Source organism: Paraburkholderia caffeinilytica, assembly GCF_046030355.1.
Classification (GTDB): domain Bacteria; phylum Pseudomonadota; class Gammaproteobacteria; order Burkholderiales; family Burkholderiaceae; genus Paraburkholderia; species Paraburkholderia caffeinilytica_B.
On sequence record NZ_JAQQCQ010000009.1, the window covers coordinates 1 to 111,634 of the forward strand.

The 111,634-nt window shown below is 61.4% G+C and carries 115 protein-coding genes, 2 tRNA genes and 1 pseudogene (1 of these 118 cut by a window edge); 67 read left to right on the plus strand and 51 right to left on the minus strand.

Features of this window, described 5'->3' with window-relative positions:
• The 10 genes from PQQ95_RS15275 to PQQ95_RS15320 form a co-directional block, all read right to left on the minus strand.
• The coding region (locus tag PQQ95_RS15275; RefSeq protein ID WP_408438227.1) for a hypothetical protein at positions 1–585 on the minus strand (585 nt) is incomplete at its 3' end.
• A gap of 438 nt (positions 586–1,023) precedes the next feature.
• A complete protein-coding gene (locus PQQ95_RS15280; RefSeq protein ID WP_408438228.1) occupies positions 1,024–3,198 on the minus strand; it encodes an ABC transporter ATP-binding protein in 2,175 nt (724 codons plus the stop codon).
• Complete coding sequence (locus tag PQQ95_RS15285; protein ID WP_408438229.1) at positions 3,195–4,073, minus strand: ABC transporter permease; 879 nt, start codon at positions 4,071–4,073, stop codon at positions 3,195–3,197. The genes PQQ95_RS15280 and PQQ95_RS15285 overlap by 4 nt, the downstream gene beginning before the upstream one ends.
• Positions 4,070–5,080 carry an ABC transporter permease gene (locus PQQ95_RS15290; RefSeq protein WP_408438230.1) on the minus strand — a complete coding sequence of 337 codons (1,011 nt, stop codon included), beginning with the start codon at positions 5,078–5,080 and terminating at the stop codon, positions 4,070–4,072. The genes PQQ95_RS15285 and PQQ95_RS15290 overlap by 4 nt, the downstream gene beginning before the upstream one ends.
• A 91-nt stretch (positions 5,081–5,171) precedes the next feature.
• Complete coding sequence (locus PQQ95_RS15295; RefSeq protein WP_408438231.1) at positions 5,172–6,836, minus strand: ABC transporter substrate-binding protein; 1,665 nt, start codon at positions 6,834–6,836, stop codon at positions 5,172–5,174.
• A 479-nt stretch (positions 6,837–7,315) separates the two neighbouring features.
• A complete protein-coding gene (locus PQQ95_RS15300; RefSeq protein ID WP_408438232.1) occupies positions 7,316–7,831 on the minus strand; it encodes a cupin domain-containing protein in 516 nt (171 codons plus the stop codon).
• Positions 7,832–8,035: 204 nt separating this feature from the next.
• On the minus strand, positions 8,036–10,141 hold the full coding sequence (fusA, locus tag PQQ95_RS15305) for an elongation factor G (RefSeq protein ID WP_408438233.1): 2,106 nt from the start codon (positions 10,139–10,141) through the stop codon (positions 8,036–8,038).
• A gap of 314 nt (positions 10,142–10,455) precedes the next feature.
• On the minus strand, positions 10,456–10,962 hold the full coding sequence (locus PQQ95_RS15310; RefSeq protein WP_054042654.1) for a DUF192 domain-containing protein: 507 nt from the start codon (positions 10,960–10,962) through the stop codon (positions 10,456–10,458).
• 145 nt (positions 10,963–11,107) lie between these two features.
• A complete protein-coding gene (locus PQQ95_RS15315) occupies positions 11,108–11,302 on the minus strand; it encodes a hypothetical protein (RefSeq protein WP_011489640.1) in 195 nt (64 codons plus the stop codon).
• Positions 11,303–11,757: 455 nt separating this feature from the next.
• Complete coding sequence (locus tag PQQ95_RS15320) at positions 11,758–12,327, minus strand: pseudouridine synthase (protein ID WP_408438234.1); 570 nt, start codon at positions 12,325–12,327, stop codon at positions 11,758–11,760.
• A 339-nt stretch (positions 12,328–12,666) separates the two neighbouring features.
• Here PQQ95_RS15320 and icd point away from each other — a divergent pair, with 339 nt between their 5' ends.
• On the plus strand, positions 12,667–13,923 hold the full coding sequence (gene icd / locus PQQ95_RS15325; protein WP_408438235.1) for an NADP-dependent isocitrate dehydrogenase: 1,257 nt from the start codon (positions 12,667–12,669) through the stop codon (positions 13,921–13,923).
• Here icd and PQQ95_RS15330 read toward each other — a convergent pair.
• Entirely contained in the window at positions 13,899–14,183 is a 285-nt protein-coding gene (locus PQQ95_RS15330; protein WP_408438236.1) for a hypothetical protein, read from the minus strand. The two genes, icd and PQQ95_RS15330, sit on opposite strands and share 25 nt — an antisense overlap.
• A gap of 31 nt (positions 14,184–14,214) precedes the next feature.
• Here PQQ95_RS15330 and PQQ95_RS15335 point away from each other — a divergent pair, with 31 nt between their 5' ends.
• Positions 14,215–15,027: a hypothetical protein gene (locus PQQ95_RS15335; RefSeq protein WP_408438237.1), complete on the plus strand. Its 813-nt coding sequence runs from the start codon at positions 14,215–14,217 to the stop codon at positions 15,025–15,027.
• 115 nt (positions 15,028–15,142) lie between these two features.
• On the opposite strand, the gene PQQ95_RS15340 is transcribed toward PQQ95_RS15335, so the two are convergent.
• Complete coding sequence (locus tag PQQ95_RS15340) at positions 15,143–15,349, minus strand: cold-shock protein (protein ID WP_007180614.1); 207 nt, start codon at positions 15,347–15,349, stop codon at positions 15,143–15,145.
• Positions 15,350–15,903: 554 nt separating this feature from the next.
• On the opposite strand from PQQ95_RS15340, the gene clpS reads away from it, so the two are divergent.
• Entirely contained in the window at positions 15,904–16,218 is a 315-nt protein-coding gene (gene clpS / locus PQQ95_RS15345; protein WP_006050100.1) for an ATP-dependent Clp protease adapter ClpS, read from the plus strand.
• Positions 16,215–18,512 (plus strand): ATP-dependent Clp protease ATP-binding subunit ClpA, encoded by a 2,298-nt coding sequence (gene clpA, locus PQQ95_RS15350; protein WP_408438238.1) that lies wholly within the window; start codon positions 16,215–16,217, stop codon positions 18,510–18,512. The genes clpS and clpA overlap by 4 nt, the downstream gene beginning before the upstream one ends.
• A 136-nt stretch (positions 18,513–18,648) precedes the next feature.
• Here clpA and dut read toward each other — a convergent pair whose 3' ends face one another.
• The 6 genes from dut to PQQ95_RS15380 form a co-directional block, all read right to left on the minus strand.
• A complete protein-coding gene (gene dut, locus PQQ95_RS15355) occupies positions 18,649–19,095 on the minus strand; it encodes a dUTP diphosphatase (RefSeq protein ID WP_408438239.1) in 447 nt (148 codons plus the stop codon).
• A gap of 14 nt (positions 19,096–19,109) precedes the next feature.
• Entirely contained in the window at positions 19,110–20,129 is a 1,020-nt protein-coding gene (locus tag PQQ95_RS15360) for an LLM class flavin-dependent oxidoreductase (protein ID WP_408438240.1), read from the minus strand.
• A 75-nt stretch (positions 20,130–20,204) separates the two neighbouring features.
• Complete coding sequence (coaBC, locus tag PQQ95_RS15365; protein ID WP_408438241.1) at positions 20,205–21,419, minus strand: bifunctional phosphopantothenoylcysteine decarboxylase/phosphopantothenate--cysteine ligase CoaBC; 1,215 nt, start codon at positions 21,417–21,419, stop codon at positions 20,205–20,207.
• Between the two features lie 37 nt (positions 21,420–21,456).
• On the minus strand, positions 21,457–21,963 hold the full coding sequence (gene lspA / locus PQQ95_RS15370; protein ID WP_408438242.1) for a signal peptidase II: 507 nt from the start codon (positions 21,961–21,963) through the stop codon (positions 21,457–21,459).
• Positions 21,963–24,800: an isoleucine--tRNA ligase gene (ileS, locus tag PQQ95_RS15375; protein ID WP_408438243.1), complete on the minus strand. Its 2,838-nt coding sequence runs from the start codon at positions 24,798–24,800 to the stop codon at positions 21,963–21,965. Before ileS ends, lspA begins: the two co-directional genes overlap by 1 nt.
• 169 nt (positions 24,801–24,969) lie before the next feature.
• Complete coding sequence (locus PQQ95_RS15380; RefSeq protein ID WP_408438244.1) at positions 24,970–25,965, minus strand: bifunctional riboflavin kinase/FAD synthetase; 996 nt, start codon at positions 25,963–25,965, stop codon at positions 24,970–24,972.
• Between the two features lie 118 nt (positions 25,966–26,083).
• On the opposite strand from PQQ95_RS15380, the gene purN reads away from it, so the two are divergent.
• The 6 genes from purN to nadC all read left to right on the plus strand — a co-directional run bounded on the left by purN (position 26,084) and on the right by nadC (position 33,014).
• Entirely contained in the window at positions 26,084–26,737 is a 654-nt protein-coding gene (purN, locus tag PQQ95_RS15385; protein ID WP_408438245.1) for a phosphoribosylglycinamide formyltransferase, read from the plus strand.
• A complete protein-coding gene (locus PQQ95_RS15390; RefSeq protein ID WP_408438246.1) occupies positions 26,734–27,993 on the plus strand; it encodes an RsmB/NOP family class I SAM-dependent RNA methyltransferase in 1,260 nt (419 codons plus the stop codon). The genes purN and PQQ95_RS15390 overlap by 4 nt, the downstream gene beginning before the upstream one ends.
• A gap of 72 nt (positions 27,994–28,065) precedes the next feature.
• On the plus strand, positions 28,066–29,421 hold the full coding sequence (locus tag PQQ95_RS15395; protein ID WP_408438247.1) for a mechanosensitive ion channel family protein: 1,356 nt from the start codon (positions 28,066–28,068) through the stop codon (positions 29,419–29,421).
• A 202-nt stretch (positions 29,422–29,623) separates the two neighbouring features.
• A complete protein-coding gene (locus tag PQQ95_RS15400) occupies positions 29,624–30,820 on the plus strand; it encodes a DesA family fatty acid desaturase (protein ID WP_408438248.1) in 1,197 nt (398 codons plus the stop codon).
• A gap of 143 nt (positions 30,821–30,963) precedes the next feature.
• The gene (gene nadA, locus PQQ95_RS15405; RefSeq protein WP_408438249.1) at positions 30,964–32,103 is read left to right on the plus strand and encodes a quinolinate synthase NadA; all 1,140 of its coding nucleotides are present in this window, start codon (positions 30,964–30,966) and stop codon (positions 32,101–32,103) included.
• Complete coding sequence (gene nadC, locus PQQ95_RS15410; protein ID WP_408438250.1) at positions 32,103–33,014, plus strand: carboxylating nicotinate-nucleotide diphosphorylase; 912 nt, start codon at positions 32,103–32,105, stop codon at positions 33,012–33,014. The genes nadA and nadC overlap by 1 nt, the downstream gene beginning before the upstream one ends.
• A gap of 124 nt (positions 33,015–33,138) precedes the next feature.
• On the opposite strand, the gene nadB is transcribed toward nadC, so the two are convergent.
• The 4 genes from nadB to radC form a co-directional block, all read right to left on the minus strand.
• Positions 33,139–34,737 (minus strand): L-aspartate oxidase, encoded by a 1,599-nt coding sequence (nadB, locus tag PQQ95_RS15415; RefSeq protein WP_408438454.1) that lies wholly within the window; start codon positions 34,735–34,737, stop codon positions 33,139–33,141.
• 237 nt (positions 34,738–34,974) lie between these two features.
• Complete coding sequence (rpmG, locus tag PQQ95_RS15420) at positions 34,975–35,142, minus strand: 50S ribosomal protein L33 (protein WP_006050116.1); 168 nt, start codon at positions 35,140–35,142, stop codon at positions 34,975–34,977.
• Between the two features lie 10 nt (positions 35,143–35,152).
• Positions 35,153–35,386, minus strand: coding sequence for a 50S ribosomal protein L28 (rpmB, locus tag PQQ95_RS15425; RefSeq protein ID WP_007180631.1), 234 nt, complete (start codon positions 35,384–35,386; stop codon positions 35,153–35,155).
• Between the two features lie 251 nt (positions 35,387–35,637).
• Positions 35,638–36,504, minus strand: a complete 867-nt coding sequence (gene radC / locus PQQ95_RS15430; RefSeq protein ID WP_408438455.1) for a RadC family protein — start codon at positions 36,502–36,504, stop codon at positions 35,638–35,640.
• Positions 36,505–36,704: 200 nt separating this feature from the next.
• Between radC and PQQ95_RS15435 the strand changes: the two genes are divergently transcribed.
• From PQQ95_RS15435 to PQQ95_RS15465, 7 genes are all read left to right on the plus strand, one after another.
• Positions 36,705–37,160, plus strand: a complete 456-nt coding sequence (locus PQQ95_RS15435; RefSeq protein WP_408438251.1) for an FKBP-type peptidyl-prolyl cis-trans isomerase — start codon at positions 36,705–36,707, stop codon at positions 37,158–37,160.
• Between the two features lie 2 nt (positions 37,161–37,162).
• Complete coding sequence (gene ispH / locus PQQ95_RS15440; RefSeq protein WP_408438252.1) at positions 37,163–38,122, plus strand: 4-hydroxy-3-methylbut-2-enyl diphosphate reductase; 960 nt, start codon at positions 37,163–37,165, stop codon at positions 38,120–38,122.
• Between the two features lie 542 nt (positions 38,123–38,664).
• The gene (locus PQQ95_RS15445; protein ID WP_408438253.1) at positions 38,665–39,864 is read left to right on the plus strand and encodes a branched-chain amino acid ABC transporter substrate-binding protein; all 1,200 of its coding nucleotides are present in this window, start codon (positions 38,665–38,667) and stop codon (positions 39,862–39,864) included.
• 231 nt (positions 39,865–40,095) lie between these two features.
• Complete coding sequence (locus PQQ95_RS15450; protein ID WP_074282431.1) at positions 40,096–41,046, plus strand: branched-chain amino acid ABC transporter permease; 951 nt, start codon at positions 40,096–40,098, stop codon at positions 41,044–41,046.
• 13 nt (positions 41,047–41,059) lie between these two features.
• Entirely contained in the window at positions 41,060–42,229 is a 1,170-nt protein-coding gene (locus PQQ95_RS15455) for an ABC transporter permease subunit (RefSeq protein WP_408438254.1), read from the plus strand.
• Positions 42,230–42,246: 17 nt separating this feature from the next.
• Complete coding sequence (locus tag PQQ95_RS15460) at positions 42,247–43,020, plus strand: ABC transporter ATP-binding protein (protein WP_408438255.1); 774 nt, start codon at positions 42,247–42,249, stop codon at positions 43,018–43,020.
• Complete coding sequence (locus PQQ95_RS15465; RefSeq protein ID WP_063497113.1) at positions 43,020–43,736, plus strand: ABC transporter ATP-binding protein; 717 nt, start codon at positions 43,020–43,022, stop codon at positions 43,734–43,736. The genes PQQ95_RS15460 and PQQ95_RS15465 overlap by 1 nt, the downstream gene beginning before the upstream one ends.
• 130 nt (positions 43,737–43,866) lie before the next feature.
• Here the strand turns inward: PQQ95_RS15465 and PQQ95_RS15470 are convergent, their stop codons facing one another.
• Positions 43,867–44,334 (minus strand): GNAT family acetyltransferase, encoded by a 468-nt coding sequence (locus tag PQQ95_RS15470; RefSeq protein WP_408438256.1) that lies wholly within the window; start codon positions 44,332–44,334, stop codon positions 43,867–43,869.
• Positions 44,335–44,352: 18 nt separating this feature from the next.
• The gene (locus tag PQQ95_RS15475; protein ID WP_408438257.1) at positions 44,353–45,537 is read right to left on the minus strand and encodes an acetylornithine transaminase; all 1,185 of its coding nucleotides are present in this window, start codon (positions 45,535–45,537) and stop codon (positions 44,353–44,355) included.
• 543 nt (positions 45,538–46,080) lie between these two features.
• On the opposite strand from PQQ95_RS15475, the gene PQQ95_RS15480 reads away from it, so the two are divergent.
• Entirely contained in the window at positions 46,081–46,407 is a 327-nt protein-coding gene (locus tag PQQ95_RS15480) for a hypothetical protein (protein ID WP_408438258.1), read from the plus strand.
• Here PQQ95_RS15480 and PQQ95_RS15485 read toward each other — a convergent pair.
• A complete protein-coding gene (locus PQQ95_RS15485; RefSeq protein ID WP_408438259.1) occupies positions 46,359–47,390 on the minus strand; it encodes a CDP-6-deoxy-delta-3,4-glucoseen reductase in 1,032 nt (343 codons plus the stop codon). The two genes, PQQ95_RS15480 and PQQ95_RS15485, sit on opposite strands and share 49 nt — an antisense overlap.
• A 94-nt stretch (positions 47,391–47,484) precedes the next feature.
• Here PQQ95_RS15485 and PQQ95_RS15490 point away from each other — a divergent pair, with 94 nt between their 5' ends.
• Positions 47,485–48,561 (plus strand): Rossmann-fold NAD(P)-binding domain-containing protein, encoded by a 1,077-nt coding sequence (locus PQQ95_RS15490; RefSeq protein WP_408438260.1) that lies wholly within the window; start codon positions 47,485–47,487, stop codon positions 48,559–48,561.
• A 160-nt stretch (positions 48,562–48,721) separates the two neighbouring features.
• Here PQQ95_RS15490 and PQQ95_RS15495 read toward each other — a convergent pair whose 3' ends face one another.
• Entirely contained in the window at positions 48,722–48,910 is a 189-nt protein-coding gene (locus tag PQQ95_RS15495) for a hypothetical protein (protein ID WP_408438261.1), read from the minus strand.
• Between the two features lie 168 nt (positions 48,911–49,078).
• Positions 49,079–49,789 (minus strand): pseudouridine synthase, encoded by a 711-nt coding sequence (locus PQQ95_RS15500; RefSeq protein ID WP_408438262.1) that lies wholly within the window; start codon positions 49,787–49,789, stop codon positions 49,079–49,081.
• 94 nt (positions 49,790–49,883) lie between these two features.
• Between PQQ95_RS15500 and PQQ95_RS15505 the strand changes: the two genes are divergently transcribed.
• From PQQ95_RS15505 to poxB, 10 genes are all read left to right on the plus strand, one after another.
• A complete protein-coding gene (locus PQQ95_RS15505) occupies positions 49,884–51,143 on the plus strand; it encodes an MFS transporter (RefSeq protein WP_408438263.1) in 1,260 nt (419 codons plus the stop codon).
• 206 nt (positions 51,144–51,349) lie between these two features.
• Positions 51,350–52,351, plus strand: coding sequence for a MurR/RpiR family transcriptional regulator (locus PQQ95_RS15510; protein ID WP_408438264.1), 1,002 nt, complete (start codon positions 51,350–51,352; stop codon positions 52,349–52,351).
• The gene (locus PQQ95_RS15515) at positions 52,348–53,340 is read left to right on the plus strand and encodes an isoaspartyl peptidase/L-asparaginase family protein (protein WP_408438265.1); all 993 of its coding nucleotides are present in this window, start codon (positions 52,348–52,350) and stop codon (positions 53,338–53,340) included. The genes PQQ95_RS15510 and PQQ95_RS15515 overlap by 4 nt, the downstream gene beginning before the upstream one ends.
• A 97-nt stretch (positions 53,341–53,437) precedes the next feature.
• A complete protein-coding gene (locus PQQ95_RS15520) occupies positions 53,438–55,363 on the plus strand; it encodes a dipeptide ABC transporter ATP-binding protein (protein ID WP_408438266.1) in 1,926 nt (641 codons plus the stop codon).
• Between the two features lie 129 nt (positions 55,364–55,492).
• Positions 55,493–57,055 carry a glutathione ABC transporter substrate-binding protein GsiB gene (gene gsiB / locus PQQ95_RS15525; RefSeq protein ID WP_408438267.1) on the plus strand — a complete coding sequence of 521 codons (1,563 nt, stop codon included), beginning with the start codon at positions 55,493–55,495 and terminating at the stop codon, positions 57,053–57,055.
• A 108-nt stretch (positions 57,056–57,163) separates the two neighbouring features.
• Positions 57,164–58,084, plus strand: a complete 921-nt coding sequence (gene gsiC / locus PQQ95_RS15530) for a glutathione ABC transporter permease GsiC (RefSeq protein ID WP_408438268.1) — start codon at positions 57,164–57,166, stop codon at positions 58,082–58,084.
• A 7-nt stretch (positions 58,085–58,091) separates the two neighbouring features.
• On the plus strand, positions 58,092–58,997 hold the full coding sequence (gene gsiD, locus PQQ95_RS15535; RefSeq protein WP_408438269.1) for a glutathione ABC transporter permease GsiD: 906 nt from the start codon (positions 58,092–58,094) through the stop codon (positions 58,995–58,997).
• A complete protein-coding gene (locus PQQ95_RS15540; RefSeq protein WP_408438270.1) occupies positions 58,994–60,157 on the plus strand; it encodes a DmpA family aminopeptidase in 1,164 nt (387 codons plus the stop codon). Before gsiD ends, PQQ95_RS15540 begins: the two co-directional genes overlap by 4 nt.
• Entirely contained in the window at positions 60,157–60,990 is an 834-nt protein-coding gene (locus PQQ95_RS15545) for a M55 family metallopeptidase (RefSeq protein ID WP_408438271.1), read from the plus strand. Before PQQ95_RS15540 ends, PQQ95_RS15545 begins: the two co-directional genes overlap by 1 nt.
• A 152-nt stretch (positions 60,991–61,142) precedes the next feature.
• Positions 61,143–62,867, plus strand: a complete 1,725-nt coding sequence (gene poxB / locus PQQ95_RS15550) for a ubiquinone-dependent pyruvate dehydrogenase (protein WP_408438272.1) — start codon at positions 61,143–61,145, stop codon at positions 62,865–62,867.
• Between the two features lie 105 nt (positions 62,868–62,972).
• Here the strand turns inward: poxB and PQQ95_RS15555 are convergent, their stop codons facing one another.
• A complete protein-coding gene (locus PQQ95_RS15555) occupies positions 62,973–63,923 on the minus strand; it encodes an alpha/beta fold hydrolase (protein WP_408438273.1) in 951 nt (316 codons plus the stop codon).
• A gap of 213 nt (positions 63,924–64,136) precedes the next feature.
• Between PQQ95_RS15555 and PQQ95_RS15560 the strand changes: the two genes are divergently transcribed.
• From PQQ95_RS15560 to PQQ95_RS15580, 5 genes are all read left to right on the plus strand, one after another.
• Complete coding sequence (locus PQQ95_RS15560) at positions 64,137–65,522, plus strand: amino acid permease (RefSeq protein WP_408438274.1); 1,386 nt, start codon at positions 64,137–64,139, stop codon at positions 65,520–65,522.
• 142 nt (positions 65,523–65,664) lie between these two features.
• The gene (locus PQQ95_RS15565) at positions 65,665–65,865 is read left to right on the plus strand and encodes a DUF6900 domain-containing protein (protein WP_408438275.1); all 201 of its coding nucleotides are present in this window, start codon (positions 65,665–65,667) and stop codon (positions 65,863–65,865) included.
• Positions 65,866–66,246: 381 nt separating this feature from the next.
• Complete coding sequence (locus tag PQQ95_RS15570; protein WP_408438276.1) at positions 66,247–66,993, plus strand: hypothetical protein; 747 nt, start codon at positions 66,247–66,249, stop codon at positions 66,991–66,993.
• Positions 66,980–67,471 carry a type II toxin-antitoxin system VapC family toxin gene (locus PQQ95_RS15575; protein ID WP_408438277.1) on the plus strand — a complete coding sequence of 164 codons (492 nt, stop codon included), beginning with the start codon at positions 66,980–66,982 and terminating at the stop codon, positions 67,469–67,471. The genes PQQ95_RS15570 and PQQ95_RS15575 overlap by 14 nt, the downstream gene beginning before the upstream one ends.
• A 409-nt stretch (positions 67,472–67,880) precedes the next feature.
• On the plus strand, positions 67,881–68,099 hold the full coding sequence (locus PQQ95_RS15580; protein WP_408438278.1) for a hypothetical protein: 219 nt from the start codon (positions 67,881–67,883) through the stop codon (positions 68,097–68,099).
• Between the two features lie 12 nt (positions 68,100–68,111).
• Here the strand turns inward: PQQ95_RS15580 and PQQ95_RS15585 are convergent, their stop codons facing one another.
• The 4 genes from PQQ95_RS15585 to PQQ95_RS15600 all read right to left on the minus strand — a co-directional run bounded on the left by PQQ95_RS15585 (position 68,112) and on the right by PQQ95_RS15600 (position 69,503).
• Positions 68,112–68,375 (minus strand): hypothetical protein, encoded by a 264-nt coding sequence (locus tag PQQ95_RS15585; protein WP_408438279.1) that lies wholly within the window; start codon positions 68,373–68,375, stop codon positions 68,112–68,114.
• Positions 68,376–68,590: 215 nt separating this feature from the next.
• Positions 68,591–68,872, minus strand: coding sequence for a hypothetical protein (locus PQQ95_RS15590; RefSeq protein WP_408438280.1), 282 nt, complete (start codon positions 68,870–68,872; stop codon positions 68,591–68,593).
• Positions 68,873–68,959: 87 nt separating this feature from the next.
• The gene (locus tag PQQ95_RS15595) at positions 68,960–69,253 is read right to left on the minus strand and encodes a hypothetical protein (protein WP_408438281.1); all 294 of its coding nucleotides are present in this window, start codon (positions 69,251–69,253) and stop codon (positions 68,960–68,962) included.
• Positions 69,254–69,359: 106 nt separating this feature from the next.
• Positions 69,360–69,503: a hypothetical protein gene (locus tag PQQ95_RS15600; RefSeq protein ID WP_408438282.1), complete on the minus strand. Its 144-nt coding sequence runs from the start codon at positions 69,501–69,503 to the stop codon at positions 69,360–69,362.
• 94 nt (positions 69,504–69,597) lie between these two features.
• Between PQQ95_RS15600 and xisR the strand changes: the two genes are divergently transcribed.
• The 18 genes from xisR (at position 69,598) to PQQ95_RS15690 (ending at position 81,168) form a co-directional block, all read left to right on the plus strand.
• Positions 69,598–69,849, plus strand: a complete 252-nt coding sequence (xisR, locus tag PQQ95_RS15605; protein WP_408438283.1) for an excisionase family protein — start codon at positions 69,598–69,600, stop codon at positions 69,847–69,849.
• A gap of 12 nt (positions 69,850–69,861) precedes the next feature.
• Complete coding sequence (locus PQQ95_RS15610) at positions 69,862–70,107, plus strand: DUF4224 domain-containing protein (RefSeq protein ID WP_408438284.1); 246 nt, start codon at positions 69,862–69,864, stop codon at positions 70,105–70,107.
• Positions 70,108–70,402: 295 nt separating this feature from the next.
• Positions 70,403–70,573 (plus strand): hypothetical protein, encoded by a 171-nt coding sequence (locus PQQ95_RS15615; protein WP_408438285.1) that lies wholly within the window; start codon positions 70,403–70,405, stop codon positions 70,571–70,573.
• On the plus strand, positions 70,566–70,826 hold the full coding sequence (locus PQQ95_RS15620) for a hypothetical protein (protein WP_408438286.1): 261 nt from the start codon (positions 70,566–70,568) through the stop codon (positions 70,824–70,826). The genes PQQ95_RS15615 and PQQ95_RS15620 overlap by 8 nt, the downstream gene beginning before the upstream one ends.
• Positions 70,819–71,082, plus strand: a complete 264-nt coding sequence (locus PQQ95_RS15625) for a hypothetical protein (protein WP_408438287.1) — start codon at positions 70,819–70,821, stop codon at positions 71,080–71,082. The genes PQQ95_RS15620 and PQQ95_RS15625 overlap by 8 nt, the downstream gene beginning before the upstream one ends.
• A gap of 53 nt (positions 71,083–71,135) precedes the next feature.
• Complete coding sequence (locus tag PQQ95_RS15630; RefSeq protein ID WP_408438288.1) at positions 71,136–71,402, plus strand: hypothetical protein; 267 nt, start codon at positions 71,136–71,138, stop codon at positions 71,400–71,402.
• 160 nt (positions 71,403–71,562) lie between these two features.
• On the plus strand, positions 71,563–72,438 hold the full coding sequence (locus PQQ95_RS15635; RefSeq protein WP_408438289.1) for a hypothetical protein: 876 nt from the start codon (positions 71,563–71,565) through the stop codon (positions 72,436–72,438).
• A gap of 102 nt (positions 72,439–72,540) precedes the next feature.
• Positions 72,541–72,798: a helix-turn-helix transcriptional regulator gene (locus tag PQQ95_RS15640; RefSeq protein WP_408438290.1), complete on the plus strand. Its 258-nt coding sequence runs from the start codon at positions 72,541–72,543 to the stop codon at positions 72,796–72,798.
• Position 72,799: 1 nt separating this feature from the next.
• The gene (locus tag PQQ95_RS15645) at positions 72,800–73,075 is read left to right on the plus strand and encodes a hypothetical protein (RefSeq protein WP_408438291.1); all 276 of its coding nucleotides are present in this window, start codon (positions 72,800–72,802) and stop codon (positions 73,073–73,075) included.
• Positions 73,076–73,078: 3 nt separating this feature from the next.
• Positions 73,079–74,050: a hypothetical protein gene (locus PQQ95_RS15650; protein WP_408438292.1), complete on the plus strand. Its 972-nt coding sequence runs from the start codon at positions 73,079–73,081 to the stop codon at positions 74,048–74,050.
• Positions 74,051–74,082: 32 nt separating this feature from the next.
• Positions 74,083–74,460, plus strand: a complete 378-nt coding sequence (locus PQQ95_RS15655; RefSeq protein ID WP_408438293.1) for a single-stranded DNA-binding protein — start codon at positions 74,083–74,085, stop codon at positions 74,458–74,460.
• A gap of 8 nt (positions 74,461–74,468) precedes the next feature.
• Positions 74,469–75,095, plus strand: a complete 627-nt coding sequence (locus tag PQQ95_RS15660; RefSeq protein WP_408438294.1) for a hypothetical protein — start codon at positions 74,469–74,471, stop codon at positions 75,093–75,095.
• Positions 75,096–75,215: 120 nt separating this feature from the next.
• The gene (locus tag PQQ95_RS15665; RefSeq protein WP_408438295.1) at positions 75,216–75,434 is read left to right on the plus strand and encodes a helix-turn-helix transcriptional regulator; all 219 of its coding nucleotides are present in this window, start codon (positions 75,216–75,218) and stop codon (positions 75,432–75,434) included.
• Positions 75,435–75,441: 7 nt separating this feature from the next.
• On the plus strand, positions 75,442–75,975 hold the full coding sequence (locus PQQ95_RS15670; protein WP_408438296.1) for a hypothetical protein: 534 nt from the start codon (positions 75,442–75,444) through the stop codon (positions 75,973–75,975).
• A 164-nt stretch (positions 75,976–76,139) separates the two neighbouring features.
• On the plus strand, positions 76,140–76,844 hold the full coding sequence (locus PQQ95_RS15675) for an SET domain-containing protein-lysine N-methyltransferase (protein WP_408438297.1): 705 nt from the start codon (positions 76,140–76,142) through the stop codon (positions 76,842–76,844).
• On the plus strand, positions 76,841–77,749 hold the full coding sequence (locus PQQ95_RS15680) for a hypothetical protein (protein ID WP_408438298.1): 909 nt from the start codon (positions 76,841–76,843) through the stop codon (positions 77,747–77,749). Before PQQ95_RS15675 ends, PQQ95_RS15680 begins: the two co-directional genes overlap by 4 nt.
• Positions 77,750–77,752: 3 nt before the next feature.
• The gene (locus PQQ95_RS15685; RefSeq protein WP_408438299.1) at positions 77,753–79,267 is read left to right on the plus strand and encodes a hypothetical protein; all 1,515 of its coding nucleotides are present in this window, start codon (positions 77,753–77,755) and stop codon (positions 79,265–79,267) included.
• A complete protein-coding gene (locus tag PQQ95_RS15690) occupies positions 79,264–81,168 on the plus strand; it encodes a hypothetical protein (RefSeq protein ID WP_408438300.1) in 1,905 nt (634 codons plus the stop codon). The genes PQQ95_RS15685 and PQQ95_RS15690 overlap by 4 nt, the downstream gene beginning before the upstream one ends.
• On the opposite strand, the gene PQQ95_RS15695 is transcribed toward PQQ95_RS15690, so the two are convergent.
• Positions 81,149–81,280 (minus strand): hypothetical protein, encoded by a 132-nt coding sequence (locus PQQ95_RS15695; RefSeq protein WP_408438301.1) that lies wholly within the window; start codon positions 81,278–81,280, stop codon positions 81,149–81,151. The two genes, PQQ95_RS15690 and PQQ95_RS15695, sit on opposite strands and share 20 nt — an antisense overlap.
• Before the next feature lie 111 nt (positions 81,281–81,391).
• Between PQQ95_RS15695 and PQQ95_RS15700 the strand changes: the two genes are divergently transcribed.
• From PQQ95_RS15700 to PQQ95_RS15710, 3 genes are all read left to right on the plus strand, one after another.
• Positions 81,392–81,679: a hypothetical protein gene (locus tag PQQ95_RS15700; RefSeq protein WP_408438302.1), complete on the plus strand. Its 288-nt coding sequence runs from the start codon at positions 81,392–81,394 to the stop codon at positions 81,677–81,679.
• 85 nt (positions 81,680–81,764) lie between these two features.
• The gene (locus tag PQQ95_RS15705; protein ID WP_408438303.1) at positions 81,765–82,178 is read left to right on the plus strand and encodes a DUF5681 domain-containing protein; all 414 of its coding nucleotides are present in this window, start codon (positions 81,765–81,767) and stop codon (positions 82,176–82,178) included.
• The gene (locus tag PQQ95_RS15710; RefSeq protein ID WP_408438304.1) at positions 82,165–82,404 is read left to right on the plus strand and encodes a hypothetical protein; all 240 of its coding nucleotides are present in this window, start codon (positions 82,165–82,167) and stop codon (positions 82,402–82,404) included. Before PQQ95_RS15705 ends, PQQ95_RS15710 begins: the two co-directional genes overlap by 14 nt.
• A gap of 92 nt (positions 82,405–82,496) precedes the next feature.
• On the opposite strand, the gene PQQ95_RS15715 is transcribed toward PQQ95_RS15710, so the two are convergent.
• A complete protein-coding gene (locus PQQ95_RS15715; protein ID WP_408438305.1) occupies positions 82,497–83,003 on the minus strand; it encodes a hypothetical protein in 507 nt (168 codons plus the stop codon).
• Positions 83,004–84,038: 1,035 nt separating this feature from the next.
• Between PQQ95_RS15715 and PQQ95_RS15720 the strand changes: the two genes are divergently transcribed.
• Positions 84,039–84,953 carry an integrase domain-containing protein gene (locus PQQ95_RS15720; protein ID WP_408438306.1) on the plus strand — a complete coding sequence of 305 codons (915 nt, stop codon included), beginning with the start codon at positions 84,039–84,041 and terminating at the stop codon, positions 84,951–84,953.
• Positions 84,946–85,170 (plus strand): helix-turn-helix transcriptional regulator, encoded by a 225-nt coding sequence (locus tag PQQ95_RS15725; protein ID WP_408438307.1) that lies wholly within the window; start codon positions 84,946–84,948, stop codon positions 85,168–85,170. Before PQQ95_RS15720 ends, PQQ95_RS15725 begins: the two co-directional genes overlap by 8 nt.
• A 50-nt stretch (positions 85,171–85,220) precedes the next feature.
• On the opposite strand, the gene PQQ95_RS15730 is transcribed toward PQQ95_RS15725, so the two are convergent.
• The 3 genes from PQQ95_RS15730 to hemN form a co-directional block, all read right to left on the minus strand.
• Positions 85,221–86,444 carry a tyrosine-type recombinase/integrase gene (locus tag PQQ95_RS15730; RefSeq protein ID WP_408438308.1) on the minus strand — a complete coding sequence of 408 codons (1,224 nt, stop codon included), beginning with the start codon at positions 86,442–86,444 and terminating at the stop codon, positions 85,221–85,223.
• Between the two features lie 208 nt (positions 86,445–86,652).
• Positions 86,653–86,737, minus strand: a tRNA-Leu gene (locus PQQ95_RS15735).
• A gap of 106 nt (positions 86,738–86,843) precedes the next feature.
• Positions 86,844–88,229 carry an oxygen-independent coproporphyrinogen III oxidase gene (hemN, locus tag PQQ95_RS15740; RefSeq protein WP_408438309.1) on the minus strand — a complete coding sequence of 462 codons (1,386 nt, stop codon included), beginning with the start codon at positions 88,227–88,229 and terminating at the stop codon, positions 86,844–86,846.
• A gap of 220 nt (positions 88,230–88,449) precedes the next feature.
• On the opposite strand from hemN, the gene PQQ95_RS15745 reads away from it, so the two are divergent.
• The gene (locus PQQ95_RS15745; protein WP_408438310.1) at positions 88,450–88,761 is read left to right on the plus strand and encodes a YkgJ family cysteine cluster protein; all 312 of its coding nucleotides are present in this window, start codon (positions 88,450–88,452) and stop codon (positions 88,759–88,761) included.
• Between the two features lie 97 nt (positions 88,762–88,858).
• Here the strand turns inward: PQQ95_RS15745 and PQQ95_RS15750 are convergent, their stop codons facing one another.
• A complete protein-coding gene (locus PQQ95_RS15750; RefSeq protein WP_408438311.1) occupies positions 88,859–90,001 on the minus strand; it encodes an acyltransferase family protein in 1,143 nt (380 codons plus the stop codon).
• A gap of 243 nt (positions 90,002–90,244) precedes the next feature.
• Here PQQ95_RS15750 and PQQ95_RS15755 point away from each other — a divergent pair.
• The 3 genes and pseudogenes from PQQ95_RS15755 to PQQ95_RS15765 all read left to right on the plus strand — a co-directional run.
• Positions 90,245–90,445, plus strand: a pseudogene (locus PQQ95_RS15755) (YkgJ family cysteine cluster protein); the annotation flags it as partial.
• Positions 90,446–90,532: 87 nt separating this feature from the next.
• Positions 90,533–91,126, plus strand: coding sequence for a DUF1439 domain-containing protein (locus PQQ95_RS15760; protein ID WP_408438312.1), 594 nt, complete (start codon positions 90,533–90,535; stop codon positions 91,124–91,126).
• An 81-nt stretch (positions 91,127–91,207) separates the two neighbouring features.
• Positions 91,208–92,044, plus strand: coding sequence for an undecaprenyl-diphosphate phosphatase (locus PQQ95_RS15765; RefSeq protein WP_408438313.1), 837 nt, complete (start codon positions 91,208–91,210; stop codon positions 92,042–92,044).
• An 83-nt stretch (positions 92,045–92,127) separates the two neighbouring features.
• On the opposite strand, the gene trmB is transcribed toward PQQ95_RS15765, so the two are convergent.
• Positions 92,128–92,928 carry a tRNA (guanosine(46)-N7)-methyltransferase TrmB gene (trmB, locus tag PQQ95_RS15770; protein ID WP_408438314.1) on the minus strand — a complete coding sequence of 267 codons (801 nt, stop codon included), beginning with the start codon at positions 92,926–92,928 and terminating at the stop codon, positions 92,128–92,130.
• 386 nt (positions 92,929–93,314) lie between these two features.
• Here trmB and PQQ95_RS15775 point away from each other — a divergent pair, with 386 nt between their 5' ends.
• Positions 93,315–93,698, plus strand: coding sequence for an aggregation-promoting factor C-terminal-like domain-containing protein (locus PQQ95_RS15775; RefSeq protein WP_408438315.1), 384 nt, complete (start codon positions 93,315–93,317; stop codon positions 93,696–93,698).
• A 205-nt stretch (positions 93,699–93,903) separates the two neighbouring features.
• Here PQQ95_RS15775 and PQQ95_RS15780 read toward each other — a convergent pair.
• From PQQ95_RS15780 to PQQ95_RS15795, 4 genes are all read right to left on the minus strand, one after another.
• Positions 93,904–93,977: transfer RNA gene (locus PQQ95_RS15780), tRNA-Gly, on the minus strand.
• 85 nt (positions 93,978–94,062) lie between these two features.
• Positions 94,063–94,626, minus strand: a complete 564-nt coding sequence (locus PQQ95_RS15785) for a YggT family protein (RefSeq protein ID WP_408438316.1) — start codon at positions 94,624–94,626, stop codon at positions 94,063–94,065.
• Positions 94,627–94,844: 218 nt separating this feature from the next.
• Complete coding sequence (locus PQQ95_RS15790) at positions 94,845–95,165, minus strand: EthD family reductase (RefSeq protein WP_408438317.1); 321 nt, start codon at positions 95,163–95,165, stop codon at positions 94,845–94,847.
• Positions 95,166–95,242: 77 nt separating this feature from the next.
• A complete protein-coding gene (locus PQQ95_RS15795) occupies positions 95,243–96,181 on the minus strand; it encodes a Rossmann-like and DUF2520 domain-containing protein (protein WP_408438318.1) in 939 nt (312 codons plus the stop codon).
• A 779-nt stretch (positions 96,182–96,960) separates the two neighbouring features.
• On the opposite strand from PQQ95_RS15795, the gene PQQ95_RS15800 reads away from it, so the two are divergent.
• Entirely contained in the window at positions 96,961–97,263 is a 303-nt protein-coding gene (locus PQQ95_RS15800; protein ID WP_408438319.1) for a hypothetical protein, read from the plus strand.
• Between the two features lie 163 nt (positions 97,264–97,426).
• On the plus strand, positions 97,427–98,392 hold the full coding sequence (locus PQQ95_RS15805; protein ID WP_408438320.1) for a threo-3-hydroxy-L-aspartate ammonia-lyase: 966 nt from the start codon (positions 97,427–97,429) through the stop codon (positions 98,390–98,392).
• A 79-nt stretch (positions 98,393–98,471) separates the two neighbouring features.
• Here PQQ95_RS15805 and PQQ95_RS15810 read toward each other — a convergent pair whose 3' ends face one another.
• Positions 98,472–99,149, minus strand: a complete 678-nt coding sequence (locus tag PQQ95_RS15810; RefSeq protein ID WP_408438321.1) for a LysE family translocator — start codon at positions 99,147–99,149, stop codon at positions 98,472–98,474.
• Positions 99,150–99,274: 125 nt separating this feature from the next.
• Complete coding sequence (locus PQQ95_RS15815; protein ID WP_408438322.1) at positions 99,275–100,843, minus strand: UbiD family decarboxylase; 1,569 nt, start codon at positions 100,841–100,843, stop codon at positions 99,275–99,277.
• Positions 100,844–101,452: 609 nt separating this feature from the next.
• Here PQQ95_RS15815 and PQQ95_RS15820 point away from each other — a divergent pair.
• On the plus strand, positions 101,453–102,625 hold the full coding sequence (locus PQQ95_RS15820; RefSeq protein WP_408438323.1) for a transglycosylase SLT domain-containing protein: 1,173 nt from the start codon (positions 101,453–101,455) through the stop codon (positions 102,623–102,625).
• Positions 102,626–102,834: 209 nt separating this feature from the next.
• On the opposite strand, the gene PQQ95_RS15825 is transcribed toward PQQ95_RS15820, so the two are convergent.
• From PQQ95_RS15825 to ribBA, 4 genes are all read right to left on the minus strand, one after another.
• Positions 102,835–104,031 carry a pyridoxal phosphate-dependent aminotransferase gene (locus PQQ95_RS15825; protein WP_408438324.1) on the minus strand — a complete coding sequence of 399 codons (1,197 nt, stop codon included), beginning with the start codon at positions 104,029–104,031 and terminating at the stop codon, positions 102,835–102,837.
• A 141-nt stretch (positions 104,032–104,172) separates the two neighbouring features.
• Positions 104,173–104,607: a transcription antitermination factor NusB gene (gene nusB, locus PQQ95_RS15830; RefSeq protein WP_169487292.1), complete on the minus strand. Its 435-nt coding sequence runs from the start codon at positions 104,605–104,607 to the stop codon at positions 104,173–104,175.
• Entirely contained in the window at positions 104,604–105,110 is a 507-nt protein-coding gene (ribH, locus tag PQQ95_RS15835; protein ID WP_054037335.1) for a 6,7-dimethyl-8-ribityllumazine synthase, read from the minus strand. The genes nusB and ribH overlap by 4 nt, the downstream gene beginning before the upstream one ends.
• A 50-nt stretch (positions 105,111–105,160) precedes the next feature.
• Complete coding sequence (ribBA, locus tag PQQ95_RS15840; RefSeq protein ID WP_408438325.1) at positions 105,161–106,297, minus strand: bifunctional 3,4-dihydroxy-2-butanone-4-phosphate synthase/GTP cyclohydrolase II; 1,137 nt, start codon at positions 106,295–106,297, stop codon at positions 105,161–105,163.
• A 200-nt stretch (positions 106,298–106,497) separates the two neighbouring features.
• Between ribBA and ilvD the strand changes: the two genes are divergently transcribed.
• Entirely contained in the window at positions 106,498–108,360 is a 1,863-nt protein-coding gene (gene ilvD / locus PQQ95_RS15845; RefSeq protein WP_408438326.1) for a dihydroxy-acid dehydratase, read from the plus strand.
• Between the two features lie 151 nt (positions 108,361–108,511).
• A complete protein-coding gene (locus tag PQQ95_RS15850) occupies positions 108,512–109,309 on the plus strand; it encodes an alpha/beta hydrolase (protein WP_408438327.1) in 798 nt (265 codons plus the stop codon).
• A 62-nt stretch (positions 109,310–109,371) separates the two neighbouring features.
• Here the strand turns inward: PQQ95_RS15850 and PQQ95_RS15855 are convergent, their stop codons facing one another.
• Positions 109,372–110,526, minus strand: a complete 1,155-nt coding sequence (locus PQQ95_RS15855; protein ID WP_408438328.1) for an acyl-CoA dehydrogenase family protein — start codon at positions 110,524–110,526, stop codon at positions 109,372–109,374.
• 15 nt (positions 110,527–110,541) lie between these two features.
• Positions 110,542–111,634: the 3' portion of an acyl-CoA dehydrogenase family protein gene (locus PQQ95_RS15860; RefSeq protein WP_408438329.1), read on the minus strand. The gene runs 107 nt beyond the window's last position; only the last 1,093 of its 1,200 coding nucleotides appear in the window; its start codon lies beyond the right edge, outside the window — the gene reads right to left on this strand; the stop codon is at positions 110,542–110,544.

Below are 111,634 nucleotides of genomic sequence, written 5' to 3' on the forward strand. Positions count from 1 at the left end.
ACCGCCGCTGCTTCCACCGCCACTGCTGCCACCGCCACTGCTTCCACCGCCACTGCTGCCACCGCCACTGCTTCCACCGCCGCTACTTCCGCCGCCGCTACTGCCACCACCGCTGCTTCCACCACCGCTGCTACTACCACCACCGCCGCTTCCACCGCCATTACCCTTACCGCCGCCACCGGCTGAGCCCGCGGCTCCACCGGCGCCATTGCCGCTCGCACCCTCGCCACCGCTGCCCGCGCTCGCCGCACCGTTGCCGCCGCGATGCTGCTGGCACCCTCCGACACTGGTCGGTATGCAGTCGCGTGGACTGAACACCAGGGCCGCGTCCTCGGCAGCGGTCGGTTCGTCGGACGCGCTATCGGCGCCTGCCGCGCCCGCCGCCGAACTGTCGTTCTGCGCGACTTGCATCGCAACGTGCGCGCCGCTCGCAGGCATGGGCGCATCGGCACCCGTCGTCCACTTGGGGGCGGTATCCGCCGACGCCGAGTAGGCGACCTGAGTGATCAGCAAAACCACGCCTGCCGCGATGGCCGTACTCCGTATAACCCCGAAGTAGTACTGATTGAATTTTCTGGTATTCATCACGTCTCTCCCGAGGGGATGCCGACACCTCGCTGCCGCCATCTCCCACGCTGATACTTCGACGGCGGGCCTATCTAAGCGCGGGCCTCGTCGCCCCCCGAGTCTGTTTGCGGATGCAAGTCAAACACCATCACTGACTTCCCGGCTCCGTAGCCGGCATGCTGACAAGCGCTTGCATGCGCGTCAGCCGATATCGTCCGGGTGCGCTGCGTCACGTATCGCTTCTTGCCACGGCGATTCGCACAAGCGGCGCTTCCGTCTCTATCCCGATCTCTTTGGTTTCGAATGTCTGGACAGTACTTAGCGATATCCATGCCATTGCCCGCAAAGCCTTGCGGCGACGGGCGTCGAATAGGGGCGTGCGATGCCCGCGAGGAAAAAACGCATGAAAATGTTTCGGCGATGAAACGCATGGCCGGAAAGCCGCGTTATTGCGCGTTATTCGTTGCGCGCGGCGTTTTCCGGTGCGCTTTCCGAGCCGTTGCCGGGGATCGTGCCGGCGTTGTCGCGCGAGGTGGCTTGCAGCACACGCAGTTCGTCGATGGGGATATGGCAGCGGATGCGATGCGCGGACGGTTGGGCGACGTCACCGCTGCCGGCTTCGAGGAAGGGCGGGTCTTGCTGCTCGCAGATCGCGCCGAGCTTGCGCGGGCAGCGCGTATGGAACACGCAACCGGACGGCGGTGATGCGGCGCTCGGCAGATCGCCGGACAGGCGTATACGGGTTGTGGTGCTGTCCTCGGCGTCGAGTGTCGGCACGGACGACAGAAGCGCTTCGGTGTAGGGATGATGCGGTCCGCCGAAGACGGCCGCCGCGGGTCCGATCTCCAGCAGCCGGCCGAGGTACAGCACGGCGATGCGATCCGACAGATAGCGCACCACGTGCAGATCATGCGAGATGAACACGTAGCTCACGCCACGCTCGCGTTGCAGATCGGCGAGCAGGTTGAGAATCGCAGCCTGCACGGAAACGTCGAGCGCGGAAGTGGGTTCGTCGCACACCACCACGCGCGGTTCACCGGCAAACGCGCGCGCGATCGCCACGCGCTGCTTGAGTCCACCGGACAACTGACGCGTACGCGAGCCGAGATAGCGCTCGGGCAAACGCACGGCCGCCGTCAACGTAGCGAGCCGTTCGTCGATTGCGGCGCCGCGCAGCGCAGTGAGGCGCGACAACGCGCGACCGATCAGCCGCTTCACTGAATGCGCGCGATTGAGCGCCGAGTCCGGATTCTGGAACACGATCTGCAGCGACTTGACCTGTTCGTCGTTACGTCGTGTGACGCGTGCGGCGAGTGGCATGCCGTCGAGTTCGAGCACACTGCCCGCATCTGGCGTAAGCAGGCCAAGCATCAGTTTCGCGAGCGTCGTCTTGCCGCTGCCGGATTCGCCGACAAGGCCGAGCGTTTCGCCGCTGGCGAGATCGATCGAGACATCGTCGACTGCGCGCAGCGGCGCACCGGACACGTGGAATGTCTTCGAGAGTTTTTCCGCGCGCAGCACGAGAGCGGGGCGCTCGTCGCCACGTAACGCAGCGTCATGCTGGGGCAATGCATCCGCAACCGCGCGCGGCAGTTCGATCGCGCGTTCGTGGTAATGACAGCGCGACATCTGATCGCCATGCGCGGCGCTCACGCGATACGGCGGCGGTGCTTCACGACGGCAGCGGTCGTCGGCGAGGCGGCAGCGGTCCGCGTAAATGCAGCCTTGCGTGATCGAGCCGGGCAAGGGCAGATTGCCCGCGATGGTATCGAGCCGCTCGGTGTCCTTGCTGCGCCCCGCGGTCGGCAAGCAGCGCAACAGTCCAACCGTATAAGGATGACGCGGCCGCGCAAACACGTCCTGGGTGGCGCCTTCCTCGACCAGCTTGCCAGCGTAAAGCACGCCGACGCGTTCGCACATCCGTCCGATCACCGCGAGGTTGTGGCTGATGAACAGCACGGCCGTGCCGAGTTCTTCGCGCAACTGCGCGACGAGGTCGAGCACCTCGGCTTCGACAGTGGCGTCGAGGCCGGTGGTCGGCTCGTCGAGAATCAGCAAGGCCGGGTTCGAGGCGAGCGCCATGGCGATCACTACACGCTGCTGCATGCCGCCCGACAACTGATGCGGATAGCTGTCCATCACGCGCTCGGGTGACGCAATGCGCACCCGTTTCAATATCTCGACCGTGCGCTGCAGCGCTTCGTCGCGCGAGACACCGGCCGCTTCGAATGCTTCCGTGACTTGCCGCGCGATTGTCAGCGACGGATTCAACGCTCGCCCGGGATCCTGGTAGACCATCGAAATCGCATTCGCACGCATCGAGCGCAACGCGTCGGCGTCGAGCTTCTGCACGTCCTGCCCGGCGATGATGATCTTGCCCGCCTTCACCTTGCCGTTGCGCGGCAAATAGCGCAACGCCGCCATCGCGACCGTCGACTTACCGCAGCCCGATTCGCCGACGAGGCCATACGCTTCACCACGCCGTACGCGAAACGAGACGTCCTGCAGCACTTCGCGATCGCGTCCGCGCATCCGGTACGTGACCGTCAGGCCGACGACGGTCAGCGCATCCGTGCGATCGCTCTTCGACACGTCGAAGGCGGGGAACGAGGCGGGTGGCAGGCCGTTCATCGGTCGAGTACGCCTTGCACGCTATCGGCGATCAGATTCACGCCGACCACCAGCGAGGCGATGGCGCCGGCCGCGAACACGACAGTCCACCACGCGCCCCCGGCCATCAGCGCGTAGGACTCGGACAGCGCGAGGCCCCAATCGGCAGACGGGGGCTGAATTCCGAAGCCGAGAAACGACAGTGTCGCAACCGCGAAAATGGCGTATCCGAGCCGCACGGTCGCCTCGACGATGATTGGCGGCAGCACGTTCGGCAGAATCTCCGCGAACATGATGTACGGCGCGCGTTCGCCGCGCAGCTGCGCGGCGGCGACGTAGTCCAGATGCCGTTCGGCGAACACGGCGGCGCGCACGGTGCGCGCGGTGATCGGCGTGAAGGTGATGCCGATCACGAGGATCACGGTGAAATTCGATGCGCCGACCGCGGCCAGTGCAAGCAACGCGACGATCACGAGCGGCAGCGCGAGCACGGCGTCGATCGCGCGGCCCACGACATTGTCGACCCAGCCCTCGAAGTAGCCGACGATCAGGCCCAATGCCGTGCCCGCGAGCGTGCCGAGCAGGGTCGCCAAAGGCGCGATGGTCAGAATGTCGCGCGCGCCGACGATGACTCGGGAGAATACGTCACGACCGAGCTGATCGGTGCCGAACCAATGCGTGCCATCGGGCGGCGTGAGCGAGTTGAGCGGATCGGAGGCATACGGGTCGATCCGCACGATCCATTGCCCGGCGATCGCACAAACGACCCACCATCCAACGATCAACACGCCGACCACGAACGTGGGCGAGCGCAGCAGCACGCGCAGCTGGTCGAAGCGTGGTTCGGCAGCCGGACGGGGAGTAGGCGGCGTGGCCGGCGGAACGAGGGTGCTCATTCGGCGCTCCTCACTCGCAGTCGCGGATTGAGCAGGACATGCAGCGCATCGGCGACAAGGTTGGCGACGGTGTAGACCACGCCGATCGTCAGCACACCCGCTTCGAGCATCGGAAAATCCTTGGCCTTCGCGGCGTTGTAGATCAGCGAGCCAATACCTTGATAGTGGAACAGCGTCTCGACCACCACGAGACCGCCGATCATGTAGCCGAGCTGCGTCGCGGCGACGGTGATGGTCGGCAGCAGCGCATTGCGCAAGACGTGCCGCCAGATCACGGTGCGGCGTGGCAAGCCTTTGAGGATCGCGGTGCGGGTGTAGTCCGCATCGAGCGCTTCGACGGTGCCCGCGCGCGCCATCCGCGCGATGTAGCCGAAGAACACCAGCACCAGCGGCAGTATCGGCAGAATCAGATGCCGCAATTGTTCGAGCGCGCTCGCTTCGGGAGGATACGACGCTTCGATCGGCAGCCAGCGCAGCCACACGCCGAACACCAGAATCAGCACGATCGACGAAACGAACTCCGGCACCACGGTCGCCGACAAACCGGCGATGCTGATGGTGCGATCGAGCCAGCGTCCCGCATGCATGGCGGACCACACACCGCCCGCAATGCCGAGCGGCACCACGACGATAAACGCCAGCAAACCGAGCTTGGCCGAATGCGCCAGTGCGTCGGCAATAAACGGTCCGACCGGTTCGCGGTACGCATAGGAGAGTCCCATATCGCCGCGCACGAAATGCGAGATCCACTCGACGTATTGCGTTATGAGTGGACGATCCGCGCCGAGCTGATGATTGAGCGCGGCGACCGCGCGCGCATCGGCGAGCGGCCCGAGCACCGCGCGGCCGATGTCGCCGGGCAGCAACTGACCGCCGGCGAACACGATAACCGACAACAGCCACAGCGTAACCAAAGACAAACCGGCCCGCGTCGCCAGAAACCGCACGACACGGCCCGCGTTGCCGCTCGAGACCGCGGAGGTGGAAGAGGTCACCGTGGTCGGCATCGTGATCTCCTGCCGAAGAAGCGCCGGACGCTCATGTGTTCAACGGCTTTAGCATGCACGGCATTTGCATTCACCGCTGTTGCGTTCGACATTACGCACTCAACACCGCGCGGTCGAAATAGAGTTGCGCGAGCGCAGTGAAGCGCACGCCGTTCACACCCTTGCGCATGGCGATCAGTTGATCGTAGAAGAACGGGATGATCACCGGCGTTTCGTCGAGCAGCAACGTCTGGATCTGTCCGGAGATTTTCCGCTGCGAGGCCAGGTCGATCGCCGCGACAAACTGGGCAACCAGTTGATCGTATTGCGGGTTCTTGAAATGCGCGGCGTTCCACGTGCCGGTGCTGGTGAGCGGTGCGTTCAGAAACACGTTCGGCACGCCGCGATGACCGTAATCGGTGATGCCGAGCGGCGAGTCGAGCCAGTCCGATTTGCCCGGCGTGCCCGCGCCGTAGTACAGCGACTGGCTTTCCACTTTCAGATTGATGCGCACGCCGATCGCCTTCGCGGCGTTCTGCACGACCACCGCGAGATCGGGGATCTCCATGTACTTTTCGGTTGTCAGCGTGACGTCGAAACCGTTCGGCACGCCTGCTTGCGCCAGCAGTTGCTTCGCCTTCGCGACGTCGATTTTGCGTTGCGCGACGCCGGCATCGGATGACGGAAACACCGGTGCGAACGGGCTGTCGTTGCCGAGCTGCGCGCGGCCCTTGAACAGGCCTCGCACCAGCACGTCGCGATCGAGCGACAACGCCAGCGCCTGGCGCACGCGCTTGTCCTTGAACAACGGATTGTCGTTGCGCATATGAATCTGGCGATGCGCACTCGACTTCACGCCGACTGCCTTGTAATCCGGATTGTTCAGAATGCCGGCGCCGCCTTGTACGGTGAAGGTGCCCATCACGTCGGCCTGATGACCTTGCAAGGCGAGTATTTGTGCCTGTTCGTCGGCGTAAAACGAAAACTGTACGCGTTGCGGTAACGCTTTCTCGCCCCAGTAATCCGGATTGCGCACGAACGACGCGCCGACCTTCGCCTGATACTTTTCGAGCTTGAACGGACCGGTGCCGATGAAGCTCTTTTCATAACCCCCCGCGTAGTTCGCGGGCAGGATCACGGCGTTGTAATTGTCCGAGGAAACGTAGTAGGGGAAATTGCCATTCGGCGCATCGAGATGGAAGGCGACCGTGTGTTCGTCGACGACCTTCGCACCGCCTTTCGAGAGCACGCCCTTGAGCACCGAAAGCGCCGCCGAACCGCTCGCCGGATCGGCAAGGCGATCGAACGTGGCGACGACGTCTTTCGCAGTGAATGCCTGGCCGTCGTGGAATTTGACGTTCGGGCGCAGCGTGAACGTCCACACATCGCCCTTGTCGTTCGGCTTCCACGACAAGGCAAGCGCGGGCTTCAGCACGAGTTTTTCGCCATCGTCGTTGATCAGGAATTCGCCGGTCTGGTTCAGTAGCGCGAGACTCGCGGCGTCGGTCACGGTGAGCGGATCGACGGCGCCGGCCGGTGTCAGATGGGCCACGCGGATCGTCTGGTTCGACGGACCCGGCGTGCCTTGCGCGCGGGCTCGCGGCGCATTCAGCACGCCGCCGCCAACCAGCGACAAACCGATCACGCTTGCATAGCGCAGCAGATCGCGGCGCGTGATGCGGCCGGCGACGAATTCGTCGATGGCGTGGTGGCCATAGGCGTCGGCGGTGCGGCGGGCAAGTTCGAGTTCGGGAAATCGGTCCGTGGGAGTCTTCATCGATGGAGTATCCAGTCCGTTCTGCTGCCGGTTCTGAAGGGCCGCGCCGGCTGCGCGCGACAGGGTGACTTATTGCAATGACGAAAAGCTGAAGTGGGTGGTGGTGCTGAAAAGCGGTTTCAGTGTAAGCGATTGGCCGCCGGTTCGGCGCGCTTGCTGCGCGGTCCGGTTGCCGTTTGACGGATAAAAGGGCTGGCTGTGTATCGCCATCACAACGTTCGGCAGGCATGCCTTGCATGGCTCGCGCGAAAGCATGGGATGCCGCAGCGCGAAAATCGACGTTGTCATGGAAACGTTACCGATCCACGCGGCGAAGCGAGTTGGATTTACCGTGCTCATGGCGAAGCGCGATCAGCGCCCGCGCCCGTGTCCATGTCCATGTCCATGCACCGAGCCGAGCGGCGAACAGGTATGGCGTACAACGTAACGAGGCCAGGGAGCAGCAAAGCAGTCGGCGTCACGACTTGCGTGAAGGCGATCTAGTGATCGTGCGGATGCTTGTGAATCGGATCGACCCAAAAGACCGTTTCCGGCGCTTCCACCGCGTCGATGTTCAGATTCACCACGACGGCTTCATTGTCGCTGCGCACCAGCACGCATTCGAGCGGATCGTCGGTGCTCGCGTTGATTTCCTGATGCGGCACATAGGGCGGCACGAAGATAAAGTCGCCCGGGCCGGCTTCGGCGGTGAACTCCAGATGCTCGCCCCACCGCATGCGTGCCTGACCGCGCACCACATAGATCACGCTTTCGAGCGCGCCGTGATGATGCGCACCGGTCTTCGCATTCGGATGGATTGTCACGGTGCCGGCCCAGATTTTCTGGGCGCCGACGCGCGCCGCATTGATCGCCGCCGCGCGATTCATGCCCGGCGTTTGCGCGGTATTGCTGTCGAGCTGGTCGCCCTTGATGACCTTGACGCCGTGCTCGCGCCAGTCGATTGGCGCCGACGGTTGCTCATCCTTGTAGTGCGGGTGTTCGTGATCATGGCTCATGACATGTCTCCTCGTGGGCGCGCATCCGGTGCTGGGCGCAGCGCCATCTGGCATTTTTGCACGTTCCAAAACGTATGTGTTGCCTGCGGCCGGAGGTGGCGTCGCGGATAAAAAAAGCCCATCCACGGAGTGGACGGGCTTTTCGCTGTTTGCCTTCATTGCCGCGAGGGTTGCAGCACATGACGTGTTTGCAACCTTCGGCGCTTACTTCTGTTTCGCGTTGATCACGGCTTCCGCGACGTTGCTCGGCGTTTCAGCGTAGTGCTTGAACTCCATCGTGTAGGTCGCGCGGCCTTGCGTGGCCGAACGCAGCGACGTCGAATAGCCGAACATTTCCGCGAGCGGCACTTCGGCGCGCACCAGCTTGCCGCCACCGCCGGCGATGTCTTCCATGCCTTGCACCATGCCGCGACGGCTCGACAGGTCGCCCATCACGTTGCCCATGAAGTCTTCCGGCGTTTCCACTTCGACGGCCATCATCGGTTCGAGCAGTACCGGCTTGGCCTTGCGCATCGCGTCCTTGAACGCCATCGAACCGGCCATGCGGAACGCGTTTTCGTTCGAGTCGACGTCGTGGTACGAACCGAAGGTCAGCGTCACCTTCACGTCGACCACCGGATAGCCCGCCAGCACGCCGGCTTTCAGCGTTTCCTGAATGCCCTTGTCGACCGCCGGAATGTACTCACGCGGAATCACGCCACCCTTGATCGCGTCGACGAACTCGTAGCCCTTGCCTTGCGCGGACGGTTCGAGCGTAATCACCGCGTGGCCGTACTGGCCGCGTCCGCCCGACTGCTTGACGAACTTGCCTTCCACGTCCTCGACCTTGTTGCGCACCGTTTCGCGGTAAGCCACCTGCGGCTTGCCGACGGTCGCCTCGACGCCGAACTCGCGCTTCATCCGGTCGACCAGAATTTCCAGGTGCAACTCGCCCATCCCGGAGATGATGGTCTGGCCGGATTCTTCATCCGTCTGCACGCGGAACGACGGGTCTTCCTGTGCGAGACGATTGAGCGCGATACCCATCTTCTCCTGGTCGACCTTGGTCTTCGGCTCGACGGCCTGCGAAATCACCGGTTCCGGGAAGATCATCCGTTCGAGAATGATCACGTGCTGCGGATCGCACAGCGTGTCGCCGGTGGTGGCTTCCTTCAGGCCGACTGCCGCAGCGATGTCGCCCGCGTAGACTTCCTTGATTTCCTTGCGCTCGTTCGCATGCATCTGCAGGATCCGGCCAAGGCGTTCCTTCTTCTCCTTGACCGCGTTGTAGACGGTGTCGCCCGAATTCACCACGCCCGAATAGACGCGGAAGAAAATCAGCTGGCCGACGAACGGGTCGGTCATGATCTTGAAGGCGAGCGCCGAGAACGGATCGGTGTCCGTCGGATGACGCTCGATTTCCTTGTCGTACTCGTCGTGACCCGTGATAGCGGGCACGTCGATCGGCGACGGCAGATAGTCGATCACCGCGTCGAGCATGGCCTGCACGCCCTTGTTCTTGAACGCGCTGCCGCACAGCATCGGCACGATCTCGTTGGCGATGGTGCGCACACGAATGCCGTGCTTGATTTCCTCTTCGGTCAGCGTCTCGCCGCCCAGGTATTTGTCGAGCAGTTCCTCGCTCGCTTCAGCGGCGGCCTCGACCATCTTGTCGTGCCATTCCTTCGCGGTGTCCGCGAGTTCGGCCGGGATGTCGCGGTACTCGAACTTGATCCCCTGGTTCTCTTCGTCCCAGTAGATCGCCTTCATCTTGACGAGGTCGACCACGCCCTGGAAATGATCTTCCGCACCGACCGGAATCTGGATCGGCACCGCGTTGCCCTTCAGGCGATCGCCGATCTGCCGCTGCACGCGGAAGAAGTCCGCGCCGACGCGGTCCATCTTGTTGACGAACGCAATGCGCGGCACCTTGTACTTGTTCGCCTGACGCCACACGGTTTCGGACTGCGGCTGCACGCCGCCGACCGAGTCGTACACCATGCAGGCGCCGTCGAGCACGCGCATCGAGCGCTCCACTTCAATCGTGAAGTCGACGTGACCCGGGGTGTCGATGATGTTGATCCGATGTTCGGGATAGTTGCCGGCCATGCCCTTCCAGAAGGCGGTGGTGGCCGCCGACGTGATGGTGATGCCGCGCTCCTGCTCCTGTTCCATCCAGTCCATCGTCGCAGCACCGTCGTGAACCTCGCCGATCTTGTGGGTCACGCCTGTGTAGAACAGGATGCGTTCGGTGGTGGTGGTTTTGCCGGCGTCGATGTGAGCGCTAATGCCGATATTCCGGTAGCGCTCGATGGGAGTCTTGCGGGGCACGTGAACCTCCTTGAAATGGCGCGCCTGAAACGCTTGCCGGGCGGCAGTCTGTGCTGCCCGGGGAGCCTTGGATGCTGCTTTGCCAAGAATACTAGGATAGCGCGTCGGCCTGTCTTTTGCAGGAATCTTGCCAGCCGCGCATAAAGGCCTGCTGGCATGGGCTCGCGGGACGGCGCCGGCCTCTGCTGCGGGGTGCCGGGCATGGACCGCCCGGCGCTGAATGCAAAAAAGCCGGCGCCTCATGAAAGGCACCGGCTTTTTCTGAAAAGCGGCCGCTGAAGAATCGGCAGGGTGCTGCCGTGGTCGACGCGCTTTTATTGCGCGGCCGGCAAACCCTGGATTTTCATGCCCGGTTTGATGCCTTTCGACGAGAACCAGCCCTTGCTCATTTCCAACGCATACACGCCGTTGTTCTTCGGGCAGTGATTGTTGGTGGTCTCGGCCTGCATTTCGTCGATGTCGGTGACCGTGCCGTCGGCGCGCATGAACGCGATCGACAGCGGGATCAACGTGTTCTTCATCCAGAAGCAATGCACGGCGTTTTCATTGAAGACGAACAGCATGCCTTCATTCGGTGCGAGAGTCGTGCGATACATCAGGCCTTGTTCGCGATCGGCGTCGTTAGCGGCGACGGCTGCGTCGATCACGAACATGCCCGCGGTCAGCTTCGCGCGCGGAAAGTCGCCGGGCTGCTTCGCGCCGGCCGGCATCTGTTGCGCATGGGCGGGGGCAGCGGTGGTCGCGGCGAACGACATCGCGGCGAGCGGCAGGGCAACGGCAACAGCGAAACGCGCAATCAACGAGCGCATGGGAAATCGCACGGCATGACTCCTTGCTGGAATTTAACTCGCGAATGTTACGCGAGCGCGTCAAAAACAAAAAGGCAGATCGCCTTGCGGTGATCTGCCTTTCAACGCCGTAAGAACGGCAATGAAGCGAGTTCTTGACTGCGTTTTTACAACAAACTTACTCCGAAGCGCCCGAAGCTGCAGCAGCTGCTGCTGCCTTCTTGTGCGACTTCTTGTGAGCGTGCTTCGTGGTCTTCTTTGCCGACGAAGCTGCTGCTGCCGGAGCTGCCGAAGCTGCTGCCGGTGCCGAAGCTTGTGCGAATGCTGCCGTTGCGAAGAGACCAGCGACCAGAGCGGCGATCAGTTTGTTCATTTTGTGAATCCTCAGCTTTAGTTAATTAACCAAATGACCCGGTTATATGTAGAGTCATGTCGGTAAACGTGCCATCCACCTTTCGGTTGACAGCCGCATCGAACAAATTTCTCGATGCGTCTGTTTAGCGCTCAGACTCCCCGTACTCACCGCGAGAGCGGCGTGTGCAAAGGCCCTTAAGGCTGAATGCCGGATAGCTTCGGGCGGCATCTGCGTCGAATAACGCGTGAGCTCGCGCACCGGTTGACGTGTTTTTTGTGGAAAATTTATATGCGAGCGTGCTGATGCAAATGAATGAGCGCGCCGCGCTCGCGGACGCAATTGTTTCACGCGGTTTTTCATATTGGTTTCACGCGTGGTTTTGTTTGCGGATACAACGAGTTAGCTTTTTTGCCGTGGGTCGAAATACAGGTTCGACGTGGGTTCGGTGCAGCCGGGCGCGCAGGTAAACGCGTTCAGGCGATGCCTTCCCATGGCGCCTTCAGCGGCAACTCAACACTCTCTCCGGGCTGCAGTCCGAGCGAAAAAATATCGAGTGCGCCGATGCCGGCACGTACGAGACGCAACGTCGGGAAACCTACCGCCGCGGTCATACGACGCACCTGACGGTTCTTGCCTTCGGTGATCGACAACTCGATCCATGTGGTCGGAATCGCGGCGCGATACCGGATTGGTGGCGTACGGGTCCAGAGCGAGTCGGCCGGTTCGACGTATTCCGCACGGCATGGCCGGGTCACGTAATCGCCGAGATCGACGCCGCGCGCGAGCTTCTTCAACGTGGCATCATCGACTGCGCCTTCCACCTGTGCCCAATAGCGTTTGACCAGTTTGTGACGCGGTTCGGCGATGCGCGCTTGCAGCGCACCGTCGTCGGTGAGAAGCAGCAGCCCTTCGCTATCGGAGTCGAGCCGGCCCGCCGGATAGACGCCGGGCACTTTCACCCAGTCGGCCAGGGATGCCCGCGTTTCGTGCGGCGAAAACTGACAGATGGTGCCGAACGGTTTGTTCAGGGCGAGGAGTCGCATAGGGGAATGGATGAAAGTCGAGCGGCGCCGGCTGCGGCAGGAGCGTGCCACGCAGGCCGGAAGCGGTGCTGGCTCGGTAGTAAATGGCGGAATAATAATGCATAATGAGCTGGTTCAAGTCCTCTGTCTTATATAAGACATAAGAGTGAGCGACTCGTTGAATTTGATTTGCGACAATGTTGGAAAACCCCGACCCGCTACGGCCTCGTTGCTGCGTCGGCGTGGGCTAGAATAGGCGGCCAGGCCGCTCGCCGGCGTCCAGCATTGCGCGTAGCGAGGCGCACCCAGTTTCCGCAGTCTCCCATCAGCTTTCAGCACAGCCTTCACTGGAGTCCGATCATGCCGTATCAGCACATCAAGGTTCCGACCGGCGGTGACAAGATCACTGTCAACGCAGATTTCTCGCTCAACGTTTCCGACCAGCCGATCATTCCGTATATCGAAGGCGACGGCACGGGCCTCGACATTACGCCGGTCATGTTGAAGGTGGTGGATGCAGCAGTAGAGAAAGCTTACGCAGGCAAGCGGAAAATCCATTGGATGGAAATCTACGCTGGCGAGAAGTCGACCAAGGTGTACGGCCCGGACGTGTGGCTGCCGGAAGAAACGCTGCAGGTGCTGAAGGAATACGTCGTCTCGATCAAGGGGCCGCTTACCACGCCGGTCGGCGGCGGTATCCGTTCGCTGAACGTCGCGCTGCGCCAGGAACTCGATCTCTATGTCTGTCTGCGTCCGGTGCAGTATTTCAAGGGCGTGCCTTCGCCGGTGCGTGAGCCGGAAAAGATCGACATGGTGATTTTCCGCGAGAACTCGGAAGATATTTACGCCGGCATCGAATGGCCTGCCGAGTCGGAACAGGCGAAGAAAGTCATCAAGTTCCTGCAGGAAGAAATGGGCGTGAAGAAGATCCGCTTCCCGAATACGTCCGGAATCGGTATCAAGCCGGTGTCGCGCGAAGGCACGGAGCGTCTGGTGCGCAAGGCGATCCAGTATGCGATCGACAACGAGCGCCGCTCGGTCACGCTCGTGCACAAGGGCAACATCATGAAGTTCACGGAAGGCGCATTCCGTGACTACGGGTATGCGCTGGCGCAGAAAGAATTCGCCGCGGAGTTGATCGACGGCGGTCCGTGGATGAAGGTCAAGAACCCGAACACGGGTGGCGACATCGTCATCAAGGATGTGATTGCAGACGCGTTCCTGCAGCAGATCCTGCTGCGCCCGGCGGAATACGATGTGATCGCCACGCTGAATCTGAATGGCGACTATGTTTCGGACGCGCTGGCCGCACAAGTCGGCGGTATCGGGATTGCGCCGGGCGCCAACCTGTCAGATTCGGTCGCCATGTTCGAAGCCACGCACGGCACGGCGCCGAAGTACGCCGGCAAAGACTACGTCAATCCGGGTTCGGAAATTCTCTCGGCTGAAATGATGCTGCGCCACCTCGGCTGGACTGAAGCGGCTGACCTGATCATCACGTCGATGGAAAAGTCGATTCTGCAGAAGCGGGTCACGTACGACTTCGCGCGCTTGATGGAAGGCGCGACGCAAGTGTCCTGTTCGGGCTTTGGTCAGGTATTGATCGAAAACATGTAAGCGATTCGCGCTATGTTCTTCAGCGCGAATTCAAAACCCCGGCGCCGCAAGGCGGCCGGGGTTTTTTGTTGGGTGCGTCCAAACTGCGTGCGCATGCCGCCTACGAATTTCAGGCGTCCCAGGTCAAATATCTGACCTTCATTGGAGAAATTTCGCATCCTCGCTTCGGACCGATATTGAGGCATTTGCAGGTACTTTACGCCGTCGAAAAATCCGCGTCTGCTGGACGACGAGGTGTCGCATCCCGCCTGACTGCTCAATCCCAGTTCCCTGCCTGCGAGTGATAAAACGATGACTCAAAAAGATACCGTGGCCAACGTATATGTCGCCACCCCCAGCTACGGCGCCGTCGTGACGACGGATTACGTGCTAGGGCTTCTCGATCTTTACGACGAGGCGGCTCAACATGGCTTCGGCATACAGGTCAGTTTCAACAGTTTCGACAGTCTGATCACCCGCGCGCGCAACACCATGGTGGCCGAATTTCTCGCCGACGCCCGCTTCACGCATCTGATGTGGATCGACGGTGATATCGGTTTCAAAGGCGCGGATGTGGTACGCCTGCTGCAGGCGGATCGGCCGGTGGTCGCCGGCGTCTATCCGCTGAAAACCGACGGCTGGCCCGCGGCGGGTATTGAGCAGGCGTTGCCTGCCGGTTCGACAAAGGCCGATTTCCGCGCCCACTATGCAATGTATCCCGCCGTGGCACGCAACGATGACGCACTCGAGCCGGACGCCGACGGTTTTCTCGACGTGCTCTATGCACCGACCGGATTCATGCTGATCAAGCGAGCCGTCTTCCTCGCGCTCATGGAGCGCTTTCCCGAACTCCACTGCCGATCGAAACTCGTGGGCCGTCCGGAGTTCGACGCGGGTTCGCCGGCGGCATTCCTGTATGCGTTCTTCGACACCATGGTCGATCCCGACACACGAATGTACCTTTCGGAAGACTACGCGTTCTGCCGTCTCATCGAGCGCATCGGCATCACCCCCGCCGTGGATGTGCGCTCGAATTTCCGCCACCAGGGCATCGCGGTGTTTGAGGGAGATCTGGCGCGCAGTCTCGATATGCAGCGCGGGAGGCTGGAGCGGGGCGCCGGCTAGGCGAAAGCACGTCGAAAGGTTGTCGGGCGGCCGTTATTTGGGATTTGCCTGCCGACGCCCTAAAAAAGAAACCCGGCAAAAAGCCGGGTTTCAAAGGACGGGTAACGAACAGTTTTCAGGCAGGTGCCTGGATGTTCGATGCCTGTTTGCCTTTCGGGCCTTGCACGACCTCGAAGGTTACTTTCTGACCTTCCTTGAGGGTCTTGAACCCATTCATCTGGATGGCCGAGAAGTGTGCAAACAGATCCTCACCCCCTTCGTCAGGCGTGATGAATCCGAAACCTTTTGCGTCATTGAACCATTTGACCGTACCAGTTGCCATTCCAACTTCCCCTGTAACTCATGTCACTACCACGAGCCCTCGAAAAGCTCGACGACCGCGCGATGCAGCCGCTCCCTCCTCACAAGCTCACCATCGGCATTTTTTCGATTTATGGCGCAGTGAAAAAAGTGCCAGCTTGATTGTTGAGGCTCTTTATTCGAGTGTCAAGAAAATTTTGAGACGTCGTTGTCGCGTTACAAACAGGCGTTTTCCAGGGTTTTTCCCGCTTTTATTTTCTTATGTGCGGTTGCCCAAGCGGGCCGTCTTGAAAAGTCGCATAATCGACTCACATGCTGTTCTGCGGGTCGCGCACCGTCCGCTGGCCGGGCGCACGCTGCCAGCCAGTACCGGCGGGTTGTGCGATACTCGATCCGGCTGCGGCGCAGCATGGCTGCGACGCATCACAGGATAGGGGCCGGCTCCGCAATCGGCTCGTCGAATGACGCACCGTTTTGGGGGTAATCACCCATCAGGCGGGAGCGAACGGGCTCACCGGCCGGTTGGCCGGGTTTTGACAGGATTGCGGGCCTGTCCTAGTTGTTTAGAATGGGTGTATGGCGATTATCCCGGACAAGCAGGACGGCACCGTACTGGAGCGGCAGGAAAAGAAGCTGAAGCCGCCTTCCATGTACAAGGTAGTGCTGCTGAATGACGACTTCACGCCAATGGAATTTGTCGTGATGATCGTGCAGGAATATTTCAATAAAGATCGTGAAACCGCAACACAGGTCATGTTGAAGGTGCATCGCGAGGGCAGGGGAGTTTGTGGGGTCTATACGCGGGACATCGCGTCGACCAAAGTCGAGCAAGTCGTTACCCACGCACGGCAGGCCGGGCATCCGCTGCAGTGTGTGATGGAGGAAGCATGATTGCCCAGGAACTGGAAGTCAGCCTGCACATGGCGTTCATGGAAGCACGCCAGGCGCGGCACGAGTTCATCACGGTCGAACATCTTTTGCTGGCACTGTTGGACAATCCAACAGCGGCGGAAGTGTTGCGTGCATGCGCGGCCAATATCGAGGATCTGCGCCAGAACCTGCGCAACTTCATTCATGACAACACGCCGACCGTGCCTGGCACGGACGACGTCGACACGCAGCCCACGCTGGGTTTCCAGCGTGTGATCCAGCGCGCGATCATGCATGTGCAATCCACCTCGAATGGCAAGAAGGAAGTGACCGGCGCGAATGTGCTGGTGGCGATCTTCGGCGAGAAGGATTCGCACGCGGTGTACTACCTGCAGCAGCAGGGTGTGACGCGTCTGGACGTGGTGAATTTCATCTCGCATGGCATTGCCAAGACCAGCAGCACGGACGCCGCGAAAGCGAGCGACGCGAATGCCGAGTCGGACGAAGCCGCCGCGCAGAAGGAAACGCCGCTTGCCCAGTTCACGCAGAACCTGAACCAGATGGCGAAAGACGGCCGCATCGACCCGCTGATCGGGCGCGAGTCGGAAGTCGAGCGCGTGGTCCAGGTGCTATGCCGTCGCCGCAAGAACAATCCGTTGCTGGTCGGTGAGGCCGGTGTCGGCAAGACCGCAATCGCCGAAGGGCTCGCCTGGCGCATTACGCGCGGCGAAGTGCCGGATATTCTGGCCGATGCGCAGGTGTATTCGCTCGACATGGGCGCGCTGCTCGCTGGTACCAAATATCGCGGTGATTTCGAACAACGCCTGAAGACGGTTCTCAAGGAATTGAAGGAACGTCCGCACGCCATTCTGTTCATCGACGAAATTCACACGTTGATCGGCGCGGGTGCTGCATCGGGCGGTACGCTGGATGCGTCGAATCTGTTGAAGCCGGCGTTGTCGTCGGGTACGTTGAAGTGCATCGGCGCAACCACCTTCACGGAATATCGCGGCATCTTCGAAAAAGACGCGGCATTGTCGCGCCGTTTCCAGAAGGTCGACGTGACCGAGCCGACTGTCGAGCAGACGGTGGCGATCCTGCGTGGCCTGAAGTCGCGTTTCGAAGAGCATCACGGCGTGAAGTATTCGTCGGGCGCACTGTCGGCGGCGGCTGAGTTGTCGGCGCGCTTCATCACGGATCGTCATTTGCCGGACAAGGCGATCGACGTGATCGACGAAGCGGGCGCGGCGCAACGCATCCTGCCGAAGTCGAAGCAGAAGAAGACTATCGGCAAGAACGAGATCGAAGAAATCATCTCGAAGATCGCGCGTGTCCCGCCGCAAAGCGTGTCGCAAGACGATCGCAGCAAGCTGCAAACGCTGGATCGTGACCTGAAGAGCGTGGTGTTCGGGCAAGACCCGGCCATCGACGCGCTGTCGGCCTCGATCAAGATGGCGCGTGCGGGCCTCGGCAAGCTGGACAAGCCGATCGGCGCGTTCCTGTTCTCCGGTCCCACCGGCGTCGGCAAGACGGAAGTGGCGAAGCAACTGGCGTTCACGCTGGGGATCGAGTTGATCCGCTTCGACATGTCGGAATACATGGAGCGTCATGCGGTTAGCCGCTTGATTGGCGCGCCGCCGGGCTATGTCGGTTTCGACCAGGGCGGTCTGTTGACCGAAGCCGTCACGAAGAAGCCGCATTGCGTGCTGCTGCTCGACGAAATCGAGAAGGCGCATCCGGACATCTACAACGTGCTGCTGCAGGTGATGGACCACGGCACGCTGACGGACAACAACGGCCGCAAGGCGGATTTCCGCAACGTCATCATCATCATGACGACGAATGCGGGTGCCGAGGCGATGGGCAAGGCGGTGATCGGGTTCACGAATCGCCGGGAAAGCGGCGACGAGATGGTCGACATCAAGCGCATGTTCACGCCGGAGTTCCGTAACCGTCTGGACGCAACGATCAGCTTCCGCTCGCTGGATGAAGAAATCATCATGCGCGTGGTCGACAAGTTCCTGATGCAACTGGAAGATCAGTTGCACGAGAAGAAGGTCGATGCGCTCTTCACCGACGCGCTGCGTGCTCACCTCGCGAAGCACGGTTTCGATCCGTTGATGGGTGCGCGGCCGATGCAGCGTCTGATCCAGGACACGATCCGTCGTGCGCTGGCCGACGAGTTGCTGTTCGGCAAGCTGATGAACGGCGGCCGCGTGACGGTCGACGTGGATGCGGAAGACAAGGTGCAGTTGACCTTCGACGAGCATCCGGCGCCGCGCAATCCGAATCCGGAAGCGGTCGAGGTTGAATAAGCCGGTCGAGTAAGCGTTTTAGTTTCATCCGAAAGCAGAACGGCGCGGGTCGAACCCCGCGCCGTTCTGCTTTTTGCGTTGAGTGAAGCGCTTGCTTGTCGGAAGCAAGCGTCGCTTCAACGCTTATCGATGGGGCTTAGTGCTTGCCGGTGCTGCCGAACCCACCCGCACCACGCTCGCTGGTTTCGAAATCGTCGACGATATTGAACTCGGCTTGCACGACCGGCACGATCACCAGTTGCGCGAGGCGCTCCATCGGATTCAGTACGAAGGTGGTCTCGCCGCGGTTCCACGTCGAGATCATCAGCTGACCTTGATAATCCGAATCGATCAGTCCGACCAGGTTGCCCAGCACGATGCCGTGCTTATGGCCCAGACCCGAACGCGGCAAAATCAGCGCCGCATAACCCGGATCGCCGACGTGAATCGCCAGACCCGTCGGCACCAGTGCAGTTTCGCCCGGGTTGAGGGTCAACGGTTCGTCGAGGCAGGCGCGCAGGTCGAGGCCCGCGCTGCCGGTGGTCGCGTAGGCCGGGAGTTGTTCGCGCATGCGCGCATCGAGAATCTTCAGGTCGAGTTTCATGCAGGTTCGAAGGGTTACGGAGTGGAGGCCGGGCGTCCGAGTTGGAACGCGTCGGCGAGAAGTTCATAGGAGCGCAACCGGGCGCGATAGCTGCCCGCTACGGTGAGCACGATCAATTCGTCGGCCTGGAACTGTTCCTGCAAGACATGCAGCCGTTCAGTGACCGTTTCCGGCGTGCCGATGATGCTGCGCGGTTTCTCGCGGTCGATCACCAGCCGCTCGCGTTCGCCGTACTCCTGTGCGATGCCTTGTTCGATCGTCGGAATCGGTTCGTTCAGGCCGTAGGCCATTTGCACGCGACGCAGGTCGACAGCCTTTTCCAGATCGGCGGCTTCCTGCTCCGTGTCCGCGCAAATCACGAAGACCGCGGCGGCGAGATACGGCTGTTGCGTTTCCAGGCTGGCTTTGAAGCGCTCGCGATAGGCAAGCGCCACCTGGTGCCCGAAATGCGCATTGATGAAATGCGCGAACGCAAAACGGATACCGAGTTGTGCCGCCAGCAGGCCGCCAAATTCGCTCGAGCCGAGCATCCACAGTTGCGGGCGCGTAGCGATCTGCGGCTGCAGCAGCACACCGTGCGCGATGTGATCGCCGGGCAATGTGCCGTGCATCAGGCCGACCAGGTCGGCAACCTGTTGCGGGAAAATATCGCCGCGGTTGTAGGCGCCGGCTGCGACCGCCTGCGCTGTTTGCATGTCGCCGCCCGGCGCGCGGCCCACACCGAGATCGATGCGATTCGGGAACAGCGCCTCGAGCATCATGAATTGCTCGGCGACTTTGAACGGACTGTAGTACGGCAGCATTACGCCACCGGAGCCTAGGCGAATGCGTTGGGTGACGCTGCCGAGGCGCGCCAGCATCACCTCGGGGCACGGGTTCGACACGCCGCGCAAGCCGTGATGCTCGGCGCACCAGTAGCGCGTGTAGCCGAGGTCGTCAGCCAGTTGCGCAAGTTCAACGGTAGCGGCGATTGCGTCCGCCACTGAGTGCCCGCCGATCACGGGCGTTTGATCGAGCACGGAAAGTAGCGTCATGTCAGTACTGCTCCAGATGATTCGGTGCGCTGGAGCCGCTTGCGGCGAACGCAGCAAATGCCGCCGCGTGCGGCTTTAGCGGATCAGACTTGTGTCGGGCAGACGCCGGGCAATTTCCACGATCAAGGCGCGCGCGAGCGTCTGCTTATCGGCGCGCGGCAGCTTCGTTGCACCGCTTGCTTCGAACAGGATCACCTCGTTGTCATCGAGGCCGAAGGTCAGCGGGCCGAGATTGCCGATCAGCAACGGCACGTTCTTGCGTAAGCGCTTTTCTTCGCCGTGCACTTCGAGGTCGCCGCTTTCCGCCGCAAAGCCGACAGCGAACGGCGGATGCGGCAGCTTCGCGACCGCTGCCAGAATGTCCGGATTCTCGACGAACGAGAAGGTGGGCAGCGCGCGCTCGGCGGTCTTCTTGATCTTGTGTTCGCTGGTGTGATCGGCGCGCCAGTCGGCCACCGCGGCCACGCCGATGAAGATGTCGGCATCGGCGACCGAGCGCATCACCGCGTCGTGCATTTGCTGCGCGGTTTGCACGTCTTCGCGGAATACGCCCCACGGCGTTTCCAGCGCCACTGGACCGGCGACCAGATGCACCTCGGCGCCGGCTTGTTGCGCGGCGCGCGCCAGCGCAAAGCCCATCTTGCCGCTCGAACGATTGGTGATGCCGCGCACCGGATCGAGCGGCTCGAAGGTCGGGCCGGCGGTCAGCAACACGCGACGGCCGGAGAGGATCTTGGGCGAGAAGAACGATGCAATCGCTTCATACGTGGCGGCGGCTTCGAGCATGCGCCCGTCGCCCACTTCGCCGCACGCTTGCGGACCCGAATCGGGACCGAGCACTTCGACACCGTCCGCGCGCAGTTGCGTGACGTTGCGTTGGGTAGCGGGGTTTTGCCACATCTGCCGGTTCATCGCCGGCACGACGAGCAAAGGACAATCGCGCGCGACGCATAGGGTCGAGAGCAGATCGTCGGCCATGCCGTGCGCGAGTTTGGCGAGGAAGTCGGTCGAGGCGGGCGCAATGACGATCGCGTCGGCTTCGCGCGACAGATCGATGTGCGCCATGTTGTTCGGCACGCGACCGTCCCACTGGCTCGTGTAGACCGGGCGGCCGGACAGCGCTTGCATCGTAACGGGCGTGATGAACTGCGTGGCCGCTTCGGTCATGACGACCTGCACGGTCGCGCCGGCCTTGGTCAACAGACGCGTGAGTTCGGCGATCTTGTAGCAGGCAATGCCGCCCGTCATGCCGAGGACGAGGTGTTTTCCTGCGAGTTCTGCGGTTGCCAACGAAAGCCTCCGACAATGCGTGGTGTACCGATGCCCGTTAGCGCGTACTGCGTACGCGCCGCAACTCGTCGAGCACGAGCAGGATCGCGCCGATCGTGATCGCGCTGTCGGCGAGATTGAACGCCGGCCAGTGCCACGTGCGTACGTGGAAATCGAGAAAGTCGATCACGTGGCCGTACGCCAGCCGGTCGATCACATTGCCGAGCGCGCCGCCCAGAATCAGCGCGAGCGCCGTGCAGAACATCTTCTGCCCGCCGTGGCGCTTGAGCAGATAGCAGATCACCAGCGCCGCGACCACGCCGAGCGCGGTGAACGCCCAGCGCTGCCAGCCGCCTGCCATTGCGAGGAAGCTGAAGGCTGCGCCACGGTTATACACGAGGATCAGGTTGAAAAACGGCGCGACCTCATGCGGAACACCGTAGGCAAACACTTTCTGGACCGCGATCTTGGTGAGCTGATCGAACAGGATCACGATCAGCGCGACGCCAAGCCACGGTGCCAGCGAATGGTTGCCGGCCGACGTTTTCGACATGGTTTTCGCCATTATGCCGCGCTCCTCGTTTCGCCGTTGCCGAACAGATTGCTGAAGCAGCGGCCACACAGGTTGGGGTGCTCGGCGTGGGCGCCGACGTCTGCGCGGTAGTGCCAGCAGCGTTCGCATTTCAGATATTTCGAGGCGATCACGTCGACGCCTTCTTCCGCTTCGCCGCCGACCTTCACTACATTCGCCGCCGACGTGATCAGCACGAACTTCAGGTCGTCGCCGAGGCTTGTGAGTGCGTCGTAACGCGCGCCGCTCGCACGGATTTCGACTTCCGCCTGCAGCGACGAACCGATCAGATTCGCCACGCGGGCTTCTTCCAGCGCCTTGGTCACGTCGCTACGCGCGGCGCGCAGCAGCGTCCATTTGTCGAGCAGATCGCCGGCGTCCGGCACTTGCGGGAACGCGTGATAGGTCTCGGTGAAAATCGTTTCGCTGTTCGGCGAGAAGATTTTCCACGCTTCTTCGGCCGTGAACGACAGGAACGGCGCCATCAGGCGCAGCAGACCGTGCGCGATGTGATACAGCGCGGTCTGAGCCGAACGGCGTGCGACGGAGTCGACCGCCGTGGTGTACAGACGGTCTTTCAGCACGTCCAGATAGAAACCGCCCAGATCTTCCGAGCAGAACGTTTGCAGCTTCGCGACCACCGGGTGGAATTCGTACTTGTCGTAGTGCGAGAGGATGTCGTTCTGCAGATTCGCCGACAGCGCCACCGCGTAACGGTCGATCTCGAGCCAGTCTTCGACCGGACGCGCGTGTTGCGCGAGGTCGAAGTCCGACAGGTTCGCGAGCAGGAAGCGCAGCGTGTTGCGGATGCGGCGATAACCTTCCGTCACGCGCTTCAGGATCTCTTCCGAGATCGCCAGTTCGCCCGAGTAATCGGTCGACGCGATCCACAAGCGGATGATTTCCGCGCCGAGGCGGTTCGCCACTTCATGCGGGTCGATCCCGTTGCCGAGCGACTTGCTCATCTTGCGGCCTTCGCCGTCGACGGTGAAGCCGTGTGTGAGCAGTGCGTTGTAGGGCGGGCGGCCGTCGAGCATCGAAGCCGTGAGCAGCGACGAGTGGAACCAGCCGCGGTGCTGGTCCGAGCCTTCCAGATACAGGTCGGCCGGGAATTGCAGTTCGTCTTTATGCGAGCCGCGCAGCACGTGCCAATGCGTGGTGCCCGAATCGAACCAGACGTCGAGCGTGTCGCGGTTCTTTTCGTACATGTTGGCGTCGTCGCCGAGCAGTTCGCGTGGGTCGAGCGTTTGCCAGGCTTCGATGCCGGCCTTCTCGACGCGTTGCGCGACTTCTTCGAGCAATTCCAGCGTGCGCGGATGCAGCTCGCCAGTCTCTTTGTGGACGAAGAACGCCATCGGCACGCCCCATTGACGCTGACGTGACAGCGTCCAGTCCGGGCGGTTGGCGATCATGCTGAACAGGCGCTGCTTGCCCCACGACGGATAGAAGGCGGTGTTCTCGATGCCTTCGAGCGCGGTTTCGCGCAGCGTCTTGTCGGTGTCGTTCGGCTTCACGTCCATACCGGCGAACCATTGCGAGGTCGCGCGATAGATGATCGGCGTCTTGTGGCGCCAGCAGTGCATGTAGCTGTGCGTGTACTTCTCGGTGCGCAACAGCGAACCGGCGCCTTGCAGGGCTTCGATGATCTGCGGATTGGCCGCCCAGATCGACAGGCCGCCGAACAGCGCGAGCGATTCGATATAACGGCCGTCGCCCATCACCGGGTTGATGATGTCCGAATCCGCCATGCCGTGCGCCTTGCACGACACGAAGTCTTCCACCCCGTATGCCGGCGACGAGTGGACCACACCCGTACCCGTTTCGGTCGTCACGTAGTCGCCGAGATAAACCGGCGCCGTGCGTTTGTAGGCCGGATGCGCGGAGGCGAGCGGATGATTGAAGTGAAGGTTGACGAGCTTCGCGCCCGGCGTGGTGGCGATGACTTTGCCTTCCAGGCCATACAGTTTCAGGCACGCTTCAACGCGCTCTTCCGCCAGGATCAGCAAGCCGCGCGGCGTATCGACCAGCGCGTAGACGATTTCCGGATGCAGGTTCAGCGCCTGGTTGGCGGGGATGGTCCACGGCGTGGTGGTCCAGATGACGATGCCGCCTTCATTGCGCGGCAGCGCATTCAGCCCGAACGCCTGCGCGGTCTTTTCCGGTTCGGCGAAGCTGAACAGCACGTCGATGGTCGGATCGGTCTTGTCCTTGTACTCGACTTCCGCTTCGGCCAATGCCGAGCCGCAATCGAAACACCAGTTGACCGGCTTCAGGCCGCGGAATACATAGCCCTTTTCGAGGATCTTCGCGAGCGCGCGGATTTCGCCGGCCTCGTTCGTGAAGTTCATGGTCTTGTACGGGTTGTCCCAGTCGCCGAGCACGCCCAGGCGGCGGAAGCCGACCTTCTGCTTCTCGATCTGCTCGGACGCGTAAGCGCGCGCCTTCTGCATCACTTCAGCGGCCGGCAACGACTTGCCGAACTGCTTTTCGATCTGGATTTCGATCGGCATGCCGTGGCAGTCCCAGCCCGGCACGTAGGCCGCGTCGAAGCCCGCCAGGTTGCGCGCCTTGACGACCATGTCCTTGAGGATCTTGTTCACCGCGTGGCCGAGGTGGATGTCGCCGTTCGCATACGGCGGCCCGTCGTGCAGGATGAACTTCTTGCGGCCTTTGCTGGCCGCGCGGATCGTCTCGTAGACCTTGCGTTCCTGCCATTCCTTGACCCATTGCGGCTCGCGCTTGGGCAGGTCGCCACGCATCGGGAACGGCGTGTCGAGCAGGTTGACCGGATAGCGTGACTGCGGTTTCGAATCGGCTTTCTTATTGCTCATGATGAGGTCGCGGTGAATTCTTTCTAAGCGCAGCGAAGCTGCGGTATGCGCACGAAGCGCAGGGCGTTGGGCGCGCCCGGCAGGCATGTCGCGTGATCCACGGACGCCCTTCGATGCGCGCAGCAGTGGGTACATGCGGCACTCAACGTGCTCGCATGTACCGCGGCGGCTATCTAATTCGGTCGGTGGCCGAGGTGGCGAAACCGGTGGAACGGCTGCCCGGCGTGCCGGCGCCGACAGCCGCGAACCACGCGCGCGCATTGGCGACGTCGCGCGCGATGGCGGCGGTCAGCGTTTCGAGGTCGACGTACTTTTCCTCGTCGCGCAGCTTTTTGAGGAATTCGACACGCACCAGCTTGCCGTACGCATCGCCGTGCCAGTCGAGCAGGTGCACTTCGAGCAGCACACGGCCGGAATCGTCGACGGTGGGGCGCAGGCCGAGGCTGGCGACGCCGGGCAACGGTTCGTCCGCCACGCCGTGCACGCGCACCACGAAAATGCCCGCCAGCGCCGGGCGCTTGTGCGCGATCGGCAGATTGAGCGTGGGGAAACCGAGGTCGCGGCCAAGCTTCATGCCATGCACGACGTGGCCGCTGATCAGGTAGTCGCGGCCCAGCGCGGCACGCGCCGAGTCGAGATCGCCCGCCACCAGCGCGGCGCGCACGCCCGAGCTGGAAATGCGCGCGCCGGACGGGTCCGCCACGGTGGCCATCTGCTCGACTTCGAAACCGTACTGCTGGCCGGCGGCCTTGAGTGAGGCGAAATCGCCCGCGCGCTTCGCGCCGTAGCGGAAATCGTCGCCGATCATTACCCAGCGGGCATGCAGCCCATTGACGATGATCCGCTCGACAAACGCATCCGGCGACTGGCTCGCGAAGGTGTGGTTGAAATGCTCGACCACGACCCGGTCGACGCCGTTGGTGCGCAGCGCCTCGAGCTTGTCGCGCAGCATGGCGATTCGCGGCGGCGCGCCGGCGGGATTGAAGAACTCGCGCGGGTGCGGCTCGAAGGTCATCACGCAGACGGGCAGGCCGCGTGCATCGGCAGCGGCCCGGACGTGGGCGAGCAAAGCCTGATGACCGCGGTGGACACCGTCGAAGTTGCCGATGGTCAGTGCGCAGGGCGCACGGCTTTCGGCATTGGGAAGACCGCGGAAGACTCTCACGATAGCGGGTTTGAGGTAGGGCGGCCGGGGTGCCGCAAAACAAACGATTATAAACGCTCAGCGCACGAGACGGCGGCACGTCGCCGTTTCAGTGTCCCCCGAATGATAAAATCCGCGGATGAAAAAACTCGTCATCCTGATTTCCGGACGGGGAAGCAATATGGAAGCTATCATTCGCGCCTGCGCGGACGAGGGCTGGGCGGCGCAAGTCGCTGCCGTGATTGCCAACCGTCCTGACGCTGCGGGCCTTGCGTTCGCGGCGTCGCACGGCATTGCCACGGCGGTGGTGGACCACCGCCAGTTTCCCGATCGCGACAGCTTCGACGCCGCGCTGGTGCAAGAAATCGACAGCTTTACGCCTGATCTCGTCGTGCTCGCCGGCTTCATGCGGGTGCTCACCGCCGGTTTCGTCGACCACTACGCCGGGCGCATGCTGAACGTGCATCCGTCGCTGCTGCCGAGCTTTCCGGGCCTGAAAACCCATCAACAGGCACTCGACGCCGGCGTGCGGCTGCACGGCGCGTCGGTGCATTTTGTCACGTCGCAGCTGGATCACGGGCCGATCGTCGCGCAGGCGGCCGTCCCCGTGGAGGCTGGTGACACCCCCGCCACGCTCGCCGAACGCGTGCTGGCAACCGAACACATTATTTATCCACGCGCGGTGCGCTGGTTCGTCGAAGGGCGTCTTGCTCTCGACGGCTTGCGTGTCACGCTTACGCCGCCGGAGCCGCAATGGCTCTTTGCCGGTCACACCGCCGGAGAGGGCGCATGAGATTACATGGTTTTTTGATTGGACAAACCGAGACTTTGCTGGCTGAGGTCCTGAAGCTGAACGGCCCGGCCGACGCCACGACGAGCCGTTTTTTCCGCGCGCATCCGAAGCTCGGGCACGGCGAGCGCGGCGTGATCGCCGAGGCGGTCTTTGCCGTACTGCGCCGCCGGATGGAATTCGCCCATCTGGCCGAAGGCGGCGCGGGCAGCCCGGCGCGCCGGATGGCCTTGCTGGGTCTGATGCAAACGGCCGGGCGTACGGCCCTCAAGCCGTTCGTGTCGGAGACCGAGTCGCACTGGCTCGAACACGTCGCGAAGATCGATCCCGAAAGCCTGCCGCTGCGAATTCGCCTGAATCTGCCCGACTGGATCTATCAGGCGCTGAGCAAGCGTTTCGAGCCCGAGGAACTGGCGCAATTGGCCGCCGCGCTGAACTATCCGGCGCCGCTGGACCTGCGCGCGAACCCGATCAAGGCAAGCCGCGACGACGTGCTGAACGCGCTGTCGAAGGCCGGTATCGAAGGCGGCGCAACGCCGTTTGCGCCGTTCGGCGTGCGGGTGGTCGGCAAGCCGCCGCTCACCAAGCTGGACGCATTCCAGCACGGTTGGGTCGAAGTCCAGGACGAAGGCAGCCAGTTGCTGTGTTCGCTGGTCGCGCCCAAGCGCGGCGAAATGATCGTCGACTTCTGCGCGGGCGCGGGCGGCAAGACGCTGGCGCTGGGCGCGGCGATGCGCTCCACCGGGCGTCTGTACGCCTTCGACGTCTCTGAGCGGCGTTTGGCCAAGCTGAAGCCGCGCCTCGCGCGCAGCGGGCTGTCGAACGTGAATCCGGTACTGATCGACAGCGAACACGATGCGAAGATCAAGCGTCTGGCCGGCAAGATCGACCGCGTGCTGGTCGATGCGCCGTGCAGCGGGCTGGGCACGCTGCGCCGTAATCCGGACCTGAAGTGGCGCCAGTCACCGGAATCGGTCGCCGAACTTGCGCCCAAGCAGGCGTCGATTCTCGCCAGCGCCTCGCGTCTGGTGAAGAAGGGCGGCCGTCTCGTCTACGCAACCTGCTCGATTCTGGAAGAGGAAAACGAAGCGATCGTGCAGCAGTTCCTCGCGGACCATCCGGACTTCGCCTTGGTGCCGGCGCGCGATGTGCTCGCCGAGCAGCGTATCGAGCTGGAAATGGGCGATTACCTGTCGCTGTGGCCGCATCGCCACGCCACGGACGGCTTCTTCGCAGCCGTGCTGGAACGTCAAAGCTAAACGCACCGGCTTATCAGCCGGCGCAGCGAGTTCCTTTCCTGAACCCGCGGTGCCGGCGATTTCGGCGACATCATGCAAAACCGCATTTTTCCTCATATGTTTGGCGACCTCGCGCGTGACTTCGGCCAGCCGGTGATGCTGTGGCAGGTCGGCGTGCTGCTGGGGACGCTCGCCGTCGCGTGGCTGCTCGCGCGCCTGTTGCGCCGCACGCTCGATCTGCGGCGCCAGACCCGGTACCAGACCCTGCGCTTCGGCGCGGAAAGCCTGAATCGCGCGTTTTTTCCGCTGATTGGGGCGGTGCTCGTGTGGCTCGCGCAGGCGGTCACCGGCCAGTTCATGCATACCGCGCTGCTCGATCTGGCGCTGGTGCCGCTGTTTGGTATCGGCCTGATTTACATCGTGTTTTTCTTCGCGCGGCGGGTTTTCAGTCAGGACGGCGCGAATCATCCGTGGCTGTTCCTGGTCGAGAAAATCGTTTCGCTGGTGGTCTGGATCGGCATGGTGCTCACGGTGATGGGCATTCAGGACGACGTGATCGCCTGGATGGGCAGCGTGCGCTTCAGGGTCGCGAATGCCCACATGACGCTGCTTTCGCTCACCACGGGGCTCCTGTGGGTGTGCGTGACGATGATCGTCGCGATGTGGCTCGGCGCTACGTTCGAGGAGCGCCTGATGCGCTCCAGGACGCTCGACGCCAACCTCAAAGTCGTGGTGGCGCGGGTCGGCCGCGCTGCGTTCGTGCTGGCGGCGGTGTTGATCAGCCTGTCGCTGGTCGGTATCGACATCACGGTGCTCGGCGTGTTCGGCGGCGCGCTGGGTGTGGGGCTCGGGTTCGGCTTGCAGAAGATCGCCAGCAACTACGTCTCAGGCTTCATTATCCTGATCGACCGCTCGCTGCGCATCGGCGACACGATCAACGTCAGCGGCTTGCAGGGCATGGTTACGCAGATCCGCACGCGTTATACGGTGGTGCGCGGGCTGGACGGCATCGAAACACTGATTCCGAACGAAAAGCTGATTACGGACGTGGTGCAGAACCAGTCGTCCTATCTGACGCGCGGCTATGCCAAGGTGGCCGTGCAGGTCGCCTACGCCTCCAACGTCGAGCAGGCAATGACGCTGCTGGCCGAAGCCGCGCAGGGCGTCCCGCGGGTGTTGCAGGAGCCGGCGCCTACGGCCTATCTGGCGAGCTTTGGCTCCGACGGCATCAATCTTGAACTGGGTTTCTGGATCGAAGACGCGGCGACCGGTACGTCAGGCGTGCGCTCGGCCGTCAATCGCAACATCTGGCGTCTGTTCTCCGAGCACGACATCTCGATTCCTTTCGCGCAACGCGAAGTGCGAATCGTCGGCAACATCAGCGACGCGATGCCGCAAGCGGTAACAATGACCGCTCCCGCCGCCAATCAGGCTGACAGGGCCCATTGACGGGCGCTTTGAACCGCCGGCAGGTGTGAAAAAGACCTTCGGCGCGCTCCATCCGTTTGATGCTGCACAAAAAATCTCTATTTGTTACAAACACTTGGAACGCTTCAAGTAGAATATCGTCCAATCCCGCTGTATGCTTTCACTTTCTTGACACGTGCATTTCGTGCGTGTCTGGCGTCTCTTGTTCCACAGGTAAATTGCCTTGTTGAATTCCTTGCTCGATTTCCTTGCTCACGGTCTGCTGCACTTCTCGTGGTGGCAACTTGTGCTGTACACACTGATCGCGACACACATCACGATCATTGGCGTGACGGTCTATCTGCATCGCTGCCAGGCGCACCGCGCGCTGGAGTTGCATCCGGTCGTCAGTCATTTTTTCCGCTTCTGGCTGTGGATGACCACCGGCATGCTGACCGGCCAATGGGCCGCGATTCACCGTAAGCACCACGCCAAGTGCGAAACCGAAGAAGATCCGCACAGCCCGCAAACGCGCGGCATCTGGAAGGTGCTGCTCGAAGGCGCGGAACTGTACCGTTCCGAAGCCAAGAATGAAGAAACGATGCGCAAATTCAGTCACGGTACGCCGAATGACTGGATGGAACGCAACGTCTACACCAAGTACCCGATCCTCGGCGTGAGCCTGATGATGGTGCTGAACGTCGCGCTGTTCGGCGTCGTCGGCCTGACCATCTGGGCGGTGCAGATGGTATGGATCCCGTTCTGGGCGGCTGGCGTGGTGAACGGTCTCGCGCACTGGTGGGGCTACCGCAACTTCAACTCGTCGGATGCCAGCACCAACATCTTCCCGTGGGGCATCATCATCGGCGGTGAAGAGCTGCATAACAATCACCACACGTATGCGACGTCGGCCAAGCTGTCGAACAAGTGGTACGAGTTCGACATCGGCTGGATGTACATCCGCATCATGTCGGCGTTCCGTCTGGCCAAGGTGAAGAAGGTCGCACCTACGCCGCGTTTGACTACCGGCAAGCTGGTTCTCGATCAGGACACGCTGCAAGCCGTGCTGGCAAATCGCTATGAAGTGATGGCGCGTTACGGCAAGGCGCTCAAGCGCGCATATCGCCAGGAGCTGGCGCATCTGAAGGAAGTGGGCGCGCGCGAGAAGTATCAGGTAATGCGCGGTGCGCGTAGCTGGTTCCACAAGGAAGAAGCGGGTCTCGATGAGCCGCAGAAGCGTCAGTTGCCGCAAATCTTCGCGAACAGCCAGAAGCTCAAGACCTACATTGACATGCGCAATGAACTGGCGGCGATGTGGGAGCGCTCGAACGCATCGCGCGATCAATTGCTGGTTCAGTTGCAAGACTGGTGTCATCGGGCGGAGCAGAGCGGCATTAAAGCACTGCAAGACTTTGCGATGCGCTTGCGCCGTTATGCTTGATCGCCTGCCTGAGCGCGAAATCCATTAAAATTTCGTTACGTCACAAAACCCCGCGTTGGCGGGGTTTTGCTTTTTGGGCCGCGGCAATTTCAACGACACGCGATTGACAGTCCGCGGCGGCAGAGCGAAGGCAGAGGAGATCAATGGATCAGCAGGCGATCAGGACCGTCGAATATGACCGGCCACAGGCGCAGGGCACGACCTGCGGGATCGGGCAGGCGTGGGCGAAGGTGCCCGACGTGCCGTCGGCGGAACAAAGGGTGGCGTTGAAGGAGCGCATCCGCGCATTGCTCAAGCGCGAGAAGGCTGTGCTCGTCGCGCACTATTATGTCGATGCCGAACTGCAGGAACTCGCCGACGAAACCGGCGGTTGCGTGGCCGACTCGCTGGAAATGGCGCGTTTCGGCCGCGATCACGAGGCGCAAACGCTGGTGGTGGCGGGCGTGCGTTTCATGGGTGAGACCGCGAAAATCCTGAGTCCGGACAAGCGCATTCTGATGCCCGATCTCGACGCGACCTGTTCGCTCGACCTCGGCTGCCCAGTCGATGAGTTCTCGGCTTTCTGCGATGCACACCCGGATCGTACGGTGGTCGTATATGCGAACACCAGCGCGGCCGTCAAGGCTCGCGCGGACTGGATGGTGACGTCGTCGATCGGGCTGGAGATCGTTGCCGATCTGCATGCACGTGGCGAAAAGATCATCTGGGCGCCGGATCGGCACCTCGGCAGCTATATTCAGAGCAAGACTGGCGCAGACATGCTGCTGTGGCAGGGCTCGTGCCTCGTGCACGATGAATTCAAGGGGATCGAACTCGATCTGCTGCGCGCCGAGTATCCGGGCGCGAAAGTACTGGTGCATCCCGAGTCGCCGGCTAACGTGGTCGAGCAAGCGGACGTGGTGGGTTCGACAACGCAGTTGATCGACGCCGCACAAAAACTCGACGCGACGCATTTCATCGTGGCGACCGATCTCGGTATTCTGCACAAGATGCAGCTCGCGGCGCCGGGCAAGACGTTGATCGCCGCGCCCACGGCCGGCAATAGCGCGACCTGCAAGAGCTGCGCGCATTGCCCGTGGATGGCGATGAACGGCCTTACCAATCTGGCCGACGTGCTTGAACGTGGTCATAACGAAATCTTCGTCGATCGAGCGATTGGTGAGCGGGCGCGTCTGCCGATTGACCGGATGCTCGACTTCGCGGCGCGTCACAAGAAGCGCGTGCAAGCCAGCGGCGATCTCGCGCGCGACGCGCAGCTGTATTCGAACGTGGGAGCAGCGTAATGGGGGCGGTTGAAGGGGCAGTTAAGCGTACTCAGGTCGAGGCGGTGTCGCCGCTGTTCGCAGAGATTCATGCGCAATATGGCGCGGCATTGGATGCAGCGTTGGCGCGCAACGTCGCCGACGCGCTAGCCGAAGACGTTGGCGCAGGCGATCAGACTGGCCGTCTTGTCCCCGCGGATGACGTGCGCGATGCACGTATCATCGTGCGCGAAGATGCTGTGCTGTGCGGCGTGCCCTGGTTCGACGCCGTAATGCGCCAGGTCGATCCGCGTATCGACGTGCAGTGGCGTTATCGCGAAGGCGATCGGATGGCAGCGGATACGCCGGTCTGCGAGTTGCGCGGCCCTGTCCGTGCGCTGTTGACTGCTGAACGCAACGCGCTGAATTTCCTGCAACTGCTGTCGGGCGTGGCGAGCGCAACGCGTCGCTATGTCGATGCAATCGCTCACACCCAAACGCGCATCCTCGATACGCGTAAGACCTTGCCGGGCTTGCGGCTCGCGCAGAAATACGCAGTGCGCGTGGGCGGCGGGGCGAATCAGCGGCTCGCTTTGTACGACGGCATTCTGATCAAGGAAAACCACATCGCCGCGGCGGGCGGTGTCGGTGCTGCAATGGATGCGGCGCTCGCATTGAATGCAGGCGTGTCGATCCAGATCGAAGTCGAAACGCTCGCGCAATTGGAGACCGCATTGGCGCATCGCGCGCAATCCATTCTGCTGGACAACTTCTCGTTCGACGCGATGCGTGACGCAGTGCGTGTCACGGCAGGACGGGCGGTGCTGGAGGTGTCGGGCGGCGTGAACTTCGAGACGGTGCGGACCATCGCTGAAACGGGCGTCGATCGCGTGTCGATCGGTGCGCTGACCAAAGACGTGCGCGCAACGGATTACTCGATGCGGATTGTCTGAGCTGTTGGACGCAAGATACAGCGCCAACGCGGCGATCTTTGCGCGTTTAAGCGTCAGCTTTCGCAATCAGTGAAAGGGCATCACCGGTTCTTCGGCGATGCCCTTTTCATTTCAGCTTGAGGAATCACACGTTGCGGTTACGCACGTGCTCAGGCGACAACACCGTGGGTAGCGCTTTTGGCAGCGTAGCCGGCCAATCGCGGCTGAAATGCAGGCCGCGGCTTTCACGCCGTGAGCGAGCGCCTTCAACGATCAACGACGCCACGTCGACCAGGTTGCGCAGTTCAAGCAAATCGCGGCTCACCTTGAAATTCGCGTAGTACTCGTGGATCTCGTCGCGCAGCAGGGCGAGCCGATGCTTGGCTCGCATGAGCCGCTTGTCCGTACGCACAATGCCGACGTAATTCCACATCAGGCGGCGCAGTTCATCCCAGTTGTGCGCGACCACCACTTCTTCGTCCGGATCGGACACGCGGCTTTCGTCCCAATCCGGCAGCGGGGCATGGACGGCGGCGCTGAAGCCCTCCTGCTCGATGGCCTGCGCGGCGGAGCGTCCGATCACGAGACACTCGAGCAGGGAATTGCTGGCAAGCCGGTTTGCGCCGTGCAGACCGGTGCATGATGTCTCGCCGACCGCATAGAGTCCCGCGAGATCGGTCCGGCCAGACAGGTCCGTTACGACGCCGCCGCACGTGTAGTGCGCGGCAGGCACAACCGGAATGGGCTCTTTGGTGATGTCGATGCCGAATTCGAGGCAGCGGGCCAGAATGGTCGGGAAGTGTTCGCGCAGGAATTCAGGCGGCTGATGGCTGATGTCGAGATAGACGCAGTCGATGCCGCGCTTCTTGATCTCGAAGTCGATCGCACGCGCGACGATGTCGCGCGGCGCGAGTTCGGCGCGTTCGTCGTGGTTCGGCATGAAGCGCGTGCCGTCCGGCAACTTCAGAAGGCCGCCTTCGCCGCGCACGGCTTCCGAGATCAGGAACGACTTCGCATACGGATGGAACAGGCAGGTCGGATGGAACTGGATGAATTCCATGTTCGACACGCGACAGCCCGCGCGCCAGGCCATCGCGATGCCGTCGCCGGTCGCGGTGTCGGGATTGGTGGTGTACAGATAGACCTTGCCGGCGCCGCCGGTGGCGAGCACGGTATGCGGCGCTTCGATTGTCACAGTGCGGCCGCTTTGCAGATCGAGTGCATACAAACCGTGGCAGCGGCGCCCTGGCAGACCTAGACGGTCCGAAGTGATCAGGTCGATCGCGTAGTGATCTTCGAGCAGGGTGATGTTCGGATGACGGCGTACCCGTTCGCTGAGCGTGGCGACCACTGCATGCCCTGTTGCATCCGCAGCATGAATGATCCGGCGATGGCTATGGCCGCCTTCGCGCGTCAGATGAAAGCCGAGTTCGGCTGCGTCGTCTTTGGTGAACGGCACGCCTTGCTCGATCAGCCATTCGATCGCGGCACGCCCATGTTCGACGATAAAGCGTGTCGCCGCCTCGTCGCACAGACCACCCCCGGCGATGAGTGTGTCGCGCACGTGGTTTTCGATGCTGTCCGCCGAGTCCAGTACCGCGGCGATCCCGCCTTGTGCCCAATCGCTCGCACCTTCAGTCATCGATCGCTTGGCGACCACTGCAACCCGCCGGGTCTCCGCGAGATTGAGCGCGACGCTCAAACCTGCCAGACCGCTACCGACAATTGCTACATCGAATTCCATCGCCTGCATCTCCGTCTTTCGTTTTGCCATGACGCCATGCTGTGTGCATGCCGCTAAAACGAGAAAGGATACGCGTCGTGACGAATGAGGGAAAGCTGGCCGAACGGGATAAGACGGCCCTGGCAGGCGAAGGACAGCTAATCAGCGCGATATTGGAACGTTGAAAACAAAAAAGCCTCGCACGAATGCGAGGCTTTTTTGCAGATCTTTTTGCCTTCGTCAGGCAGGAGCCAAGATTTATTTAATCTTGGTTTCCTTATAGTCAACGTGCTTACGGACGACCGGATCAAATTTCTTGATCAGCATCTTTTCCGGCATGTTGCGTTTGTTCTTCGTCGTCGTGTAGAAGTGACCCGTGCCTGCGGTCGATTCCAACTTGATCTTGTCGCGTGCGCCTTTCGCCATGATTTACTCCTTAGGCTTCACCGCGTGCGCGCAGATCTGCGAGCACAGCGTCGATACCGTTCTTGTCGATCAGGCGCAGGCCGGCGTTCGAAACGCGCAGACGCACCCAACGGTTTTCGCTTTCCACCCAAATACGGCGGTTTTGCAGGTTCGGCAGGAACCGGCGCTTGGTTTTGTTGTTCGCGTGGGAAACGTTGTTGCCGCTCATCGGCGCTTTCCCAGTTACTTGGCATACGCGTGCCATGAGAGCACTCCTAATACGCTAATTCTGAGTTCGAACGCCGTGAAAGTTTCCCGAAAAGAGCCGCGCTTGAGAGTTTATTGAAACCAATGAAACTCAAGGCACGTTTCCTTTCCGGAACGCCTTGGTGGCTTCGGAACAGGGGGTTGGAAATAGGCAAACCGGAATTCTAGCAGAAAAAAAGCCGCAAAATCAAACCTTATTTGCGATGCCGAACTCGTCGCGACGTTGCCGCGACCCTGGTTGGCGCCGTGTCAGGGCCAGCCGGCGCGGGCAAAGGAGTACGTGCGATCCGCGCCGATCACCAGATGATCGATCAATTGCACGTCGATCAGCGCAAGCGCTTCGCGCAGTGTATGCGTTAGCCGGCAGTCGCTCGCGCTCGGCTGGACGGCGCCGGAAGGGTGATTATGCGCGACGATCAGGCTGGCCGCATTCAGGCTCAACGCTCGCCGCACGATTTCGCGCGGATAGACCGCCATGCGCGTGAGCGTGCCCCGTGCGCTCTCCTCGCAGCGGATCAGCCGGTGGCGGGCGTCGAGAAAGAGCGACACGAAGACTTCGTTAGGGCTTCCGCCGATGCGAAGGCGCAGATAGTCTTGCACGGCTTCAGGCGAGTTTATTAACGAGCGGTCATGCAGTTTATCGACCAGCGAACGCCGAGCCATTTCCATGATCGCGATCAACTGGGCTTTTTTCGCCGGCCCGATGCCGTGCAGGCCGTCGAAGTCCGAGTAAGTTGCATCGAGCATGGCCCGCAGCGAGCCGAAGCGATCAAGCAGGGTGCGCGCAATGTTGAACACGTCGTGGCCGGGCAGCCCTGCGCCGAGCACGAGTACGATCATTTCAGTGTCGGACAGCGCGCCCGGACCCGCTTCGATTAGCCGCTCGCGCGGCATGTCGTTTTTTCGCCATTTTCCGCGTATAAGCTTCCGGGCGGGGGATGCGCCCTCGTTCATGGTGGCATCGGCGGTGCTGACGCCAGGATTGGCTGCGGTAGGGCCAACTGCGGCGCAAGCGCGCGGCGGCGCAGAGGCGGGGGCGGCCGTGGCGGGCGCGGCAGGCTCCGGCAAGGCCGTTTCGGGTGTCGCTTCGTCTATCGTGCAGGCATAGTCGGCCATATAGATATGCATCCTCCAGTTCGGGTGTGTGGCGGTTCGCGGTGGGTGGCCGTGCCGCGATGCGCGCGACGGACCCAAGCCGCCGCCCGCTATGTGGCTTACAATAGACGCTTTGCGCACGGCACCCCGAGGGTTTGCCACACGCGTTGGCTGCGCCCGCGGCGCACGCGTGCAGCGCGCTTCGACCGAGCGAGCATTGCATGAGCATCATCGACATTTCCGAAGTGAAACCCGGTTCACACGTGACGCTTCACTACCGGCTTTCCCTTGCCGATGGCGCCGAAGTCATCAATACGTTTACCGACAAGCCGGCCACGCTGCTGCTCGGCGCGGGTCAACTGGCGCCGCCGCTAGAAGATATTTTGCTGGGTTTGAAGGTGGGCCACCATTCGACCTTTCGGCTAACGTCGGGGCAGGCGTTCGGTCCGCGCAATCCGGAACTGATCCAGCGGGTCTCGCTGGCCACGTTGCGCGAAAACAGCATGATCGGCGAGGATTTTTCGCCGGGTGACCTGGTCGAATTCAACGCGCCGGGTGGCGGCCGCTACGCGGGTGTCCTGAAGGAAGTTGGCGAGACATCGGCGTTGTTCGATTTCAACCATCCGCTTGCCGGCCAGGCGCTGGCGTTTGAAGTGAAAATCATCGGGATTCTGTAAACATGAGCATCACGGATACGACTCTTGCCGAAGCCGAGATCCTGCTGGCGCAGCCGCGTGGGTTTTGCGCCGGCGTCGATCGGGCCATTGAAATCGTAGAACGGGCCATCAAGCTGCACGGCTCGCCGATTTACGTGCGCCATGAAATCGTCCATAACGCCTATGTGGTCGAGGATTTGCGCAAGAAGGGCGCAATCTTCATTGAGCAGCTGGAAGAAGTGCCGGCCGGCAATACGGTCATTTTCAGCGCGCACGGCGTGTCGAAAGCGGTGCGTTCTGAAGCCGAATCGCGTGGCCTGCGAGTGTACGACGCGACCTGTCCGCTCGTGACCAAGGTGCATATCGAAGTCGCGAAGATGCGTCAGGACGGCTTCGATATCGTGATGATCGGGCACAAGGGCCACCCTGAAGTCGAGGGCACGATGGGGCAGGCGGGTGAAGGCATGCATCTCGTGGAAGACATCAAGGACGTGCAGGCGTTGCAGCTGGCCGACCCCGACCGGATCGCGTTCGTTACGCAAACCACCCTGTCGGTCGACGACGCAGCCGAGATCATCGGCGCCCTGAAGGCGAAATATCCGGCGATCCGCGAGCCGAAGAAGCAGGACATCTGCTATGCCACGCAAAACCGTCAGGACGCGGTCAAGTTCATGGCGCCGCAATGTGACGTTGTGATCGTGGTTGGCAGCCCGAATAGTTCGAATTCGAACCGGTTGCGCGAGCTGGCCGAAAAACTCGGTGTGCCTTCCTATATGGTGGACTCGCCGGACCAGATCGATCCGGTCTGGGTGGAAGGCAAGCGCCGGATCGGCGTGACGGCTGGCGCCTCGGCGCCGGAAGCGCTGGCGCAAGCGGTGATCGGCCGTTTGCGTGAGCTCGGCGTGCGCAACGTGCGCGCGCTTGACGGCATCGAGGAAAACATTGCGTTTCCGCTGCCGCGTGGCTTGGGCCTCCCTGCCTGACAATCAGCCGACGTTTCTGAAAGAAAAGCGCGCCCAAGGGCGCGCTTTTTTTACGTCCGCAGATTCGTGAGCCGGTCAATAATAAGGTGCCAGATCATGCGAACGTGCCCATTTAAGTGCTCTTCCACACAAATTCTTTTGAATTGTGATTGGGTTTTTAATCGATTTTTCGATGATGCGGCCCCGTTTTAGTCGCGCCTAACACCCTGCCTCGATTTTTGACGCACTAAAATAGTGCGTGCATCTTGATATCAACGGAAACGTAATACCTAACGCGAACCACGGTGCAATCAGGGATCGGGCCAAATCCCTGCAACACTTGATGCCATTGGGCGCAGGGGTGGTGCAACTGATGCACGAAAAATAGTCGCAACCCGGTTGCGCCCAACGGTGGATTTCTCTCTCAAAATAAGGTTGCAATGCAGGAAAACCCCACCGTTTCAACAATATTGCGCGTCGCATAATTGGAGTTACAATGCGCGCGTTCTCAAGGCCTCCGGGTCCCGAACAATGGATTTTGCAAGGCGCGGGAGACCTACTTAATGCGAGTCAAGTTTGCTTACGCCGTGTCCATCGCGGCCGCGGTTGCGATGTTGACCGCGTGCGGCAAGAAACAGGATGGCGAGGCGGGAGCAAGTGCATCGGCTGCCACGGCGGCAGCGGCACCGGCGAGCGAGGCGACTGTCGTGAAAATCGGTCATGCGGCCCCCTTGACGGGCGGCATTGCACATCTTGGTAAAGACAATGAAAACGGCGCGCGTCTGGCGGTCGAGGAAATCAATACGCAAGGCTTGACCATCGACGGTCACAAGATCCAGCTGGAACTTGACGCGCAAGACGATGCAGCGGACCCGAAAACGGGAACGGCCGTCGCGCAGAAGCTGGTTGACGATCACGTCGTCGCGGTGGTGGGACATCTGAATTCGGGGGTGTCGATTCCGGCCTCGAAGATCTATAGCGATGCCAGCATCGTGCAGATCTCGCCGTCGTCGACTAATCCGGCGTACACGCAACAAGGTTTCAAGACGACCTATCGGGTCGTCGCCACCGACGCGCAACAAGGTCCGGCGCTCGCCAACTACGCCACGAAGGCGTTGGGCGCCAAACGCATCGCGGTAGTGGACGATGCAACCGCCTACGGTAAGGGGCTCGCGGACGAATTCGCGAAGACCGTAGAAGCGAGCGGAGCGAAGATCGTCGCGCGGGAAGCGACGAACGACCGGGCCACGGATTTCCGGGCCATCCTCACAAAGATCAAGAGTGTTCAGCCGGACGTGATCATGTTCGGCGGCATGGACGCAACGGGCGGGCCGTTTACCAAACAGGCGGCGGCGCTCGGTATCAGGGCAAAAATCCTTGGCGGCGACGGTGTGTGTACCGACAAGGTGGGGGAGCTGGCGGGAACCGCCGTGCAAAACCTGGTCTGTTCGGAGGCGGGACTCGCGCTTTCGAAAATGGACAAGGGAGCGGACTTCGAAAAGAAGTACGTCGACCGCTTCCACACACCGGTGCAGATTTACGCGCCGTTCACGTATGACGCTGTGTACGTGATTGTCGATGCAATGAAGCGCGCTAATTCGATCGAGGCGCCCAAGGTGCTGGCTGCGATGCCGTCCACCGATTACAACGGGGTAATCGGCCACATCGCGTTCGACGACAAGGGTGATTTGAAAGAGGGCGCCATTACGCTTTACGACTTCAAGGACGGCAAGAAAGCGGTTCTCGACGTCGTGAAGATGTGATGACGGGAATGTACAGCCTGACGGCACCGAAACCACCCAACGGTGCCGTTTTTGCATCCGCCACCGGTGAGTCCGCGACTGCATCCCAGTCGTAAGACGAACCGGACAGCGGATAACCCTTACCGGTCTTTTACATCAGTACCCGCAGTGCCGTTGAGATTGGCGTACCGCATCACCGCCCACCGGCTGATGAAGAACGCGAATCCAGTCGCACGGGCTAAGGAGCATTAAATGGATATCTTCATCCAGCAGGTCCTCAACGGGCTGGTGCTTGGCAGCGTTTACGCCATCATCGCACTGGGCTATACGATGGTTTACGGCATCCTGGGCATCATCAACTTCGCGCATGGCGATGTGTTGATGGTGGGCGCGATGGTTGCGCTCTCAGCCATAGGCGTGCTGCAGAACCACTTCCCCGGCCTCGGCAATGTGCCGACGCTCATCATCGCGTTGATCATCGCGGCAGTGGTCTGCTCGCTGGTCGGCTACACGATCGAGCGCGTGGCCTACCGGCCGTTGCGTAAAGCGCCGCGTCTCGCCCCGCTGATCACCGCGATCGGCGTATCGATCCTGCTGCAAACTCTCGCGATGATGATCTGGTCGCGCAACCCGCTGCCGTTCCCGCAGCTGTTGCCCACTGACCCGATCAACGTGATCAAGGCCACGGATACGACGCCTGGCGCCGTGATCTCGATGACCGAAATCGTGATCATCGTGGTGGCGTTCCTCGTGATGGGCGGTCTGCTGTTGCTGGTTCACAAGACCAAGCTCGGCCGCGCGATGCGTGCAATCGCCGAGAACCCGGGCGTCGCCAGCCTGATGGGCGTGAACCCGAACTTCGTGATTTCGGCGACCTTCATGATCGGCTCGGCGCTGGCTGCTCTGGCTGGCGTGATGATCGCGTCCGAATACGGCAACGCACACTTCTATATGGGCTTCATCCCAGGTTTGAAGGCCTTTACCGCGGCGGTGCTGGGCGGGATCGGCAACCTCGGCGGGGCAATGGTGGGCGGCGTGCTGCTCGGCCTGATCGAACAGTTAGGGGCGGGCTATATCGGCAACCTCACGGGCGGCGTATTCGGCAGTAACTACCAGGACGTGTTCGCATTCATCGTGCTGATCATCGTGCTGGTGTTCCGTCCGTCGGGCCTGTTGGGCGAACGTGTTGCTGATCGAGCATAAGGAGTAGACAGACATGACCTCAATTCAACCGATCGAGCCGTCCACGACGCTCATCCCTGAAAAGAACCTCACGAAGACGCTGACGGTGGGCATCATCACTGCGATCTTCGTGATCGCGGCGCCGATGATCATCGGTGCCGCTGGCGGCAACTACTGGGTCCGCGTGCTCGACTTCGCGATGCTGTACGTGATGCTGGCACTGGGTCTCAATGTGGTGGTCGGCTTCGCCGGCCTGCTGGACCTGGGCTATATCGCGTTCTACGCAATCGGCGCTTATGTTGCCGCGCTGCTGAGCTCGCCGCACCTGACCTCGCAGTTCGAGTGGATTGCGCACCTGTTCCCGGGCGGCCTGCATACACCGATCTGGATCATCGTGCCGATTGCCATGGCGCTCGCCGCGACCTTCGGCGTTCTGCTCGGTGCGCCGACCTTGCGTCTGCGCGGCGACTACCTCGCGATCGTGACCCTGGGCTTCGGGGAAATCGTGCGGATCTTCATGAACAACCTCGACCGTCCGGTAAATATCACCAATGGTCCGAAGGGGATCACGGGGATCGATCCGGTGTCGGTGGGCGGCTTCAGTCTCGCGCAGAGCCACTCGCTGTTCGGCTTCCAGTTCCCGTCGGTGTACTCGTACTACTACCTGTTCGTGCTCTGCGCGCTGTTCGTGATCTGGACCTGTACGCGTTTGCAGCACTCGCGCATCGGCCGTGCATGGGCTGCGATCCGTGAAGACGAAATCGCCGCCAAGGCAATGGGCATCAACACCCGCAACGTGAAGCTGCTGGCGTTCGCCATGGGCGCGTCGTTCGGCGGCCTGTCGGGCGCGATGTTCGGTTCGTTCCAGGGCTTCGTGTCGCCGGAATCGTTCACGTTCTGGGAATCGGTCGTGGTGCTGGCGTGCGTGGTGCTGGGCGGTATGGGCCACATCCCGGGCGTGATTCTCGGTGCAGTGCTGCTCGCCGTGTTCCCGGAATTCCTGCGCTCGACGATGGGTCCGCTGCAGAACGCGATCTTCGGCCATGAAATCGTCGATACCGAAGTGATCCGTCAGTTGCTGTACGGCCTCGCGATGGTCGTGATCATGCTGTACCGCTCGGAAGGCCTGTGGCCGTCGCCGAAGCACGAAGACAAGATTGCGAAACTGGCGAAGCGCGCTGGCAAGAAGCCGGTGCGGGCGTAACGGACAGGGAGAAAAATATGAACGACAACATTCGACTGTCCGTCAAGGGCGTGAACAAGCGCTTCGGCGGCCTGCAAGCATTGTCCGACGTCGGCCTGCAAATCAAGTCGGGCCAGATTTATGGCCTGATCGGCCCGAACGGCGCCGGCAAGACGACCTTCTTCAACGTGATCACGGGTCTGTACACGCCGGATTCGGGCGAGTTCAAGCTCGACGGCACGGAATACACGCCGACCGCCGTTTATCAGGTGGCGAAGGCGGGGATTGCGCGCACGTTCCAGAACATCCGTCTGTTCGGCGGCATGACCGCGTTGGAAAACGTGATGGTCGGCCGTCACGTGCGGACGAAACACGGCCTGATCGGCGCAGTGTTCCAGACGCCGTCCGAGCGTCGCGAAGAACGCGAGATCAAGGAACGCGCAATCGAGTTGCTGGAGTACGTCGGCATTGCACAGTACGCGGACTACACGTCGCGCAATCTGTCGTACGGTCACCAGCGCCGTCTGGAAATCGCCCGCGCATTGGCAACGGATCCGAAGCTGCTCGCGCTCGACGAACCGGCGGCCGGCATGAACGCAACGGAAAAGGTCGAGCTCACCAAGCTGCTCGACAAGATCCGCGCTGACGGCAAGACGATCCTGCTGATCGAACACGACGTGAAGCTGGTGATGGGTCTGTGCAACCAGATGACGGTGCTCGACTATGGCAAGGTGATCGCGCAAGGTCTGCCGCAAGACGTGCAGAAGGATCCGAAAGTGATCGAAGCTTATCTGGGTGCGGGGGTCCACTAATGGCAACGGCAATGTTGAAAATCAAGGGCCTGCAGGTCAATTACGGCGGCATCCAGGCAGTCAAGGGCATCGACCTCGAAGTCGCGCAGGGCGAACTGGTCACGCTGATCGGCGCGAACGGCGCGGGCAAGACCACGACGATGAAGGCGATCACGGGGCTGAAGCCGTACTCCGCAGGCGATATCGAGTACATGGGCCAGTCGATCAAGGGCATCCCGGCGCACGAGCTGCTCAAGCGCGGTCTGGCGATGGTGCCGGAAGGCCGTGGCATTTTCTCGCGCATGTCGATCGTCGAGAACATGCAGATGGGGGCTTATCTGCGCAACGATACCGACGCCATCAAGGCGGACGTCGATCGCATGTTCGGCTTCTTCCCGCGTCTGAAGGAACGGGCCACGCAGTACGCGGGCACGCTTTCGGGCGGCGAACAGCAGATGCTGGCGATGGCGCGCGCGATCATCAGCAAGCCGAAGCTGTTGTTGCTCGACGAACCGTCGATGGGTCTGTCGCCGATCATGGTCGAAAAGATCTTCGAAGTGGTGCGGGCGATTTCGGCTGAAGGCATGACCGTGCTGCTGGTCGAGCAGAACGCGCGTCTTGCGTTGCAGGCGGCGAACCGCGGCTACGTGATGGACTCGGGTCTGGTGACGATGTCGGGTGACGCGAAGCAGATGCTCGATGATCCGAAGGTTCGGGCTGCGTATCTGGGTGAATAAGTAACGTACGTAAGCAAGATACGTAACCAGGGCAAGTAAGCCGACGCAGGTTTGCTTAAACCACAAAAAAAGGCCGCATGCGCTTCAATCGCGCATGCGGCCTTTCTCTATTCAGACGCTTGCCCGGCGTCTACACGGCTGGCGTGTCCGCCAGTTCTCCCAGGCGTTTGCCGAGACTGATCACGGCATCCGCGCGATAACCGAGCGCCTCATAGAACGCGCGCACATCGGCCTTCGCGGATAGCACCTGCAAGTTCAGCTTCGGGCAGCCGCGTTCGGTCAGCGCGTTTTCGACATGCGCGACCAGACGCGTACCGATACCGTGACGACGCAGCGATTCATCCACCGCGAGCGAATACAGCCAGCCTCGGTGCCCGTCGTAGCCACCCATCACCGTGCCGACGATACGCTCGCCGAACACCGCGACAAAGAACAGCTCTGGTTGCGTCGCCAGCTTGTTGGCGATCGACAGATGTGGATTGCGCTGCGGCCTCGTCACGTCCCGATACTCGGGGAACGCTTCCTGCCACAGCGCGACCACGGCGTCGGTGTCGCGCGCTTCGAAGCAGCGGATCGATAGCGTTGCGGTCGTCGTCACTCGCGCTTTCCTCAGTGATTACAGCGTGTCGAGAATCGAACGCAGCATCGCCATCATCTGGTCGATTTCTTCGTTCGTCACGTTCAGCGCCGGCATGAAGCGCAGCAGGTTCGGACGCGCCGCGTTCAGCAGCAGGCCGTCGGGCTGCATCAGACGAGCCTTCTCGACGATCTGATTGCCGATGTCCTTGCCGAGCAGCAGGGCGCGCAGCAGACCTTCACCGCGTTCGCCTTCGAAGCCGCGTTCTTCCGACAACTCCAGCAACTTGGCGCGCAGATATTCGCCGCGCGCGCGCACGCCTTCGAGGAAGCCCGGCGCGGTCAGTTGCGAGATCACCGAGTAGCCGACCGCGGTCATCAGCGGATTGCCGTTGTACGTGCCGCCCTGGTCGCCAGCCTCGAACACGGCGATTTCAGCTTTCGAGAGCAGCGCCGCGAGCGGCACGCCGCCACCGATGCCCTTGCCGAGCGTCATGATGTCCGGCTCGATGCCCGACAGTTCATAAGCGAACAAGGTGCCGGCACGGCCGCAACCGCTTTGTACTTCGTCGACGATCAGCAGCAGGTTGTGCTGTTTGGTCAGCGCACGCAGTTGCTGCATGAACTCGCGCGTAGCGGGAATCACACCGCCTTCGCCCTGAATCGGTTCGAGCATCACTGCGACGGTCTTCGCGTTGATCAGCTTTTCAACCGATGCGATGTCGTTCAGATCCGCCTTCGGGAAGCCCGGCACCTGCGGAGCGTAGATCGTGTCCCAGCCCGGTTTGCCGCTTGCCGACATGGTGGCGAGCGTGCGGCCGTGGAAGCTGTGATCGAACGTGATGATCTCGAACGCGCCGTCCTTGAACTTCTTGCCCCACTTACGCGCGAGCTTGATCGCGCCTTCGTTCGCTTCGGCGCCGCTGTTCGCGAAGAACACCTTGTCGAAACAGCTGTGCTGCGTGAGCAGACCCGCGAGTTTCGCCATCGGTTCGTTGTAGAAGGCCGGCGACGGATTGAGCAGCAGCTTCGATTGCGTGTTCAGCGCTTCGATCATGCCGTCGTTGCAATGGCCGAGGCTGTTGACTGCCCAACCCTGGATGAAGTCCAGATATCGCTTGCCGTTGTTGTCGTAGAGCCACGAGCCCTTGCCGTGCGTGAAAACGATTTCGGGCCGGTTCGTGATGTACATCAGCGACTCGATCGGATACTCATTGAAATTCATAACGGCAGGCTCCAGACAGCGGGTGAAGGGTGAACGAACAGTGGGCCACATACGGAACAGCGGCCGGTGAAAACAAAAGAGCAAACAAAAAAGCCACGGCATGCCGTGGCTTTCATGATTCGAACTGCGTGCGCCCGTGTGCGGCGCGAATCCGTGACGAAGCCAGCGGCGCCCCTAAGGGAGCGGCGAGCGGCGACGTCGAAGTTCGGACTGGATGCGGTTCATGCGCGAAAGAATACGACAAGGAAAGCGCCGGTGTAAACCATGAATTTGCATCGGACGGATATTTTTTGTCCGCGGCGGAAGTTCGGGTTGCACGCCGATTATGAGATGTGTGGCTGACTAAAATGTGACATTGGCCGTTTGAGCGGCTGTCCGGCAGGGCGGAACAGGCCGGTATAAACCGCCGCTAGAAATGCAAATGGGCGCTCAAGAGCGCCCATTTTTAATCAGGAAGCCGGGGGTCCGCCCATCCGAAGATAGCTGCCGACGCTGATCCCGACTTATCGCCAACAATTCTAAAAGCACAGGAGCCAAAGGTCAATGAAACACCTGACAGATGAGGAAATTACGGCAATTGCCACCCTGCTTTCGGGCGAACGCCTTGGTACGTTTCAGGCAATGGCAGGCAGCACTCGCGCAGCCGTTGCTCTTCATCAGGAGATGTTGCAGCTTGCTGGCGCACTGATGAGCGTTACTGCGGTGGTCGAAATTGCACTGCGCAAATCATCCCTGCGCAAAGCACGGCCATTTGCACAGCCGCGCTTCCAGAACTCCGCTTCGCGAGCATCGACGCACATGCGCCGATGCTACGCACTCTTTCAAACCGCGTTCGCCAGATCCGCAGCGCTCGTAAAGGAATCCGCGTAGAACTCGTCTTCCGGCAGCCCATGATGCTGGGTGAAATCGCGCTGTGCCGACTCCACCATCACCGGCGCGCCACAGGCGTACACCTGGTACGGCGACAGATCCGGCAGATCCTCGATCACCGCGCGATGCACGAAACCCACGCGACCCGTCCATGCGTCGCTCGCGTCCGGTTCCGACAGTACCGGCACGAACTTGAAGTTCGGGATCTCGCGCGCCCATTGCTCGGCGAGTTCGAGCAGGTACAGATCCTTCTTGCGGCGCGCGCCCCAATAGAGGGTCATGGGCCGGTTCAGGTTCTTGAACACCGCGTGCTCGACGATCGCCTTCAGTGGCGCGAAACCGGTGCCCGAGGCGAGCAGCACGATCGGCTTGTCCGAGTCTTCACGCAGGAAGAACGTGCCGAGCGGGGCCTCGAAGCGCAGGATGTCGCGCTCCTTTAGCGTGTTGAAAACGTGATCGGTGAAGGCGCCGCCCGGCATATGACGGATGTGCAATTCGATCGGGCCTTCCGTGTGCGGCGCGCTTGCCATCGAATAGCTGCGGCGCTTGCCGTCTTTCAGAATGAATTCGAGGTACTGGCCGGCCAGATATTGCAGACGTTCGTTAGCGGGCAATTGCAGTTTCAGCACGACGACGTCGTCGGCTTTGCGTTCGATGGCGTTCACACGGCACGGCAGTTTCTTGACTTGCACGTCGCCCACGCCGGCCACTTCGCGGATATCCACTTCGAGATCGGAGCATGCCGTCGCGCAGCAAAAGAGGGCCATGCCGCGCGTCTTTTCGTCGTTCGACAAGGCCGATGACGAATGCTGACGTTGTTCGATCTGACCGCTGATCACGGTGCCTTTGCAGGAGCCGCAGGCGCCGTTCTTGCAACCGTACGGCAGGCCAATGCCCTGGCGCAAGGCCGCGATCAGGACCGGTTCGTCCTGTTCTACCTGAAACTGCCGGCCGCTTTGCCGGAGCGTGACGTTAAATGCCATAGAGTGTTCGAAATCGAAAAGTCGGTAATCGTTATCGGACCCGCTGTGCAACTGTGCGGTACCTGCCGTGCTTGACGGCTACAATGCGTCCACCATGAAAGCGACACGAAATTTACGCCGGCCGCGCGTGTTGATTGTTGGCTGCGGTGACGTCGGCATGCGCTGCGTGCCTTTGTTGCGGCCACGCGCGCATGTCTTCGCGCTCACCAGCCACGCCGAACGCAGCGCCGAATTGCGCGCTGCGGGCGTCACGCCGCTGGTCGGCGATCTCGACGCGCGCCGCAGCCTGAAGCGGCTTGCCGGCCTCGCGCCGACGGTGCTGCACCTCGCGCCGCCGCAAAAGACCGGCGATGACGACCGCCGCACCCGTGCCTTGCTCGCTACGCTGAGCGCGCGCCGTGATCGGGCGATGCGTGCCGCGCGCGGCGCGGTGGCGCCGGTCGGGCGGCTGCGTCGCGGGTTGCGCAACCTCAATGCCTCGTGGGCGGAATCTGAAGCAGCCAATATTGTACCCGAGAGGGTGCGCTGGACCGCTGCTCCGCGCCGGCCCGTGAAGCTGGTGTACGCGAGCACGACAGGCGTCTACGGCGATTGCGGCGGTGCGTGGATCGACGAGACGCGCGCGCCGCAAGCGGCCAATGCGCGCGCCAAACGTCGTGTGTCAGCCGAGCGGCAATTGCGGCGCGCCACCGCACGAGGCGTGGTCGCCGCCAGCATCGCGCGGATTCCGGGCATCTACGCGGGCAACCGTCTGCCGCTCGCGCGGTTGGAAAAGCGCACCCCGGCCTTGATCGATGCCGACGACGTCTATACCAACCATATCCACGCCGACGACCTCGCCGCGATTCTCGTGCGCCTTGCCACGCACGGGCGGCCGGCGCGCGTGATTCACGCGTCCGACGATACGTCGCTGAAAATGGGGGAGTACTTCGACGCGGTGGCCGATGCGTTCGGTCGCGAGCGCGCGCCTCGCATCTCGCGCGCAGAGGCGGAGCGGCAGATCGAGCCGACCTTGCTGTCCTTCATGCGCGAATCGAGGCGGCTCGTGAACCGGCGCCTCAAAGAAGAGTTACGCGTTCGCTTGCGATATCCAAGCGTCGCCGATTTTCTGCGCGTGCAGCCTGAACGAAATGCCCCCGGACCACACAGCGAAGCAAAAGCGCGCGGCTGACGGAACACACGATCAGGCGACAAGTTTCAACGCGTCCAGCCGCGTACAACAAACTTCAACGCGTTTAGCCGCATATAACAAACCGCGGGGCCGTGCATCGTCCGGCGACACCCCGCCGCGCGCTGGCCTCCGCGCCAGCCGCCGTGCGTCCCTCGCTGGCTTACGTCAGCGCCGGCAGCGCCTCCAGTAGCAGAAAACACAGCATGGCGCCGATCAGTGCGCCGATCAGGTTCGGATGATATTTATGCCGCAGCCGCATCATGACCAGCAGTCCGCCAATCAAAACCAGGCCGAGGCACACAAAAGCGATCATCACATGCGAAATCGCGATGGTGTCGTGGATGACCATGGCGCCCCTCCTTGAACTCTTTGTAGTCTTTGTTTAAACGAGTATAGGGCGAGTTGTAAGGGAGATCATGCTGCGATGCAGCGTGTATTCAGGTGTCTTTCAGGGCCTATGTGCGGGCGCACACACGATTCTCCTGACGCATCAAGGCTTTAAAGGGGACCTACCGGTTTACCCGCTCCGTAAAGATCCGAGGTCGGTTTCGTCGAGCCATTGCCACGCGCCAACGGCCAGCGTCGCAGGCAACGCGAGTCCGCCGATCCGCTCGCGATGCAACGCTTCGCAGCGGTTGCCGGCTGCCGCGATCATGCGTTTGACCTGGTGATACTTGCCTTCCATCACGGTGAGCGCCAGTGTGTGCTCGCCGCGCGCCTGGGCGTCGACGGCGGCGATCGGTTTGGGTTCGCCGTGCAGCAGGACGCCATTGCGCAAAGCATTCAACTGGGTGTCGTCGATGGGATGGCGTGTGGTCGCGATATACAGCTTCGGCACCTTGCGTTTCGGCGACGTGAACATGTGAACGAACTTGCCGTCGTCGGAGAGCAGCAGCAGGCCGGTGGTGTCCTGGTCGAGGCGCCCCACGCATTGCACGCCGCGCTCGGCGAACTGCGGCGGCAGCAGGCTGAACACGCTCAGATGATGCTGCGGATCGCGCGAGCATTCGTAGCCGACGGGCTTGTTCAGCAGCAGATAGGCGTGCTCGCGATACGGCCAGACGACCCCGTCCACGCTGAAGCAGAACGGACTGTCGGCGGTTGGGAAGTCGGCGTCGGCATCGGCGCAGACCAAGCCGCCGATGCTTACGCGGCCGTCGCCGATCAGCGCCCGGCATTGGCGGCGCGAGCCGAAACCTTGAGTGAAGAGGATGCTTTCGAGATTCATGGCGAGCGAAGAATAACACCGCAAGAAGCGGAGCGCCGCGCAGTGTCATAGCGGCGACGATGGTCTCCCCACGTTACATCGCAGGAGTTCATCGATGCCCGCCGCTTCCCCTTCATCGTCTTCAACCGCGCTTCGTCTGCCGGCCGCATTCCAGCGGCTCGCATGGTCGAATCTGGTCGCGCAATCCGCTGAGCAGATCAGCCTCGCGGCCGCGCCGCTCGTCGCCGTGTTCGCGCTCGGCGCCGGCGCGCGCGAGACCGGTCTGCTGCAAACCGCGCAGACGTTGCCGTTCCTGTTGTTGTCGATTCCGCTCGGCGTATGGGCCGACCGCCGCTCGCGCCGCACGTTGATGACGCTCGCCGAAAGCGTGCGCGTGATCGCGATGTTGTGCGTGCTGCTGCTCGTGATGGCGCATGCGCTGAGCTTGCCGCTGCTCGCCGCGCTCGGCTTTATTGCCGCGACCGGCACGGTTGCGTACAACGTCGCGGCGCCTTCGCTGGTGCCGTCGATCGTGCCGCGCGAGGCGTATGCCCAGGCCAACGGGCGGCTCGAACTGGCGCGCAGCGTCGCGTATTCGGCGGGTCCGGCGCTCGGCGGACTGCTGGTCGGCTGGATTGGCGCGGGCTGGGCGTATGGCTGCGCCGCCGGGTTTTCGGCGCTGGCCGTCGCGTTGCTCGCGGGGCTGCGCGAACCGCCGCGACCGGCGGCTCCCCAGCGCCACTTCCTGCTGGAACTGCGCGACGGTACGCGTTTCGTGCTGCGCGACGCACTGTTGCGTCCGATGCTGGCCACCGCGATCTTCTTCAACCTCGGTTTCTTCGTGCTGCAAGCGGTGTATGTGCCGTACGCCGTGCATCGTTTGGGATTGAGCGCGTCGATGGTCGGTGTGACGCTCGGTGCGTACGGCGTCGGCATGGTGTGCGGCGCGCTTGCCGTGCCGGCCATTGCGCGGCGCCTCGTGTTTGGCCGCGTGCTGATCATCGGGCCGTCATGTGGTTTGCTCGCCTCGCTCCTGATGGTGGCGACGATCCTCACGCCGTCGTTCTGGCTCGCGATGCTGAGCTTTTTCCTGCTCGGCGCAGGACCGATTCTGTGGGTGGTCGGTTCGACCACGCTGCGTCAGGCGATCACACCTGAACGGATGATGGGCCGCGTCTCGGCGCTCAATAGCACCGCGACCTATGGTGCGCGGCCGGTGGGCGCGTTGCTCGGTGCTGCGATCAGCGCGCGCTGGGGCATGGACGCGTGTCTGGTCGCCGCTGCCGCGGCCTTCCTCGTCCAGGCGCTGATCATCGTGACGTCCCCGGCGGCAAGGCTTGCGAGCATTCCCGAGGGCGCGGCAGTCGCGCCATGAAAACCGGTTTTCATCGGAGGGCCGCGTTGCATGCGGACGTGCCAAAGGGCGTCAGTGAAAACCCTCGAAAATGAAAATGAATTTTTTTATGCGAGATTTTTATGTAAATATACTTTCATTCATTTTGCTTACGCTTCGAAGGAAATCCTTTGGAGCGTCCCGAAGGAAATCCCTTTGGGGGACTGTTATCAGGCTGCCTTGCTCGCATGATCCATCACTCGTCCGTTGCTTCGAACCCCGCCGAGCAGGCCATCGCCGCGCGCATTGCCGCAGCGATGCCGACCCTCACGCCGATCCATCGACGCATGGGCGACTACGTGCTGGCGAATCTGTTTCGCGCGGCGACCATGCGGATCGACGAGCTGGCGAGCGTGGTCGGTGCGTCGGTGGCGACGGCGAATCGCTTTGCGCGCGCACTTGGTTTCGACGGCTATCCGCAGTTTCGCGAAGCGCTGGTGCGTGGCTTCGAAGCGACGCTCGCACCCGTCGAGCGGCTGCGTAGCGCGCAGGAATCGCTCGCTTCCGGCGATGCTCTGCTCGGTGCTTTACTCGAACAGGCGGCGGCTAATCTTCATTCCACGCGCACCGCGATCGATAGCGCCGCAGCCGAAGCAGCGGTTGAAGCCATCATCGCCGCGCGCCGTGTCTTCGTGCTCGGCTACGGGGCCAGCGCGTTTCTCGCCGGCCTGATGGAACACGGCCTGATGCCGTATCACGACAACGTGCAGTCGCTCGCGCTGATCGGCGGACCGTCGCATGCCGCGCGCCGCCTGTTCAATGCGGACGACGGCGATCTGGTGATCGGCATTGCGTTTCCGCGTTACGTCGAAGACACCATCGAACTCGCGCGGCGTGCGGCAGGGCGCGGCGCACGCGTGCTTGCGCTAACCGATAGTCCGCGCTCGCCGCTCGCGCAATTCGCCGATCTCGCACTCTATATCCGTTCCGAACGGCGGCTTGCGGCCAACGCCGATTCCGCTGTGCTCGCCGTGATCGAAGCACTCTGCGATGCGGTCGCGTATCGCGCCCAACGTTCGGTCAAGGCGGCCGCCGGCGTCAGCGAATTCGTGTTGCCCTGGCTGACCGATCCTCAAGCCGATCCCCAGTCCGATCCACAAGCCGCAGCTCAAGCCACGCCGTCCAGCACTGTTGAGCAACCCGCGCGCGTTTCTACCCGTACCACCCGCACTACGAAAGCCAAAAAATGAACTCCAACGCAGTCATTGCCATTCACGGCGGGGCAGGCACGATCCTGCGCGCATCGATGTCGGCCAGCGCCGAAGCTGACTACCACGCCGCCTTGCACGCCGTGCTGAGCGCCGGACAGCGTGTGCTTGCCGATGGCGGCAGTGCGCTCGACGCCGTCAGCGAAGCCGTGCGCCTGCTCGAAGATTGCCCGCTCTTCAACGCGGGCCGTGGCGCGGTCTACACGGCGGCCGGCACGCATGAACTCGACGCGGCCATCATGGACGGCAGCACGCTCGAAGCCGGCGCGATCTGCTGCGTGAAACGCGTGCGCAATCCGATTCTGGCGGCGCGCCGCGTGCTTGAACGCAGCGAGCATGTGCTGTTCACCGGCGAAGGCGCGGAGGCTTTCGCCGCCGCACAAGGACTCGAATTCGCCGAGCCGGCGTATTTCCACACCGAAGCGCGTCATCGCCAATGGCAACTCGCACGCGGTCAGCAGCGCGCGATGCTCGATCACGACGGCGCGACGCTGGCCGCCGATCCCGCTTCAGGCGACGACGATCCCACACCGCACGAGCCGATCGATCCGAATCGCAAGTTCGGCACGGTAGGCGCGGTCGCGCTCGATCAGCATGGCCACGTGGCGGCCGCCACCTCGACGGGCGGCGTTACCAACAAGCAGGTCGGCCGGGTCGGCGATACGCCGCTGATCGGCGCGGGCTGCTATGCGGACGACGCAACCTGTGCGGTCTCGACCACCGGTTCCGGCGAGATGTTCATGCGCATGGTCGCCGCGTACGACGTCGCGGCGCAGATGGCGTACCGCAACGTCTCGCTGGAAGAAGCGGCGCACGACGTGGTGATGACGCGCCTGCCGAAGATCGACGGACGCGGCGGGCTGATCGCTGTCGATGCACGCGGCAACGTCACGCTGCCGTTCAACACCGAGGGCATGTATCGCGGTTTCGCGCGGCTCGGCGAATCGCCGGTGACGGCGATCTATCGCTAATGCCGTCCTGCTTCGGCGTCGCGTGAATGTCCACTTGAGCTGCCGCTTGAATTTTCATTTGAATCACCGCTAGCTGCGTCCGAATCCAAAAGGAACTATGGTGCCGACTTCATCGCACACCGCTCGTCCGCTTATCGAAACCTTGCCGCCGCAACGCGTGCTTGCAGTCGACGATCTGTCGGTTGCATTCCGCCGTGGCGACAAGACCGTCAACGCGGTGCGCAATCTCTCGCTGACGGTCGAGCGTGGCGAGACGCTGGCGATCGTCGGCGAATCGGGCTCCGGCAAATCGGTGACATCGCTTGCCTTGATGCGGCTGATCGAGCATGGCGGTGGGCGCCTTGCCGGCGGCAGCATCGCCTTCCGGCGCCGCGACGGCAGCGTGCTCGACCTTGCGAAAGCATCGTCCGGCACGATGCGTTCGATTCGCGGCGCCGACATCGCGATGATCTTCCAGGAGCCGATGACCTCGCTCAATCCGGTGTTCACGGTGGGAGATCAGATCAGCGAAGCGATTGCCTTGCACCAGGGGAAGAGCCGTTCTGCCGCGCACGCCGAAACGCTCCGTCTGCTCGAACTGGTGCGCATTCCGGAAGCACGCCGGGTGGCCGCACGCTTTCCGCATCAGCTATCCGGCGGCATGCGCCAACGCGTGATGATCGCGATGGCGCTGTCATGCAAGCCCGCATTGTTGATCGCCGACGAGCCGACCACGGCGCTCGACGTCACGATCCAGGCGCAGATCCTGCAATTGATCCGCGGTCTGCAGGACGAGATGAACATGGGCGTGATCTTCATCACGCACGACATGGGTGTGGTGGCCGAGGTGGCCGATCGCGTGCTGGTGATGTATCGCGGCGAGAAAGTGGAAGAGGGCGCGTCGGATGCGCTGTTCGCTGCGCCGTCGCATCCTTATACGAAGGCATTGCTTGCGGCGGTTCCGCGCCTTGGCGCGATGCAGGGCACCGATCAGCCCGCCAGGTTTCCGATTCTGACCGTCGAGCAGGCGGCCTTGAATGGCGCCGATGAATCTGTGCGTCCAGCCGCGGCGGTCGCCGCAGAATCGCAACCGCTGGTCCACGACAGCACGCCGCCGATTCTGCGCGTGCGCGATCTGGTCACGCGCTTTCCGGTCAAGAGCGGCGTGTTCGGCCGTTTGACGGGCCGCGTGCATGCGGTCGAGAAAGTCAGTTTCGATCTGCGCCCGGGTGAAACGCTCGCGCTGGTCGGCGAATCGGGTTGCGGCAAATCGACGACGGGTCGTTCATTGCTGCGTCTGGTCGAAAGCCAGAGCGGCTCGATCGAATTCGACGGCAAGGAAATCAGCTCGCTTACGGGCCCTGCGTTGCAGGCGCTCCGCCGCAACATCCAGTTTATTTTCCAGGACCCGTTCGCTTCGCTGAATCCGCGCCTGACGGTCGGCTTTTCGATCATGGAGCCGCTACTCGTGCATGGTGTCGCGCAAGGTGCGGAAGCGCAGGCGCGTGTTGCGTGGCTGCTCGAAAAGGTCGGTTTGCCGCGCGAAGCCGCGCGCCGCTATCCGCACGAATTTTCAGGCGGGCAACGGCAACGTATCGCGATTGCGCGTGCTCTGGCATTGAATCCCAAAGTCGTGATCGCCGATGAATCGGTCTCCGCACTCGACGTCTCCGTGCAGGCGCAGATCGTCAATCTGATGCTCGATCTGCAGCGCGAGCTCGGCGTTGCGTATCTGTTCATTTCGCACGATATGGCGGTGGTGGAGCGCGTCAGCCATCGCGTTGCGGTGATGTATCTCGGCCAGATCGTCGAGATCGGTCCGCGTCGCGCGGTGTTCGAAGCGCCGCAGCATCCCTATACGAAGAAGCTGATGGGCGCAGTGCCGGTCGCCGATCCGGCGCGCCGTCACGCGAAACGCATGCTCGCCGCCGACGAGATTCCAAGCCCGATTCGCGCGCTGAACGACGAGCCGGTTGTGGCGCCGCTGATTGCGGTTGGACCGGATCACTTCGTGGCGCAGCATCGGGTCGGCGGCGCTTACTAGACGCGAACCCAAACTCGAACTCAAGCGCCAAATTCAAGCGCGGACCGAACGAAGCGCCAAACCTGAAGCCAAGCCATTTTCTCTCGCAGCACATAACCCTGTTTCAATTCGCAGCCTGGAGCCAACCTCATGAACCTGCTGGTCCCGTCTTCTCCGTTTCGTTTGCGCGCGCTGGTCAGCGGCGGCGCGGTGGTGTTCGCGATGCTCGCGGGCAATGTGGCGCATGCGGACACGACGGCCGTGATGGCCGTTGCGTCGACCTTCACGACGCTCGATCCGTACGATGCTAACGACACGCTGTCGCAAGCCGTCGCCAAGTCCTTCTATCAAGGCCTGTTCGGTTTCGACAAGGATATGAAGCTGGTCAATGTGCTGGCCGACAGCTACGAAGCGAGTCCGGATGCGAAGGTTTACACGTTCAAGCTGCGTCACGGTGTGAAGTTCCAGGACGGTACCGACTTCAACGCCGCGGCGGTGAAGGCGAACTTCGACCGCGTGACCGATCCGGCGAATAAGCTGAAGCGCTACAACATGTTCAACCGTATCGAGAAGACCGAAGTGGTCGATCCGTACACGGTGAAGATCACCCTGAAGGCGCCGTTCTCGGCGTTCGTCAACGTGCTGGCGCATCCGTCGGCGGTGATGATTTCGCCTGACGCGCTGAAGAAGTACGGCAAGGACATCGCGTTTCATCCGGTGGGCACAGGTCCGTTCGAACTGGTGAAGTGGGACCCGGCAGGTGACCTGACGGTGAAGAAGTTCGCCGGCTACTGGAAGAAGGGCTACCCGAAGGTCGACGCGATCGACTGGAAGCCCGTGGTCGACAACAACACGCGCGCTGCACTGATGCGCACCGGCGAGGCGGACTTCGCGTTCCAGGTGCCGTTCGAGCAGGCGGCGCAATTGCAGTCGAGTCCGAAGGTCGATCTGATCGCGTCGCCGTCGATCATCCAGCGCTATATCAGCCTGAACGTCAACCAGAAGCCGTTCGACAATCCTAAGGTCCGTGAAGCGCTGAACTATGCAGTCAACAAGGACGCGCTGACGAAGGTCGCGTTCGCCGGCTATGCAACGCCGGCTGACGGCGTGGTGCCGCAAGGCGTCGAGTACGCGACGAAGCTCGGCCCTTGGCCGTACGATCCGGCGAAGGCGCGTGAATTGTTGAAGGAAGCCGGTTATCCGAACGGTTTCGAAACGACGCTATGGTCCGCTTACAACTACTCGACCGCGCAGAAGGTGATTCAGTTCGTGCAGCAGCAGCTTGCGCAAGTCGGCATCAAGGCGCAGGTTGAAGCACTCGAGGCGGGTCAGCGCGTTGCCAAGGTGGAAAGTGCGCAGGACCCGGCAACCGCGCCGGTGCGGATGTATTACGCGGGGTGGTCGTCGTCGACGGGTGAAGCGGACTGGGCGATCACGCCGCTGCTCGGCTCGGTCTCGTTCCCGCCGAAGATGGTCAACACCGCGTACTACAAGAACGACGCGGTCGACACCGATCTGAAGCAGGCGCTCGAAACCACCGACCGCACGAAGAAAGCCGCGCTCTACACCGACGCACAAAAGCGCATCTGGGCCGACGCGCCGTGGATCTTCCTCGTCAAGGAAAAGGTCGTGTACGCGCGCAGCAAGCGTTTGTCGGGTGCGTATGTCGCGCCGGACGGCTCGTTCAATTTCGACGAGATCGCGATCAAGTGATGAGCCGGCCGTCCGGTGCCGTGTGTTCTTCACGAACGCACGGGCCGGACGGTCGCGTACTGCTCTGCAAGATCTTTCGTTACCCGCATCATTGCCGGATTGGGTTTCATGCTGAACTTCCTCGTCAAACGTATCTTTGGCCTGCTGCCGACGCTCTTCATCGTCGCCGTGCTGGTGTTTCTGTTCGTGCATCTGTTGCCCGGCGACCCGGCGCGCCTCGCGGCCGGTCCCGAAGCAGATGAGGCGACCGTTGCGCTGGTGCGTGCCGATCTCGGCCTCGACAAGCCGATGCCGCAGCAGTTCGCCAACTTCTTCGTGAAGATCGCGCACGGCGACTTCGGCACGTCCACGCGCAGCAAGCGGCCGGTCAGCCAGGAAATCGGCGAGCGCTTCATGCCGACGCTGCTGCTTACGCTCGCAAGCATGGTGTGGGCGGTGGTGCTCGGCATGGGGATCGGCATCGTCTCGGCCGTGTGGCGCAATCGCTGGCCGGACCGGCTCGGCATGACGCTAGCGGTCTCGGGTATTTCGTTTCCCGCCTTCGCGCTCGGCATGTTGCTGATGGAGATCTTTTCGGTGAAGCTCGGCTGGCTGCCGATTGTCGGCGACGGGTCGTGGAAGAGCTACGTGCTGCCGTCGCTCACGCTTGGCGCGGCCGTGGCGGCGGTGATGGCGCGCTTCACGCGTGCTTCGTTTGTCGAAGTGATGAATGAGGATTTTGTGCGTACCGCGCGCGCCAAAGGTGTGCCCGAACGGCTCGTCATCGTCAAACACTGCCTGCGCAACGCGATGATTCCCGTCATCACGATGATGGGGCTGCAATTCGGCTTTCTGCTGGGCGGCTCGATCGTTGTCGAAGTGGTATTCAATTGGCCGGGCCTCGGACGCCTGCTGGTGGATGCCGTGGCGATGCGCGACTATCCGGTGATTCAGGCCGAAGTGCTGTTGTTCTCGCTTGAATTCATCAGCATCAACCTCGTTGTTGACGTGCTGTACGCCGTCATCAATCCGACCATCCGTTTCAAGTGAGGCCCGCATGAGCATCTCAGCCACCGAGGCGAATGCGGCCAAGGCCGCTCTCGTAGAAAACGCGATCCGCACGCCGTGGAGTGAATTCTGGCGCAAATTCCGTAAGCAGCATGTGGCGCTCGGCGCGGGCATTTTCGTGCTGCTGCTGGTCGTGGTTGCGATTCTCGCGCCGCATATCGTGCCGTACGATCCAGAGAATTTCTTCGACTACGACGCGTTGAACGCGGGGCCCTCGGCCGCGCATTGGTTCGGCGTCGACTCGCTGGGCCGCGATATTTTCAGCCGCATTCTGGCGGGTTCGCGTATTTCGCTCGAGGCAGGTTTTCTGTCGGTGGCGATCGGCGCGGTGATTGGCACGTTCTTCGGTTTGCTGGCCGGTTACTACGAAGGCTGGTGGGACCGCATCACCATGCGTGTCGCCGATGTGCTGTTCGCGTTTCCCGGTATTCTGCTGGCGATCGGTGTGGTCGCGATTCTCGGCAACGGCATGATCAATGTGATCTGCGCGGTGGCGATTTTCAGCATCCCGGCGTTTGCGCGGCTCGTGCGCGGCAATACGCTGATGCTCAAGCAACTCACGTATATCGAAGCGGCGCGCAGCATCGGCGCATCGGACTGGACCATCATCGTGCGGCATATTCTGCCGGGGACGATTTCGTCGATTGTGGTGTACTTCACGATGCGAATCGGCACATCGATCATTACGGCGGCGAGCCTGTCGTTTCTCGGCCTCGGCGCGCAACCGCCGATGCCGGAGTGGGGTGCGATGCTCAACGAGGCGCGCGCCGATATGGTCACCGCGCCGCATATCGCGCTATTTCCGAGTCTGGCGATTTTCTTCACGGTGCTGGCATTCAATCTGCTCGGTGACGGTTTGCGCGACGCGCTCGATCCGAAACTCGACCGACCATGAGTTCGATTAAAACCGTAGATGAAAGCGCACCGCACATCGGTACGTTACCGGGCGGAGCGCGGGGTACGATTGCCGACGTAGCGGGCGTGACGGTCGGACATTGCACGCTGGATGAAGGCGCTGTGCAAACCGGCGTGACCGTGATTTATCCGCACCGTGGCGATCCTTTTCTTAACAAGGTGCCGGCGGCGGTTTCGGTGATTAACGGTTTCGGCAAAAGCATTGGGCTCGTGCAGGTCGAAGAACTCGGCGTGCTGGAGACGCCCATTGCGTTGACCAATACTTTTGGTGTCGCTGCGGTCGCTCAGGCGCAGATTCGTGCTGCAATTCAGGCCCATCCGCAAATCGGCCGCGAGTGGTCGACGGTCAATCCGTTGGTGTTCGAATGTAATGACGGACACCTGAACGATATTCAGGCTTTGGCGGTTAGCGAACGGCATTACAACGATGCGTGTGAGGCGGTAAGCGTTGACGTCGCGAGCGGTTCGGTTGGCGCAGGCCGCGGCATGTCGTGTTTCGATCTGAAGGGCGGAATCGGCAATGCGTCGCGCGTGGTTGACGTAGTGGGGCAGCGCTATACGGTCGGTGCATTGGTGCTGGCGAACTTCGGCCGCCTGCCGATGTTGACGATGGACGGCACGCCGCTCGGCCGCGTGCTGGCCGAGCGCGCAGCCAACGCTGCCGCCGCTGGCGCGGCGCCCTTAGCCGCTTCGGAAACTTCGGCCAGTGCAGAGATCCCGGTGAACTCAGCGGCATCGGCGACATCAGCGACCTCTTCGAAACCCGAGCAAGGCTCGATCATCATGATCGTCGCCACCGACGCGCCGCTCGACACGCGTCAACTCAAGCGTCTGTCATTGCGCGCCGCGGCCGGTCTTGCACGAACCGGTTCGGTATACGGCCATGGCAGCGGCGATATCGCGTTGGCATTTTCAACGGCCTACACCGTGCCACACGCATCCGACTTTGTCGCGTTGCCCCCCGTGCTCGCCGACGCGCGCCTCGATCCGCTATTCCGTGCCTGTGCGGACAGCGTCGAGCAGGCGATCGTCGGTGCACTGTGGAACGCCACGTCGGTGACGGGCCGCGATGGTCACAGCCGCCTCTCACTACGCGAAGCCGCTCCCGATTTCGTTCAACTTCTCAAACACGCTTCCTGATGAAAGTCCTGATTTCCGTCGACATCGAAGGCGTAGCCGGTGTGTTTCATCCCGAGCAAACGCGTGCGGGCAACGGCGAATACGAGGCCGCACGCCGCTGGATGACCCTCGAAGCCAACGCCGCGATCGAAGGTGCGTTTGCCGGTGGCGCGACGCAGGTGTGGGTCAACGATTCGCACGGCGGCTTCCGCAATCTGCTCCCTGATCTGCTCGACGCACGTGCCCAGGTCGTGCTCGGCAAACCGCGCACACTCGGCATGATGGCCGGCCTCGAATACGGTGCGGCACTGGTGTTCATGATCGGCTATCACGCCAGGTCGCAAACGCACGGCATCCTCGCGCACACGATCAACAGCTTCGCGTTCGCGCGCGTTTCGCTGAATGGTGTCGAAGTCGGCGAAGCCGGCTTGTATGGCGCGCTGGCGGAAGAATATGGCGCACAGGTCGCGCTTTTATCCGGCGATGACGTATTTGCCGAAGAAACCGCACCGCGCTTTCCGGGCGCGCGTTTTGTCATCACCAAGCACGCGACGGGGCATGCGAGCGGCGTCACGCAGACGCCGGCAAGCGCTCGCGATGCGATCGAAATTGCGGCACGCGAAGTGGTGCGGCACGCCATCGACAAGGGTCATGCGCCGCAAGCCACGCGCGCTGCCGCGACGCCCGTCGAATGCGAGTTGCGCGTGCAAACCGCCGCGCTCGCCGATCTGTTCTGCCAATGGCCGACGCTCACGCGCGTCGACGCCGTCACGTTGCGCTTTAGTGCGGAGTCGGCGGAATATGCGGTGCGCATGTTGAACTGCCTGTCGGCGATGTCATTCATGCTGCGCTGAGCCGTGTGACAAATAGGGATGACGGCCAGGTGCGGCCGTCCCTCACGCTTACATTTTGATAAAACGCTGCTCACGGTGACACGTTTTGCGAGGAAGGCGTACGCTCTGGCATTCCAGAGGTACCGTCTTTCTCTCACTTAGCGGAGCACAGCATGGGTAAGCAGACTATCGCGGATTATCTGGCCAGAACACTGGCGGCAGCAGGCGTCGAACGGATTTGGGGCGTGACGGGCGACAGCCTGAACGGCCTGTCGGATAGCTTGCAACGGCTCGGTTCGATTCGCTGGATGCATACGCGCCACGAAGAGGTCGCGGCCTTTGCCGCCGGCGCCGATGCCGCCGCCACGGGTAAGCTCGCCGTCTGCGCGGGCAGTTGCGGTCCCGGCAACCTGCATCTGATCAACGGGCTGTACGACTGTCATCGCAACCATCAACCCGTGCTCGCCATCGCCGCGCACATTCCCTCTTCGGAAATCGGCCTCGGCTACTTCCAGGAAACCCATCCGCAAGAGTTGTTCAAGGAGTGCAGCCACTACGTCGAGCTGGTGACGAACCCGTCGCAGTTTCCGCGCGTGCTGGCTCGCGCGATGCGCACGGCGATCGAAGAGCGCGGCGTCGCGGTGATCGTATTGCCCGGCGACGTCGCGCTGGGCGAGGCACCCGACGAAACACCGGCGTGGGCCGGCACGCTCGAACGCTCGACGGTGGTGCCCTCAGGCGCGGACCTCGACCGGCTCGCCGACGTGCTGAATCAAGCCAGTGGCGTGACGCTGCTGTGCGGCAGCGGCTGCGCGGACGCGCATGACGAAGTGGTGGCCTTCGCCGATCAGCTCGGCGCACCCACCGTGCACGCTTTGCGCGGCAAACAATATGTGGAGTGGGACAACCCGTTTGATGTCGGCATGACTGGTCTGATCGGTTTCAGCTCGGGCTATCACGCGATGATGTCGTGCGACACGCTCGTGATGCTCGGCACCGATTTCCCGTATCGCAACTTTTATCCGACGCACGGCAACGTGGTGCAGATCGATCGCCGCGGCTCCGCGCTCGGCAAGCGCGCGCCATTGAAGCTGGGCCTCGTCGGCGACGTCAAGGCGACCTTGCAGGCGCTGTTGCCGCTGATCAAGCGCAAGACCGATCGGCGTTTCCTCGAGAATGCCCGCAAGCACTACGCGAGCGCGCGCAAGGACCTCGACGATCTTGCCCGGCCGTCCGATCCAGGGCGCGCGATTCATCCGCAATACTTGACCAGCGTCATCGACAAAGTCGCGAACGAAGACGCCGTGTTTTCCGCCGATGTCGGCACGCCGACCCTGTGGGCCGCGCGTTATCTGACGATGAACGGCAAGCGCAGTTTGCATGGCTCGTTCAATCACGGCTCCATGGCCAATGCGATGCCGCAGGCGCTGGGCGCGCAAGCCGCGGAGCCGGGGCGTCAGGTGATTTCGCTATCCGGCGACGGGGGGCTGTCGATGTTGCTCGGCGATCTGCTCACCGCGCGCCAATTGAATCTGCCGATCAAGGTGGTCGTGTTCAACAACAGCACGCTCGGCTTCGTCGCGATGGAGATGAAGGCGGGCGGCTACCTCGAAAGCGGCACCGATCTCGCCGCCACCGACTTCGCGTCGATTGCGCGCGGCGCGGGCATTTACGGTGCGAGGGTCGAACTGTCGGAGAACATCGAGCCTGCGTTGCGCGAGGCGTTCGCGCATCCTGGGCCTGCGGTGATCGACGTGGTGACGGCAAAGCATGAACTCGCATTGCCGCCGAAGATTCAATGGGCGCAGGCGAAGGGATTCAGTTTGTATATGTTGCGGGCGGTGCTCAATGGCCGCGGTGATGAGGTGGTTGAATTGGCGACTACGAATCTACGGTGAGGAGCCTGAGAGCCTGAGCGTTAGACCGTTAGCGTGCCGAAGCGTTTGCTTGCCATAGCGTATGCGCGACAAAGCTCGCGCATACGCTATGAACCCGGTGACCACCTACTGTTGCCGGCTCAACTCCCGCGCGGCCCGATCGATCACATCCGCAACCGCGCCCGCATGCGATACCGGTACGAGATGGCTCGACGAAATGGGCACGATCTTCGCGCCCATCCGGTTGGCCATGAATTGTTCGACTTCGGGCGATACCGCGCGGTCCCTCGTCGTCACGATGTACCACGACGGCTTTTCTCTCCACGCCACCTGGCTCACCGTTTCGCTGAAGGCCTTGGCGGCGATCGGCTGTTGCGCGGCGGAGAGCACGCGTGTCAGATTCTCGGGGACGTCGGCGGCGAAGTCGGCGTGATATCTGCTACGGTCGAACCACAGGAAGCCAGTCGGGTCCGCGGTGATGCCTTGACTCGCGGGCGCCGGCGCGGCGCGCTTCATCAGGTCCATCGTCGATTCGTGCAGGTCCGGTGCAATGGCCGCCACATAGACGAGACCCGCGACGTTCGGTGCGTTCGCGCCCGCTTCGGTGATCACGACACCGCCCCATGAATGCCCGACGAGGATGGTCGGGCCATCCTGGCGCGCGAGAACACGGCGGGTAGCCGCGACATCGTCGGCGAGAGACGTGAGCGGGTTCTGCACCGAACTCACGTGATACCCCTTCTGCTGCAATTTCGCGACGACACCGTTCCAGCTCGAACCGTCGACGAACGCACCGTGAACCAGCACGACATTGCGGATGGGACCGGTCATCGGCGCTGCGGGTGGTTTGGCGGCCGTCGCGGTTGGCGCAGCGGGTGCTGGCGTGGGAGCGGTGGCGGCAGGCGTTGCGGGCGCCTCCACAGGTGCTGGGGCTTCCGGCGCGCTCGACTGCGTGCCAGACATGTCGGCCGGTTCTGCGGCGGGTTCTGCGGCAGGCGCTGCGGTTTGCGCGAGGGCACCCGCTCCAGCGAAGCAGAGACACAAAGCAGCGGCGCAAAGCAGACGTTTGGGCAACATGTGAATCTCCGAAGGCAGAAACCCCGACTAGGGCAACATACAGAAGCCCCACGCCAGTGACAATCCCTATCCGCGCGGTTAAGTGCGGCGTAGAACCAAGCGCGGGTTGCTCCCAGTATTTAGGTAATATCGGCCGCGGTAAAATTTCAGGTTCTGCCGGGGCAGACCATAAGTCTGATCGGGCGCTCGATATCCATACACTGGGGCGCAATTTTGAATAGTGCACAGCAGCAAGACGGCCTGAAGCGTGGGCTTAAGAATCGTCATATCCAGCTGATCGCGCTGGGCGGGGCGATCGGCACGGGCCTGTTTCTCGGTTCCGCCAGCGTGTTGAAGGCAGCCGGCCCGTCGATGATTCTCGGTTATGCGATCGGCGGCATCATCGCTTTCATGATCATGCGCCAGCTCGGCGAAATGGTCGCGCAAGAACCGGTCGCCGGTTCGTTCAGCCACTTCGCGTACAAGTATTGGGGCGACTTTCCCGGCTTTCTGTCAGGCTGGAATTACTGGGTGCTGTATGTGCTCGTGAGTATGGCCGAGCTGACCGCGGTCGGCACTTACGTGCATTACTGGTGGCCGGGCGTGCCCACGTGGGTATCGGCGCTGGTGTGCTTCGCCGTCATCAACGCGATCAATCTTGCCAACGTCAAAGCCTATGGCGAAACCGAATTCTGGTTTGCGATCATCAAGGTGGTGGCGGTGATCGGCATGATCCTGTTCGGCGGTTATCTGCTAATCAGCGGCCAAGGTGGCCCGCAAGCCTCGATCACCAATCTCTGGGCCGACGGCGGCTTCTTCCCGCACGGTTTTCATGGCCTGTTCATGATGCTCGCGGTCATCATGTTTTCGTTCGGCGGCCTTGAGCTGATCGGCATTACGGCCGCTGAAGCGGCCGATCCGCAAAAGAGCATTCCGAAGGCCGTGAATCAGGTGATCTACCGGATTCTGATTTTCTACATCTGCTCGCTGGCGGTGTTGCTGTCGTTGTACCCGTGGAATCAGGTGGCGGCCGGCGGCAGTCCGTTCGTGATGATCTTTTCGCAGATCGGCTCGACGCTGACCGCGAACATCCTCAATGTAGTGGTGCTGACCGCGGCGCTGTCGGTGTACAACAGCGGCGTGTATGCGAATAGCCGCATGCTCTACGGTCTCGCGGAACAGGGCAATGCACCGCGCGCGCTCATGAAGGTCGACCGGCGCGGCGTGCCGTATATGGCGATCGGTTTGTCGGCGCTTGCCACGTTCACCTGCGTGATCATCAACTATCTGATTCCGGCCGAAGCGCTCGATCTGCTGATGGCGCTGGTGGTGGCCGCGCTGGTGTTGAACTGGGCGCTGATCAGCCTGACGCACCTGAAGTCGCGCAAGGCGATGGTGGCGGCGGGCGAGACGCTCGTGTTCAAGTCGTTCTGGTTCCCGGTCAGCAACTGGATCTGTCTCGCTTTCATGGCGCTGATCCTCGTCATTCTGGCCATGACGCCGGGCCTCTCGGTTTCGGTGTGGCTCGTGCCCGCATGGCTGGTCGTGATGTGGGCCGGCTATGTGTTCAAACGCCGGCGCGCAGCGATGCATGGCGGTGCGCAGGTGGCTGGGCGGTAAGGCAGCGAGTTGGCCTCGGTGCCGTTGGCGTCGGGGCCGCTCCATGTCGAGAAGAGCTTCAATATGCGGCGGAACGTCACATATTGCTTAGGCAATAATTGCCTAAGCTGATAAGTGCAATGTCGCATATCAGGAGCCGAACATGAACACCATCATCGAACACGACGCACGTTTGGAATTGTTGCTGTCGATCGCGCATGAAACGCTCGGCATTGGGACATTCGAACTGAGCGGTAAGCCGAGCGCCGATTTACGCGTCGTGCGCGTCGATAGCCTGGCGCGAGCGCTGGAAGCGGCTTACGACGCTGGCCTCATGGTTAGCCGTCGAGTGAGCGCGAATTAAAGTTCTGCCGACTCGCTTCATCAGCAAGGCGTGTGGGTTGTTTCGTGGAGCACGCACGGGACGCAGGGCAACAAAAAGCCCCGCGCAGCATGGCTGGGCGGGGCTTTTTGATTGTATGCGGTACGGCTCTAGAATTTCTTTTGGTGCCAGGGCCGGACTGAAATAACTCCGGAAAAGGCTTGCTAGCATTGGGTGTCGTGATTTCATGGTAAAAGAAAACCCCCAAAAAGACCCCCGGGCGATGCCTGCTGAGTTTGGGCCGCAGCCAAGCACGCGTTCATTGCGGCCGAAATGCTACCAAAGAGGTAGGCTGTGTATTAGACACCCTGATAAGATTCGATCCAAGGATGGCCTTACCCATCTTTGCAGCTCGAGACCAAGATGGACACCCAGGAACGCCTCAACTTCAGAATCGACAGTTTCACGCCTGAGACGCTGCCCATGGCGAGGCTGGCGCAGTATCTTGCGCACCTCTCGACATTGTACGGGAGCGACGATTCTGTCCATTTCGAGAAGCTGCGCAAAGGGAGCGCGATTGTTCAGGTGACAATCGAAGAGCCGGCTTTCCCGAAGGTTTTCCAGCGGTTGCAGAGCGTTCGTACCGGTGATCCAGATCCTGAGGCGCAGAAGGCATTTCGGTCGATTGACCGCCTTCTTCGGGCCGACAACGCGGTGGGAACCATCACACGAAGCGGAAAAGCCAAGATTCTCGAGTTTCCCGGTCGTAAGTTGCCGGTCGTGGATCCCATTACTATCTATCAACCGACCACGATTGACGGGATAGTGATCCGGATTGGGGGCCGCGATGACACGATACCTGTGACTGTCCAGGATCAAGAAGGGACCGTAATTAACTGTGAAGTCCGCGGCCGTGCGCAAGCGAAGGAATTATCGCGCCACTTTCTTGCGGAAACACTGCGCCTGTCGGGCAACGGGAAATGGAGTCGTACGAGCAGCGGCGCATGGGCTCTTGAGTCGCTCGTGATCCAATCCTTCGAGGTCTTGGATGACGCAGCTCTGGATGACGTTGTCGTTGCACTGCGCAACGTGAAAAACAACGGTTGGGCGGATGTCGAAGATCCGCTGGGAGCTTGGAAAAAACTCCGGGGCGTGGATGATAATCTTTGACGCAAACGTACTTATCTCACTGTCTACCGGGGATGAAAACGACGAGACGTTCGAGCGCCTCTCCGGATTAATTCAAGATCTGGTCGCAGCGAAAACGGTCATCGGCGTTCCGGCTCCCGCTTGGGCCGAATTCCTCTGCGGGACTGGGTTGGGCACCTCTGGCGTAATTCAGGTGCTCAAAAAGCGCAGTGCAATCAGAATCCTTCCATTCGACGAAGTGGCGGCCACCGAACTTGCGGCTATCGATCAGTCGACACGGGCGAAGGGTGGAAAGAAAGGCGCCTCAAAATCTCATTGGCAGAAAATTAAGGTCGATCGTCAGATATTGGCTATTGCACGTGTTCTCGGGGTAACCGCTATCTACACCGAGGACGTAGACCTGATTGCTGAAGCGGGTCGGTTGGGCGTAACCGTATGTCGAGTCGGCGACATCCCGCTGAAGCCCAAACAAAACAAACTCGATTTGCCGGACCCATGAGTAGCATGCATGGTGCGCCGCTTAGCAGAATTGAAGCCCGATTTGCGTAGTGCGGCATTCTGGCATTGACCGATCAAGGCCCAGCCCCGCGCTGGGCTTTTTCACATCTGCCGCCTGACGATCCTTAACACTGCGCTCCCCACCGCCGTCATATGCTTCGCGGATAACATCGGGGATCGCATGAAATATCCATACCACCTCCTTGCAGGCGGCCTGTTTCTCGTGTTGGCGCTTGCATGTCTTGCCGCGCTGATGGTCGCCTGACGGCCCGCGGTAACTCGATCAGACGACGGCCTGGCTTCGCGCTGGATGTTTTCATATCTGGGCCAGTGGTCAGCACGCTGGCGCACGTATGGCGCTCCTTTGTATGATATTTAGGAGGCGTCCTTCACCACCTACTGAGGGTGACATGAAACAGATCAGATTGCGTGTGCCGCGCGAAGAAGCCGCAGACCTGCCCGACGATCTGACGGCGTGGGCGGCCATCTCCGGCGTTGATCCAGGCCTGACAATCGCTAACGAACCTGGCATCACGACAAACACCAGTTCGCCAGTGCTCTATCTGGTCTACGTGAGTGAAAGCTTCTTCGATCAGTTTCCGGAGTGGCGGATGTATATCGAGCAGTAATGAACCCGCGGCTTAGGCGGCTGCCGTGTCGTCTACCAGTCTCTGGCCGGCGCTGTATCCCGCCATGAGAGCCTCGGCCTGGCTGGAGAAGTAATTTGACCGATCATCGGCAAGGCGCAGCGGCGCGAATAGCGGTACGCCCGCACTTGCCGTTTTGACTTGTACGATCGCCAGAAAGCGTTCGGAGACCGGCAACACGGCGCCATCTTTAAACGTCGGGACCGGCTCGAGTTCGACGGTGATCTGAACGCCTCTGTATTCGTAGATTCGCTTCATGGCCGCCTCTGGCTCTTCCCATGTGCAATTATTGCATTTATGTGCACTTGAGGCGATTTGCGCGATTGAAGAGGCCGGTCGTCAGGGCGATGGAGAAAACCGGCTACAAAAAAGGCCGCAAGTTGCGGCCCTGAAAGGATTTGTGACATCGCCGAGCTCAGAGTGCTGGCGACGGTGATAGGGTGCCAGCACACTGCGGCGAACGCAAGCCAGCTTTAGCGCCCGTGGCCGCCATGTCCGCCGCCGTGCCCACCGCCGCCGCCGTGGCCGCCTTCCCAGTGCCCCCGCCCGTAGCCATGGTCCCAATTGCCGTGGTGGTAATCCCCGTGATGGTAACCACTGCCTCCGGCCCAGACATTGATGCTGCCGTAGCCATACGCCGGTGCATAGTCGGGACCATAAGCGTATCCGGGATCGGCATAGCCATAGCCGGCAGGATATGCGACGCAGCCCGACAGAGCGGCCGCCAAACCAATAACTGCGATAAGTTTGAGCATGTTGCACCCCCTTAAAACATCAGATCGGGGGTGCGGGTCGAAGTTCGGTGGGAATTGTGTCCGCAGATTACCGGCGCACCGGGGTCGCTACATGGATTGCAACAGACGTGCTGCACTCATGTCACCGATGCTGCAGACCACCGGTGAGCGATAGTCCAGCCGCCAGCCGTCCGTGAACGGGCTGGCGAGAAACGCCGGGTCGGCGAAGCGTGGCATTTCCGCAAAATCCAAAGCGATCTTTTCTGAGAGGGCGCCCAGGCGCACGCGTTCCGTCCAGGCAGCGTCAGCGCCGTTACTGGTCAACCAGATCCACGTCGACTCAACGAGGTGGTCGGTCCGCAGCCATTCGCCAATGCGCGCTCGAGCGACGAGCTGCGCCACGACCCGGTAGCAGAGCAGGCCGGCGCGGGCTTCGTCCTCGGGTTTCTGAACGCCGCTCCCTTTCCTCGTTTAGCCATTCCATATATCTGGTGACGTTCAGTTCAAACTATCCGTCGCCGATTCGACGGAAGTGGTGGCCACGCTGGATGCGGCCGTTTCGCATTTGACTTTTAATTATTCGCAGGTTGCGATTCATTACCGCCGCCGCTTCCTCAAGCGGCAGCCAACGGCCAACTTTCTTGCCCGCCATGTGCGTCTCCTGTTATTGGCATGTCAAAACCGAGCATAAAACACGCATCGCTGAGAAACTGGTGCATTTTTGAGAACCTTTCCAAGAGCAGGATATGACTTTTAACTATCGTCCGGTCGTATGGGTCACAGTCGAAAAAGCAGCCGAGCTCACCGGACGTTCGGTGGATTCTTTCAATCACCTCGTGCGCGACGGCAGGCTCGTCGAGGGGACTCACTGGAAATGGTCCCCCGACAATCGTCGCCACATCAACCTTGAGGCCTACGACAAATGGGTCGAAACGAGCACATCGGCAGGCAGCACTCGGGGCCGTCGCCGGAAGATCATCGAAACGTCCTCGCAATAGGGAAAGCCCCTTGTGTCATTCGAAATTCTTTCAGCAGAGCAACTGGTCCAAATCACGGGCAAAAAGCGCAAGTCGGCTCAGGTGACCTGGTTCCAAAAAAACTTTGGCTTAGAACCTGTTCTTCGCGCCGATGGCTCCATCTTGATGACACAGGCAACATTCGAGGCATTGTTACTTAAACGGATGGGGCTGGTGAACGTCCCGAAAAGCGCAGAGACGCCGCGCCCACAGCTGCAGTCTCCCTTCAAAAAACGATAGGTCGTGCTTGACGAACGTGTATCGGTCGCACTAAAGTGAAAGTGTCGCTGAGACAACAGCGACTCGGGTTTGGCGACCTGACACGTTCTCTGGCGCAAGGAAGCCGCGCCGTCGTTCGACCCGCGGCTTTTCCATTTGTGTCTACCTTCGCATGCCTTCAATGGGCGGGCCTGGGTGGGGAGACTTTCGGGTCTGCCGGTATCCAGAGACGCCGGTTCGCCAACCCCGCTCAGTGCTCGCTCACCCCGTTTGGCGACGGAAGCGGGTTGCTCAACCTGTCTCTGGAGGCCGCATCATGCGCCAAGTTATTCCTCGCCCTAAGCAACCGCAATCCCCTCTCGAAATTATCCGCGCAGCCTTGCGCGATGCCGCGCTCACGCCGACCGTCTACGACGCGCTCGACCTGACTGGCGACGCGTTGCGTCAATTAGCTGATCTTGCGAAAGCCGAGGTGGTCCATGGCTAAGCGCAGCGACCCCAAGACGTCCGCTGACGGCGAAATCATCAGCGATATCGAACAGCGCGCTGGCCAATTGCGCGCCTTGCTGGCACTCATGGAGGGTGATGGCTCTGAAGACCACGGCATCAATGCTTGGAGCGGCGAGATCAGGGCCGGCGCGCTTTCGCTGGCACACGATCTGGCGAGAAGCGTCAGTGAGATGGCTGGCGAGGCATCGCGCCGTATCGCAGGCAGCGAAGAGGAGCATTGCCATGCATGACAACGGGAATGTGGTCATCGATTTCGACACTTGGCGACACCGGCGCACGTGCGCGCTCCGTGACGTAGCGACGGACCAGGCATCTACATCGCTCGCTGGCGTGCGCGGCAACCTGCACGTGAACGTTCGTGCGGACGGGAGCCTTGACTACGGTCTTTCGAACGTTGATCTCTACGACGCGCCGGCCGTGATGACGGCCTGCATGATCATGATGATGAAGTTGACTCAACGCATTGACGAAGCGGGGGTGCTGTGATGGCACGGGACTGCGGCAACGGGAAGTCGAATTCATCCTCGCAGCCCAAGGCTATGGCGGCAGTGATCAACCTATCTGATCGTCGGCGGGGGTCTTCTCAGACTCAAAACGAAAATGTGCCGATCGCTGAGATCCTGGATAAGGCGCTCGGCTACGCCTACTGTGCCGTGATGGCTGACGGTGTCGTCCGTTTCGGCCTCGTAAAGGCAGAAAACAACGGTTACGTCGCTCTCAATCTCGTCGAGGCACTTGGCAAAATGACATACGAAGCGGCAAAGCTCACAGCGACAGAACTTGAACTTGAGTGGGATGCCGGATAAGTGATGGTGACGATGTGCAGGCGTGGAATCGGAGTTGCTGCTTATAAACGCCCGTATGACCGATAATCGTTTCACCGCGCCTAGCTCGACGGGGCGAAAGCAGGGCTCCCTTACCCTGTTGGCGCGGCTTCTAGTAAGGGGCCGTGCAAAGGGGCACTTGATGAACAAACCTCAACCCTTCCCGTGCTATGAGCCGGATTTGGTGCGCGCACACCTTGATGATTTCGGTCTATTTAGCGTGACAGTCGATGTTGCTGCTGAGCTTGTGGCGCTAGAGCTTTGGACGTTGGACGAATTTCCCGAGATCAAGAAACCGGAGAATTTTGACGGAAATCCGTTCGATCCACGGCTTCTAGCCACGCTGCGACCGCAAATCGAGCAGCAAAAACAGAGATTAATAGTGGCGATTGATGCCCAGCGCTTACCGATCGAAATTGAATCGCGGAATCTCGACGAACGTCTTGATGCAAGTTGCTGCTATGTGAGCTTGCATGCGTTGATCGAATGGCTACTTGCGCGAGGGGTCGACAGTGACATAACTCGTCGATATCAGGAATCTCTGGCGACCGCGTGTGAGCTCATTTGCGACGGAATCGAGCGCTTGCAATTCATGGCTCGGTCATCGACGGAGATGCTGGGCGAATGGTATCCGCCGATTAGGTTGGATGTGACAAGTGGCGAATCCAGCGCGAAAGGAGATGTCTCCGAAATCAATCCTGATCAGGCAAGCCACTATGAGTTGCTGGTCGAGAATCAAAGGTTGCGCGATCAACTCACTCAGCTTGGTGTTCAACCGAAAGAGGAGCAGCTCAAAACAAGCGAACGGAACACGTTGCACCGGCTGCTGATTGCAATGGCGATGAAAGGTTTTGGGTGGGATACCAAAAAGAGGAACAGCGCCGCCAACGACATTGTGAAAGCTTTACAGGATGTCGGTCTCAACATGGAAGCGGATACCGTCCGGAAGTATTTGCAAAAGGCCGGCAATCAGCTTCCGCAAAGGGGTTCTTGGCTTTCGGAGATAGTCCGGCGGTAGGCTCGTGAAACCGAAATCGGTTGAAATTAACCGAATTCGGTTTGTGAAAAAGGAGATTTTTTAATATCTCGGCCATGTTCAATTAAATGCAAGGTTATGCAAATGGCCACAAAATCCCAGGGCACGACGACGGTCGGCGGCGTGCAGATCGAACCGCGGGCATTGCCGCTCGACGGCTTCACGCGCTGGGCCGATTTGAAGCATCTCATTCCGCTGAGTCACGAGTCGATTCGCCAGCGCGAACTCAAAGGTCTCTTTCCGAAGCGCGTGCAGCTCGGTTCAGCGCGTTGCGTTGCGTGGTCCAATCGCGAAATTCACCGCTGGCTTTCCGATCCGACGGGCTATCGTGCGGAGGCTTGAGATGGGGATCAGTGACGTCTCCTCGCCCGTCCCAGCGAAAAAAATCGCTGGCGAGGCGCCGACACATGTCCTCGCCGAGCGCGCCGCCAGCGATGTCCTGACGAGCATCGCCATTGGGGCCACGCATCCTGACGCCCTTGCGGACCGCCTGCTCGCGCTTCTCGTCGACGTGGACGGCGCGGGGCGCGCGGATGTCGTGAGAGGCTTCCTTCGGCCGGTAGCGAAATGCATCGAGGCTGGCTCGGCGAATGCCGCGAAGGCGACGAGCGCGAAATAGCCGATGCCTATCATTCGTGCCCCTCGACCCGATCGGGATTTCACGGTCATCGCCAATCGCATTCTCAACGATCCGCGGCTCTCGTGGGCAGCGCGCGGCATGCTCGTGCACTTGCTCAGCAAGCCTGATCACTGGACCGTGAACGTGCAAGCGCTGGTCAACGAGACCCAGGCATCCGCGCGTGCCAGTGGGCGCGACGCTGTGTATCGCACTCTCGAGGAACTCGACGAGGTGGGGTACATCGTGCGCAAACGCCTTGCCGACGGATCTGTCGTTACGACGGTCTACGAAGACCCTGTTCCGGAAAATCCGGATGAGGCTTTAAACCCCAATCCGGAAAATCCCGACGAGGTTACAGGGGTTGGCTCTGCCGCCGTATCTGAGCCTGTTCCGGAAAATCAGGATGTGGGTAAAAAGCCTCATCCGGAAAAGCCCGATCTGGAAAAGCCCGATCGGGATAATCCGGATGTATTAGTAAGAACTGAATTTATAGAAAGAACTGAAGTAGTAGAAAGAACGGAGGGCCTGTTTGCGATCACGCCTACGGCAACAAAACCGAAAAGCAGGAAGCGGCTGGAGATCGCGCTGCAGGAGTTTCTCGACAACTGCAAGGCTGCTGGCGAGAAGCCGATACACGAAGGCGATCCGATCTTCAAATACGGTGATGAGGCAGATATCCCGTACGAGATGATCGCGCTGGCATGGGCAGTGTTCAAGGATCGATTTATCGAGTCTGGGGACAAGAAGCGAGATTGGCGGGCGCAATTCCGGGCATACGTGAAAGGTGGCTGGTTGAAGCTCTGGTACTTCGACGGGGCCGGTGAGTGCAAGCTGACGACTGCTGGCGAGCAAGCTCGTCGTGTCCACCTTTCCAAAAAGTCGCGTCAACCGACGGACGCACGATACGAAAATCCCGGCCCGAACGGGGAGTCGCTTGATGAACTTCGGCAACCTCCGTCGCAATTTGCGTTTTGATGGGCCGGCGCCCAAATGAAGCGAGGTCTAAAGTGATTGACGGACTGATTGGCGGCAAGGTATTCGGCAAACCGGCAGCGCGTACCGGCCAGAGCGGTAAGGCGTTCGTTACCGCGAAGGTACGGGCCGCCATTGGCGACGGCGACGCGATGTTCGTCAATGTGATCGCTTTCAGCAGCGTCGTGCAGGAGGCGCTACTGGCGCTCGATGACGGCGATAGTATTGCGCTGACCGGCGTACTTACTCCCAAAGTGTGGACGGACAGAAACGGGGAGGCTCGCCCAGCGCTCGATATGGTGGTGCATGGCGTCCTAACGGCGTACCACGTGCAGCGAAAGCGGCGTGCCCTACAACCGGGCAATGCTGCGCCGGCTGACGGTGCGCGCGACGACATGAACGACGAGCTGTGAGGGCGACGATGATCGACAAGACTGACGAGGAGTTCAAGCAGCAGTCCGATCCCGAGACGGCACATCTCACAGCGCAAGCAGACGCCCGAATGGACAATGACCAGCGCCGGAGAGTCGCTGATGTGCTTGGCCGGGACGTGGACGAGATCGCCGCGGATCTAGATGACATCGAGGCTTGCATACGGCTCTACGGGGTCAACAAGGCTGAGAACGCCGCAATGCCGACCGCAGTGCGGCGTGCTGCCGAACTGCGCAAGTTTCAGGCGTTGTTGTCGAATATCCTGTCCCGAAGCGAAACCGTTGAGCGTGTTCTCGGAGGGACCGTTGAGTACGCTGTCTTGCTGGATGCCAGTCAGAAACTCAAGCCGTTCATCGACCGGGTGATCGAGCAGGGTGATGCAAAACATCCAAAGGGCCAGGCTCCAGATGACCGGGAGTGGTTGATCGAACGGCTGATCGAGAAATATGAGCACCTTACCGAGGTGAAGGCGACCGTCTCCACAAATGCGATCACCAATCGGATTTCAGGGCGGTTCTTCAATTTCGTGCGGCTCGTGATCCCTCATTCCATGTTTGCCGATCAGACGCTCGGCAAAGTCATAAAAGCTGGTATCAAAGCCCGTAGATCGTCCTAGGGACGCAATGGCGACGTGAATGTCGTTTACTGCGTCCCTTGGACTTCATTAGTCTTAAACCCGATACTTTTCTCATCCCGCACATTCTGGTGCGGGGCGACGGAACCGAGAGGAGTATCCATGACCAACACCTTCGACGGCGCGTGTCTGCGACCAGCGCAAGCGGCCGCCAAATTGGGCATCGGCACCAGTACGCTGTGGGCAAAGCTCAAGCGGGACGCTGACTTCCCGAAGCCCCTGAAGCTGGGTGCTCGCACAACGGTGTTTCTTGAGCGCGATCTCGATGTGTATCTCTCGAAGATCGCTGCGGCGAGGCAAGCCACGCCGTCTGCGGTGTGAGCCAGGCATGAGCGTGATCAAAGTCGAAGATTCTCGGGCCGCCTTTGGATTGGGTCAAAGGCGCGTGACCGAGCGCGACGCCTGGCCGCTGATCGCCGCATCCTTCAAGCCTCAGCACTTCCTCTTGCTCGCATCGCACCCGGCCGGCGCCCCTTACGTCCGAACTGCCGCGGATGCTGGGCATCTTGCCCATCTGGCGGCGAACCCCTCTTTTTCTGCATTCTGCGGCGAGCGTGTGCTGGCTTGTGGGGGCTTGCTCCCCTGGTGGAACGGCAGCGCTTCAGCGTGGATTGCGGTCGCCGCGGACATCGGCGCATCACGAATGCTCGAGCTGCATCACATTGTCCGACGCCTTCTTGATTCGCGACCGGAGCGCCGGATATCAGCGGACGTTTTGACCATTGCCCAAAACGGTCATCGGTGGGCGCGAGCATTGGGATTCGTGAATGAAGGGCGGATGCGCTCATACACTCCGGAAGGGCTCGATGCCGAGTTGTACGCACGCGTACGGCAGAAACCGCTTCAAGGGGCCATGCATTGAACAAGTCCGCACTGTCGGCAGGCGCCGCTTCCGTTGTTGCGCCATCGGGCGAGGGACCGGTAACGCGCGAAAGCATTCTGGCACTGGAGCGCGAGATCCAGAAATTGCCACAGGTGGATTGCCCGGTTCGGCACTACTTCGCGCCAGGCATGTACGCGCGCGAGATGACAGTACCGGCCGGTGTCGTGGTGACAGGTGCGGTGCATCGACACGAGCATCTTTGCACCGTTTCGAAAGGACGGATCGCCGTCTCAACCGACGAAGGCATGCGTGAGATTTCTGCGCCGTGCACGATCGTTTCGAAGGCTGGCACAAAGCGCGTCGGCTATGCAATTGAAGAGACGGTCTGGACGACCTATCACGTGACTAACGAGACGGACGTCGACAAGATCATCGAAGAAATCACGGAGTCGACGAACGCGGAGTTGCTCGGCGGGGCTGAAAACGTCCAGTTGCGCATCGCCGCCGATCGCGAGGACTACACGCGATTCCTTCAGGAATATGGGCTTACCCAGGACGTCGTGACTCGCCTTGTCGAAAACCCGGCCGACCAGGTCGCGACGCCAAAGGGTGTTGCCGACCTCGAGTTGCGCGAGTCACCGGTTCATGGTGCCGGCTTATTTGCTACGCGTTCGCATGAACAAGGTGAAATCGTTGCGCCTGTCCGATTGAGCAATATGCGCACGCCCGCCGGGCGCTACATGAACCACTCGGCAAAACCCAACGTGGCATTCCGAGACGTCGGCAACGGCGACCTTGTGGCTGAGGCCTTGGTCGCGATCAAGGCGGGTGAAGAGGTGTCGGTCGATTATAGGCAGGCGATGGCGGTCAACGGAAGCGGAATCAAACCGATCAAGGAGCATTCATGAGTGCAGGCCTATCAGCAGCAGCAATCGGCGGCATCGCCGCCGGCGTTGGCGCCATTGGCGGTGCGATCATTTCTTCGAACGGCGCAAAGTCGGCGGCGGACACTCAGGCTAATGCCGCGAATAGTGCAGCGCAGACGCAGTGGAACGAGTTTCAGGCAATCGAAGGGAACGAGCAGCCCTATATGAATCTCGGCGACGCAGCGATCACTCCGTTGCTACAGGCCATGGGATACAAAGTCACGGGGAATGCAAATGGAACAACTGGCGCTAACGGTGCAAACGGCACGACCAATCCGCTGAGCATTAGCGTCAATCCGAACAGCATCTTGCAGCAGCAATTCACCGCTCCGACTCTGGCGCAGGTGCAACAAACACCGGGATACCAGTTCACGCTGCAGCAAGGCGAACAGGCCGTCAACAACAGCGCAGCCGCACGCGGAGGACTTCTTTCCGGAGCGACGCTCAAGGATCTGATGGCATATGGTCAAGGGCTGGCGAGTACCACCTACCAGCAGGATTACACCAACGCGCTCAACACCTACCGGACAAACTACAACGCCGCATCCAACAACGTGAACCGGCTAAGCGGACTCACGACGTTGGGGCAGAACGCCGCGACGAATGTTGGTAATCAAGGCTTGCAGACGGCGGCAAACGCCGGCCAGTTAACCACTTCTGCGGCGAATGCATCGGCGGCCGGTACCGTTGCCTCGTCGAATGCCGCCTCAGGCGCGCTCAGCAGCCTCGGAAATACGGGGTCCACATACGCCTTGCTGAGCGAACTCACAAATCAAGGCACGACAAGTTACAGCAATCCGTTCACAGCATCCGGCAGCTACAACACGGGCTACACCGGACAAATTCCCGCTGGCCTTAGCTCGGTGGGATATGGGAGTGGGAATTAAACTATGGCAATCGATGCAAGTATTCCCTTGATGTCACAGGCGCCGAAAGTGGATATGACCGCGGGGATCGCGCAGGTCTACACACTGGCGGACTTGATCAACAAGCAGAAGCAAGACCAGGCAGTCCGGCAGGCGCTGTCGGCGCCGGGCGCGCTCGACCCCGCCACAGGGATGCCGACATCGGACACTCTGGGGGCGGTCACACGAGCGAATCCGAGCGCTGGCATGGCTTTGCAAAAGAACTACGCCGATATCGCTGAAAAGCAGTCTACGACCAACAAGAACAACGCGCAGGCGAAGAACTTCGACTACGAGAACGGCGTGAAACAGATGGACGCTCTCGCCCAGGCAGGCGGCGCGTTGATGACGCAGTACAGCAATCTGTTAAAGCAGGGGGTGCCGCAGCAGCAGGCGATCGCGCAGATTCAGCCGATGTACGAAAGGTCTTTGGAGGGTTTGCGCAACGGTGGTCTGATTGATGCCCAGCATTTTGCTCAGGCTCCCAAGCAGTTCAATCCCGATCAGGTGGCGAACGGCGTGTTCCAGGCGTTGTCCGTAAAGGATCAGTTCACGGCCCAGCACCAGCAGAATCAGGATGTCCGAGCCGATCAGGATTCTGCTGAGCGATCGCGCCACAATCGTGTCGAGGAAGGGCAGGGTGCTCAACGAGTTGGAATTGAGGCGCAGAATGCAGCGACCAATCGAGGCCGTCTCAACTTCGAAATGTCGAAGCCCGAAACCGAGGTTGGAAAACTCAACGCCGATCTGAAGGCCGGGCGTATCGGCAAGGATGATTACAACGCAGCCCTGACGAAAGCAACGGGTGGCAGCGATCCAGCGACGATCGATACGGTTGCAAAGTCGATTGCTGACGGCACCATGCCGCCGATGACTGGGCAGGCACTGCGCACGCCAGCGGGCCTGCGCATCATGGCGCGGGTGCACGAGCTGAACCCCGACTATGACGCCAAAGACTACGGCGCATCGTCCAAGGCGGTGAAGGACTTCTCGACCGGCAAACAGGGTAATACGGTCCGATCGCTGAACGTCGCCATGTCGCACCTCGACGTGCTCAACGAAGCTGGGCAGGCGTTGAAAAATGGCAACTCGACCGACTTCAACCGGCTCGCGCAAAACATCGCAGCGCGCACTGGTAACCCTGCTCCGACCAACTTCAACGAGGCGAAGAAAATCGTTTCTGATGAAGTGGTCAAGGCCATCGTGGGCGCGGGCGGCGGTGTCTCCGACCGCGAGGAAGCGGCAAAGGCGTTCAACGACGCGAATAGTCCAGCGCAGCTCGCCGGCGCGATCTCGACTGCCAAGAAGCTACTCGGCGGGCAACTGCAGGGTCTCAAGAAGCAGTACGAGACGTCGACCGGGAAGGACGATTTCAACAAGCGCTTCCTGTCGCCAGCGACGCAATTGCTTGAGGATGGAGGCGGAGTGAGCCAATCATCCGGTGGCGCGGGCGGCGGTAAGCGGCTGGTCTATGACCCGTCGTCGGGGACGTTCAAATGAGCCAAACCGTTGAAGTGCCCGGCGTTGGCGAACTGGAGTTCCCAGACGGCATGAGCCAGGCGGCTATGGCGTCGGCTATCCAGAAGAACTTTCCTCACATCCATGCCGACGGCGGCGCGCAGTCTGCTGAGTCCGCTCCATCCACGGCTCCATCGCCGGGTTGGCTGGACCGTCTTCGGCTACCTCAGGAAGATCCTAACTCGGTCGAGAATACGATTCGTCGGAGCTTTGGCGCGCCCGCCGTTGGTTCCAACCCGGAATTCGAGAAGGTCGCGAATGCAGACTCACCGTTTCCGGACATCCTGCCGGTGGCGCCCAATTCGTTGAAAAACCTCGCCAGTTCCGCAATGGCTCCCGTTAAATATTTGCTCCGCGGTGGCGACAGTAACGCGCCCGCGATCGCGAAGACTCTCGACAATTTCGCGGCCGCGGGAACCACGCCGAGTGTAGGGCAGGCCACCGGCTCACGAGTCGCGCAGGCTACCGAAAGCCTGCTTGGGAAATATCCCGGCGGCGCTGGCGTGATGGCAAACAAGGCCGAAACTCAGGCTTCGGAAATGGGCGCCAAGGTTCAGCAGATCGCTGACAATTTGTCGCCCAATGCTTCGCCATTCGTTGCGGGGAGAGCCATTGAGAAAGGCCTGTCCGGTCCGGGCGGGTTCATCAATCGCTTCAAGTCTGGCATGTCGCACCTGTACGACCAGCTCGACCCGTTCTTCCGGTATTCCGATGGCTCGAGCAAGGCAGTCCAGATGCCGAACACGCTCGACGCGCTGAAGAAACTGAATCCGTCCATTCCAGGTGCGCCGGAAACGTCGAAGTTCTTCAAGAATGCGAAGCTGCAGGGCGTTACTGACGCGATCGAGTCGGACGTGTCCAGCAAGGCGGCATTCGCAGAGCGGCCGAACATCAAAGCGTCGAACGCGATGGTGAAGCCGGCATTCCGCCCAGCCGATCTGCAGGACATGTTCGAAAAGGCGGGGGGCGATAACCTGCCCTACGAGGCGGTAAAGAAGATTCGCACGCTGGTCGGCGAGCAACTCGAAGGTTCGGGGCTTTCGCCTGAGGTTCCGCGCAGCAAGTGGAAATCGCTCTACGCGGCGCTCTCCAAGGACCTCGATGCGGCCGCTACGGCAACTGGCGACCCGGCGGCGGTCAAAGCGATGCAGCGCGCGAACTCCTTTACTCGCGCTGGCCACGCCCGCATTGATGACATTCTCGATAGCGTCGCCAAGAAGGGCGCGGAGCCAGAAAAGCTGTTTGCTTCGGCGGTCAACCCGGCCGACATGCAGGCTGGCGCGACCAAGATCGCAACCGTCATGAAGAGCCTGTCGCCGACAGAGCGCGACGTGGTCAAGTCGACCTTTATCCGGCGCATGGGGCTGGCAAATGCCGGCGCTCAAAACGCCGAGGGTGACGCGTTCTCGAGCTCCACGTTTCTCAGCAACTGGAACCGTATGTCGCCGCAGGCCAAGAGCGTGATGTTTTCCAGTAAAGACGGCAATCTGCGCGCGTCGCTTGATTCGATCGCGAAGACGGCTGACCGGATCAAACAAGGCGGTAAGGTGCTCTCTAACCCATCCGGGACCGCGCCGGTTGTGGCCGCTACCGGCCTGGTCTCGTCTGTAGGGGCTGCGATCGGCACCGGTAGTCCGCAATTGGCGGCGGGTCTTCTGACGTCAGCCGCTGGCGCGAATCTGACCGCTCGGCTCATGACGAACCCGCGCTTCGTGAGTTGGCTCGCGCGCGCAACCAAGATCCAGAGTCCGGGCCTGGCGCGGCAGGCAGTGCTCAGCCTGGGTAAAACAATGCAGGGGGAGCCAGACGACGTTCAGGACGATGCGCAGCGCTACGCCAAGGCTGCGGCGCAGTCATTCCAGCCTAGCCCAGCAGCGCAATGATCACGAATCCCAAGCCGCCGAGCCACATTGCTACCGACAGCACGAAGCCGAGGCCGTACTTGACGTCGTCCCAAGCAGAGAAGTTGTCGGCGGGTGGCTTCGGAGAATTCATGAAACGCAGTATAGACCCGTTGCTGGGCAGCGGGGCGCCCACGCGGAGTAGGTGCCATAGAAGCAAGTTTGGTCCGCCCCGAAGTGCATTCTTATCTAAACGGAGTTACTGATGAAAACGCAACCGAAATTCGACGATACCAAGCAATACGGTGAGTCCTATGGACCGGGGCAGGTTCCCACCTACCTGCAGAATGGCAACGTGTTTCACGCGCGCACGCTGGAGTTTTTAGGCGCGCATTCAACGCCTGAAGCGAAGCCGGAGAGTCCGTACAGGTTCGATCCTGAGAAGCCGCACGCGACTGTCTATAGCGCCGAGGACCGCTCAAGCCAGGCTGTCCGATACCTGCAAGACGGCAAGTACTTCGCCCACGACGGATCTTTCGTTCGGGCAGAGTAAGAGCGGGCGGCGGGGTTATTGCGTGTCACGCGCGGCGACGCGATCGCGCGTGCACTGTTTCCTGTTAATAACAAGCGACGGAACAATGGCTTTCAAGAAGGGGCAATCTGGCAATCCCAAAGGGCGACCGAAGACACGCGGCGATCAGCGGACCGATCGTCGGGAAGACCTGCGGGCACTTTTCACTGCACGTGCACCGGAACTCGTGAAGAAGGTGCTCGATCTTGCCTTGGCTGGTGATCCGGCGATGTTGCGCCTGTGCATTGACAAGATGGTGCCGAGCCTCCGGCCAACCGATGCGCCTGCCCCCGTGGTACTGCCGGCTGGCCCGCTAGCCAAGCAGGGGCAGGCGGTTGTCGACGCGCTAGTGCGGGGCCAGCTAACCGCCGAGCAGGCGCGATCGGTGATGAGCGTCATTGAGGGACAAGCGAAAGTCGTCGAAACCGATGAACTATTGCGGCGTATGGCTGCTATGGAGGAAAAGCGTGGCAACTCTTAAAGAAAGAATTCGGCGCATGGAGGATATCTTGGCCAAGGCGCCGGATAGCGGCGTCAACCTCGTCAGATGTGACCTGTTACGCCGCATTATCCGAGGCGAGCTCACGCACGAGGCTATGACTCAGCATGAGCGCAAAATCTATGACGCCCGCGACAACCACGCTTCGTGGGAGCGGCCCACCGGGTGGCTCAACGCTGACGAGCTGAAAGCCAGGATTCGCAGCTGACGTCGGGAGCTTCGCCGCTCAGGATGCTGGTGCATACGGCGAACACAATTCCCGGTCGACCTTATCTCGTTTGGGCAATGGCGGCGTGCAAATCATTGGCCAACCTCTTGCTGTATCGCGATTTGCGCGATCGTTGCCTCGTGCAGTAGCTCTGCAAAGTCATAGGGAACGGTGAGGATCTGACCCGTCGGGGGGAGCAGCTCGGGAATGAACCCACGAGCGCGGCGGATACACCGCCGGACAGTGGCCACTTTCAGTACCAGCGTCGCATTGCCCAGTTTGTCGATCTCAATGGAGTCGACCGCGTCAGCCGCATTCGTCACGCTGTGCAGTAATTCAACATCGACGCCCGCGCTGCCGGGTAGACCGTTAGGCCTGATCTCCCTGCTCAGGCTCGTTAGCGCGTCGATCGCAAGTCTGGTGATCGCGGCGACTGCTTTCAGACGAGCGGCTTCGGCTTTGCGAGCGCGCCTCCGATCAAGAAACCAAAGCGCCGTCGGTACCAGGATAGCGACCAGGATCGCGCCAATGGAGCCGATCGCTTGCACCCAAGCTGCGTGGACTTGTTGGAGCGTGCTCCACTCTACGGAAGTTGCCATGCTGAATGCTCACTTTGTCTTTGTGAATTGCTAGCCGCGGTCCACCGCTCGGCGAGACTCGCGATCCCTCCGATGCTCAACAATGCTCTCTTGATCCGCTGCGGTGCGAGGGCAGATTGTGCCAGAGACTTCGCGCGGAATGCCCGTCGCTAGTGGCCGGCCCACCGGTGACAGCGCTCCGGCTTCGAAGTACTTCTGCTTGGCGACGTACGGCGCGTCACTTTGCAAAACCGGCTACCAAACCAACGCCATCGCGAAAGTAAGCTTGCGTCACTCTGTAATCGAGGCCACTATCGCCTGAAGCCTTTTTCCTTTAAGTTGGCGGCCGTCAAAAAGTTGTTGCCAGATCAGCATTCGTTCTATTAATCTGTTCAGGCAAAACCTAGCCTCGGATCAGGCATCGACGTCAGCTGGGACATAAACCAGCCATTGAGTGAAGCCCGCGTTGCGGGCGCGGTGACTAGCTCACCGATATGAACTGAGTTGGGCCCGACACCCAAAATCCGTCCGCAGTATCGGGGCGGCATGTGAAGAAGCGCCGCCGCCAGGTGGTGCCGTTGCTTTCTGCGTTCTGCAGGAGGCCTATCCGTAATCCGTTTGTTCCGTGAAAAGCCGCGTGCCGGCTATCAACTTGAGACGTGCGTTTTCCCAAGCGCAATCGCCACGCTTCGGCTCGTCCGTCCATCGCCTCGCTTCGAGGCATCGGACAGGGCAGCCGAGGGCGTGCGCCTAAATCGGTGTCCGGCAGTACTCGGCACCCATCAACTACCGCGGCTGGGCAGTGGCGCTCCCAGTCGGTCGACAAAGCCAAATTCACGGAACAAACGGGGGAAGTGTCCTCCCGCGCGATCGCCGGCCATAGGTCGGCAGTTGCGTGGGCTACGTCAGCTTGCTGACGCAGAACACTCCCGAACTCACCAGCTCGAGGCTCGTGCCCCCTGTTTGTTGTCTCCCCAGCGTGCGCGCTGGCACACCGTGGCCCATCGGGGGAGGCAACCTGGGGTCGAGCCTCAAGACCGGACTGTCGGGGTACGCATGTCTCAAGAATCACTCACGGCCGACCTGTGCCGTGCTGCGCGCCGGGCGCGCGGCAAACAGGGAAACCTGACCTACAAAGGTCGGGAGCAGGCGCTCGCGCGTCTGGCGTGCTTTCTCTGGCGCGGGGGCTTCCAGATTCACACAACGGGGCAACTGAAGGAAAAGCACATCACGGCATGGGCGGCGGATATGGTGGCGCGCGGTTGCTCGAAGCGCACGATCGCCAATAATCTGGCACACGTCCGCACGGCGCTTGAGGGCATCAAGCGACGCCCGTTCGCGGACAAGATGAGCAACGCCGCGCTCGGCATTGCCGGTGCTAGCCGCGCCGGCACAAAAGTGCCGATGAGTCGCGAGGAGTTTGAACCTTACCGCGCCGCCGTTGCAGCGATCGACCCAGGTATTGCGATGGTGCTGGAGTTGGAGCTGGAATTTGGTCTGCGCGCCGAGGAGGGTGTCCAGAGTATCAAGTCGCTGGCGGACTGGGTACGCGTGCTGTTGAATCCAATCGGCGACGGGTTCGTGACAATCGTTCACGGAACCAAGGGAGGCAGGACGCGCCGCAGCCCGCCGCTGGATCGGGCGCGCGCCGTGGACACTCTGCTGCGCGCAATTGCGCTCATCGAGCACCACGGCGGGAGGCTCGTGCGTAAGCCGGATCTCAAGCGTGCGATGGATCGATATCACTACGTGGTGCGCAAGGTCGGAATGACGGGTGAGAAGGCGCCGCATAGCCTTCGGTACGCGTATGCCACCGCTCACCTTCAGCGCCTGAAGGCGGTCGGCGTATCGCGTCAGGAGGCGGCCGCCGGCGTGTCGACTTGGCTAGGCCATGGTGACGGGCGCGGCACGTGGGTGGAACTCGTTTACGGACGCGAAGAACTCGCCAGCGCAGAGGTGGCCAATGTATAAGCACGGTGATACGTTGCCGCTGGTCGGCCTCTCGCGCTGGGACCAGATTGCGCCGTTCGTTGGAGTGTCGCGTGAGACGTGGCGCAAGCGTTGTCTGGAAGGTCGCGCGCCGCAGCCGATACAGCTGACGCAGCGATGCACCGTCTGGCGGAATGAGGAGGTGCACCGCTGGTTGTCCAACCCGCTGAACTATCGAGTGGAAAAGACGGCGGCATGAGTGTAGACCGGGAACGAAGGGCGCCGGGGAAGCATGAGCGAACTCACCGCTCAAACTCCTCCGGACGCTGTCGTGATCGGGATGATCTGCGCGCCAGCCTTGATCTCATCGAGGTAGTTGGCCCACTTCTGCATCATCGTGCGCCGCTCTTTTATGAACTTCGTGCGGTTGTAGGCGCCCCCGAGGTTGTCTGGGACTGCGTGCGCGAGTTGGTGCTCGATGACCTCCGGTTTTTGCTCCAGCTCTTCGTGCAGAATCGTTCGGGCCATCGCGCGAAAGCCGTGACCGGTAATCTCGGTGCGCGTGTCGTAGCCGAGCCGGCGCAGCGCGGCGTTGATCGCTGCCTCGCTCATCGGACGCTTGCGATCCCGTGCGCCGGGGAACACATAGCGGCCCGATCCCGTCAGCGAGTGCAGCTCGCGCAAGACGGCGACGGCCTGCGTGGCGAGAGGTACCAGATGCTCTGTCTTTGTCTTGCTGACGTGGTAGCGCCATTCACCCTTGTCCAGATCGATTTCTGTCCATTCGGCCTGTCGCAACTCGCCGGGCCGGACGAATAGCAATGGTGCGAGCTTGAGTGCGCACAGCACTGGAAACGTCCCGGTGAAGCCGTCGAAGGCGCGCAGCATCTCGCCGACCTTCGCAGGTTCAATGATCGAGGCAAAATGAGTCGTTTGTGCTGGTGGAATCGCGCCAGTCAGATCACGCGCCGGATCGGCCTTGCAGAAGCCTTCCTTGATCCCGTAACGGAACACGCGACTGATTTCCCCGCGGAGGCGATGGGCCGTGAAGCGTGCTCCGCGGCTGTCGACGCGTTTCAGCACATCGAGGATCTCGGGTGCCTCAATTTCTGCGATGGGACGTTTGCCGAGCCATGGGAATGCGTCATTCTTGAAGCGAGCTAGTGTCTTGTCGTATTGCGCCGGCTCGACATAAGGGCGGCGCTCATCCATCCAGGCGAGGGCAACGGCTTCTAACGAGTTAGCGGCCGCGAGCTTGGCGGCGCGCTTGTCTGCTTTCTTGGCTTCCCCCGGATCGATGCCGCCAGCCAGCTTCTCGCGCGCGGTATCGCGACGCTTGCGCGCTTCGACGAGGGTGACGTCCGGATACATCCCGAGCGCGAGGCTCTTCTCCTTGCCGTTGACGCGATACTTCAGCACCCACCGTTTGCCGCCCGCCGGCGTGATGAGCAGGAACAGGCCGCCGCTATCAAAGAGCTTCTGCTGTTTTTCGGCGGGCTTGGCATTGCGAACCGCAAGATCGGTAAGAGCCATGAGAATGCTCCGTAGCGCGAGCACGAGGGGTGTTTCGGGGGTCTTTTTTCAAATCAGCTCGCCGTGACGACAGACGACCCCCGGAAAAACCCCCGCTTAGGGGTTGTTGGTGCTGGTGAAAGTTGGTAGAAGTTTGCAACAAAAAACCCCGCGAAGCTAGACTTGGCGGGGTTTAGTGGTGAAACTTGGTTGTTGCTTGGAAACTTGTTGGTGCCCAGGGCCGGAATCGAACCGGCACGCCTTGCGGCGGGGGATTTTGAGTCCCCTGCGTCTACCAATTTCACCACCTGGGCAGGTCTTGCAGCGCACGCGCCAGAGTATGGCTCGCGGCGAAGACGCAGATTATGGCGGAAAATTCGACGACGGGCAAGCCGGTTGGCGTCATCGAATGCTCGACCGTCAAACCGTGCGTGAAAACCGTGCGAGCGTCTGCTGACCGAGATAGCGGTCGAACACCATCGCGATGTTGCGCACGAGCATGCGTCCAGCCATCTGCACTTCGAGCTTGCTGCCGCTCACCGACACCAGTCCGTCCTGCTCGAAGCCGCGCAAACGCTCCAGTTCCGGTTCGAACGTCTCGGCGAAACGAATGCCGTACGCGGCGTCGAATTCATCGAAGCGTAATTCCAGATTGCACATCAACTGCGTGATCACATCGCGGCGCAGACGGTCGTCCGCGGTGAGGTGCACGCCGCGCGTGATCGCGAGCTGGTTCTCATCGATTGCTGCGGCATAGCCGGGCAGATCTTTGATGTTCTGCGCGTACACATCGCCGACTTTCCCGATCGACGACGCGCCGAAGCCGATCAGATCGCATTCCGCCCGCGTGCTGTACCCCTGGAAATTCCGATGCAACGTGCGCTGTGCTTGCGCGCGTGCGAGTTCGTCGGTGGGCAGCGCGAAGTGGTCCATGCCGATGTAGACATAGCCCGCGCCCGTCAACCGCTCCACCACTCGCTGTAGGATCGCGAGGCGCACGGCGGGAGAGGGCAGCGTGGCCTCATCCATCTGCCGTTGCATCTTGAAGAGCTGCGGCATGTGTGCATACGCGAACACCGAAAGACGATCGGGCGCGAGTTCGATCATCGTGTCGAGCGTGCGGCTGAAGCTCTCGACCGTTTGATGCGGCAGCCCGTAAATCAGATCGACGCCGATCGAGTGGAACCCCGTGTCACGCGCGGCCTGCATCACCGACGCGGTCATCTCGAGCGGCTGAATGCGATTGATCGCCTGCTGCACCACCGGATCGAAATCCTGCACGCCGAGACTGAGCCGGTTGAAGCCGAGCATGCGCAAATGGGCAATCGTCCCGGGCGACGCTTCACGCGGATCGACTTCGATCGAATATTCGCCTTCCGTATCGGGCAGCAACGTGAAGTGCTCGCGCGCTGCGGCCATCAGTTCCGCCATTTCATCGTGCGACAGGAACGTGGGCGTGCCGCCGCCCAAATGCAATTGCGACACGGGGCGCCGTGTGTCGAAACATGCCGCCTGCAACGCCATTTCGCGCTTCAGGCGCTCGACATAAGGACGTGCGTGCGCTCGGTTTTTCGTGGCGACCTTGTTGCAACCGCAGTAGAAGCACACGGTGTCGCAGAAGGGGATGTGGAAGTACAGCGAGAGGTCGGTGGCGGAAGCGCCCGGGTCCGCGGCGGCGCGCAAATAGTCGGCGGGATCGAAATCGTCGCGGAACTGCAAGGCGGTCGGATAGGACGTATACCGTGGACCGTTTGCGCTGTATTTGGCGAGCAGGTCGGGGCGGAATAGCGTGTTGGCGGTGGTCATGGGGCGCTCGGGTTTGACAGCCACCCTTGAAGAGGCACGAGCCGGCGGGATTTCGGGACCGGTTCGAACTGCAAAAACGCCTCTTTAGCGTGGCCTTTCGTAGCCACCAAGTTTAAGTGGGTGACCCGCTGCGGGATTGTGTAAAAAGGTCGCACGGGAGGCGATGGCACAATGCGGGTCTGGCGCTGCGTTGCCTGTTTTCGAGTTCAGGAAAAATGTCGTGAGTGATGTGCCGAACAGCGTTGTGAAGCGCGGGTCCCCATTCCATGTGACCGGTCATGCGTGCCGCCCCGATTGCGGCGCGTGCTGCATCGCGCCGTCGATTTCGAGCCCGATCCCCGGTATGCCGAATGGCAAACCGGCGGGCGTGCGCTGCGTGCAACTCGGGGACAATGAACGCTGCAAGCTATTCGGTGACTCGCGGCGTCCTGCAGTCTGTGGCGGCCTGGCGCCTTCCATGGAAATGTGTGGGGCGAATCGCGACGCTGCAATTCAGTGGCTGGCAACGCTTGAAGTGTTGACTGCGCCTTGAAGGTGCGGGGGTGTCAGAAGGACCCAGCAGACCCAGCGGATTCGAATCGTACGCCTTGCTGCCGATTTCAATGAAACAGGCCGTGGTATTGAATCAATCAAAGCGATTCTTCCAAAGCGCCACCACGCCGTGCAAACAATTTCTGACGTACCCATCTGCTTACATTGTCCGTTTGTTGCATGGCGGGTTTCTCGATAAATCGGAATGTCGTATAGCTGACAAAGACTAAAACAGGGGTTGCTAGTAAAATCAGGAGCCAGTGTTCCAGCGGCGTAAAGAGCTTCGCATTTTGTACGCCAATGACGAAATTAAAAATCGTAAATAAAATAAACCCATGCAGGAGATAAATGCTGTAAGCGAGCTCCCCCAGCATGCGTGAGAGTTGATTGGTCAATGTGCCGAACAATGTGGCTCCGCCTGCGATCAAGGCAAAACTCAGGGAAAGGAGTGCAAACGGGGTACGTGCATATGCCGTCGGAAACAGGGTGAGTGCCGCGGCGATTGCGGAGATTGCAATAAGCGAGGCGCCCCTCGTTTCCGCGATTTGACGAAACCTGGCATGACGGCAAAGAAGTGCGGCAATTATTCCGCTGAAAAATGGTCCAACGAATCTTAGGTCCGTATGGAGATGAACAAAATCCAGTGCGCCGATCAATCCGACTATCAGGACGGAAAGCACGGGGATACTTCCCGTCGCGACCGCCAGTAGAGGAAGGGATAAATAGAACGCCCATTCATAGGCTAGCGTCCATGGCACGCCCGCCAAAATGAGTTTGGTTTCCCCTATTCCATTTAAATCTGGTTCGCCAAAACTGGCAAAACTTATCCATCTCAGCGCATTGGCTGCCAGTGTTGCAGGTGATTGCACCAAGGTGAAATCAGACATCACAGTGACTACGACGAAAAGCAGCAGCATGGCGAACAGATACAGCGGTGTAAGCCGCAGAACCCGGGAAACATAAAGTTTGATCCAGTCGATTCCTTTTTTCTTGTCATTGGTTATTTTGGTGAAAAACAGAAACCCGGTAATCATAAAAAACATGGACACACTTGCGCGCCCAATATTTGCCATGAAATTTGATGGAGGAGAATCAAATTGGGAGGTTTTTAGATAGAAATACCATATGCATGAATGGTGCAGAAAGACGAGAAAAGCCAGATATCCTCTCAGTCCGTCAATGGTCACAAAGCGCCCCTGAACTTTGGGAGCGCCAAATCGCCAGATCAAAACCTTTGACATAGCGAGTGCCAGGAGTAACGCGAAAAAAACGGGGACGGGGCTAGTAGGGCTTATCATCGGACCTTTGACCTCTTTTAAAGCCAGTGTTTCGCCAGAGCAAAGTCAGCATAACCCGTCCCTCCTGTCGAGAAGTCAGAGAGTTGTGGTGAAGTGTTGTCGAACGCTCATTGAATTTGATCTGTATTCGAGGAGCGGACGAGGTTGCCGGAGGGGGCGAACCGGCAACTATCCCATTACACTACGCACGGCAAACCGGCGGGCGTGCGCTGCGTGCAACTCGGTGACGATTTGCGTTGCGCGATTTTCGGTCAGCCGGAGCGGCCCGCGTGCTGTTCTGGTCTGCAACCGCAGATGGACATGTGCGGCGCGAGCCGCGGCGAAGCGCTCGCGTGGCTCACCCAGCTCGAAACGCAAACTCAACCGCAAGCGGCGGTGCGCCAGTAGCGCGCGAACGATTCCGCCGCGTCATCCATCCGGACCAACAACCCAACGCCACTGCATGCTCGACAACGCTTCCTCAGGAGATTTCGTATGACTCGACCCGCTGCGCCGACCCGGCGCCGCTTCCTGCTTGCAGCGCTGACAGGCTGCACCGCGCTTGGCATCACTGTCTCGCTTGCTGCGTGCGCCACCTCGACTTTCCCGTTCATTCCCTCGCATTACACGTTCTCGCAGCAGCAGGTGCAGGACGCGGTGCAGCGCAAATTCCCGTATCAGCGCACGATTTCGCAAGTGTTCGACGTCGCGCTGACCAATCCGGTGGTCGGCTTCCTGCCCGACGCGAACCGTGTCTCGGTGAAGCTCGACGCCCGATTCGCGAGCCCGTTCATGCCGCAGCCGGTCGACGGCGTATTTACGCTATCGAGCGAACTGGCCTACGACGCCGCCAGCAAATCGGTCGTGCTGAAGTCGCCGAATGTCGACAGCGTCAGCGTGAGCGGGCAGGCGCAAGCCTATACGCAGCAGATCAACGCCGCAGCGGCCGTGCTCGCCACCCAGGTGCTGACCAACTATCCGATCTACACCTTCAAGCCCGAACAACTGCAATTTGCCGGTGTGAACTACGAACCCGGTACAATCACCATCCTTACAAACGGCATACGCGTGCAAATCGTCGAAAAATGACGCTGCGCGCGGCCGGCGGGGCTGCGCGCGTATCGTGCTGACCCTGTTCGTTTCGACTATCTACAGCGATGAGGGTCACGGATGGACTGGCTATTGGCTTGCAAGGCGCTGATTCTGGGCGTCGTCGAAGGGTTGACGGAATTTTTGCCGGTGTCGAGCACCGGGCATTTGATCGTCGCGGGCAGTCTGCTTAATTTCACGGACGAACACGCGAAAACCTTCGATGTCGTGATCCAACTCGGCGCGATTCTGGCCGTGTGCTGGGAGTTCCGCCGCCGCATCGGCAGCGTGGTGGTGGGCTTGCCCAACCGGCCCGACGCAAGGCGCTTTACGCTGAACGTGATCATCGCGACGATTCCGGCGGTCGTGCTCGGCTTGTTGTTCGAGAAGGCCATCAAGGAGGCGCTGTTTTCACCGGTGCCGGTTGCGTTCGCGCTGGTGGCGGGCGGCGTGGTAATCCTATGGGCGGAGGCACGCCAGCGCGCGCGAGGCGACACGGCGGCACGCGTTCAGAATGTCGACGATCTGAGCCCGCTGGATGCGCTGAAAGTCGGCTTCGCTCAATGTTTTGCATTGATCCCAGGCATGTCGCGCTCGGGTTCGACGATCATCGGCGGGATGCTGTTCGGCCTCGAACGGCGCGTCGCCACGGAGTTCTCTTTTTTCCTCGCGATTCCGATCATCTTCGGCGCGACGGCTTACGAGCTCTATAAAGACTGGCACCTGCTGTCCGTCGATGCGCTTGGCACCTTCGCACTCGGCTTCGTGGCGGCGTTCATTAGCGCCTTCGCCTGTGTGCGTTGGCTGCTGCGCTATATCGCCGCGCACGATTTCACCGTGTTCGCGTGGTACCGCATCGGCTTCGGATTGTTGATCTTGCTGGTGGGCTATAGCGGTGCGTTGAGCTGGGCGGACTGAGTCTCCGTTTGTCTTTCGCGTCATGAAAAAAGGTCCGTGTTTGCGGACCTTTTTGCTTATGGCGAGCACCACTGCCGTGCGATTTATGCCGCGCCGCGCTTCCTGAACACCAGATCCCACACGCCATGCCCAAGCCGCAGCCCGCGGCGCTCGAACTTCGTCACCGGACGGTATTCAGGGCGCGGCGCGTAGCCGTCGGCGGTATTTTCCAGCGCGGGATCGGCGCTCAGCACTTCGAGCATCTGCTCGGCGTAGTTTTGCCAGTCGGTCGCGCAATGCAGATAGGCGCCCGGCTTCAGGCGCGAAACCAGCAACGCGACGAACTTCGGCTGAATCAGCCGGCGCTTGTGGTGGCGCGCCTTGTGCCACGGGTCCGGAAAGAAGATATGCACGCCGTCCAGGCTGTCCGGCGCGATCATCTGCTCGAGCACTTCGACCGCGTCGTGCTGAATGATGCGGATGTTCGACAACGTCTGCTCGCCCATTAGCTTCAGCAGCGCGCCGACGCCTGGCTCGTGTACTTCGACGCCGAGGAAGTCGTCGCCGGGACGGTGCGAGGCGATCTCCGCGGTGGTCGCGCCCATCCCGAAGCCGATTTCCAGCACACGCGGCGCTGTACGGCCGAACACGCTTTGCCAGTCGGGTTGTTGCGGCGCGAAGGGCACGACGAAACGCGGACCCAGTTCATCCATGGCGCGGCGCTGGCCGGTCGATACGCGGCCTGCACGCGTGACAAAGCTGCGGATGCGGCGTCGATGCAAGGCTTCTTCTTGCGGGGTGTCTGTGTCTGCACCGGCGCCTGCGTCGGCCGGTTGGCTTTCAGTGTCGGCGGAAACCGGCGGGAGTTCGTCGGGCAGGCCGGCGTTGTCTGGATCGTGGATCATTGTCGATACGGGTACTAGGGTGAGGGCATGGCGGCTTGCATGGCGTGTTGCGAGGCGCCGCTTGCGCTTGCGCGGCACGGGCCGCTACGCGTAGGCGCGGTCCGCTCGAATCGCTATGCCTGGCCGCCGCCACTACAAAAAAGCCGCCTTCATGGGAGGCGGCTCGTGCTGGATTCTGCTGAGGGTTCAGCAGGAAGGTGGAGCGGGCGTTGCAAGTGCGCGTAAGGTAGCACACCCGAAAAGGGTGCGTCCAGACGATGGCCGGCTTGAGGGGGCGTGGAAATCGGCTCAAATATTACGATTTCATAACCATGACAGCTATTCGTATGATTTAATCGGGTTCGTCAGGCATTCCGTTGCAACGATTATCAAAGCGAAAATCCATCATGGGCAAACACGCACACAATCATCGTCAGGCAAAAGACGCGAAAACGGGTTGGGTCGCTATCGATCCGACCGCGGTTCCTACTACCTCCCAGAATGCGCTTCGCAAAGCAATGGGCATTGAAGGCGTTCCGCTCACTCAATTTAACGATTTACTGTGGCTCATGGCGCAGGAGTCGAGCGGAGTGGTGGACGTGCGCAATGGGAAGTCGTTCGCACGTGGGCTTTATCAGTTGCCGCGGCCTCAATATGAATTGAATCCGAATGGCGAAAAATCATTCGGTAATGCAGTTGAAGAATGTCAGGGCGGGATTCGCTATATTCTCGGGCGATACCACACCGCTGCATCAGCGCGGTTGTTCTGGGAAAAACATCACTGGTGTTGAGTAATCGGTGAGAAAGCGGCTGCGAAGAACTAGTGGCAACAAGCGCCATGGCGTGCTGAATACCGCTTGGTGCCATCGCGTGTTTGGGCGACTTTCTGAATGGCAGGCGGGAGGACGTAGCTGGCGGGAAATACTGCGAAACGCGGCAGAATCAGATCCTTTCGCGAAGCCAGCCAGCCGGTCGTCAAGCTGGCTGAAAAGAATCTGGAGCGGGCGATGGGAATCGAACCCACGGCTCTAGCTTGGGAAGCTAGGGTATTACCATTATACGACGCCCGCAGAGCGCACGATTCTACTCGGGAAGGGGCGGTTAGCGCAAATCGCACTGCCGCCACCCTTGTCCACACGGCGCACCGGGCGCCGTTCAGATCACGAAGTAGGTCAACTGAACCGCCGCACGCGTCACCACCATCAGCAGCACCTGCACGATCACGAACAGCAGAATCGGCGAGAGGTCGATGCCGCCGAGCTGCGGTACCACACGGCGCAGCGGATTCAGGAACGGCGCGGTCAACTGATACAGAATCGGCATGGCCGGCGAGCGCGGATTGAGCCACGACAGCAGCGCCATCAGGATCGTCATCCAGATGATGAGATTCAGCGCCCACTTGATGACGGTCAGCACGGCGACGATCAACAGCGTCGGCACCAGCGCGAGCGGATCGGCACCCGTCAGCACCACCATCAGCGTCACATAAACGATTGACGCGAGCAGCGCCGCGACGAGGCTCGCCCAGTCGATGTTGCGGGTGCTGTGCAAGATATGCCGCAAGGGCAGCACGATCCAGTTGGTGGCTTGCAGCACGGCGTTCGTGACGGGGTTGTACGGCGGCATGCGCACGACCTGCAGCCATGCGCGCAGCAGTAACGCGGCGCCGAACAGCGTAAAGACGGTATTGAGCAGAAAACGGGCGATATCGCCAAACATCTCGTGTCCTTATCCTTCAATGGCGGCCGTCGATCGGCCGCAGGGTGCCGGCGCTGACCGATCGGCGCGCCGGCGGTTTCATTTGGATTGCCTGCGCTGTTCCCTCAGGAGGGTAAGTTGCACATCACAAATGGGGACGCAGCGGTTCAATTTCCAGATGTTCGAGTCAGGCCATTCGGCGGACAGCATGCCGCCAAGCCGCATCCGGCCACGGGGCATCACACAGAAATCTTGATTTCGCTGATCAGAATCGTGCCGTTGCCGCCGTCGGTGTAATTCGGAATGTCGGCAACCAATTGCTCCGAAGCCGGCTTGAAGACCTTATAGAAGTCGTCCGCGCTATCGAACAGGAAGTGACCCGCGGCGACATAAGGCGGCGGCGTTCCCGGCGGCCCGGCGTTGATGCCGACGTCGACCGACCAGCCTTTCAGCGATGGCCCGAACAGCCTGGCCGCGAGCGGCATGTGCGTGACGCAGTAATAGTCCACGTCGAAGTGGCCGTTTTCCCGATACGGATAAAGGATGCTGACCTTGATCATTGTGCGTTCTCGTCTGTTGGTCCCGAAGCGCGGCGCTGGCGGATTGCGCGCGGCGCCGGACGTCACATTATCACGCCTTACTTGACGCTTGCACCTGCTGCGGCCTGATTCAGCGACCGGTTGAGCGATTCTTCCACCGCTCCGGCAATCGCCTCGATCGCCGCGGGCGGTTTGGCGCGCCGTTCGGCCAGGCCGACCGCGCGCCGTGTCAGCAAACCGTACAGCGCGGCATGGTCGCCGCCGAGGCTTTCCAGTAACGCCAGCTGCTTTTCCACGACGCCAGTGTCGCCGCGCGACACCGGGCCGGCGAGCGCGTTGGGCAGGCCTTTGTCGCGGGCGGTTTCGATGGTGCCGGAGAGCATAGGCAGCAGCGCGCGGAGCGCGTCGTCTTCGGCAAAGCCCAGCGTGCGCCATAGCGCGACGCATTCCGCGAGGCTGCATAGCGCGAAACTGGCGGCGTAATGCGCGGCGGCGTGATACAGCATGCGGCCGCCCGCTGGAATCGACAGCGGATGGCAGCGCAGGGCGACGGCCAGCGCCGTCAGGGCGTCCATGAGTGCGCCGTCGGCCTCGATTGTCACCGAGCAACCGGCGATCCGCTCGAGGTCGGCGAGATCGCCGCTAAAGAGGTACAGTGGGTGAAAGCCGCCGATCGAGGCGCCCTGGTCACGCGCCGGGGCCAGCAACTCGACCGGCGAGGCGCCGCTGCAATGGACGAGCGCTTTGCCGTATGGGGCGCGGGCAGCGTCCGCCGTGAACCGCAGTGTGTGCGCTGTCGTACCGATGCTGTCATCTGGAACGGCTAAAAAGACGATATCGGCGGCGTCGACCACCTGTTGTGGATCGTCGAGCGCCGCGCAATACTCGATTTGACTGGCGAGCCGGCTGGCCGAGGCTGCCGTGCGGCTCGCCACCGCCGTGACCGGATAGCCGGCGCGGGAAAAGCTCAGCGCGAGACAGCGCGCGAGCCGCCCCGCACCGATGAAGCCGAGACTTGGCAGAGAGGGCTGGGACATGGTTGCCTGCTCCAGACGGGACACTTGAACGGGAAAGCAGCAGTATCGCGCATCCGTCCGGCAGTAGTATGGGCAGGAGTGTGTTGCGGAGCGGGCATTCCTCTGATCAGTGCGCGCGCGATATGGCGAGTCCGGTCGGTTATCCGGTCGTACGCGCCCCGCGGGTCCGAAAACTGCTCACAATTTCTTCATGAGCCGGTTTGGCAGTTGCTGTTCTGGGTTTTTCGTCTCGCAGTCAGATTCGGGAGGTAACGATGAATATTTTTTCTTACCGAAAGCACTTGCGGTTTTTGACGCACACGCAGCGTCGTCGCTGGTGGGACCAGAAAAAGCGCCTGACGCCACGCGTGCGCATCAGTGGTGCGTATGTCCCGCCCAACGTCTCCCGAGAATTTGCCTACGTAAAGGTAGGCTGACAATACCGTCTGCTGATGGGTAAGAAATGCCCGGTGCGATTGCACCGGGCATTTTTCATTTGGGCTGTCAGGATTGAAGCTAATTTGTAATCAAAGATTACTGACAAGTGAGCGGCTGAACCCGCACAACCCGGAAGGCAGCGGATTCGCGCTCGTTCGACCGCTGGCAAACCCTTAGTTCTCAGTCGGTTACGCCGCGTGGCCCGGCGGCATCGCGCAGGCGCACATTCCCACCCATTGCCAGCAATTGCAATTTGCAACAAATGCGAACATCTATCCATGGTCTTTTTCGATACATTGATTTCATAGCATGCAGGGCATGCGAAGTCGGCGACCTTAGTGGGCCGCGCCAGGAGAATAAAAGTGAAGAAGATCGTTCCGTTTGTCGTTGCCGCTGCACTCGGCGTGGGGTTCGCTACTGCTGCCGAGGCGCACGTTTCCGTCGGTATCGGTATTGGCATTCCGGTCGCGCCAGCGTATCCGGTTTATGCTGCGCCGCCGCCCGTCTATTACGCGCCGCCGCCTCCGCCGGTGGTGTATGCGCCGGGTTATTACGCGCCGCCGGCAGTGGTAGTGGGGGGCTATTACGGTGGTTATCGTCGTCCTTATTATCATCACGGCTACTACGGTCACGGTTACTACGGCCACGGCTACTATCGCCGCTGATCGCAGGAAGAGCACCGCACGTGTTTGTATTGACGGCGTAACGCCGGCTTGACCGCCGGGTTGCGCCGTTTGTGTATCTGCTGCTGCCTGTCAATCGACATACCCAAGCATTGTCGAAGCTGGGAGAATGGCTGTTTCGCCACTGCTCTGGAGAGTTTCGTCAATGCAAGCGCTTCCCGCTCCCACTTTCGACGACGTACTCGACGCCGCTGCGCGTCTTGAAGGCGTCGCCCACCGCACCCCCGTTCTTACCTCGAGCACGTTTAACGAGCGCACGGGTGCGTCGGTGTTCTTCAAGTGCGAGAATTTTCAGCGCATGGGTGCGTTCAAGTTTCGCGGCGCCTACAACGCGATTTCGCATTTCGACGCGGAGCAACGCAAAGCAGGCGTGTTGACGTATTCGTCGGGGAATCATGCGCAAGCTATCGCGCTATCGGCGCGCCTCGCCGGGATTCATGCGACGATCATCATGCCGCACGACGCGCCCGCCGCCAAAGTCGCGGCGACCAAGGGCTATGGCGGTGAAGTGATCAGCTACGACCGCTACACCGAGAATCGCGAAGAGATCGGCCGGCGACTCGCCGAAGAACGTGGCATGACGCTGATTCCGCCGTACGACCATCCGCACGTGATCGCGGGGCAGGGCACGGCGGTGAAGGAGTTGATCGAAGAAACCGGCCCGCTCGACATGCTGTTTGTTTGCCTCGGCGGCGGTGGCTTGATCGGCGGCAGCGCATTGTCGGCCGCGGCATTGAGCCCGGCGTGCACGGTGATCGGTGTCGAGCCTGAAGCGGGTAACGACGGTCAACAATCGCTCGCGCGTGGCGAGATCGTCCATATCGACACGCCGCGCACGATTGCCGACGGCGCCGCTTCCACGCATCTCGGCGACTACACCTTCGCGATTATTCAGAAGCTGGTTGCGCAGATCGAAACGGTCAGCGACGAGCAGTTGATCGAGACCCTGCGTTTCTTCGCGCAGCGCATGAAGATCGTGGTCGAGCCGACGGGCTGTCTCGCCGCGGCTGCCGTGCTCAACGGTATCGTGCCGGTGAAAGGCAAGCGCGTAGGCGTGGTGGTGAGCGGTGGCAACGTGGACCTGGCGAAGCTGGCGCAGTACCTTGCCTGATACGCGCAACGCCGCGTTTGCGTCGCGTTGTACCCGGTGAAATTGAAGCAGGACGGCTCGCCTTGGCGAGCCGTTTTTTCTAGCTTGCCATCTGCGCGGTCTGCACGATCAGATCGCGATACCCGTTCACGATCACGCTATACGTGAAGTAGGCGAATAGCAGCGCCGACAACACATGACACGCGCGCAGCAAACCGGTGCCGGCGCGTTTGCGCCCGTGGCTGCCGAGTCCGCAGATAAAGATCGTCCAGCACAATCCACCCAGGAAGAAGCCGCCGAGGAATACCGGTGCGGTCGTCACGCTGGTGGCGCCGGCTTTCGCAATCAACGCACCGCCGACTGCGGCGAACCACAGAATCGCCGACGGCGACGACGTGGCCAGCAATGCGCCACGCAAGAAACCGCGCCACGGGGAAAGATGCGGTGCTTTGGCATCCGCTTCGCCGGCAACTGCCGGTGCCGACGCCGGGAACAGCGCCTCACGCGCCATCTTCCATGTGAGAAACAGCAGCACCGCCGCGCCGCCGATCCACACCACCCAGCGCACCGATTCGAATTGCAGCAGCGCAGCCATTCCCGCGAGCGCGAGCGCCGCGTAAACCAGATCGCCGAAACAGGAACCCAGGCCTAACCAGAAGCCCGGTTTGAAGCCGTGCGACAGCGTCAGCGAAATCATCGCGACATTGACGAGGCCGATATCCAGACACAACGACAACGACAGGAAAAAACCATCCGACATCATTGAAAAGGCATGCATCCGCGCAACTGCTCCATCAGTTTTGTTATTCAGACTTGTTCAGGCGCGAGCGATCCGGCGGGTGCATGGATCGTTTCGATGCCGGCAGAATCCCGAAGTTGAGTGGTGGGATTCGAGCCCCGTCTTTACAGTCCCAACTCATTCCACAAGGTGTCGATGCGTTGTTTGACCGCCTTGTCCATCTCGATCGGGCGGCCCCATTCGCGATCGGTTTCGCCGTGCCATTTGTTGGTCGCGTCGAGTCCCATCTTCGATCCGAGACCTGCCACGGGCGAGGCGAAATCCAGGTAGTCGATCGGCGTGCGATCGACCAGTACGGTGTCGCGTGCCGGATCGATACGCGTGGTGATCGCCCAGATCACTTCCTTCCAGTCGCGGATATTCACGTCCTCGTCGACCACGACGATGAACTTCGTATACATGAATTGCCGCAGGAAACTCCACACGCCGAACATCACGCGCTTGGCGTGACCCGGGTAGCTCTTCTTCATCTGCACGATCGCCATCCGGTAGCTGCATCCTTCGGGCGGCAGATAGAAATCGGTGATCTCGGTGAACTGCTTCTGCAACAACGGCACGAACACCTCGTTGAGCGCGACGCCGAGCACGGCGGGCTCATCCGGCGGTTTGCCGGTGTAGGTGGAGTGATAGATCGCATCGCGCCGCATCGTGATGCGCTCGACCGTGAAGACGGGGAACCACTCCTGCTCGTTGTAGTAGCCGGTGTGGTCGCCATAAGGGCCTTCCAGCGCGTGTTCGTACGCGGCGGATGCCCCTTTGGCCGGACGTGGCGGCGCGCCTGCGGGAGCGGGCGAGGGCGTCCCTTCCTGCGGATAGATGAAGCCTTCCAGAACGATTTCCGCGCGCGCCGGCACCTGCAAGCCGTCGACGCCCGGCGTGATGCACTTCGCGAGTTCGGTGCGCCCGCCGCGCAGCAGTCCGGCGAACTGGTATTCGGAGAGCGTGTCCGGCACCGGCGTGACCGCACCCAGGATGGTCGCCGGATCAGCGCCCAGCACTACGGCCACGGGATACGGCTTGCCCGGATTCTGCAGCGCGAACTCGCGGAAATCGAGTGCGCCGCCGCGATGCGCAAGCCATCGCATGATCAATTTGTTACGCCCGATCAGTTGCTGGCGATATATGCCTAAATTTTGTCGGCTCTTATTTGGGCCTTTTGTGACGGTGAGGCCCCATGTGATGAGCGGCCCTGCATCGCCTGGCCAGCAGGTCTGAATGGGCAGTTTTCCGAGGTCGACATCATTGCCTTCCCAGACGATTTCCTGGCAGGGCGGCGCGCTCACGGTCTTGGGCGCCATGTCCCACACCGCCTTCGCGAGCGAGAACAGTTTGCCTGCGTCCTTGAACCCCTTCGGCGGCTCGGGTTCCTTCAATGCCGAAAGCAGGCGGCCGACGTCGCGCAGCGACTCCAGCGCGGCACCATCGCCTTCGCCCGCTTGCGCGTCGATACCCATGCCGAGCGCAACGCGGCGCGGCGTGCCGAACAGATTGCCGAGGACCGGGAACGCGCGCTGTTGCTGGCTCTCAAACAATATCGCCGGACCGCCGGCGCGCAGGACGCGGTCGCACAGTTCGGTCATTTCCAGGACGGGCGAGACGTTTTGCGAGATGCGGCGCAGTTCACCGATCGTTTCGAGGCGGCCGACGAAATCGCGCAGGTCTTTGTATTTCATCTGGTGCGGTAGAGAGCCGCTCAAGCGGCAAAAAAGTAGGGGCGCCGCAGAGCTTCACGGTGCCAGAACGATTGTCGATTTTACCTGTGTTGGCAGCCGTACGTAGATTGGCCAAATGGCCGAATTCGGAACGGCTATTCGAGATAGCTCAAGAGGCGCGCACCGCGCGGTTTTGAGCGGACTGAACACTGTTCATTATTACAATTAGTTATAGTTTTGCCTATCTATAGTGTTGACGATCTATAAAACCCTGCATAGAATCCGTCCACATTGGTTGCAGGGCATGAACCTTTTTACCACTGCCCCCGGTCCCTTTAGACGCAACGCGTCACCATTTACCGACCCCCTGCACGGTATCTGACGGCTTATCGAAGTCCTCGCCGGCGCCAACTGACGCTGGTTTTTCGCGTGGGAGCCACCGCCTGCATGCTTTTTTGGCATGCCGCGGACCTCTTTTCAAGATTGGCTCCCCACAAACGGTATTTGCCGTTTTCCCGACGTCGCAGCTGCCCTAACCAGACAGAGCGCGCGATGTCTTGACTCTGCGAATGTGTGTTACCGCCTGTTCGACTGGCGGAGTTCGCGGATCATGCAACATGGGAGATCTGAATGAACGCCTGGTTATCGTGGCGTCCCGATGAACGTATTGCGCAAGTTGTGCGTGGTGCGTTGCGTCGCGGGACGCGAATGAGTCATCACCTGTTCAGCATTGTCGGCGGAATCGCTGTCGTGCTGGCACTCGCGCTGTGGCTGATGCCGACGTGGCGCGGCACCCTTGCGGCCCGCTTGATGCCGGTCCTTTCCGCCGCTGTGCAAGCCGGTCCCGCCCGTCTGCTGCAAGGCAACCCGCTGCCGGCTTTCGGGCCGCCTGGCGCCTCCTCTGACGACTCGCTGTCCGCGAATTCGACCGGTAGCGACGCCGCCAGCGGCGCGAACAATGGCGTTACCGCCAGCAATACCAGCTACGACGGCGCCTTCGACGGCACCGGCACGTCCGGTATGGGCGTGGCTGCACTGAACGGCCTCGACCCGCGCACCATGCAGAGCGTCTCCGCTTTGGCACGGCTGATCCCGGCACAGCGCGTCTCGGCCGATGCCCGCGACGACCGCGTGCTGGTTTCGACCCGCGAGCAGGATCTGGTCTCGTCTTACCTGGCGCGGCGCTACCGCGTTGCTCAGGAGCCCGTTAGCGAGCTCGTGAAGGCCGCGTTCGACACCGGCCGTGAAGTCGGTCTCGACCCGCTTCTCCTGCTGTCCGTGATGGCAATCGAATCGGGCTTCAACCCGTACGCCGAGAGCGGCGTGGGTGCGCAGGGCCTGATGCAGGTGATGTCCAAGGTTCACTCGGACAAATTCCAGTACTTCGGCGGGCAGAGCGCGGCGCTCGAACCGGTTGCGAACATCAAGGTGGGCGCGCTGGTGCTGAAGGACTGTATCGCCCGCGGCGGTTCATTGCCGGGCGGTCTGCGTCTCTACGTCGGCTCGAGCTCGCAGGACGACGGCGGCTACGGCGCCAAGGTGATGGCCGAGCGTGGCCGCCTGCGCGATGTGGCGCGCGGCCGCAAGGTGCCGATCAACGCACCGCAGGCGCCGGTTTTGACGGCGTCGAACACGACTCCGGCTGCAGCGGCATCGGCTAACGGCAAGCGCGTGCAGATGACGCTCGATGCCGGTCATCCGCTGAGCGCGGCAGCGCCGGTGAAGACACCGGTGTCCGAGCAGGACGACGCCAGTTCCACTGCGACCAAGCATGTAGCATCGGCCTCGGAGTTGGGCGCTTGAGATTGAAGTAACCGGGTTCGCTACGCAAGGAAGCGGCCGATACAGAAAAGGACACCCGACGAAGGTGTCCTTTTTCTTTTGTGGCCAACATTGGCGGTGTCGGGCGCGGCCGTGGGCTGTATGTTTGTCAGAGGCGTTGCAACCCGCCTTGGCGACGGCTCTTAGGGGACTCAAGCCTCAAGCCCGCAAAAGCGCTGATATCTATCCGCTCAATGCCGTCCGAAGAGCTTAGCCAGCCGTTCGACTGCTTCTTCCAGCTTCGGCAGGGCGGTGGCATACGATAGCCGGATGTAGTCCTTCGGCGCGTGCGTGCCGAAGTCCATGCCGGGCACCAGCACCACGCCCGCCTCGTGCAGCATCGCCTTGGTGAGCGCTGCGCTGTCTCCGGCCGCCTGGTGCGCGACCGTGCGGCAATCAGCGTACACGTAGAAGGCGCCGTCCGGCATTACCGGCACCGAGAAACCCAGCGATTCGAGCGCCGGCGCAATGAAGTCGCGGCGGCGCTTGAATTCGAGGCGGCGCGCTTCGTAGATCGCGATTGTTTCCGGTTCGAAGCATGCCAGCGCCGCATGCTGAGCAAGCGCCGACGCGCAGATGAACAGGTTCTGCGCGAGCTTTTCGAACGCGCCGACCATGCCGGGCGGCACCACCAGCCAGCCCAAACGCCAGCCGGTCATGTTGAAGTACTTCGAGAAACTGTTGACGGTGATGACGTCGTCACCGAACGAGAGCGCCGAGACGGGCTTCGCGTCGTAGCTCAAGCCCTGATAGATCTCGTCGACGATCGTAAAGCCGCCACGCGCCCGCACGGTCTTGACGATGCGTTCGAGTTCCGCCGGTTCGATCGACGTGCCCGTCGGGTTCGACGGCGACGCCAGCAGCACGCCACGGGTGTGTTCGTTCCACAGACGTTCGACGTCGGCGGCGGTCAACTGGAAGCGTTCGGCCGGCCCGCTTGGCACCATCACCGGTTTGCCTTCCGCCGCGATCACGAAGTGGCGGTTGCACGGGTAACACGGATCGGGCATCAGCACTTCATCGTCGCGATCGACCAGCGCCGCGCAAGCCAGCAACAGCGCGGCGGACGCGCCGGCGGTGACGACGATCCGCGCCGGATCGACGCTGACGCCGTAGGCCGCGGCGTAATGCGCCGAGATCGCCTCGCGCAGCGCGTGCAGGCCAAGCGCGTTGGTGTATTGCGTGACGCCGCGGCGCAGGGCACTCGCGGCCGCTTCGATGACCGGCTCGGGGGCGGTGAAATCGGGTTCGCCGATGCCCATGTGGATGATGTCGCGCCCCTCGCGCTCGAGCAGCGCGGCTTCCTTGGCCAGCTCCATCACATAGAAAGGCTGGATGGCGTCGACGCGGGCAGCAAGCCGCACCAAGGGTTCGGTCACGGAGTTCATACGATCAAATCCAGTTCAGAAGCAAAAGCGGGACGGCGCGTGGCACATGGGTTCATGTGCGCTGCGGCGTCCTTGCAAGCACCCAAAGGTATGGGGCTGCGTGCATGGAGCAGGCGCGTGACGAGGCCACGCGCCCCATCCTCAATGCTTGCGGGCTGCCTGCGTTTCAGCCGCGCGCAATTGCGCCGACAGCTTGTCCAGCACGCCGTTCACGTACTTGTAGCCGTCCGCGCCGCCAAACGTCTTGGCGAGTTCGACCGCTTCGTTGATGACCACGCGATAGGGAATATCGACGTGATTCTTCAGTTCGAACGCGGCGACCAGCAGCACTGCGCGCTCAACCGGCGAAAGCTGCTCGATCGGGCGGTCGAGGCACGGTGCGATATCCGCGGAGAGTGCTTCCGAATCGCGGATTACGCCGTGCAGGATGGCGTCCAGATGCTCGTGGTCGGCCTTGTCGAAGCCTTGCGCGCCGCGCAGTTGCGCGTCGATTTCACCGCCGGGCGAACCCGACAGCAGCCACTGGTAAAGCCCCTGCGTGGCCAGTTCGCGGGAGCGTCGGCGTGCGCTCTTCATGCCTCTTCCTCTTCTTCGTCTTCTTCTTCGTCGTCACCGCCGAGTTGTTCGAGCGCGACCGAGAGGTTCGCCATTTCGACGGCCACGCGCGCTGCGTCACGACCTTTCTCGGTCATGCGTGCAACCGCTTGTTCATCGTTTTCCGTGGTCAGCACGGCGTTCGCGACCGGAATGCCGAAGTCGAGACCGATACGGGTAATGCCCGCGCCGCTTTCGTTCGACACCAGTTCGAAATGGTACGTCTCGCCGCGAATCACCGCGCCCAGCGCGATCAGCGCGTCGAATTGCGCGCTCTCGGCGAGCTTTTGCAATGCCAGCGGGATTTCCAGCGCGCCCGGCACGGTGACCAGCAGCACGTCTTCGCCGGTCACGCCGAGGCGTTCGAGTTCTTCAATGCACGAATCCGCGAGACCATTGCAGACGGGTTCGTTAAAACGCGCCTGAACGATGCCGATACGCAGTCCGTCGCCGTCGAGATTCGGTTGGTATTGTCCGATTTCCATGTGAATTCCGTAGTGTTTTGAGTGGGCGCTTAAGCGCGTGAATGGTCGGATCAGCCTTGCTGCGGAGCCTGTGCGGCGCCGCCGGGCATGGGGACGAAGCCGGTGACCTCGAGACCGTAGCCCGACATGCTGCCCAGCTTGCGCGGGTTCGACAGCACCTGCATCTTGCCGACACCGAGTTCACGCAGGATCTGCGCGCCGATGCCGTACGTCTTGAAGTCGACCGGCCGGTGTTTGAGCGCCTCGGCTTTTTCTTTCGAGTCGAACGCCTTGAACACGTCGACCAGATGCTCTTTCGAATCGCCGCAGTTCAGCAGCACGATCACGCCGAGGTCGCGCTGGGCGATCTCTTTCATTGCCGCGTCCAGCGTCCACGAGTGAGTCGACTTGCCGACTTCGAGCAGATCCAGCATGGAGAGCGGCTCGTGCACGCGCACCAGCGTTTCCTGCTCCGGGTTCGGCGTGCCGCGTACCAGCGCGATATGGGGCTGGCCGCTCGGCTGATCGAGATACATCACCGCGCGAAACGCGCCGTGCGCGGTCTGCATGGTGCGTTCGCAAATGCGCTCGACGATCGATTCGGTGCGGCTGCGGTAGTGAATCAGATCCGCGATCGTGCCGATCTTCAGATCGTGCTCTTGGGCGAACTCCATCAGATCCGGCAGGCGCGCCATGGTGCCGTCGTCCTTGATGACTTCGCAGATCACCGCGGCCGGCGTAAGGCCTGCCAGCGCGGTGAAGTCGCAACCGGCCTCGGTGTGGCCGGCGCGCACCAGCACGCCGCCGGGCTGCGCCATGATCGGGAACACGTGTCCCGGCTGCACGATGTGCTCGGCTTTAGCGTCCGGCGCGACCGCTGCGGCTATCGTGCGGGCACGGTCGGCTGCCGAAATGCCGGTGGTCACGCCTTCGGCCGCCTCGATACTGACGGTGAACGCCGTGCCGTACTGCGTGCCGTTGCGATAGGTCATGAGCGGCAGGTTCAGCAGCTTGCAGCGTTCCTGCGTGAGCGTCAGACAAATCAGGCCGCGGCCGTAGCGGGCCATGAAGTTGATCGCTTCCGGCGTGACGAATTCGGCGGCGATCACGAGGTCGCCCTCGTTTTCGCGATCTTCTTCGTCGACGAGGATCACCATCCGGCCTGCTTTCAGTTCGGCGATGATCTCTTGAGTGGAGGCGAGCGTCATGTTGGCGGAGTTTTTCGAAGAAAGGGCGTATTTTACGCCACGCGCGCGTTCAAGTCGCCTGGGCCGGACGGCATAGGCCGTTTGGCGAGGCAGCAGGCGTGTCTGGGGGAGGTTTGGCGGGGCGGCGTTGCTATAATTCGTCGCGCCCGCGAAGGCCGCCTTCAGAAAACAATTTCCCCGCTAAACGTTCGAGACAGATCATGCCGCACTATCGCTCACGCACATCGACTCATGGCCGCAACATGGCCGGCGCCCGCGCCCTGTGGCGCGCCACCGGAATGAAAGACGACGATTTCGGCAAGCCGATTATCGCCGTGGTGAACTCGTTCACGCAGTTCGTGCCGGGCCATGTGCATCTGCGCGACCTGGGCGCGCTGGTCGCGAAGGAAATCGAAGCGGCCGGCGGCGTGGCCAAGGAATTCAACACCATCGCGGTGGACGACGGCATTGCCATGGGCCACGGCGGCATGCTGTATTCGCTGCCCTCGCGCGAACTGATCGCCGATTCGGTGGAATACATGGTCAACGCGCACTGCGCCGACGCCATGGTGTGCATCTCCAATTGCGACAAGATCACCCCGGGCATGCTGATGGCCGCCATGCGCCTGAACATCCCGGTCGTGTTCGTTTCCGGCGGTCCAATGGAAGCCGGCAAGGTCAAATCGCCGACGGACGGCCAGGTGATCGCCAAGATCGACCTGATCGACGCGATGATCAAGGCCGGCGACTCGCGGGTCAGCGACGCGGAAGTAGCGGAGATCGAGCGTAGCGCCTGCCCGACCTGCGGTTCCTGCTCGGGCATGTTCACCGCGAACTCGATGAACTGCCTGACCGAGGCGATCGGTCTGGCCTTGCCCGGCAACGGCACGATCGTCGCGACGCACGCATGGCGCAAGGGCCTGTTCGAACAGGCCGGCCGACTCGTGGTGGACCTGTGCCGCCGCTACTATCAGGAAGATGACGCGTCGGTCCTGCCGCGCAGCATCGCCAGCAAGCAGGCATTCGAGAACGCCATGGCGCTCGACGTCGCCATGGGCGGTTCGACCAATACCGTGCTGCACCTGCTGGCTGCGGCGCAGGAAGGTGGCGTCGATTTCACGATGTCCGACATCGATCGCATCTCGCGCAACGTGCCGTGCCTGTGCAAAGTGGCGCCCGCCACCGACAAATTCCATATCGAAGACGTGCATCGCGCCGGCGGCATTCCCGGCATTCTCGGCGAACTGGCCCGCGCGGATCTGCTGGATCTGTCGTGCGGCAACGTTCATAGCGGCACGCTGGGCGAGGCGATCGCCAGGTGGGACGTCGCCGGCGGCGCGGGCGAAGACGCGCAGAAACTCTTCCGGGCGGCCCCGGGCGGCATTCCGACGACCGTCGCGTTCAGCCAGGAAGCCACCTTCGCGTCGCTGGATACGGATCGCAAGACCGGCTGTATCCGCAGCAAACAGAACGCGTATTCGAAAGACGGCGGCCTCGCCGTGCTCTATGGCAACCTCGCGGAGAAGGGCTGCATCGTCAAGACCGCGGGTGTCGACGAATCGCAGTGGGTCTTCTCCGGGCGCGCGCGCGTTTTCGAGAGCCAGGACGACGCCGTCGACGCCATTCTGGGTGACAAGGTCGTGGCGGGCGACGTGGTCGTGATCCGTTACGAAGGCCCCAAGGGCGGTCCCGGCATGCAGGAAATGCTGTACCCCACGTCGTATCTGAAATCCAAAGGCCTGGGCAAGACTTGTGCGCTGTTTACCGACGGCCGGTTCTCCGGCGGTTCGTCTGGGCTGGTGATCGGGCATGCGTCGCCGGAAGCGGCCGAAGGCGGCACGATCGGTCTGGTGGAAGAGGGCGATGTGATCGAGATCGACATTCCTCAGCGCAAGATGCACCTGGTGGTGTCGGACGAGGCGTTGGCGCGCCGTCGCGCAGCGATGGAGGCACGTGGTGACAAGGCGTGGATGCCGGTGGATCGCGAGCGCGTGGTGTCGCAGGCGTTGCAGGCCTATGCGGCGCTGGCGACTTCCGCGGACCGCGGCGCCGTGCGGGACCTTTCGCAATTGAAGCGCAAGTAAGGCGGAGTTGAAGCGTAGCCGGGCGGCTTGTTGAAGCAGGAGCCGTGAAGGAAGACGGGCGGCGTTCGCAATGAACGCCGCCCGTGTGCAATTCTGAGAGCGGGTAATAACCGTTTCAGGCCAATCGCGCTGGAGCAGAGGAAGCCCATTCATGAAGCGAATCGTTTGCTTGCTGGCAGCTTTCCTTGCCGTAATCCATGCGCATGCGGCTCCGCTCGATCAAGGCGACCTCGTGACGATCCCGACGCGGGACGGCGTGACGCAGGGCATCTTCGTCGAATCGCCGTCGCCGAACCCGCCATGGGTGATTGTCCTGTTCGGCGGCACGCCGGGAGCCCTTCATCTCGATGCCACTGGCGCGACGACGCTCAAGGGCAACTTTCTGATCCGCTCGGCACATCACTGGGTTGAACGGGGGGACGCGGTGGCGCTGGTCGATACGCCTTCCGACCAGCCCGAAGGGGTCGATGATTCCTTCCGGTTGAGCAAGGCGTCGTTCGCGGATACGAAGGCTGTTCTGACTGTGCTGCGGCAACGTTTCCCGAACTCGAAGATCGCGCTGATCGGCACGAGTGCCGGGACGGTTTCAGTCGGCAACGTGCTGGAACGCGATCCGACGTTGGCCGATGCATATGTACTGACGTCCCCAGTGACCGTCTCGCATCGGGGCAGTCCCAGTCTTGCCGATCTGAACGTGGAAGGCACAAGGTATCGCGTGCTAGTGGTATCGAACGAGCACGACGCCTGTGTGTCCTCGCCCGCCTATGCCGGCAAGCGGCTGGCCGAGCGTAACCACTTCGATTTCGTATCAGTCGATTCGACGGAGGGCGGCGGCGACAAAAAAGCCGACTGTGGTGGGCACTCTCCACATGGATTTCTCGGTGCCGAACTGCAGGTGTTGGCCAATATAAATGCCTGGTTGACCGGCGACACAACTGGTGGCAAATAGCGGCCTGTCTGCGTTTTCATTGACGAAGAGATATCGAGCGTCCCTGTATTCGCGACTACGCTTCATGCCCGATAGTCCTCTTGAAGCAGATCCTTCTGCAATTGCGCGGCACCGGCAGCATCGTGCGCATCGCTGTTGCCGAACAGCACGTCGGCGAGGACCGCGCGCTTGTAGTAGTGGCCCACCTGATATTCCTCAGTCATGCCAATGCCGCCGTGAAGCTGAATGGCCTGACCGCACACGAAGCGTGCGGCGCGCCCGATCACTGCCTTGGCCTGAGAAACGGCGCGTTGCCGCGCCGGCGCCTCGTCGTTCTCGAGCGACGCGAGCAGCGCATACAGCATCGACCGGGCAAGCTCCATTTCGGCCGCCATGTCCGCCAGACGATGCTGCAGCGCCTGGAAACTGCCGATCGGCACGCCAAACTGCTTGCGCACCTTGAGGTACTCGGCCGTCATCTCAATGGCCCGCTCCATACCGCCCACCAGTTCGGCGCCGAGCGCGGCCGTCGCGTGCGCGAGTCCATGCCGGAGCGCGGCAAGACCGCTGCCGGGTTCACCCAATACCGCATCGCGACCTACCTGCACTGCGTCGAACGTCAGTTCGGCGGCAAAGCTGCCGTCGTGCAGCGGCAGCACGCGGCGCACAAGGCCGGGTGTTTCGGCGTCGACCACCACAAGCGTGATGCCGTCCGCGTCCGAAGCACGCGCGGAGACGATGAAGGCGTGCGCACCCGCGCCGCCCAGCACGAGGGTCTTGCGGCCGGACAGCGAGTAGCCGTCCGGCGTCGCCACCGCCATTAGTTCGACCGGCTCGGGAAAGCCGCGCGACTGCGCCTCGCTGTACGCGAGCGCGAATTTTCGCGAGCCGTCGGCGAGCGCCGGCAGCCAGTGCTCACACTGCGCCGGCGTGCCCGCCGCGCGCAGCGTCTGAGCCGCCAGCACGGCACAGCCGAGGTACGGTTCGATCACCAGAGCGCGTCCGAACTGCTGCGCGATCAAGACCGTGTCAACCAGCGAGCCGCCGAGGCCGCCGCACGATTCTGGCAACGCGGCCGCGAGCCAGCCGTTGTCCGCGAAGGTTTGCCAGTGCAACGCGCTCGACGTCGTGCGCGCGTTCACAAGCGCCGTGCGGGCGTCAAAGCCGTAGGCCTTGTCGACGAAACGCCGGACGCTATCCTGCAACAGTTGCTGCTCTGCATTGAGATTGAAGTTCATGATCGATCCGACGACTCAGAGTTGAAATAGCATCTTGGCGATGATTCCGCGCTGGACCTCGCTCGTGCCGCCGTAGATCGTCGACGCGCGCCGGAAGAACATCTCGTTGGCTATGCCGCGAGCCACGTCCTCGCACGGCACCGGCGCATCGAGGCCGGCGTCGTGCGGTTCGGGATAGGCCACTGCGCCGTAATCGCCGAGGGCCTCGACCATGAACTCGCTGAGGCGCTGCTGAAGCTCAGTGCCGCGCACCTTGAGCATCGAGCCCATCGCGTGCGCAGCCGGACTGTGATCCTGCTCCATCGCAGCGACGCGCTCGACCATCATCGCGACCGCGCTCACCTCCGCTTCGAGGCGTGCGAGACGCAGCGCGAACGCCGGCTGCGCGAGCAGCGGTGACGCGCCCACGCGCTGCGTCGTGGCGAGGGTGCGCAACTGCATCAGGTAGCGGCGCAGGATCGGCAAATCCGCCGCGCTCGCGTGCTCGTTGTTGAGCAGGAACTTCGTGATCGTCCAGCCATCGCCTTCCGCGCCGATGCGGTTTGCAACCGGCACGCGCACGTTGTCGAAGAACGTCTCGTTCAGATGGTGACAATCGTCGATGCTGCGAATCGGACGCACGGTGATGCCGGCTGTCTTCATATCGACGAGCAGGAAGCTGATGCCAGCCTGCTTTTTCACTTCGGTATTCGTGCGCACGAGCAGGAAGATCCAGTCGGACTCGTGCGCATAGCTCGTCCAGATCTTCTGGCCGTTGACCACATAGTGATCGCCGTCACGCCCGGCGCGCGTGCGCAGTGAAGCGAGGTCCGAGCCCGAGCCCGGCTCGGAGAAACCCTGGCACCATAGCCGCTCGCCGTTCAGAATGAGCGGCACGTGCTCGGCTTTCTGCTCCGGCGACGCGAACTCGTTCAGCACCGGCCCGAGCAGCTTCTGCGCGAAGCCGTCCTGGGTCGGCGCGCCCGCCGCGATGCACGCTTCGTCGAAGACGAGGCGCTGTAGCACCGTCCAGCCCGTGCCGCCGTTTTTTTGCGCCCAGTATGGTGCGCCCCAGCCGTGCTGATTCAGAATCTTTTGCCAGCGCACCAGATCCGCACGCATGGAGCGC

Coding starts and splice junctions, on each gene's coding strand:
- PQQ95_RS15280 (WP_408438228.1), bottom strand. CDS start 3,198: ATGAACGGCCTGCCACCCGCCTCGTTCCCCGCCTTCGACGTGTCGAAG.
- PQQ95_RS15285 (WP_408438229.1), bottom strand. CDS start 4,073: ATGAGCACCCTCGTTCCGCCGGCCACGCCGCCTACTCCCCGTCCGGCT.
- PQQ95_RS15290 (WP_408438230.1), bottom strand. CDS start 5,080: ATGCCGACCACGGTGACCTCTTCCACCTCCGCGGTCTCGAGCGGCAAC.
- PQQ95_RS15295 (WP_408438231.1), bottom strand. CDS start 6,836: ATGAAGACTCCCACGGACCGATTTCCCGAACTCGAACTTGCCCGCCGC.
- PQQ95_RS15300 (WP_408438232.1), bottom strand. CDS start 7,831: ATGAGCCATGATCACGAACACCCGCACTACAAGGATGAGCAACCGTCG.
- PQQ95_RS15315 (WP_011489640.1), bottom strand. CDS start 11,302: ATGAACAAACTGATCGCCGCTCTGGTCGCTGGTCTCTTCGCAACGGCA.
- PQQ95_RS15320 (WP_408438234.1), bottom strand. CDS start 12,327: ATGCGACTCCTCGCCCTGAACAAACCGTTCGGCACCATCTGTCAGTTT.
- icd (WP_408438235.1), top strand. CDS start 12,667: ATGCCGTATCAGCACATCAAGGTTCCGACCGGCGGTGACAAGATCACT.
- PQQ95_RS15335 (WP_408438237.1), top strand. CDS start 14,215: ATGACTCAAAAAGATACCGTGGCCAACGTATATGTCGCCACCCCCAGC.
- PQQ95_RS15340 (WP_007180614.1), bottom strand. CDS start 15,349: ATGGCAACTGGTACGGTCAAATGGTTCAATGACGCAAAAGGTTTCGGA.
- clpS (WP_006050100.1), top strand. CDS start 15,904: ATGGCGATTATCCCGGACAAGCAGGACGGCACCGTACTGGAGCGGCAG.
- clpA (WP_408438238.1), top strand. CDS start 16,215: ATGATTGCCCAGGAACTGGAAGTCAGCCTGCACATGGCGTTCATGGAA.
- dut (WP_408438239.1), bottom strand. CDS start 19,095: ATGAAACTCGACCTGAAGATTCTCGATGCGCGCATGCGCGAACAACTC.
- PQQ95_RS15360 (WP_408438240.1), bottom strand. CDS start 20,129: ATGACGCTACTTTCCGTGCTCGATCAAACGCCCGTGATCGGCGGGCAC.
- lspA (WP_408438242.1), bottom strand. CDS start 21,963: ATGGCGAAAACCATGTCGAAAACGTCGGCCGGCAACCATTCGCTGGCA.
- ileS (WP_408438243.1), bottom strand. CDS start 24,800: ATGAGCAATAAGAAAGCCGATTCGAAACCGCAGTCACGCTATCCGGTC.
- purN (WP_408438245.1), top strand. CDS start 26,084: ATGAAAAAACTCGTCATCCTGATTTCCGGACGGGGAAGCAATATGGAA.
- PQQ95_RS15390 (WP_408438246.1), top strand. CDS start 26,734: ATGAGATTACATGGTTTTTTGATTGGACAAACCGAGACTTTGCTGGCT.
- PQQ95_RS15395 (WP_408438247.1), top strand. CDS start 28,066: ATGCAAAACCGCATTTTTCCTCATATGTTTGGCGACCTCGCGCGTGAC.
- nadA (WP_408438249.1), top strand. CDS start 30,964: ATGGATCAGCAGGCGATCAGGACCGTCGAATATGACCGGCCACAGGCG.
- nadC (WP_408438250.1), top strand. CDS start 32,103: ATGGGGGCGGTTGAAGGGGCAGTTAAGCGTACTCAGGTCGAGGCGGTG.
- nadB (WP_408438454.1), bottom strand. CDS start 34,737: ATGGAATTCGATGTAGCAATTGTCGGTAGCGGTCTGGCAGGTTTGAGC.
- rpmG (WP_006050116.1), bottom strand. CDS start 35,142: ATGGCGAAAGGCGCACGCGACAAGATCAAGTTGGAATCGACCGCAGGC.
- rpmB (WP_007180631.1), bottom strand. CDS start 35,386: ATGGCACGCGTATGCCAAGTAACTGGGAAAGCGCCGATGAGCGGCAAC.
- radC (WP_408438455.1), bottom strand. CDS start 36,504: ATGGCCGACTATGCCTGCACGATAGACGAAGCGACACCCGAAACGGCC.
- PQQ95_RS15435 (WP_408438251.1), top strand. CDS start 36,705: ATGAGCATCATCGACATTTCCGAAGTGAAACCCGGTTCACACGTGACG.
- ispH (WP_408438252.1), top strand. CDS start 37,163: ATGAGCATCACGGATACGACTCTTGCCGAAGCCGAGATCCTGCTGGCG.
- PQQ95_RS15445 (WP_408438253.1), top strand. CDS start 38,665: ATGCGAGTCAAGTTTGCTTACGCCGTGTCCATCGCGGCCGCGGTTGCG.
- PQQ95_RS15450 (WP_074282431.1), top strand. CDS start 40,096: ATGGATATCTTCATCCAGCAGGTCCTCAACGGGCTGGTGCTTGGCAGC.
- PQQ95_RS15455 (WP_408438254.1), top strand. CDS start 41,060: ATGACCTCAATTCAACCGATCGAGCCGTCCACGACGCTCATCCCTGAA.
- PQQ95_RS15460 (WP_408438255.1), top strand. CDS start 42,247: ATGAACGACAACATTCGACTGTCCGTCAAGGGCGTGAACAAGCGCTTC.
- PQQ95_RS15465 (WP_063497113.1), top strand. CDS start 43,020: ATGGCAACGGCAATGTTGAAAATCAAGGGCCTGCAGGTCAATTACGGC.
- PQQ95_RS15475 (WP_408438257.1), bottom strand. CDS start 45,537: ATGAATTTCAATGAGTATCCGATCGAGTCGCTGATGTACATCACGAAC.
- PQQ95_RS15480 (WP_408438258.1), top strand. CDS start 46,081: ATGAAACACCTGACAGATGAGGAAATTACGGCAATTGCCACCCTGCTT.
- PQQ95_RS15485 (WP_408438259.1), bottom strand. CDS start 47,390: ATGGCATTTAACGTCACGCTCCGGCAAAGCGGCCGGCAGTTTCAGGTA.
- PQQ95_RS15490 (WP_408438260.1), top strand. CDS start 47,485: ATGAAAGCGACACGAAATTTACGCCGGCCGCGCGTGTTGATTGTTGGC.
- PQQ95_RS15495 (WP_408438261.1), bottom strand. CDS start 48,910: ATGGTCATCCACGACACCATCGCGATTTCGCATGTGATGATCGCTTTT.
- PQQ95_RS15500 (WP_408438262.1), bottom strand. CDS start 49,789: ATGAATCTCGAAAGCATCCTCTTCACTCAAGGTTTCGGCTCGCGCCGC.
- PQQ95_RS15505 (WP_408438263.1), top strand. CDS start 49,884: ATGCCCGCCGCTTCCCCTTCATCGTCTTCAACCGCGCTTCGTCTGCCG.
- PQQ95_RS15510 (WP_408438264.1), top strand. CDS start 51,350: ATGATCCATCACTCGTCCGTTGCTTCGAACCCCGCCGAGCAGGCCATC.
- PQQ95_RS15515 (WP_408438265.1), top strand. CDS start 52,348: ATGAACTCCAACGCAGTCATTGCCATTCACGGCGGGGCAGGCACGATC.
- PQQ95_RS15520 (WP_408438266.1), top strand. CDS start 53,438: ATGGTGCCGACTTCATCGCACACCGCTCGTCCGCTTATCGAAACCTTG.
- gsiB (WP_408438267.1), top strand. CDS start 55,493: ATGAACCTGCTGGTCCCGTCTTCTCCGTTTCGTTTGCGCGCGCTGGTC.
- gsiC (WP_408438268.1), top strand. CDS start 57,164: ATGCTGAACTTCCTCGTCAAACGTATCTTTGGCCTGCTGCCGACGCTC.
- gsiD (WP_408438269.1), top strand. CDS start 58,092: ATGAGCATCTCAGCCACCGAGGCGAATGCGGCCAAGGCCGCTCTCGTA.
- PQQ95_RS15540 (WP_408438270.1), top strand. CDS start 58,994: ATGAGTTCGATTAAAACCGTAGATGAAAGCGCACCGCACATCGGTACG.
- PQQ95_RS15545 (WP_408438271.1), top strand. CDS start 60,157: ATGAAAGTCCTGATTTCCGTCGACATCGAAGGCGTAGCCGGTGTGTTT.
- poxB (WP_408438272.1), top strand. CDS start 61,143: ATGGGTAAGCAGACTATCGCGGATTATCTGGCCAGAACACTGGCGGCA.
- PQQ95_RS15555 (WP_408438273.1), bottom strand. CDS start 63,923: ATGTTGCCCAAACGTCTGCTTTGCGCCGCTGCTTTGTGTCTCTGCTTC.
- PQQ95_RS15565 (WP_408438275.1), top strand. CDS start 65,665: ATGAACACCATCATCGAACACGACGCACGTTTGGAATTGTTGCTGTCG.
- PQQ95_RS15570 (WP_408438276.1), top strand. CDS start 66,247: ATGGACACCCAGGAACGCCTCAACTTCAGAATCGACAGTTTCACGCCT.
- PQQ95_RS15575 (WP_408438277.1), top strand. CDS start 66,980: ATGATAATCTTTGACGCAAACGTACTTATCTCACTGTCTACCGGGGAT.
- PQQ95_RS15580 (WP_408438278.1), top strand. CDS start 67,881: ATGAAACAGATCAGATTGCGTGTGCCGCGCGAAGAAGCCGCAGACCTG.
- PQQ95_RS15585 (WP_408438279.1), bottom strand. CDS start 68,375: ATGAAGCGAATCTACGAATACAGAGGCGTTCAGATCACCGTCGAACTC.
- PQQ95_RS15590 (WP_408438280.1), bottom strand. CDS start 68,872: ATGCTCAAACTTATCGCAGTTATTGGTTTGGCGGCCGCTCTGTCGGGC.
- PQQ95_RS15600 (WP_408438282.1), bottom strand. CDS start 69,503: ATGGCGGGCAAGAAAGTTGGCCGTTGGCTGCCGCTTGAGGAAGCGGCG.
- xisR (WP_408438283.1), top strand. CDS start 69,598: ATGACTTTTAACTATCGTCCGGTCGTATGGGTCACAGTCGAAAAAGCA.
- PQQ95_RS15615 (WP_408438285.1), top strand. CDS start 70,403: ATGCGCCAAGTTATTCCTCGCCCTAAGCAACCGCAATCCCCTCTCGAA.
- PQQ95_RS15620 (WP_408438286.1), top strand. CDS start 70,566: ATGGCTAAGCGCAGCGACCCCAAGACGTCCGCTGACGGCGAAATCATC.
- PQQ95_RS15625 (WP_408438287.1), top strand. CDS start 70,819: ATGCATGACAACGGGAATGTGGTCATCGATTTCGACACTTGGCGACAC.
- PQQ95_RS15630 (WP_408438288.1), top strand. CDS start 71,136: ATGGCGGCAGTGATCAACCTATCTGATCGTCGGCGGGGGTCTTCTCAG.
- PQQ95_RS15635 (WP_408438289.1), top strand. CDS start 71,563: ATGAACAAACCTCAACCCTTCCCGTGCTATGAGCCGGATTTGGTGCGC.
- PQQ95_RS15640 (WP_408438290.1), top strand. CDS start 72,541: ATGGCCACAAAATCCCAGGGCACGACGACGGTCGGCGGCGTGCAGATC.
- PQQ95_RS15645 (WP_408438291.1), top strand. CDS start 72,800: ATGGGGATCAGTGACGTCTCCTCGCCCGTCCCAGCGAAAAAAATCGCT.
- PQQ95_RS15650 (WP_408438292.1), top strand. CDS start 73,079: ATGCCTATCATTCGTGCCCCTCGACCCGATCGGGATTTCACGGTCATC.
- PQQ95_RS15660 (WP_408438294.1), top strand. CDS start 74,469: ATGATCGACAAGACTGACGAGGAGTTCAAGCAGCAGTCCGATCCCGAG.
- PQQ95_RS15665 (WP_408438295.1), top strand. CDS start 75,216: ATGACCAACACCTTCGACGGCGCGTGTCTGCGACCAGCGCAAGCGGCC.
- PQQ95_RS15670 (WP_408438296.1), top strand. CDS start 75,442: ATGAGCGTGATCAAAGTCGAAGATTCTCGGGCCGCCTTTGGATTGGGT.
- PQQ95_RS15675 (WP_408438297.1), top strand. CDS start 76,140: ATGACAGTACCGGCCGGTGTCGTGGTGACAGGTGCGGTGCATCGACAC.
- PQQ95_RS15680 (WP_408438298.1), top strand. CDS start 76,841: ATGAGTGCAGGCCTATCAGCAGCAGCAATCGGCGGCATCGCCGCCGGC.
- PQQ95_RS15685 (WP_408438299.1), top strand. CDS start 77,753: ATGGCAATCGATGCAAGTATTCCCTTGATGTCACAGGCGCCGAAAGTG.
- PQQ95_RS15690 (WP_408438300.1), top strand. CDS start 79,264: ATGAGCCAAACCGTTGAAGTGCCCGGCGTTGGCGAACTGGAGTTCCCA.
- PQQ95_RS15695 (WP_408438301.1), bottom strand. CDS start 81,280: ATGAATTCTCCGAAGCCACCCGCCGACAACTTCTCTGCTTGGGACGAC.
- PQQ95_RS15700 (WP_408438302.1), top strand. CDS start 81,392: ATGAAAACGCAACCGAAATTCGACGATACCAAGCAATACGGTGAGTCC.
- PQQ95_RS15705 (WP_408438303.1), top strand. CDS start 81,765: ATGGCTTTCAAGAAGGGGCAATCTGGCAATCCCAAAGGGCGACCGAAG.
- PQQ95_RS15715 (WP_408438305.1), bottom strand. CDS start 83,003: ATGGCAACTTCCGTAGAGTGGAGCACGCTCCAACAAGTCCACGCAGCT.
- PQQ95_RS15720 (WP_408438306.1), top strand. CDS start 84,039: ATGTCTCAAGAATCACTCACGGCCGACCTGTGCCGTGCTGCGCGCCGG.
- PQQ95_RS15725 (WP_408438307.1), top strand. CDS start 84,946: ATGTATAAGCACGGTGATACGTTGCCGCTGGTCGGCCTCTCGCGCTGG.
- PQQ95_RS15730 (WP_408438308.1), bottom strand. CDS start 86,444: ATGGCTCTTACCGATCTTGCGGTTCGCAATGCCAAGCCCGCCGAAAAA.
- hemN (WP_408438309.1), bottom strand. CDS start 88,229: ATGACCACCGCCAACACGCTATTCCGCCCCGACCTGCTCGCCAAATAC.
- PQQ95_RS15750 (WP_408438311.1), bottom strand. CDS start 90,001: ATGTCAAAGGTTTTGATCTGGCGATTTGGCGCTCCCAAAGTTCAGGGG.
- PQQ95_RS15760 (WP_408438312.1), top strand. CDS start 90,533: ATGACTCGACCCGCTGCGCCGACCCGGCGCCGCTTCCTGCTTGCAGCG.
- PQQ95_RS15765 (WP_408438313.1), top strand. CDS start 91,208: ATGGACTGGCTATTGGCTTGCAAGGCGCTGATTCTGGGCGTCGTCGAA.
- trmB (WP_408438314.1), bottom strand. CDS start 92,928: ATGATCCACGATCCAGACAACGCCGGCCTGCCCGACGAACTCCCGCCG.
- PQQ95_RS15775 (WP_408438315.1), top strand. CDS start 93,315: ATGGGCAAACACGCACACAATCATCGTCAGGCAAAAGACGCGAAAACG.
- PQQ95_RS15785 (WP_408438316.1), bottom strand. CDS start 94,626: ATGTTTGGCGATATCGCCCGTTTTCTGCTCAATACCGTCTTTACGCTG.
- PQQ95_RS15790 (WP_408438317.1), bottom strand. CDS start 95,165: ATGATCAAGGTCAGCATCCTTTATCCGTATCGGGAAAACGGCCACTTC.
- PQQ95_RS15795 (WP_408438318.1), bottom strand. CDS start 96,181: ATGTCCCAGCCCTCTCTGCCAAGTCTCGGCTTCATCGGTGCGGGGCGG.
- PQQ95_RS15805 (WP_408438320.1), top strand. CDS start 97,427: ATGCAAGCGCTTCCCGCTCCCACTTTCGACGACGTACTCGACGCCGCT.
- PQQ95_RS15810 (WP_408438321.1), bottom strand. CDS start 99,149: ATGCATGCCTTTTCAATGATGTCGGATGGTTTTTTCCTGTCGTTGTCG.
- PQQ95_RS15815 (WP_408438322.1), bottom strand. CDS start 100,843: ATGAAATACAAAGACCTGCGCGATTTCGTCGGCCGCCTCGAAACGATC.
- PQQ95_RS15820 (WP_408438323.1), top strand. CDS start 101,453: ATGAACGCCTGGTTATCGTGGCGTCCCGATGAACGTATTGCGCAAGTT.
- PQQ95_RS15825 (WP_408438324.1), bottom strand. CDS start 104,031: ATGAACTCCGTGACCGAACCCTTGGTGCGGCTTGCTGCCCGCGTCGAC.
- nusB (WP_169487292.1), bottom strand. CDS start 104,607: ATGAAGAGCGCACGCCGACGCTCCCGCGAACTGGCCACGCAGGGGCTT.
- ribH (WP_054037335.1), bottom strand. CDS start 105,110: ATGGAAATCGGACAATACCAACCGAATCTCGACGGCGACGGACTGCGT.
- ribBA (WP_408438325.1), bottom strand. CDS start 106,297: ATGACGCTCGCCTCCACTCAAGAGATCATCGCCGAACTGAAAGCAGGC.
- ilvD (WP_408438326.1), top strand. CDS start 106,498: ATGCCGCACTATCGCTCACGCACATCGACTCATGGCCGCAACATGGCC.
- PQQ95_RS15850 (WP_408438327.1), top strand. CDS start 108,512: ATGAAGCGAATCGTTTGCTTGCTGGCAGCTTTCCTTGCCGTAATCCAT.
- PQQ95_RS15855 (WP_408438328.1), bottom strand. CDS start 110,526: ATGAACTTCAATCTCAATGCAGAGCAGCAACTGTTGCAGGATAGCGTC.